The organism is Serratia sp. CY31944 (assembly GCF_052169175.1).
GTDB lineage: Bacteria > Pseudomonadota > Gammaproteobacteria > Enterobacterales > Enterobacteriaceae > Serratia > Serratia sarumanii.
In genome coordinates, this window is the sequence record NZ_JBJNLG010000019.1 from 1 (window position 1) to 112,526 (window position 112,526).

A 112,526-nucleotide genomic window follows, 5' to 3' on the forward strand; every position below is an offset into this window, starting at 1 on the left:
TTTTTTATTGTTAAATAGTTACGTGAGTGATTATGTCATCGAGAAAATATATTCTCGGCACAGTTGACCCCTTGTAATGACATGGCGGAAGTCAAATTTATTTTTCATTGAGTTCTGTGTTTACACCTCGCGATTATAATATTTTATTTTTTGATTATAGCTAATTATTTCCCTGCTACCTATTTTCAGTTGAAGTTATGACTTATCTCTATTCTATATCCAGAATATAACTTGTGTGAAAGTCTTTAGAGGTAATGCATTGTGCTGACTTCAGGATGTTGATGCTCAGTTTTTTTGGTGTATTTGTAGTGTTGCTATAGCTTTAATTGCTTATTAAAATCGCTGTAATTTATTTTATTTATAACTATTTTGTTGTTTTTTATGTGATCTCAGTATTTTTTATAGATTTTTCTTGTTTAGGAATTTTGTGCGAAAAATATTATCAATGTTAACTATATGGTTTTTGTTTGCTAAAACCTTTCGCCGTCTGCCTTGACATAACCTGAATCTTATCCTTTCTTTTAATTCAGACAGCTTTGCTGTCTTTGTTTGGGTATAACCAGTCGGAATGCATGTTTAGCTGCATTATTAATGAGTTATATCTCTTTTATGCTTCCGATTTTTTATGGCTTCTCAAGTTAGTCCTCTAAGGGGGGAATCATGGCTTCATTGGCGTATCAGAAAGAAGCAGCAGCTATTTTATACGCTGTTTTAGGGAAAAGCGCGTCACACGCTACGTTCGACTCAATAGGTGCGCAATTGCAGCGAGGTGAACTATCTGCCTCAGCATATGTTACTACTTTATTGACTTCTGCGGATGGTGTAGCCCTCTTTAACGGTTTATCAGATTTAAATGCTTTACAAATTGTTTATACAAAAATTTTTGGCTCTGCTGCACCCACCTCAACTTTGCAAGATTACCTGACGGGTAGTACTCTTGCCGAGGCAATGGCTAAAGTTGTAAATCAGGTTCTTGATTATTCGGGATTTGACTCTACTCTATCCGCTGCGCAGACTAGTCTTGATCAGCAAGTAAATGCTGTTCTGTTCCCGTCGGTAAGCGCCGCTGCCCTTGGGCAAGGCGCCTCAGACGTGCAGGCTATCTATTATGTTACTGGGGCGGCTCAATCTGCACTTGGCATAAACAACTATGGAGCGGCTATTAATGCCGGTACGAAAACCTTCGTCCAGGTAGCGCAAGAAATAATTTTCTCTGCAAATCTGACTTCTCTTAGCAATACCGATTATGTGATTCGTTTATTTAAATGGGGTTACGAAAGGTCTCCCTCTGCAACCGAATTATCTAACTATGTCACTGAACTGACTGGAGGGACTTCTCGTGCAGAAGTTCTGATTCAAGTGATTGATTCTCTTCGTGGTACTGTTGCTTCAGGCGATACTACCGCGCAGCAACATTTCAATAGCGCGACTATCAGCTATCAGCCGGGGCAACTGCCTTCATTAAGTTATCAAGAGCAAGTTTCTGCAGTTTATCTTGCAGTTCCGCAGCGTGATATTGATGCTCGTGGATTAGATGATTGGAGTAAGTATTTATCGAAAGGAGCGATGACTTATAAAGGATTTATTGGGACCATATTGAAATCGAGCGAGTTTCAGAAGAAAGGTGCCCAACTAACGGGTGATGACTTTATACAACATGTTTACACTGGGGTACATGGTGTAGCTGCTACAGCCGCGCAGCTTTTGGTGTATAGCTCGTTAGGATCTGATAAGGCACTTATTACTCAGGCTATTATAAACGACCTCCGCAACTCAACGGCCACTGACGTCACGACTGTAACCCAGCAGCATGGTTTCGAGTTCGACATCGGTACTAGCCTGCTGTACAAAACCGCAGCGTCTCTGACGGCAACGGCCGCCGGCGGCAACGCGACGGGCACCGTCAACACAGGCGCATCTCACCAAATTAGCAATGCCGAAACGGCAGTGTTGACGGATGTGCAACTGAACGCCAATGCCGCCAGCATCGTGAACCTGAAGTTCGCCGACCACCTGGCGAATCTGACCATCAACGGCACCAGTGCAGCAACGGTCAACCTGTCTGACAACGGGGTTAACCCTGGTGTCGATATTACTGTTAACAATGGCAACGTGATTCTGAACGCCAGTTCCGGGAATGATGATGTCATCGTAACGTCGACGGCCAATATCGCCACGGGCACCGGCGACTTTAACCTTGGCAACGGCAACGACTCGCTGAAATGGGCGGGGAATGCGGCAACCGGCGCAGCCAACACCGTCGGCGCCGGCATCTCCGCTAATGGCGGCGCGGGTACGGACTCCATCTCCGCCAACTTCATCACCAAAACCGTGGTGACCAACCAAAACGCCTTGGGCGTTCGTACCAGCACCGTGACCAGCAACGCCAACAACTTCTCGAACTTCGAGCAGATCGACCTGACCGGCTATATCGGCAAGTCCGTCGGTACGCTGATTACGACGCCGCTGATCGGTTCACCGACTACCACCAGCGTGACCACGCCAAACAACACCTTTGACTTTGGCCTGACCAACGGCACGTCCACGGTCGAAGGCACCACCGGCGGCACGGTTACGCAGAACGCAGCGGCCACCAATCTGGGCACACAGGGGTTTGTGGTCTCCGGTCTGGCTAACGTCAACGTCATCAACGCCGCCGGCGGCAACGCCGCGCAGTTGGCAGTGAAAGGGGACGCGACCGCTGCCAGTACGCTGAACTTCACCTTTGTCCAGAACGCCACCGATCACTTCAATATCAACTTCGATGCGGTGAGTTCTGCCAACGTGAATGCCGGCGCCATCACTCTCAACAGCAGCAGCAGCGCCTTGTTGGGCACCGCTCTGACCACGGTTAACGTGGCCTCGGGCGGTACCGGCAGCTTTGACAATATTCTGTCATTGGCCGGCACCAATGCGCAGGTTCAGACCATCAACGTGACCGGTGATCACGCGCTGGATCTGACGGTGGGCAGCGGTTTCAGCAACGTGCGTGATATCAATGCGTCCACCAATACCGCGGGGCTGAATCTCGACTCCAGCCATGGCGGTACCGGTGACGGTATCATCATTCAGTTGCTGAACATTCTGCCGCTGAGCGTTGTCACCACCAACCTGTTGGCACCGGTGTTGACGGCGTTGGGCCTGAACGGTTACCAAATGACCGTAGAAGGTACCAGTGCTGCCGATACTCTGGGCGTGATTGGCAACACCACGCTGACCGGCGGCGCAGGTGCCAACACCTACGACATCAAGGCCAGTAACACGCAGGCGGGTGTGACCATCAAGGACTTTAATAGCCTCAAGGACTCGATTGTCGACGTGAACCATGGCGGCCTGACTATCTCCGATGACGCCAGCGGCACCGCGGTAGCGAACTACGGTACGCGTTCTGCCGACACGTTGGATGCATTGTTGGGGACACTGGTGGGCGGTTTGACCAATGGCGTTATCGGCCTGCTGGGCGGTATTCTTGGCCTGGATAGCAGCAACTCGCTGACGTCGAAAGTGGGTGTGGCATCCGTTGTATTCAGCGGTGGCGGTAACACTGCCAGCTCTTACGTGATTATCGACAACAACGATAACCACTCGCTGGACCTCAACGATACCGTGGTATACCTGACTGGGCAAAACCACCAGCAATTGGTGGATACGCTGCACTACGCGTAAGTATGAGTTCCAGTGGGTTATAATTCCCATTGAAACTGTTAGTCAATAAATAATACGGGGTGTATAAACACCCCGTGTTCTTTGAAATTTGTGAACTACGTCATTATCTCTAATTTATTCCCTTTCGTACTAAACCCGCTTTGCCCCGCCTGTTATTTACCCCACTGTTTTCATTTGTTTTTTTCTGTGGTTTGTGATGCGATTTTTTTTGCTTACGGCCTTGCTGGTATCTGCTTTCTCTACCTATAGTTAGAAAAAGTATCTGCAGTCTCGAGCATGTCTGGGGTGGGGTTCTTTAGGATTTATTTTATTTTTCCCTTTTTAGGATTTTCCTTATAAGAGTCCAATGCGGATTTTGACTGACAGTGCACATGATGTAAGGGCAGAAAGTGAATCAATTTATACCGCGCAATGAAATTGCGGATGTTATACGGACTCGCAGCAAGGTTTTCTGGACCGTTGGCATATTTACCGCATTTATTAATTTATTAATGCTAGTTCCTTCTATCTATATGCTCCAGGTTTATGACCGGGTGCTTCCTTCTCGCAATGAAATCACGCTGTTGATGCTGACGCTGATCATGCTGGGCATGTTCGGCATGATGTCGCTGTTGGAATACGTGCGCAGCATGGTGGTGATCCGCATCGGCAGCCAGCTGGATATGCGGCTCAACACGCGGGTCTATACCGCGGCCTACGAGGCGAATCTGAAAAACGGCTCGTCTGATGCCGGCCAGATGCTGAGCGATTTGACCAATCTGCGCCAATTCCTCACCGGCAGCGCGCTGTTCGCCTTCTTTGATGCGCCGTGGTTTCCAATCTATCTGTTGGTGATATTCCTCTTTAACCCTTGGTTGGGGCTTTTCGCTCTGGTCGGTGCGCTGTTGCTGATCGCATTGGCGGTGATCAACGAAATGGTGTCGAAAAAGCCGCTGGCGGAAGCCAGCAAGCTGTCGATTATGTCCGGGACGCTGGCCAGCACCAATCTGCGCAATGCCGAAGTGATCGAAGCTTTGGGGATGTTGCCCAACCTGAAACGCCGGTGGTTCGGTCTGCACCAGCGGTTCTTGAACAGTCAGCGCATCGCCAGCGAACGCGCATCGCGGGTCACGTCGATCACCAAGTTTGTGCGCATGTCGCTGCAATCATTGGTGCTGGGGCTGGGGGGCTGGCTGGCGATCGATGGGCACATCACGCCCGGTATGATGATCGCCGGTTCCATTCTGATGGGGCGAACCCTGGCGCCGATTGAGCAGGTTATTAACGTCTGGAAGAGCTACAGCGCGGCGAAGCTTTCTTATGGCCGGTTGGTCAAGCTGCTGGAAACGCATCCGCAACGGGGTACCGGCATGTCCTTGCCGCGCCCGGAAGGGGTGCTGGCCGTAGAAGGCGTCACCGCCACGCCGCCGGGATCCCAAGGCGATGCGGTATTGCATAACGTGAGTTTTGCCATCCAGCCCGGTGACGTGCTGGGGATCATTGGCCCGAGCGCATCGGGGAAATCGACGCTGGCGCGTTTGCTGGTCGGCATTTGGCCGGTCAGCGAAGGGATTGTTCGGTTGGATAATGCCGACATCTATCAGTGGAACAAGGATGAGTTGGGGCCGTATATCGGCTATCTGCCACAGGACATTGAGCTGTTTGCCGGGACTATCGCCGAGAATATCGCCCGCTTTAACGATATCGACTCAGAGAAAGTCATTGAAGCCGCCAAGCTGGCCGGCGTGCACGAACTGATCCTGCGTTTCCCTAACGGCTACGATTCGGTGCTTGGCAGCGGTGGCGCTGGGCTGTCCGGTGGACAGAAACAGCGTATCGGCCTGGCGCGCGCATTGTATGGCGACCCTTCGCTGGTGGTATTGGATGAGCCTAACTCCAACCTGGACGATGCGGGCGAGAAAGCGTTGAACCAGGCCATTATGTTCCTCAAGCAACGTAATAAAACGGTGGTTCTGATTACCCATCGCACCAATTTGCTGTCGATGACCAGCAAGCTGTTGCTCCTGGTAAATGGCAACGTCAACGCATTCGGCCCGACTCAACAAGTGCTTCAGGCGTTAGCCAATGCGCAAAAAGCGCAGACGCAACCGCCTCAGCAAGCGGTGAGGGCGGTAAATTCCGAGCCGGATGAAGGCAATATCCCGAAAACGCAAATTAATTAAGCCGTGAATTGCCTGACGGCTTTATTGCCGTCCGCAGTTTAAAGGAGTTGGTATGTCGACGCACATTGGCGAGCCGCAAGACTCGTATATTGAAGAGATCCCGCAGGATGAACGGCGGTTTACCCGGATGGGCTGGCTGGTGGTGGGAATTGGTCTGTTCGGATTTTTGGCCTGGGCAGCGTTCGCGCCTCTGGATAAAGGGGTGGCATCGCCGGGATCGGTAACCGTTTCCGGCAACCGCAAAACGGTGCAGGCCCCGGCCAGCGGCATCATCAAGAATATCGCGGTGAAAGACGGCGACAAGGTGAAAGCCGGTGAAGTCCTGGTGCAGTTGAGCCAGGTGCAGGCACAGGCGCAGGTCGATTCCCTGCGCGACCAGTACTACACCACGCTGGCCACCGAAGGGCGTTTACTCGCCGAGCGCGACGGTCTGAGCAACGTCACTTTTTCCCCTATTTTTGCCCAGATCAAAACTCAGCCGCGCGTGGCTGAAATCATCGCGTTGCAAACGCAGCTGTTCGCCTCCCGCCGCCAGGGGCTGCAAAGTGAAATTGACGGTTATAAGCAGTCGATGGACGGGATTCGTTTCCAATTGAAAGGCCTGCAGGATTCGCGCGCCAACAAGCAGATTCAACTTTCCAGCCTGCGTGAGCAGATGAACAGCATGAAGCAACTGGCGGCGGACGGCTACCTGCCGCGCAACCGCTACCTGGAAGTGCAGCGTCAGTTTGCCGAGGTGAACAGCAGCATCGATGAAACCGTCGGGCGGATTGGCCAGCTGCAAAAGCAGCTGCAGGAATCTCAGCAGCGTATCGACCAGCGTTTCGCCGACTATCAGCGCGAGGTCAGAACGCAACTGGCGCAAACCCAAATGGACGCCAGCGAGTTTCGCAATAAGCTGCAAATGGCCGATTTCGATCTGGGCAACACTGCCATCACCTCACCGGTGGACGGCACCGTGGTCGGATTGAATATCTTCACTCAGGGGGGCGTCGTGGGAGCGGGTGACCACCTGATGGACGTTGTACCCAGCCAGGCGACATTGGTGGTGGATTCTCGCCTCAAAGTCGACCTGATCGATAAGGTGTACAACGGGTTGCCGGTGGATCTGATGTTTACCGCCTTCAACCAAAACAAAACCCCGAAAATTCCGGGAACGGTCACGTTGGTTTCCGCCGATCGCCTGGTCGACAAAGCCAACGGCGAGCCTTACTACCAGATGCAGGTCACGGTCTCGCCGGAGGGCATGAAGATGCTCAGTGGCGAGGACATCAAGCCGGGGATGCCGGTGGAGGTGTTCGTGAAAACGGGGTCGCGCTCGCTGCTGAGCTATCTGTTTAAACCTATTTTGGATCGCGCTCATACTTCATTAACCGAGGAATAATTTTGATTCAATCAAAACGACAGGCTGCCGGTCTGGTTATCGGCACCCTTTTGTTTGCGATATCTGCGCCGGTTTATTCGATAGGGATTTTAGACGCATATTCGCTGGCATTAGAAAAGGACCCGACTTTCCGGGCGGCTATAAAAGAGAAAGAAGCGGGAGATGAGAACGAAAACATCGGCAGGGCGGGGCTGCTGCCGAAAGTGTCGCTGAACTATCAGAATTCGCCGCGCAACTGGCAGACGCAAAAATATCCGCAGAGCGACTTTTTCGGCAATGTTTCGGAGGTCACCCGGCGGCAGCAATATCGCAGTTATTCCAGTTCGATCACGCTGACGCAGCCGCTGTTCGATTATGAAGCGTACGCGCGCTACAAAGCCGGCGTAGCGCAGACGATGATGTCGGACGAGCGCTATCGCGGTAAGTTGCTGGATCTTGCGGTTAGGGTGATTAACGCCTATGTCGAAGTGGCCTATTCCAAGGATCAAATCGCGTTGGCCGAGGCGCAAAAGGCGGCTTACAAGGAACAGCTGACCTTGAACGATCGCCTGATGAGCGCCGGTGAAGGCACCATTACCGACGTATCGGAAACCCAGGCGCGCTACAGCCTGGCCGAAGCGCAGGTCATCGAAGCGCGCGATGCGCTGGATGCCGCGCAGCGCGAATTGGAAGTAATTATCGGCATGCCGCTGAACCAGCTGGATGAGTTGCAGGTGTTGCGGCCGGGCAAGTTCAAGGTGGCGCCGCTGATCCCGTCCAAGTTCGAAGAGTGGCAAAAGATCGCGCTGGAGAATAACCCGGTGCTGGCCGCCTCGCGTCATGGCGTGGATGCCGCCAAGTATGACGTTGAAAGGAATCGGGCGGGCTTTATGCCGCAGGTTCAGCTGTATGCTTCGCATTCGGAAAACGACTCCAGCAGCGATAACACGGTTAACCAGAAATACCGCACCGACAGCATCGGCGTGCAGGTCAGCATGCCTATTTATTCCGGCGGCGGCGTTTCGGCGTCGACCCGGCAGGCGGCGGCGCGCTATGGCCAGGCGATGTATGAGATGGATGCGCAGACGGGCACCACGCTCAACGATCTGCGCAAGCAGTACAATCTGTGCATCAGCAGCCGCGCCAAGGTGGCGGCCTATGAGCTGGCGGTACAATCGGCCACCACACAGGTGACGGCGACCCGGCAAAGCGTGCTGGCCGGGCAACGTGTCAACGTTGACGTGCTCAACGCCGAACAGCAGCTCTATAGCGCCCAGCGCGATCTGGCCTCCGCCAAGTACGCCTACATCAAGTCGTGGATTACCTTGCTGAGCGACTCCGGTACGTTGGATGAAAAAGATGTTATGCGGGTAGCGCAGTATTTTGCCCGCAGTCGCTAGCAACATATTCACTATGAGCATTAATCTGAAAGAGCAGCACTATGCTGCTCTTTTTTGCGTTAATACGTTATGTTATTGGCTGGTAGTTCCTTCTGTATTTATACTTACCTGGTTTATTTTTATACATAATTTTCTGTTAAGGAACGGTAGGTTAGAAGGATGCATGCTTTTCGCAAAGTGTAACGATTGGTTAATATCCGTACGAATTTTAGAGTGATGCTGCTGACGTGCGGCGGCGTCCTTGTAAGAACGATGGCTGAGTAAAGGGTAGATAATGTCCAAACTAATTCCTGTGGTTATGGCCGGTGGTACTGGGAGTCGTCTGTGGCCGATGTCGCGAGAATCGTTTCCTAAACAGTTTTTATCTATTGATGACAGCGGGGTGAGCCTGCTGCAACAAACGTTACAGCGTTTGTCGGGTCTGACCGGTATCGAAGTTGCTGCTCCTCTGGTCATCTGCAACGAGGAACACCGTTTTTTAGTTGCCGAACAATTACGTGAAATTGGACAATTAGCGACCAATATTATTTTAGAGCCCGTAGGGCGTAATACTGCCCCAGCAGTGGCGTTAGCCGCTCATCTTGCTGCAGAGGAAGACGAAGAGAGTATGCTTTTGGTGCTGGCAGCGGACCATCTGATCACCAAAGTGGATAATTTTCACGCGGCTATTCAGACGGCTATTTCGTTTGCAGAAAACAACCAATTGGTCACGTTTGGCATTATCCCTGAGCACCCTGAAACGGGCTATGGCTATATTAAGCGTGGCGAGCACCTTTCCAATGCATGTTTCAAAGTTGATTCGTTCGTTGAGAAGCCGCGTTTGGAGAAAGCGGTCGAATACCTCGCCAGCGGTGATTACAGCTGGAATAGCGGTATGTTTATGTTCAAGACGGCCAAATTCCTGCAGGAACTGCGGCAGTTCAGTCCTGAAATTTTCAGCACAACCCAGCAGTCTGTGAGCAACAGTCAACGCGACATGAATTTTATCCGGGTTGAGCAAGACATCTTCAAGCACTGCCCTAGTGACTCCATCGACTATGCGGTGATGGAAAAGACACATGACGCGGTGGTGATTCCTATTGATGCGGGCTGGAGTGACGTCGGTTCCTGGTCCTCATTGTGGGGAGTGTCAAAGAAGGATCATTTGGGTAATGTCAACGTGGGTGAAATTATCTCAATCGATTCCAATGATAACTACATTTCCTCTGAGTCCGCGTTGGTGGCGACCATCGGGTTGGAAAACCTGGTTGTGGTCAACACCAGTGATGCCTTGCTGATCGCTCACAAGGACAAGGTGCAGGATGTGAAGAAAGTGGTTGATGAGCTTAAAAAACGCAATCTTCATCATTTTCGCCAGCATTCCACCGCCTATCGTCCCTGGGGCAAGATTTGCGATATCGACAGCGGCACGCACTTCCAGGTGAAGAAAATCATTGTGCGGCCAGGGGAGGGGCTGTCGGTACAACGCCATCTCCACCGCGCCGAACATTGGGTCGTCGTGAGTGGGACAGCAAGAGTTAACGTTGATGATCAAGAGTTCTTCTTGTCGGAAAATCAGTCTACCTTCATTCCTCCGGGCAGTGTCCATACGTTAGAAAACCCGGGAAAAATCGATTTGGAAATGATCGAGGTCAGGTCGGGGCACTATCTGGAAGAAGATGATATTGAGCGTTTGCAAGATCGCTATGGCAGAGTTTAATAGGGTTTGGTAATGCAAAAATTGACGTGTTTTAAAGCTTATGACATTCGGGGAAAGCTGGGCGAAGAGCTGAATGAGGACATCGCGTATCGTATTGGACGCGCCTACGGCGAGTTTTTGAAGCCCCAAAATATCGTGTTGGGCAGCGATGTTCGGTTAACCAGTGAAAGCCTGAAACTGGCGCTGGCGAAGGGTTTGCAGGATGCGGGCACTGATGTGATAGACATCGGCTTAACCGGTACCGAAGAAATCTATTTCGCCACAACCTATTTAAAAACGGATGGTGGCGTGGAAGTCACCGCCAGCCACAACCCGATCGATTACAACGGCATGAAGTTGGTGCGTGATGGCTCTCGGCCGATTAGCGGCGATACCGGGTTACGGGCGATCCAAGAACTGGCGGAGAAAAACCAATTTCAGGCCCCGCCTGCAATGCGCGGTAGCTATGTTCGCCAGGACGTATTAGGGGCTTATGTAGAACACATTCTGTCCTACGTCGACGTGAAAAATTTCAAACCATTGAAGCTGGTGATCAACTCGGGCAACGGTGCGGCGGGGCATGTGATCGATGCTATTGAAGCGCAACTGAAGGCGCGGGGCGTGCCGCTGGAGTTTATCAAGGTGCATCACCAGCCGGACGGCACTTTCCCTAACGGTATTCCCAACCCATTGCTGCCTGAGTGTCGCGCGGATACCGCCGATGCGGTGCGTGAGCATAGCGCTGATATGGGCATCGCGTTCGACGGCGATTTCGACCGCTGCTTCCTGTTCGATGAAAAAGGCGATTTTATTGAGGGTTATTATATCGTCGGCTTGCTGGCGGAGGCCTTCTTGCAGAAACAGCCGGGCGCGAAGATCATCCACGATCCACGTCTGAGTTGGAACACCGTCGATGTAGTCACCGATGCCGGGGGCGTACCCGTGATGTCGAAAACCGGCCATGCTTTCATTAAGGAACGCATGCGTGCGGAAGATGCCATTTATGGCGGAGAGATGAGCGCTCACCACTATTTCCGTGATTTTGCTTATTGCGACAGCGGCATGATCCCGTGGCTTCTGGTCGCTGAACTGGTCAGTGTGAAGGGACAAACTCTGGGGCAACTGGTACAGGATCGCATTGCCGCCTACCCGTCTTCCGGTGAGATCAATATCAAACTGGCTCAGCCAGACGTATCCATTGAAAGCGTTAAACAACACTATTTACCGCATGCCGATGAGGTAGACTACACAGATGGCATCAGCATGGCGTTCGCAGGCTGGCGTTTCAATCTGCGTTCCTCCAATACGGAACCTGTGGTACGTCTTAATGTCGAGTCGCGGGCCGATGTTGCACTGATGCAAGAAAAAACCGACGAGATTTTGGCGCTGTTGGCCGCAGGGTCGTAATGTTTGTTTGAGGTTTTGCGATAAGTCAGTGATGAGGGCGGTTTTTACCGCTCTCGCTTAGAGGTTGTTGTGATACCTTTGAGTTGCGATCCAGGCCTGTTTAGGCGACTTGGCAGGTAGCTTTCTTAAAATACGAAGAGATATCTTTCGGTACAACCGAGGTATAAGAGGTTGAAATGACAATATTAGTTACCGGTGGTGCCGGTTACATTGGATCTCACACCGTTTTATCTCTGCTGGAACGTGGCGACGACGTGGTGGTGTTGGACAACCTGTCGAACTCGTCAGCGGAATCTTTACACCGCGTAGAGAAACTGACGGGAAAAGCCGCCGTGTTTTACCAAGGCGATGTTCAGGATGCTGAATGCCTGCATCGCATCTTTGAAGCGCACACGATTACCGCTGTGATCCACTTCGCCGGCCTTAAGGCCGTTGGGGAATCTACGCGTAAACCGCTGGAATACTACCAGAATAATGTTACCGGAACGCTGGTGTTACTGGACGCCATGCGCCGTGCCGGCGTGCATGATTTCATCTTCAGTTCCTCCGCCACTGTCTATGGCGCCAATTCGCCGGTGCCCTATGTGGAGACGACACCGATCGGCGGGACAACCAGCCCTTATGGCACGTCCAAGTTGATGGTGGAGCAGATCCTGCAAGATTTCGCTAAGGCTGAACCGCAATTTTCGATTATTGCCTTGCGTTACTTCAATCCGGTGGGGGCTCACGAGTCCGGACTAATTGGCGAAGATCCTAACGGTATCCCCAACAACTTGCTGCCTTACATCTCACAGGTGGCTATCGGCAAGTTGGAAAAGCTGGGCATTTTCGGCGGAGATTATCCGACGAAGGACGGCACGGGAGAGCGCGATTACATCCATGTCATGGATTTGGCTGAAGGCCACCTGAAAGCCATGGATCATTTGCCGAAGATCAACGGATTCAAGGCTTATAACCTGGGGGCTGGCGTAGGGCACTCGGTGCTGGCGATGGTTCAGGCGTTTGAAAAAGCGTCCGGCGTAACGATCCCTTACCAAATATTACCTCGCCGCGACGGCGATTTGCCTGCTTTCTGGGCGAACGCCGATCTGGCTTATCAGGAGTTGGGCTGGAAAGTCAGTCGGGGTATCGATGACATGATGCGCGATACCTGGAACTGGCAGAAGAAAAATCCGCAAGGATACCGTTAAACAGCGCTGATTAAAAATATCGATTGTTGGTAGTCTGGGCGGTGCTCCGACAGCCACAAGGCTATCGGAATCTAATAAACAAGAAGAGCACCGATCAGCGAGGGTTTATCACCCTCGATTTTTTATGGGCTTTATCTGATAATAATCAGCACTTCCTTATGAAAAATCCGCGCTATCAGATTATACTGGTGCCATTGAAGATACTTTGTTGGGACGATATGTCGTTATGGCATAAAACCGCAGGGTATTGCTGGTCACGGTATCTGGTGTGTGAATATGAGATGTTCCCTCCTGGAAATGCCTTGTTGAAGATCTGTTGAGAGAGACAAGAGCAGCGAGTATGTTAGCCTATCAGGCTTGTGAAGCTTTAAACTCCACCATTTCACTTACTTTGCATCAGTAAGGTACACTGAAGTTTTGCGCTAATGGTAGTGAGTATCAAGGCGTTGAGAGGAAGACGCTGTGGTTGGTCACGGATTTTATCAATCGTTTACCTCAAAATGATGCTTCCTGGCTCCCTTGTTTGCCTCTGTTCTCATGTTGTTAACAGGTGGCGGTAAGGAGGATTAGGCTTTGTTTACGTTTTTCGCCATCACGCCAATAAAGCTAAGATGTTGTAATTGACTGTATTTTGCGAGAATTTTTTGAGCACAAATTCTCGCGTCTTATGAGGTACGCAGAATGCAGGTTATCGATACTAAAATCGATGGAGTCAAAGTCATTCAACCAACGGTATTCAGTGATACTCGCGGTTTTTTTATGGAAACGTTCGAGAAGCGTCGCTTTCAAGACATGCTGGATATTGATTTGGACTTCGTCCAAGACAATTATTCACGCTCTTCTCGGGGGGTTTTGCGCGGATTGCACTATCAAGATATCAAGCCGCAAGGCAAGTTGGTTCGTGTGGTGCGGGGCGAAGTTTATGATGTTGCAGTAGATATTCGCCCAGACTCACCCACATTTGGCAAGTGGGAAGGCATTGTGCTATCGGAAGAGAACAAAACTCAGCTTTGGATCCCGCCAGGTTTGGCCCACGGTTTTGTCGTGCTTTCTGAGATCGCGGATTTTGAATATAAGTGCACGGATTACTATTCGCCAGAACATGAAAGGTGCCTGATGTGGAATGATCCCGATGTCGGCGTGGCCTGGCCTGTTCGGCACCCTGTTTTGTCGGAAAAGGACAAGAACGGCAAATTTCTCAGAGAACTGATTTAATGAGAGTTCTTTTAACCGGGGCTAAAGGGCAGGTCGGGCGCTGTTTTATCGATCGGGTACCCGCCGATTGGGTTATTTTAGCGGCCGACCGCAATACGATGGACATTTCCAAACTGGAGCAGGTTAAGGCTGTCGTCCAGGAGTTTAAACCGACGGCGATCATCAATGCTGCAGCCTATACCGCCGTTGATAAAGCGGAACAAGATTGCGAGGCTGCGTTGTTAGCCAACGTTGTCGGCCCAGCCAATTTGGCCATGGTTGCAAACGCAATGGAGTGCCGACTGCTTCATATTTCTACAGATTATGTTTTCGATGGCCTGGGCAGGCTTCCATACAATGAGTTGGCTGGAACTCGCCCACTGTGCATTTACGGGAAAACCAAGCGTGATGGCGAATTGGCGATCGTCTCAGAAATGCAAGATGCGATAATTCTTCGCACTTCCTGGGTTTTCAGTGAATATGGCGAAAATTTCGTTAAAACCATGCTGAGGTTGGCAAAGCAACGTGAATCTCTTGATATCGTAGCCGATCAACGCGGTTGCCCGACATATGCAGGGGACATCGCAGACGCGATGATAAAAATGTTGCTTTGTGAGGCTCAGGGAGGGATCTATCACTTCTGCGGGGATGAAGAGGTCTGCTGGAGTGAGTTTGCGGAGCACATATTTAAAGTTGCCGCGGAGGTGGGGGCGATTTCTCGCATGCCAAAGGTCAGTAAAATAACATCAGAACAATATGTGACTTTGGCCAAACGTCCTAAATATTCAACCTTGAGTTGCAATAAAATCAATGGGATAGGTATTCCTTCTTCTAACTGGCAGTCAGCCCTGGAATACGTGATTTCTCAATTGAGAAAAATAGGTTACTTACAAGAGTAATGTCGGCACTGCGAGGGTGAGCATGATGTATTTTGTTCTTTTCATGCTCACCCGGCAGTAATTGGCGCATAGCTTATTCGCTATGGAGTTACCAAATTTTCCAGCCGTGAATATTAAAGAAAGTAATCATTGAACGTGAAAATAGCTTAATATGTACCCAGCCTTTGCGTGCGGCATGGCCACCGTAATGTACTACTTTGACATCAGGGACATAGGCGATTCTGGTAATTTTTCCCGCACGGATGCTGAGATCGAAATCCTCGAAGTAGAGAAAAAATTTGGGATTGAATCCGGATACTTCTTTCAGTACGGAGTAGCGGAAAAACATAAAGCAACCGCTCACAATCGGTGGGTCGAAATAAACATCGTGCGGTGTCAGCGTATCAGCCATTTCATAGCTACGGAGATAATTTTTGAAAAAGCGCTTTCCTTTAACCGACGCAAAGAAACGTAATAGATATACAAACACAGAAGGATATCGTTTACATAAATACTGTGTTTCGCCGTTCCCCCAAGTTGCATAAGGCGTAATTAAACCACATTCAGGATGCTTATCCATAAAGGAAAATGCATTCTCTAATGCATTCTTATCCATCTCTAAATCAGGATTTAATATAAGGGTGTATTTTGACTTAATAGCTAAGCTTAAATTATGTGACACTCCAAAGCCAGGGTTGTCTGGTCGCGATATGTAATTTCCGGGAATGACGTCAAGGAACTCTTTAATTAGCGAAGTGACTGCAGGCTCAGTAGTTGGCGAGTTATCAACAACCAATAAATAACAGTCGTGTGCTTTAAAAACGTTTGTCTCAACAAGTGCGGCAAGGGTTTTTCTTAAATCTACAAGATTCGGTTTGAAAATTACTAATGAGATTGTAAGAAATTTTTCATCTTCAATAGCCGGTAAAGACATGAGAGAATCGTCCACTCCATCTTGGGATGTCGTTTGGTTTTTTAGGTGCAGGAAAAACTAGCGTGTTGTCAGGTATAGTAATGCTTAGCGTTGCGTCAGAATTGTAGGCTTCTTCTTTGTGATGCCATAGCATCTCGCCAAATGGAGTCGATAGTATGGCTTTCCCTGCCAACCTGTATTCGTAGAATTTAACAGGGTCGACATATTTAGTAATGTCGTTCTGCAAAAACGGAATAATCACATAATCAAATGTGGATATCTTATTCATTACCTGGGGGTGTGGAATGGGCGGCTCCAGGATGATATTTTGAGGTAAGCTTTCCGGAATTCCTGTTTTTCTTGGCCCTACCAGGTTTATGATTGCTTCCGGATTTTTAGTGGCTAACTCGAACACCCACTTCCAGTCAAACCAGCTTGCGATTGTGCCGATATAGCCAAATGTGATTTTTTCATGCGATGCTTTCGGGATATGAATTTTCTGCAAGTCATCTGAACACGCATTCAACACCAACTCAGTTTTGCTGGGGGCGATAGACGAAAATTTCTCAATTAAGGCATGGCTTGAACAGAATATGCGGTCAACTTGTCGGGCGATTTCTTTTTCAAGATTAGCCGTATTTTTCTTTGATAGGCCAGAATAAAACGAAGGGAAATCATCCATGGCGTCATACCACACTTGCCGCCATTTAAATTGCTTGATAAGCATGTTGGCCAGCAGACAGGGTTTGCCGATAACCAGGGTGGTATCTTCAGATATAAAATTCTTTATATCGTCAATGATTTTCTTTATTTTCCCTTGGTTGAACAGCTTAAACAACGCAGGTAGCGGCTCCACGGGGGCTACAAAACCCAACCGAGCCAGTTGCAGGCCCTCTATCAAATCCAATCCTGCAGGTTCAGGGGCATGACGGCCGGGGGTCAGATCGGCGAGGGTAGGAAAACGACTAGGATAAGGCTCAATCCACAAAAGTTCCTGGGTGGCATGGGTCAGCGCGTATTTGGCGAAAAAATGAGGGCGCTGACTTATGCTCAACCAGGGAACCGCTGAAAGATAGACGATTTTCATTGGCATTGTTTAGTAAAGAAATTGCGGACGATACGGACGATACGCTGGCTGGACTCACCATCACCGTAAGGAGAGCTTCCTTTTGCCATTTCTTGATAGGCCTGAGGGCTATCAAGCAGCAAAGACGCTTCTCTTACGATGTCCGCTTGTTCCGTTCCGATTAATTTCACCACTCCTTCCGAGACGGCTTCTGGGCGCTCAGTATCGCGACGTAAGACCAAGACGGGTTTGCCCAAGGCCGGAGCTTCTTCTTGCACGCCGCCAGAGTCGGAAAGAATCAGGTAGGCATTCTTCATGGCGGCAACGAAAGGGCCATAGTCAAATGGGCTGACCAGCTTAATTCTTTCGTGGTCTTTTAACAGACGGTCCGTGACTTCGCGCACGTTTGGGTTGGGGTGAACGGGGAAAAGAATATAGATATCACTATATTTTTCAATAAGTTCAAGAGCCGCGTTGCAGATATTGACAATAGGTTGGCCGAAGTTCTCTCTGCGATGAGAAGTGATAAGAAGCATCCGGGCGTCTTGGGGGATATCGATGCCGATATCAAACGTCTTTTGTGCGGTCGTCAGCAAGGCATCAATCACGGTGTTTCCTGTAACGTGAATATGCTCTGCAGGAATGCCTTCGTGCAAGAGGTTGCTTTTAGATACTTCGGTCGGAGCAAAATGCAAGCGTGCTAAATGTCCGGCAAGAATACGGTTTGCTTCTTCAGGAAAAGGTGAATAGAGGTCGTGTGTGCGCAGCCCCGCCTCGAGATGAGCGAAAGGCACTTTCTTGTAGAAACAGGCCAGGGATGTCACGAAGACGGTCGTCGTATCGCCTTGTGCGATAACCAAATCCGGTGCTGCCTCTTCGAGAGTTCGGTCGATGCTGGTCATCAGGCGCGCGGTCAACTCTGGCAATGTTTGCCCAGGCGTCATGACATTAAGATCATAATCGGCTTCAATTTCGAAAAGTTGGAAAGCCTGATCCAACAGGTCTCGGTGTTGGGCCGTCGCCAATACGCTAACGTCGAATTCGCCGGAGATCTGAAGAGCCTTGATCACCGGCGCCATTTTTATCGCTTCCGGCCGAGTGCCCACAACGCACATAATTTTCTTTAGCATAACTTCCTCAAAAAATTAACATCCCCATTCTGAAAGCAAAGTCAGCATAGGATGGTCGAAATTAGTGTCTACGTAGCAATTCATCCCAATCGCTCATAAAGGCATGAGCTGAAAACTTATCTTTAAGTTCGGACAGTGATACTTTGGAATTTGCATAGTTTTCAGAAATAAACTCTATTTTTTCTGACAATTGACGTGCACCATGCAGAGGATAGGTGAACTCTTTCTCACGGGGAGCCACTAAATACCGGTGTGCTTCGATATCGGATAAAACGACAGGTATATCGGAACAAATGGCTTCTGAAGCTGATAGCCCAAAGGACTCCCCTGTTGATGGCGAAATAAATATGCCATTTGCTTTGGAGACTGCGATGAGAAGCTTATCAACTTTTAAAAATGGCACTGGCGGCAAGACAACGGCATCGCCAATCAGGCCTCGGCTTGCTAACTCGGTATTGATGTCGATCTCAGAGGATTGTGGGCCGCACAGAAGAAGCATATATTTTTCAGGATGGCGCGCTTTCAGTGAAACAAATGCATCTAATAGTTCAAGTGGGTTTTTTAACTTATCCATACGTCCCAAAAATAGGATAGGCCTTCTCGACCAACGCGGTAACGTTGGAATACTATCTGCCTCATGAGATACATGATCCCAAGGAACAAAATTGCGCAGCAGTGATAGTTGACAGGGCACTTTCTTCAACTCAGGCTCAAGTTGTTCCATGAACAGGTTTGAAGGACAAAGTATTGCCGAACAACTTTCCGGGATATTGCTCAGATAGGCTCTGTTATCCTTATAAGGCGTGTGGCATTCTGCAAAGTATTTGAGTTTTTTAGTATGGCAAAATTCAAGTGCGGCAGGAAAATCGATACAGAATATATAGTGGTAATTCTGCTCCTGCAGATAATTCAGGCTGACTATTTTTACATTGACGTTTTTACAATCAGACAGAGCGGAATTAATCGCTTTAGCTGCACCAGAGTCGTGAGTAAAGAGAACGTCAATCTGATAAATCCCCGTGTCATTTAGCAGTTTTGCACGAGTAAGCATGACCTTTTCAACACCCCCGTGGGTTGCCCAAGGGTAGATAAATGCTATTTTACGAAGCATAAAGTTCTCCGATTCCATTTTGAGTCAAAATGTCTGACTCCATTTTTTTGAACCTGGCTGCCCAGGTTGTTTCTTTCAGGAATGTTTCAAGTTCGGATGAGTTTCGCTCGCAATTTAATGTTTTATTAAACAACTCAAGGATATCACTTCCGTCGGAAAAATAAGTCATCGGATAGCGTTTAATATGTTCGATACCTGTTACCAACGTTGGCAAACCAAAATAAAGGTACTCATATATTTTAATAGGATCTACCGCTTGGGCAAGCTCACCACTTTTGAAGGGGATTAACCCGATCGACCATTCTTTAACATATTGATGGAGATCTTTCGGCATCACTTTACCAACTAGCATGATGTTGGTAAAATGCTTCACTTTTTCGACAACCCATTCGGGCTCGCCATAACCAATAATTTCAAAATGATACTGAGGGTTATGTTCGGCTAGTTTAAAAATGATATCCCAGTCAAACCAGGAGTCCGTAAGGTGGCCGAAGTAACCCACTTTATTTGAGGTGCTCTGCGCGATATTTCGTGTATCGCCCAATACGTTCTCTGAGTAACCGTTGCCAATAACCTCAATATCACTTCGGAGCGAGGAGAATTTATCGCGCAGTGATGGAGCAACGCCACATACATAATCACTTTGTAATATGATAGTTTCTTCCGCTTCTCGCAGATACCAAGGTGCTTGGCCCACTTGATTGAAGCACTCCCACTCATCCATGATATCGTAAGCAATGTGACAGCCTTGCGCTCTGAAATCGTAGATAGCTGGTATAAATACCTGTGCTGGCAGAGTAATGATGAATAGCGCCGTTTTACCATTCAATTTGCATTGTTTGGTAAAGTTGACGAATTCATACAAAGGCACTTGGTAAACGTTTTGCCACACCTGAGAGCAACCTTTCGACAGGGACTCCTGCGGTGTCCATTGCCAGGCGATGAAAATAACCTTATACCCTTTTTCAGCAAAATATTTTGCCGCATTAATCGGACGTTGGTTGACCAGTTCGTCAAATTCAAAGCTACAAGGAATAAAGATGATTTTTTCCGCGTTGTTCACCTCTAAGAGCCATGTCGGCAAGTTTTCCGACGCTGTAATTTCAGTTGCAGCGGCATTGCAGCGATACTGGAAATATTTTTGCACGTAGCGATGACGTTGTGAGTGTAGCTTCACTCTTAGAGGCTCGGGAAGCTTCCAGTAAAGGGTTTTAGCTAATTCATAACGTTTGTCTGGTCTGGTGACAGACTGGCTGGTGAGCTGGAACCAATATCTGAGCTTTTGCAGTGAGGTTGCCCCCAAGGCTTGTGCTTGAGTTTGCATATGCTGGTTTTGCTGTTCCGCCATAGAGGTCAATAGTTGAACCAGAGATTTAACGTCTTGTTGCAACGATTGATTTTGCTGCTCTAGTTCACTTAATTTTGCCATCACAGACTGCTCGGCACTCGGAGGGATGATCGTACTACTTTGAAAATCCCCCATTTCCTTATCGAGTTTATTTTTCATTCCGACGTTCTCGGTTAAACATTCATCGTGCATGGTTATTATAGTGCGGCTTTCTAATAAACGATTTGCTACCGTTTTGAAAATAGCGGTAATAAATTCGTTAGCGTATAAATAATTTTCGTCGTGCTGCAACTCAGGGGGGTCTGCTAAATTTTGGTAAAGGCTTAAAGAATCGCTGTTGTCATATCTTTCTTTATCAGGAGCCGTGAAACCTTCGAAAATTTGGCTCCATCGACCTTCACTTTGATATTGGTTGAGCAGTGATGGAGAAAGAGGACGAGCGCTGGAAAATGCAGCTATGAGTTGTTCTTCATCGACATTGCTCAAGTTCCTGCCTGAAAAATTACAATAGGCGGCTTGCTTAAAGAGTTCGTCATCAAGTATTCCTTTGATGCCGTCATATCCTACCAGGCAGATAGGAAGCTGACTAAAACCCGCCTCAAGTACGCCACGTCCCATTCCTGCGAACCCAGCATAATTTTTCATCACTGCGGGAATATCGCTCACGATACCTTTAAAATGAACCCACTCATTGTAACCGTTATCACTTACATAAGTTCTAATTAGGTGTGCATTATCACCGTCCCCATAAATATCTAAGCCGCTTATGGATTCGCAGCGGCTTGCGAAATCGATGAAGCTTATAATACCATCGGATTTGTCACTATCTAATCTGCTGGCAATCAGCCAGCTTTTATTCTCAGGGCACTCTATCTCTGTGTTGTGAATTTGATTATTATCGATCAGATTAGGGACGATCATGACCGACGGATGGTCGATAATTTCCGCCAGTTGGTCTGCTATTTCTTGAGACACGCAGAATATTGTTTGCAGTGTCTTTAGAAAGTAGATGGCCAGCGTTTGATTATAAATGTTCTTGGTGAAATGTTGCAGCGACAGTGGTCCATGCAGCGTCAATAGCGAGGGAATTTTCTCACAATCTGCAGCAATCACTGCGGGGAAAATGCAATCAAAGGGGTGAACATGAACGAGATCAATATCCTTTTCTTTGATTACTTGACGTATCGTGTCGATCGCCTGAATGAGCTGGCTGATTGAGCCTATATTCAAATCGGAATTTTCATGGTATGAGCTCAGTTCTTCGGGCAATAATGTCGAGTCTGCTACAGCGGCAGACATAAGATGTACCTGATAACCGTGGGCAACCAGATCCTTTACCTGGGTGTCTATATAGGTCTCTAACCCGCCGATAGAGTAATACTGAGTTATGATAAGTATTGATTTATTCATGTTCTCCTGACCACTTTTCGAGTGATAACGAAACAGGCAAGGCAGCAATACCTGACATAGTTGTACGGGGCTCTATGACCTTAAGAACGATCACGTCAGTTTTCTTATCAAGGTAGGACATATCAGCGTGGCTGATGGCGTTGGCGATAGCTAATGAAACAAAATAGCTGCCTTCGCACAGAGCCAGGTCAAGTTCAAACGTTGCCCTAAGAATATCGCCGCCCTTAGCATCATGTATATTCTTTTTATGGTATAAAGTGCTGGTGCCAAATACCGTGATGCCTTCAACGGTCTTGATGACTAAACCGGCTTGCAGTTCTGCTATTGGTCCAAACACGCTAATATCAAAGCTGATAACAGCCTTTTCGCCTACGCGGAAAAGATCGCATGGCTGATTGTGGATATCTTTGATAATCCAACTTTCAATCAGTGCTCCGCTTGTCAGGTCGCTTTCGGCTTGTTCCGCGATTGAGCCCTCATGGGCAGCGACAGCGTCCTGGCTTTCTTTTACCGGCGCGTCGGCTGATTTATTGGTGTTTTTAGCGATGTTATTCAGATAACGAAGGTAGGTCTTTTCGTCCGAATAAAGCAGGGCATGGTATTGATCGATGATTTCCTTAGCGCTACCGATGGCTTCAACCCGACCTTTACGCAATAAAATAGCGCGCTGGCAAAACTTCTCTACGGTCGATGTTGAATGTGTCACTAGGATGATCGAACATCCCTGCGCGCGCAGGGATTCGATATAGTCGAAGCATTTGCGTTGGAATTTCTCATCACCGACCGACAGTGCTTCGTCAACGATGAGCACTTCAGGTTTTATGCAAGCCTGAACGGCAAAAGCCAAACGTACATACATTCCGCTGGAGTAGGTTTTGACCGGTTGGTCGATATGTTCGCCGATGTCGGCAAAGGCTTCGATCTCAGGGAACTTCTGATCCATTTCACTGCGCGTCATGCCAAGAATTATGCCGCTCAGATAAACGTTTTCACGGCCGGTAAACTCAGGGTTGAAACCGGCGCCGAGTTCCAGCAGCGCAGCCAGTTTGCCATTGACTTCGACGCTCCCTGAGGTTGCTGTCAGCGTACCGGCGATAATCTGCAACAAGGTGCTTTTCCCTTCGCCGTTACGCCCCAAAATACCGAGTGTTTCACCGCGCTTAACGTCAAAGGTAACGCCGTTTAATGCCCAGAACTCTTTGAAAAACGTACGGTGACCAAACGAGAGCATCTGATATAAGCGATGCTTCGGGTTTGCGTACATTTCAAATCGTTTCGAAATATTTTTGACTGAAATTGCGAATTCAGATGACATCGGCAAACCCTTTACGCGTGAACATAAACCAACCATAACCTAGCAGCATGATGACGAAAGAGGTGAGGGTATAAACGCCCCAACTGCCCCAGGCGATATTTTTACCCAGCATCATGCAATCTCTTGCCTGCTCAATCACGTAAGTCAACGGGCTGAGTTGCATGAAGATATGATAGGCGTCAGGCAGCATGGATATCGGATAGAATATCGGCGAGAGGTACATCAAAATCATGGTGAGCACGCCAACGACTTGGGCGATGTCCTTTAAGTAAACACCTAGAGATGAAAGAAACCAGGATACGCCCAGGACCATCATGAGGAATGGCGCAATGATCACTGGTAACCACAGGATGTGCCAGGTAGGAAGTCCTACAATTGCCACATAAAATAACGACCAGACGATCAAATTTATCACCATTTGAAACAGCGCGGTCAGCAAAGACACGAGCGGCAGCGTTTCAACTGGGAAAACAACTTTCTTAACATAGTTAACGTTATTAACAATTAATGAGGGAGCTCGGTTAATACATTCAGAAAAAAGCCCGAAAAAAATCAAACCAATAAATAGTGCTAACGCAAATTCTCCTTTGGAGTCTACCCCTGCGCTCCAGCGAATTTTAAATACGACGCTGAAAACGAAGGTATAAATCACCATCATCAATACTGGATTAATAAACGACCAAAGAAGCCCGATGAATGACCCTTTGTATTTACTGCCGATATCCCGTTTTGAAAGTGAAATAACAAGATTCTTATTGGTGGTAAGTGTATGAAGACACCGATAAAAAGTCTTAACAAGAATAGAGAAAATATTCATTTAACACCTAGGCTATTGATTAACTTTTTTGACTTTATGGTTTAACTTTCTTCGTAACATAATCATGTGTAACGGATGCGTTATTGATATGGCGGAGGATGAGAAAATAGCTATAGGGCTAAACACACTGTTCCGCGAGCATTCCATGGAAAATACGCCAAAATTTTCTCTCGGAGATTTTCATATCGTGAACATAATCTGTTTTGTCCGTGCGCACCCGCATCGCATTACCACTGGCTATTGTCAAACGCGTTTCGGTCCTACGGTAATGTCGCGGAACACATCAATGATACATGAGATTTTCTTTTATTTTTCGATGCCTTCACTTCAGCAAAAAACATCACATTTCTTGATGAAGCGGAAGTGAACACTGAGTTTTTCGCGTACAGATTGCCTGATTTTTAGGCAGGGCGTTGCTCTGCGCAAGCGTGTTTAGTCTAAAAAAGCACGCTACCGCCCTTGGTAAGCGAGAACCAATAGAGGGGGGCGCGTGTTAGTTTTCATTCATATGCTGAAACTATTTTCAGCATAAATAGGCTAGAAAACCTTTAATATCCTACCACTAAATCACTTGTAATGCCTCTGGATTTTCAGGGTTTCAGTCTGTTCCTAGTAACCAGTGATGACATATTCAAATGAGATATGTGCAATTGCTAGGAATTGTAGGATTACAGACCAAAATGCAAGCGTGGTGCGTAATGGGATGACTTCTTTCGAAGGTGTGGAGCAGGTTTGCCAATGCGATATCCTCATCTTGAACCACATGTTCTGGTTGATTTTTGGCCGTTGACACGAGTGCGGCAAACCGCACATCCGAACCTTTTCTTTTCCGCAATGTTACCGGTAATGTAGCAATGCGCTCAGGGCGTATATAGAACCGCCAACTGTGCGTGATTTTGTAAAGATTGTTATGGCTGCGATAGGTACATGCTTAGGAATAATCATGTACAATAAAGCAATGCAACCCTACTATGTTGTATAACCATTTGATTACAATGTAGTAATTATCTCAGACAGGAGTTCCTAAATGTCCAAGCAACAAATCGGCGTTGTCGGCATGGCGGTAATGGGCCGCAACCTCGCGCTGAACATCGAGAGCCGTGGTTACACCGTTTCCATTTTCAACCGTTCTGGCGACAAAACTGACGAAGTGATCGCTGAGAACCCGGGCAAGAATCTGGCGCCGTATTACACCGTTGAAGAGTTTGTCGAATCGCTGGAAAAACCGCGCCGCATCCTGCTGATGGTGAAAGCGGGCGAAGCAACGGATAAAACCATTGCCTCGCTGACTCCGCACCTGGACAAGGGCGATATCCTGATCGACGGCGGCAACACCTACTATCAGGACACCATCCGTCGTAACCGCGAACTGTCCGACCAGGGCTTCAACTTCATCGGTACCGGCGTTTCCGGCGGTGAAGAGGGCGCGCTGAAAGGGCCTTCCATCATGCCTGGCGGCCAGAAAGAAGCTTACGAGCTGGTGGCGCCGATCCTGGAGAAAATCGCTGCGGTTGCCGAAGGCGAGCCTTGCGTGACCTACATCGGTGCAGACGGCGCCGGCCACTATGTGAAGATGGTGCACAACGGCATCGAATATGGCGACATGCAGCTGATTGCCGAAGCCTATTCCCTGCTGAAGCAGGCGCTGAACCTGAGCAACGAGCAACTGGCCGAAACCTTCGCCGAGTGGAACAAGGGCGAACTGAACAGCTACCTGATCGACATCACCAAAGACATCTTCACCAAGAAAGACGAAGAGGGTAAATACCTGGTTGATGTGATCCTGGACGAAGCCGCCAACAAAGGCACCGGCAAGTGGACCAGCCAGAGCTCTCTGGATCTGGGCGAACCGCTGTCGCTGATCACCGAGTCGGTGTTTGCGCGCTACCTGTCCTCGCTGAAAGACCAGCGCGTTGCCGCGTCTAAAGTGCTGACCGGCCCGAAAGTGGCACCGTTCACCGGCGACAAAGCCGAATTCATCGAGAAAGTGCGTCGCGCGCTGTATCTGGGCAAGATCGTATCCTACGCGCAGGGCTTCTCTCAGCTGAAAGCCGCGTCTAAAGAAAACAACTGGGATCTGCACTACGGCGAAATCGCCAAGATCTTCCGCGCCGGCTGCATCATCCGCGCCCAGTTCCTGCAGAAGATCACCGACGCTTACGCGGCGGATGCCGATATCGCCAACCTGCTGCTGGCACCATACTTCAAGCAAATCGCCGACGAGTACCAGCAGGCGCTGCGTGACGTGGTGGCCTATGCCGTGCAGAACGGTATTCCTACGCCGACCTTCTCCGCTGCGATCGCCTACTACGACAGCTACCGCTCCGCGGTGCTGCCGGCGAACCTGATCCAGGCGCAGCGCGACTACTTCGGTGCGCACACCTATAAACGCATCGACAAGGAAGGCGTGTTCCATACCGAATGGATGGAATAAGCCCGCCCCGTTGAGCGATAAAAAAAGCCGCCGAGGTTAACGCCCGGCGGCTTTTTTATTGGGCGCGAGTTAGCGTCACGCTTTTTTCTGATGCCGTTCGCGCAGCCGGCCGATCACCGCGCTCAGGTCCAGATCCTGGTCCTGCAGCAGCACCAGCAGGTGATAGATCAGATCCGAGGCCTCGTTGGTCAGCTCTTCGCGATCGTTGACCGTGGCGGCCAGCGCGGTTTCCACGCCTTCCTCCCCGACCTTCTGCGCAATGCGCTTGGTGCCGCTGGCATACAGGCTGGCGGTGTACGAGCTGTTCGGGCTGGCGTGCTTGCGCTCCGCCAACAGCTGCTCCAGCTGATAGAGGAACGTCCAGTCGCTGGCGGCCGGGTGGAAGCAGCTGCTGTTGCCGAGGTGGCAGGTCGGGCCGATCGGGTTGGCCAATACCAGCAGCGTGTCGTTATCGCAGTCCGGCGTGATGCTGACCACCTTGAGGAAGTGGCCGGAGCTTTCACCCTTAGTCCACAGGCGCTGCTTGGTGCGCGAGAAGAAGGTGACGTTGCCGCTCTGCTCGGTGGCCGCCAGCGCTTCCGGCGTCATGTAACCCAGCATCAGCACTTCGCCGGAAACGGCGTGCTGCACGATGGCCGGCATCAGGCCGTCGGTTTTTTTCCAGTCCAGCTGGTTGTTCTGTTGTTCTGTCAGCACACGCGAATCTCCACGCCTTGTTCAACCAGGAACCTTTTCAGCTCGCCGATATTGATGATTTGTTTGTGGAACACCGACGCCGCCAGCGCGCCGTCGACGTCCGCATCGCGGAACGCTTCCAGGAAGTGCTCCATGGTGCCCGCGCCGCCCGAGGCGATCAGCGGCACCTTGCAGGCCTCGCGCACCCGGCGCAGCTGCTGCAGATCGTAACCATTGCGCACGCCGTCCTGGTTCATCATGTTCAGCACGATCTCACCGGCGCCGCGGCGCTGCACTTCCTGTACCCAGTCGAGGGTTTCCCACTGGGTGATGCGGGTGCGGCTCTCGTCGCCGGTATATTGGTTGACGTGATACTTGCCCGTTTCACTGTCGAACCAGGTGTCGATGCCCACGACGATGCACTGCACGCCGAAGCGTTCCGCCAGGCGGCTAATCAGCTCGGGATCGGCCAGCGCCGGCGAGTTGATCGAAATCTTGTCGGCGCCGAAAGACAGGATCTGGCTGGCGTCCTCGGCGCTTTTAATGCCGCCGGCGACGCAGAACGGAATATCAATCACCTCCGCCACGCGCGATACCCAGCTTTTGTCCACCACCCGGCCGTCGCTCGAGGCGGTGATATCGTAAAACACCAGCTCGTCCGCACCTTCTTGCGCATAGCGCTGCGCCAGCGGCACGATGTCGCCGATGATTTCGTGGTTGCGGAACTGCACGCCTTTCACCACTTGCCCGTCTTTAACATCCAGGCACGGGATTATCCGTTTTGCCAGCATGCGATCGCCTCCTCAACGCTAAATTTACCTTCCAGCAGGGCGCGCCCCACGATCACGCCGGCAACGCCGCTGCCGCGCAACTGGGCGATGTCGTCCAGATTGCCGATGCCGCCCGAGGCCTGGAAGGCCACCTGCGGATAGCGGCGGCTGATCGCCTGATACAGCGCCACGTTGGAACCGGCCAGCGTGCCGTCGCGCGAAATGTCGGTGCACAGCACGTGCTTCAGCCCGTAGGGCAGGAACTGCTCCACCACCTGTTCCAGCGTGGCGTCGGAATCCTCCTGCCAGCCGCTGATGGCCACGCGTTTCACGCCCTGCGCGTCGATGCGCACGTCCAGCGCCAGCACCAGCGCGTCGGCGCCGTAGCGCTCGAACCAGCTCTGCACCAATTGCGGCTGTTTCACCGCGGTGGAGCCGATCACCACGCGCGTGGCGCCGGCCTCCAGCAGGGCGCTGACGTCTTGCTCGTTGCGGATGCCGCCGCCGACCTGCACCGGCACATTAACCCCTGCCAGCAGTTTGCGCAGCAGTGGGATCTGGCGTGCCGCCGGATCCTTGGCGCCGGTCAGATCGACCAGGTGCAGCACCTGCGCGCCCTGTTGTTGATAGTCCTGCAGGCGTAACAGCGGATCGTTGCCGTAGTCGCGCTGTTGGCCGTAATCGCCCTGATGCAAACGCACCACGTTACCGTCGATCAAATCCAAAGCCGGAATAATCATGCTGCCTACATCTCCAGAAAGTTTTTCAACAGTTGTGCGCCGGCCGCTCCAGAACGTTCTGGATGAAACTGCACGCCGAAGAAGTTGTCTTTTTGCACGGCGGCGGTGAAGGGCTCGCCGTAGTTCGCCTGGGCGATGGTGCTGGGGCATATCGGCATCGCATAGCTGTGAACGAAATAGAAGTAGGCGCCGTCATCGATGCCGCGGAACAGATGGTGGCCCGCCTGCGCGGACACCTGATTCCAGCCCATGTGCGGCAGCGGCAGGCCAAAGTCGGTCATCTGCTTGACCGGCGTATCGATGAGGCCGAGCGTGGTCACGCCGCCGTTCTCTTCGCTGCTGGCCGCCAGCAGCTGCATGCCGAGGCAGATGCCCAGCACCGGCTGCGTGCAGGCCTTGATCAGCTCGATCAGATCGCGCTCGCGCAGTTGATCCATCGCCGCCTGCGCGGTGCCGACGCCCGGCAGGAACAGCTTGTCGGCGCGCAGCACGATCTCCGGATCGCGGCTCACCTCCGGCTGATAGCCCAGGCGCCGCACCGCGTAGGTGACGGAGGCCAGGTTGGCGCAGCCGGTATCCAAAATCACCACGTTCATCACAGCACTCCTTTCGAGCTCGGCAGGGTATTGCCCTCGACGCGGATCGCCTGGCGCAGCGTGCGGCCAAACACTTTGAACAGGCTCTCGACCCGGTGGTGGTCGTTTTTGCCCTTGGTCTTCAAGTGCAGCGTGCAGCCCATGGTGTAAGAGAGCGAACGGAAGAAGTGCTCGACCATTTCGGTGCTGAGATCGCCGACGCGCTGATAGTTGAACTCGGCCTTGTACTCCAGGTGCGGGCGGCCGGAAATATCCAGCGCGCAGCGCGCCAGGCACTCGTCCATCGGCAGCACGAAGCCGAAGCGGGCGATGCCGCGCTTGTCGCCCAATGCCTTGTTCAGCGCTTCACCCAGCGCCAGACCGGTGTCTTCCACCGTGTGGTGATCGTCGATATACAGATCGCCTTTGACGTCGATCTCCATGCGGAAGCCACCGTGGGTGGCGATCTGATCCAGCATGTGATCGAAGAAGCCGACGCCGGTTTTGATCTTGCTGCCGCCTTCGCGATCCAGCCAGACGTTGACGTCGATCTGCGTCTCTTTGGTCACGCGGTTAACCCGCGCGTGGCGGTCGCGCAGGGTCAGCTGGCGCACGATCTCTTTCCAGCCCAGCACGCCGCGCTGGTAGCGCAGCCCCTGGATGCCCATGTTTTCCGCCAGCTGCACGTCGGTCGGCCGATCGCCGATCACGTAGCTGTGGGCGGCATTCAGCACGCCGGGTTCGAGGTAGCCCTTCACCAGCGCGGTTTTCGGTTTGCGGCAGTCGCAGTTGTCCGCCGGCAGGTGCGGGCAGATCAGCACATCGGCGAACTGAATGCCCTGCGAGCTGAGGATCTGCATCATCAGGTTGTGCGGCGGATCGAAGGTTTCCTGCGGGAAACTGGCGGTGCCGAGCCCATCCTGATTGGTGATCATCACCAGCTGATACCCCGCCTGTTGCAGCGCCAGCAGGGAAGGGATCACGTCCGGCTCGAGCGCCAGCTTGTCCAGGCGGTCAACCTGGAAATCTTCCGGTGGCTCGGCGATCAGCGTGCCGTCACGATCGATAAAGAGGATTTTTTGGCTCACATTGGCTCCTGGCGAGTCTGGTTGGCGCCGGGCAGGGCGGACAAGGCGTCCACCACGCGTTGACATTCGTCGCGGGTGCCTATGGTGATGCGCAGGCAGCCGGACAACCCGGGCTGTTTGTTTTGGTCTCGTAAGATAATGCCCTGATCCCACAAGCTTTTAAACACATTACTTGAGGCGGTGAAGCGGGCCAGCAGGTAATTGCTGTCGCTGGCGAAAACCTGCTCGACGCAGGCGCATTTTTCCAGCTGTTGCTGCAGCCAGCTGCGGGTGGCGGCGATGTCGGTGACGCGCTGACGCATGGTGCGGATACCTTCTTCGCTCAGCGCCTGCGCGGCGATATCCGCCACCGGCGTCGAGAGCGGGTAAGGCGCGATCACCTTCAGTAGCAGGGCGATCAGATCTTCGTTGGCGAGCGTAAAGCCGCAGCGCAGGCCGGCCAGCGCAAAGGCCTTCGACAGCGTGCGCAGGATAGCCAGGTGCGGATAGTCGCTCAGCCACCCGGCCACCGAGGCCTGCGGGCAAAACTCGATATAGGCTTCGTCCACCGCGACGATCGCCTTGCCTTTGGCCAGCTCCAGCAGGTTGCGCAGCGAGTCCGGGTCGATCAGGTTGCCGGTCGGGTTGTTCGGGCTGCAGACGTAGATCAGCTTCACGTTGTCCATGCTGTCTGCGATGGCCGGCAGATCCAGCTGCCAGTCCTCTTTGGCGGCCACGGTGCGGCGCTCCACGCCGAAAGTTTCGGCGCTGACGGCGTACATGCCGTAGGTCGGCGGGCAGAACAGAATGGCGTCTTTGCCCGGCTCGCAGAAGGCGCGGATCAGCAGTTCGATGCCTTCATCGGCGCCGCGGCTGACCAGCACCTGCTCTTTCTTCACCCCGGCGTAGGCGGCGTAGCGTTCGATTACCTGCGCCGGCTGGCACTCCGGATAGCGGTTGAAGGTTTGCGCGGTCAGCTGGAACTCGGGCGCGATCGGGTATTCGTTGGCGTTGAGCCACACGTCGCCCTTACCGCCGAGGCGGCGCGCCGATTGATAAGGGGTCAGCTCGCGAACGTTGGCGCGCGCCAGTTTTTCGATGCTCATGCTTGCTCCTTCAGGGCGGCGACGCGCAGGGTCACGGCGTTCTTGTGGGCGATCAGCTGCTCGGCGGCGGCCAGGGTCTCGATGGTGGCGGCCAGGTTGCTGAAGCCCTGCGGCGTCAGCTCCTGCACCGTCATGCGTTTTTGAAAATCGGCCAGCCCCAGGCTGGAGCAGGTGGCGGTGTAGCCGTAGGTCGGCAGCACGTGGTTGGTGCCGGAGGCGTAATCGCCGGCGGACTCCGGCGACCAGTCGCCGAGGAACACTGAGCCGGCGCTGGTGATGCCGTCCACCAGCTCGCGCGCATTGCGGGTCTGAATGATCAGGTGCTCCGGGCCGTAGCGGTTGCTGATGGCCACGCACTCTGGCAGATCGCGCGCCACGATCAGGCGGCTGCTCGCCAGCGCCTGGCGGGCGGTCTCGGCGCGCGGCAGCTCGGCCAGCTGGCTTTCCACCGCTTCGGCCACTGCCTGCGCCATTGCCGCGTCCGGCGTCAGCAGGATCACCTGCGAATCCGGGCCGTGTTCGGCCTGCGACAGCAGATCGGAAGCGACGAACGCCGGGGTGGCGCCGGCATCGGCGATCACCAGCACCTCCGAAGGCCCGGCCGGCATGTCAATGGCCGCGCCGTCGAGGCGCTGGCTGACCTGCCGCTTGGCTTCGGTCACGAAGGCGTTGCCCGGCCCGAAGATCTTCGCCACGCGCGGCACGCTTTCGGTGCCGAACGCCAGGGCGGCGATCGCCTGTGCGCCCCCGACCTGAAACACTTCCTGCACGCCGCACAGCTGCGCCGCATACAGGATCTCATCGGCGATCGGCGGCGGCGAGCACAGCACCACCCGGCGGCAACCGGCGATGCGCGCCGGCGTCGCCAGCATCAGCACGGTGGAGAACAGCGGCGCCGACCCGCCGGGAATATACAGGCCCACCGAGTCGATTGGGCGGGTCACCTGCTGGCAGCGCACGCCCGGCTGCGTTTCGACGTCCACCGGCGGCAGTCGCTGCGCGTTGTGGAAGGTGTCCACGTTGGCGACGGCCACCGCCATCGCCTGTTTGATGTCATCGCCCAGCCGCGCGCAGGCGGCGGCGATCTGCTCGGCGCTGACGCGCAGCGCGGCGACTTCCGCCTTGTCGAAGCGGGCGCTATAGTCGCGCAGCGCCCGATCGCCGTTGGCCTTCACGTTGTCGAGGATCTCGCTCACCGTGCGGGTGATGCTGTCGGAAGCGGCGATTGCCGGGCGCATCAGCAGCTCGGCCTGGCGTTCGGCGCTGCACGTTGCCCAGTCGATCGGCGTGTTGAAGGTCGACATGGCGTTACTCCATCATCTTTTCAATCGGCAGCACCAGAATCGAGCTGGCGCCGAGCGCTTTCAGTTTTTCCATGGTTTCCCAGAACAGGGTTTCGCTGCTCACCATGTGCATCGCCACGCGGTTCTGCGCGCCGGCCAGCGGCAGAATGGTCGGGCGTTCGGCGCCCGGCAGCAGCGCGACGATCTCGTCCAGCTTCTCGCTCGGCGCGTGCAGCATGATGTATTTGGATTCACGCGCCTGGATCACGCCCTGAATGCGGGTCATCAGGCGGTCGATCAGCTGCTGTTTGGCTTCCGGCATTTCGCCGTCGCGCTGGATCAGGCAGGCCTTGGAGCGGTAGATCACCTCCACCTCGCGCAGGCCGTTGGCCTCCAGCGTGGCGCCGGTAGAGACCAGATCGCAGATGGCGTCGGCCAGGCCGGCGCGCGGCGCCACTTCCACCGAACCGTTCAGCAGGCAAGATTTGAAGCGCACGCCCTGCTTGTCGAGGTATTGCTTCAGCAGGTGCGGGTAAGAGGTGGCGATGCGGGCGTCCTGCAGGCTTTGCGGGCCGGCGTATTCGGCGTCGAGCGGGGTGGCCAGCGACAGGCGGCAGCCGCCGAAATCGAGGCGGCGCAGGGTGAAGTAGCGCGGGTCTTCGCCCTGAGCGCGGCGGCTGAGCAGCTCTTCTTCCAGCACGTTTTCGCCGATGATGCCCAGATCGACCACGCCGTCCATCACCAGGCCCGGAATGTCGTCGTCGCGCACGCGCAGGATATCGATCGGCATGTTTTCCGCGAAGGCGATCAGACGCTGCTGCTGCAGGTTGATCTTGATGCCGCAGCGCGCCAGCAGTTCCTGGGATTCCTCGCTCAGGCGGCCCGACTTCTGCATTGCGATCCGTAAACGTGTCTTGTCCAGCATGGTAACCTCTATTTAATCTGTAATTTTATGAATTTGTTTTAAAAATATTCTTTCTGTCTGTCCGAAACCAAAAAAAAACCCTCGGAAGAAATCTTCCGAGGGTTCTCTCTTGCGTTCTGCGCGCCACTGGAAGATTAACAAACCGTCTTCCAGCACTCATCGCCTGAAAGACTAGTCAGGGTGATGGTGATGATGGTGGTTGAACTGAACGCGTGTCATGGTGTTTTTCTCTAATCAAAAGCCGGTAAAAACCGTATGCCAATTAAGCTAAACTATCCGCTGTCCACCGCGCAACCCTTTTTTAACGTCATAAATTTAATTTATTGAAACAGGTTAGGTTATTAGCCACACACGGCTTTACCTAACCTTAAGCCGGGCAGATTGTATCGCCGTGCACAGTGGCGTAGCCTTAGGGGTAGGGCGCTGCGATCTTCAGGAGAGGAAGAGGATGAAAAAGGTAGCCATTATTGGTTTGGGTTGGCTGGGCATGCCGTTGGCGCTGTCGCTGATGGGGCGCGGGTATGACGTGGTTGGCAGCAAAACCACGCCGGACGGCGTCGAGGCCGCGCGCATGAGCGGCATTGAATGCTATCAACTGGAGCTGACGCCGGAGCTGGAGTGCGATCCGGACGATCTGGAATCGCTGCTGCGCGTGGATGCGCTGGTGGTGACGCTGCCCGCGCGCCGCACCGTCGAAGGCAGCGAGAACTATTTCAATGCGGTGCGCATGCTGGTGGACAGCGCGATGGCCTTCGGCGTGCCGCGCGTGATCTTTACCAGTTCAACCTCGGTGTACGGCGAAACCGCCGGCACGCTGCGCGAAGAGTCGCCGCTGCGGCCGGTCTCGCCGTCGGGCCGGGTGCTGGCCGAGCTGGAGCGCTGGCTGCATGAATTGCCGAACACCTCGGTGGACATTCTGCGGCTGGCGGGGCTGGTGGGCGCCGATCGCCACCCCGGCCGCTTCCTGGCGGGCAAACTCGACGTGAAGGGCGGTTCGCAGGGGGTGAATCTGGTTCATCAGGACGACGTCATCGCCGCCATCCAACTGCTGCTGAAGCTGCCGAAGGGCGGCCATGTGTACAATCTGTGCGCGCCGCATCATCCGGCCAAACGCGAATTTTATCCGGCGCTGGCCGAGCAGCTGCACCTGGAGCCGCCGCAGTTCGCCGACGAAGCGGAGCAGGATGAGCGGCTGGTGGACGGCAACCGCATCTGCAACGAGCTGGGTTTTGAGTACCAGTATCCCGATCCGGCGCGCATGCCGGTCAGTTAAGGCAGCCTACGCCGTTTAAAGCGGGAAAAGGTGGCTCGTCACAAAGTCGACGAACAGCCTGATTTTGACTGACAGGTGGCGGCCCGACGGCCAGAGGACATGAAAAACCATGTTCTCGCGGTCGTATTCATCCAGGACCGTCACCAGGCTGCCCTGTTCCAGCTGTCTGCGCACGGCGATTTCCGGCAAATAAGCGATGCCGAGCCCTTGCTCCGCGAAGCACACCTGCGGATCGAGAGTATTTGTCACCATGCTGGCCGGCCGTTCGGGGATCATCTCCGTCTTGTCTCCCAGCGGCCAGACATCCAGTTTGCCGGTGCTGGGAAAGCGATAATGCAAACGGGCATGGCTTGTCAGATCCTCGGGCTTGCTCGGCATACCCGCTTTGCTGAAATAACCCGGCGCGCCAACGAAAACCTTGCGGCAGGTACCCAGCCGGCGGGCAACCAGCCGTGAGTCGCTCGGGGTTCCGCTGCGGATAACGGCATCGAAACCTTCCTCAATCACGTCAACCAGCCGATCCGAATAATCAATATCCAGCTCGATCTCAGGATAGCGGCGTTTGAAGTCCCCCAGTTTTGGCATGAAAAGCGTGCCCAGCGACGGCAGACTGATGCGCAGCTTGCCCTGGGGCGTTCCCCGCGTTTGCAACAGTTCGGCTTCCGCCTCTTTCACCTCGCTCAAAATGCGTCGGCACCTTTCCAGGAACAAGGCCCCTTCCGGCGTTAGGTTGACCGTGCGGGTGGAGCGGTGAAACAGCCGCACGCTGAGCCGTTCCTCCAGCCGGGCGATAGTTTTGCTGACCGCCGACGCGGAGATCCCCAACTGTTGCCCGGCCGCCGTGAAACTGCGGCTTTCGCTGACCCGCACGAAAACGTCGAGAGAACCCAAGCTTTCCATAGGCTTCCATTCTATTGATGACTTTTTTGTCATGAGTGTTATTCACTTTAGCCTGTTTTTCTTTTATCAGCGAGTGGGCAGCATGATGCAAACGTCATCCGCAATGGGCGGAAACATCTTTGAATGGGGAGTGATTGATGAATCAAACGACGATATCTGCGCCTGCCGCGAGCAGCGAGCGGTTGCCGCTGGGGGGCCTGCTGGCATTGGCGATGGCCGCTTTTATCACGCTGCTGACCGAGATCATGCCGGCGGGCGTGCTTTCTTCGATCGCGGGCGATTTGAACGTGTCTGAAAGTCTGGCGGGGCAGTTCATCACCGCCTATGCGGTGGGCGCGTTGGTCGCCGCTATTCCGCTCACCGCATTGACGCAAGGCATGCGGCGCCGCCCCTTGCTCTTGAGCGCGATCGGCGGTTTTGCCATCGTTAACCTCGTCACGGCACTGTCGCATGATTACCACGTCTCATTGGCGACGCGTTTCTTCGCCGGCGTTTTCGGCGGCATCGTTTGGTCCTTGCTGGCCGGTTACGCCGTGCGCATGTCACCGGCCCATCTTGGCGGCCGTGCTATTGCGATCTCCGGCGCCGGCGCCACCCTGGCGCTGGTGCTCGGCGTACCGCTCGGCACGTTGCTTGGCCGAGCCATCGGCTGGCAGGGCGCCTTTGGCCTGATGACGTTGATGGCGCTGATGCTCGTGGTGTGGATCATCGCCATCGTGCCGGATTTCCCCGGCCAGGCTAAGGCGCATCGCCCGTCTCTGAGCGGCGTATTCTTGCAATGCGGGATCCGCGCCGTGCTGTTCGTGGTGTTCACCTTCATCGTTGCCCACAACATTCTGTATATCTACCTGGAGCCTTTCCTCACGCCGTCGGGGTTATCCGAGCGGGTCGATATCGTGCTGTTTATCTTCGGGCTGGGCGCGATTGCCGGATTGGGCGTCGCCGGGATGCTGGTCGATCGACGAGTCCAATCTCTTACGGTGATGAGCATCGTCATCTTTGCCCTCGCCGCCGTGCTGCTGGGAAGTGGGGGGCGGATAGCCCCGATGGTGTATCTCGCGGTCGCATTGTGGGGCGCGGCTTTCGGCGGTTTTGCCACCCTCACGCAGACGGCATTGTCACGCCTTTCCGGCCGTGCGGCCGACGTGGCACAGTCCATGTATACCACGGGCTGGAATACCGCCGTGGCCGCCGGTGGCGCGATCGGCGGCATGCTGCTCGACAGGGGCGGGGCGGCCTCTTTTGCCTGGGCCATTATCGGGCTTCTCATCCTGTCTTTAACCGGCACGCTGTTTGCCATGAATCGGGCGCTGGCCTCTCAGCGATGAGGCGATTGGCGTGCGGCGCGCGCCAAATCCTCCAGCAGCGCGTTCAACGCCTCGTCGGGCTGGACGGGGCGGCTGACCAGGCTGAGCGTGGCGCGGTAAGAGAGCGCCGCGCCGCCCAGTTGCCGCAGCAGCCCCTGTTCCACCCAGCGCGCCGCGTAGTGGGTGGGCAGATAGCCGAGACAGGTGCCGCTCAGCACCAGATGGGCGACGCTTTCCATATGGTGGGCCACCGCCGCCAGGTGAGGCGGCGCGATCGGGCACAGCTGCTGCGCCAGCAGGTAGCCGCGCTTGACCCAGCGCGCGTTTTCAATCTGCTCGCGCTCCGGTTCTTCCACCGCGAACAGCGGGTGATCCGCGCTGCAGTAGATAGCCTGCGTCTCCTCCAGCCACGGCTGATAACGCAACGCCTCCAACTGCTGGCCAAAGTAGCCGATGCCCAGATCGAGCTGCCGGTGCAGCAGCCCTTGCTCAATCTCGTTCGGCGAACAGATGCGGCACTGCAATTGCACGTCCTGGTGGCGGCGCTGGAAGTGTTTGATGGCCTGGCTGAACGGATTGCCCGGCAGCGAAACCAGATTATCCACCAGACCGATCTGCAGATCGCCGGTCAGCAGGCCGTTCAGCGACCGGCTGACTCGGGTGAAGTCGCGGGCGGCGTTGAACAGCGAGCGGCAGGCGATCAGCATGCGTTCGCCCTTGGGCGTCAGCCGGAAGCCGGAGCGGCCGCGTTGGCACAGGCGAAAACCCAGCCGGGTTTCCAGCGAGGCCAGGTGAGTGCTGATGGTGGACTGGTTCATCAGCAGCGCTTCCTGCGCGGCGCTGACGCCCTGAGCTTCCGCCACCGCGACAAATACCCGCAGCAGTTTCAGATCGATATCGCTTAGGTTGGTGAGCATCGTCCCCTCCGCAGAACGTCGGCCGGTTAACCCATTTTTAACATCGAGAAAATAGGTGCGGCGCTGAAGATATGGCCTCCCTTATGGCATGAAGTTGAAATAAAAATCAATACTTCAATAGGTTAGTTACATCGCGTTTTTCGATGTTTACATGCAAAAGCGGGAATGGTAGCCGGGGTGGCCAGCGGGGTAGTCTGCGAATGTTGCTCAAATGTTTCAATTCATCGCAGATCAAGACAAGGAAACGCCATGCTGAACCAACCCCAAAGCGGTAACGATATGCCGCGCTTTGCCGGTATCCCCACCATGATGCGCCTGCCCGCCGCCGAACAGGCGCGCGGTTTGGACGCCGCCTTTGTCGGCATTCCGCTGGATATCGGCACCTCCAACCGCAGCGGCACCCGCTATGGCCCGCGCCAGATCCGCCAAGAATCGGTGATGATCCGCCCCTACAACATGGGCACCGGCTCCGCCCCGTTCGAACGGCTGCAGGTGGCCGACCTGGGGGATGTCGCCATCAACCCTTACAGCCTGGCGGACAGCGTGCAGCGCATCGAGGCGGCCTACCACGAGATCCTGGCGCACGGCTGCATGCCGTTGACGCTCGGCGGCGACCACACGCTGACGCTGCCGGTGCTGCGCGCCGTCGCCCGTCGACATGGCCCGGTCGGGCTGATCCACGTCGATGCGCATTCCGACACCAACGAGGAGATGTTCGGTGAACAGCTGGCGCACGGCACCACCTTCCGCCGCGCGTTCGAGGAAGGGGTGCTGGCGCCGGAAAAAGTGGTGCAGATCGGCCTGCGCGGCAGCGGCTATGCGGCGGACGACTTCGACTGGTCGCGCCGTCAGGGCTTTCGCGTGGTGCCGGCCGAGGCCTGCTGGCACCGATCGCTGACGCCGCTGATGGCGGAGATCCGCGAACAGATGGGCGATGCGCCGGTTTACCTCAGCTTCGATATCGACGGGCTGGATCCGGCCTTCGCGCCGGGCACCGGCACGCCGGAGGTCGGCGGGCTGTCGGTTTGGCAGGGGTTGGAGATTGTGCGTGGCTGCCGCGGGCTGAACCTGGTGGGCGGCGATGTGGTGGAAGTGTCGCCGCCTTACGATCGCTCCGGCAACACGGCACTGCTGGCGGCCAACCTGCTGTTTGAAATGTTGTGCGTGCTGCCGGCCCGCTGAGGCGGTGCACTGACCCTACCGGCGGAGCGGTTGCGTCGGGGCCCCTGATAAGAATAACAACGGAGTGGAGGTACCCATGAATCTCGATCTGCTGGTCGTGGTGTTTTACTTTCTGGTGATAGGTGCGGTGGGATGGATGGGCATTCGCCGCGCCAATTCCAAAGAGGCGTATCTGGTCGCCGGGCGCAACCTGGGGCCGGGGCTGTATCTGGGCACGCTGTCGGCGGTGGTGCTCGGCGGCGCGTCGACCATCGGCAGCGTCAAGCTCGGCTACACCTACGGCATCTCCGGCGTCTGGCTGTGCGGCGCGCTGGGGCTGGGCATCGTGGTGTTGAGCCTGGTGCTGGCCAAGCCGCTGCTCAAGCTGAAGCTGTATACCGTCAGCCAGGTGTTGTCGCGGCGCTATCATCCGGCGGCGCGGGTTACCAGCGGCGCGATCATGCTGGCGTATGATCTGATGGTGGCGGTGACTTCGATCATCGCCATCGGCAGCGTGATGCAGGTGATGTTCGGCCTGTCGTTCAGCGCGTCTATCCTGCTCGGCGGCGGGCTGGTGGTGCTGTATTCGACGCTGGGGGGCATGTGGTCGCTGACGCTGACCGACATCATTCAGTTCATCATCATGACCGTCGGCATGATGCTGGTGCTGATGCCGATGAGCATCGTCAAGGCCGGCGGCTGGGAGGCGTTCACCAGCCTGCTGCCCGCCGGTTACTACCAGCTGTCGTCGATCGGGCTGGACACCATTCTGGTATTTTTCCTGATCTACTTCTTCGGTATTCTGATCGGCCAGGACATCTGGCAGCGGGTATTTACCGCCCGCAGCGCCAACGTGGCCCGCTTCGCCGGGCTGGGGGCGGGCGTCTACTGCGTGCTGTACGGCGTGACCGGCGCGCTGATCGGCATGGCCGGCAAGATCGTGCTGCCGTCGCTCAGCAACACCGACGGCGCCTTCGCCGCTATCGCGCAGGCGGTGTTGCCGGTCGGCGTCAGCGGGCTGGTGGCCGCCGCGGCGTTGGCGGCGCTGATGTCCACCGCCAGCGCCTGCCTGCTGGCCTCTTCCACCATCGCGCTGGAGGACGTATTGCCGGCCATCCGGCGCAAACCTTCCGGCGGGTTGGCCGCCGGGCGCTTCACCACGCTCCTCATGGGCGCGGTCATGCTGGGGCTGGCATTCGTGGTGCGCGACGTGCTGGCGGCGCTGACCCTGGCTTACAACCTGTTGGTGGGCGGCATGCTGATCCCGCTGGTGGGGGCGATCTTCTGGCCGCGCGCCACCAGCGCCGGCGCCATCGCCAGCATGCTGACCGGCAGCCTGTGCGTGGTGGGGCTGATGGTCTGGCACGGCATCGACGCCAACAGCCCAATCTACGGCGGCCTGCTGGGCGGCGGCGTCGCCTTCGTGCTGGGCAGCCTGTTGAGCCGCCCGGCAGCGCAGCTGCAGACCCAAACCGAGCGCTGAAACGCACTGAGCTTTTATCGCGGCGCCTTTGCTGCTTTACTGGAGGGCGGGGCGCACGGCTCCCGAATGGGTTTAACGGCGGTCGTAAGGAGATTGGGAGTGAAGGAAAAAATCAAAGTCGCATGCTGCCAGTTAGCGTTGCGGGTCGGGGAAGCGGAACATAATCGGGCGCTGTCCGCCCAGGCTATCCGCCGGGCGGCGCAGCGCGGCGCCAACGTTATCGTGCTGCCGGAGTTGGTGAACAGCGGCTACGTGCTGCGCGATAAGGCGGAGGTGCGTGCGTTGGCCGAGGCTGAAGACGGGCCTAGCCTCAGCCTGTGGGGAGCCCTGGCGCGCGAGTTGGATGTGGCGATCGTCGCCGGTTTCTGCGAGCGCCTGCCCGATGGCGAGGTGGCCAACAGCGCGGCATTGATCGATGCGCAGGGGGTGAGGGCGATTTATCGCAAAGCGCACCTGTGGCACGAAGAGAGCACCATCTTTACCGCCGGCGATCGGCCGCCGCCGGTCGTCGAGACCCGCTTTGGCCGGTTGGCGGTGATGATCTGTTACGATCTCGAATTCCCTGAGTGGGTACGGCTGCCGGCGCTGGCCGGCGCTCAGCTGCTGTGCGCGCCGGTCAACTGGCCGCTGGCGCCGCGCCCGCAGGGCGAACGGCCGGCGGAGATGGTGAAGGCGCAGGCCAACGCCGCCGTCAATCGGCTGTTCATCGCGGTGTGCGATCGTTGCGAAACGGAGCGCGGCGTTGCGTGGATCGGCGGCTCGGTGATCGTCGACGCCGACGGCTATCCATTGACGCAGAGCCTGGCAGGCGAAGGCATGGTGCTGGCATCGATGGATATCTGCGCGGCCGATGATAAGCATATCGGCCGCCACAATCACGTGCATCGCGATCGGCGGCCGATGCTGTATTGAAGCGGCGTGGCGGGCCGCTCCGCAGATCGTTTCTCCGGCGGGAAAACCCGCCGTTTTGGCGCTTACAGCCAGCCCGATTTCTTCAGCTTCTGATACAGGAAAATGCAGCCGACGGCGGTCACCCCCAGCGTGGCGTGATAGGCCCACGGGAACTTCAGCTCCGGCATGTCGGCGAAGTTCATGCCGTACAGGCTGAAGATCACCGTCGGGATGGCCAAAATCGCCCCCCAGCCCGCCAGGCGTTTCACCACTTCGTTCTGTTTGACCGTCACCAACGCCAGGTTGACGTGCATGGCGTTGGTCAGCATTTCGCGCATGTCGTCGATATTGCTGACCACCTGATGCGCGTGATCCTGCACATCACGCACATAGGCGCGCAGCTCTTTCGGGATCACCTCTTCGTGCAGGCGGATCAGCTGGTTGCAGATTTCATCCATCGGCAGCGCGGCGTTTCGCAGCGCCAACAGATGGCGGCGCAGGGTATAGACGTTCTCGATAGCCGCCTGATCGAACTCCGACTGAAACATGTTGGCTTCGATATTCTCGATGGTGCTCTCGAAGCGCGTCACCACGCTGCGGTAGTTGTCCACCACGAAGTCCAACACCGAATAGAGGGCGAAGCCCGGCCCGCGGCACATCTGCTTGCGGTTCTCTTCCGCCTTGGCGCGGATCGGCGCGTAGCTGGGCGAGGCGCCGTGGCGCACCGTCACCAGAAAGTTTTTGCCGACGAAGAAATGGGTTTCGCCGTATTCGATTTCGTCGTTCTCGCCCCACTGCGCGGTTTTCACCACGATGAACAGCGAATCGCCGTAGGTTTCCAGCTTCGGCCGCTGGTGCGCGCACAGCGCGTCTTCGATCGCCAGATCGTGCAGGCCGAACTCCTCCTGCACCTTGCGCATAAACGCCGGCTCCGGCTGCCGCAGCCCCAGCCAGATGAAGGTATCCGACTGTTTGACCACCTCGCTGATATCGTCGATGGTCACTTCGCCCAGCCGTTGGCCGGCTTTGTACGCCACACAGTTCACCACCATGCTTTTGCTGTCCATCCGTCCATCCATTAATCAGTCAGAGTTTTGGTGAGAAAATAACACTCATGTTCCACCGGATAATCTTTCAGCGTCATTTGCAGCTGATAGCCGAGTTTTTCGTAGAACGGCCGCGCCTGGAAGCTGAAGGTATCCAGGCGAGCGTAGCGGCAGCCGCGCGCCTGCGCCTCGCGTTCGGCGGCGCGCATCAACCGGCCGCCGAGGCCGCTGCCGCGTTGGGAGTCCGCCACCCACAGCCATTCGACGCTCAGCCAGTTGCCCCAGGTTTCGGCGGTCAGCCCGCCGATCACCGTGCCGGCCTCGTCGCGCGCATAGACGCTGAGCGGCTTGCGGTGACGGGCGTCGATATGCGGCAGGTTGTAAGCGCGCAGGCCTTGCCTGATCGCATCGAGGGTGTGTTCGTCAATCGCGTCGGTAACGGTAATGTCCATTTTTCCTCCTGGGTGATGGGTTAACTTAAGCACACTGCGGCCAAAAGGCAACCTGTTGAAATGTAATGCAAACGACCGCTCCTGCTGAGTGGGCTACACTAAACGGGTCATTTCACTCTCAGGAGGACGCCATGCCCCGATTGACTTTGCTGGCCGGTTTGCTGCTGTGCAGCGGCCTGCTGCACGCCGCGCCGACGGTCAGCCAACTGCAGGACGGCCTGGAACACCCGTGGTCGCTGGCCTTTTTGCCGGCGGAACAAGGCCTGCTTATCACCGAGCGGCCCGGCCGGCTGCGGCTGTGGCAGCAGGGCAAAGGCCTGTCGCCGCCGATCGCCGGCGTGCCGCAGGTTTACGCCGAGGGGCAGGGCGGCCTGCTGGAGGTGTTGCCGGCCCCCGACTTCGCCGCCAGCCGCCGGGTGTACCTCAGCTTCGCCGAACCGGGCGAGGGCGGCAAAGCCGGCACGGCGGTCGGCTACGGCCGTTTGAGCGACGACGGCGCGCGGCTGGAAAACTTCAAGGTGATCTTCCGCCAGCTGCCCAAGCTGTCGGTCGGCAATCACTTCGGCGGCAAGCTGGCGTTCGACAGGCAGGGCTACCTGTTTATCGCGCTGGGCGAAAACAACCAGCGGCCGACGGCGCAGGAGACCGACAAGCTGCAGGGCAAGCTGGTGCGGCTGACCGCCGAAGGCGCGGTGCCGCCGGACAACCCCTGGGTCGGCCAGGCCGGCAAACGGCCGGAGGTTTGGTCTTATGGGCACCGCAATCCGCAAGGGCTGGCGCTGAACCCGTGGAGCGGCGCGATCTGGGAACACGAGCACGGCCCGCGCGGCGGCGATGAGCTCAACCTCCCGCTGCCGGGTAAAAACTACGGCTGGCCGCTGGCCACCTACGGCATCAACTATTCCGGCCAGCCGATCCCCGAGGCCAAAGGGGAACGGGTGCCCGGCACCGAACAGCCGCTGCACTATTGGCGGGTATCGCCCGGCCTCAGCGGCATGGCGTTTTATGACGGGCAGCGCTTCCCCGCCTGGCGGCACTCGCTGTTCATCGGCGCGCTGGCGCAAAAGGAGCTGATCCGCCTGACGCTGGAAGGCGACAAGGTGGTGGCGGAAGAGCGGCTGCTGGGCGATCGCGGCGAGCGCATTCGCGAGGTGCGCAGCGGACCGGATGGCTATCTGTATCTGCTGACGGACGAGCGGGACGGCAAGCTGCTGAAGGTCGGGGCGTCGTAACGCCCCGCAGCGATCAGGTGAGTTCGCTCATCACGCCGCGCTGATAGGCCGGGCGGGCGCGCAGCTGCTGATACCAGCGCTCCATGTTCGGCCGCGGGCGGCGGGCGATCGGCATTTCGAACCAGGCGTAGGCGAAGCTGCCGAGCGGGATATCGCCGAAGCCGAACGCGTCGCCGGAGAGGTAAGGCTGGCGCGCCAGCGTCTGTTCGATGACGTCGAAGTGCTTTTCCAGCGTGGCGATCGCCGCTTCGATTTTCGCCATGTCGCGCAATTCCGGCGCGGTGCGGATCAGGCCCCAAAAGACGATGGTGAAGGCCGGGACGATGGTTGAGGTGGTCCAGTCCATCCACTTCTCGGCGGCGGCGCGCGCCTGCAGATCTTGCGGATAGAACGTCGCGTCGCCGAATTTCGCCGCCAGATAGCGCACGATGGTGTTGGATTCCCACAGCACGAAGTCATCGTCCTGCAGCAGCGGCACCAGGCCGTTCGGGTTCAGCGCGCGGTAACTCTCTTCGTTCACCTTGCCGAACGCGCCGCCGGCGTTGATGTGGGTATAGCTCAGCCCCAGTTCGGCGGCGCACCACAGCACCTTCCTGACGTTGTTCGAATTCTCACGGCCCCAAATGGTCAGCATTGCGCAACTCCGTTAGTGGATTAAGGACCCTCTATACCTACGCCACAAAACGCTATTTGTCACACCGCAGGGCACTTTTTGCCTGCCGCTCAGCGTTCCCAGCGGCACACTTCCCAGCCGTGCTCCGCCGCCAGCGCGCTCAGTTCGCTGTCGGGGTTGATCACCGTGGCGCTGTCGACGAATTGCAGCATCGCCTTATCGTTGAGGGAGTCGCTGTAGCCGTGGCTGTGTTCGAATTGCAGGTGCGGATGCTGCGCCAGCCAGCGTTGCAGGCGGATCACCTTGCCCTGTTGATAGGTCATGGTGCCGTAGGTGTTGCCGGTGAAGCGGCCGTCGCTGATTTCCACGCCGATCGCCAGCGCATCATCGGCGCCGAGCTGTTCGGCGATCGGCGCCACCAGATGCTCGCCGGTGGCGGAGATCACCAGAATGCAGTCGCCGCGCTCGCGGTGCCACTGCAGGCGTTCACGGGCGGCGGGATAGACGCGCGGCAGGATGTCGCGCCGGATGTAACGCTGTACCCAGCCGGCCACGGTTTGCACGCTCAGGCCGGCCAGCGGCGCCAGCGTGGCCTGCATGTAATCCTCCATCGACAGCTTGCCCTGATAATAAAGCTGCATCAGCTGCTGCTCCTGCAGCTCCAGCTCCGCCGGCGCGAAGCCCTGGCCGACCAGCCAGCGGATCCACAGGCTGGCGCTGTCATCGTCAATCAGGGTTTCATCCAGGTCGAATAAGGCTAAATCCATCAGTATTTCTCCGGCAGGCAGGGTATGAGGTCGTTTACAGGATAGCGGATAGCGCCCATCGCCAGCCAGCGGCGTCGGCGAAATTGCGCAGAGCATAAGTAACATTGATGACGGTTTTGCGACAGTTTGTTGAACGTTTGCATAACTTAGAACGCAACAATATTGGCCGCCCCGGCGAGCGCGGTGATAACTATGGAGCAAATGCAGCTACCCGGTAGGGAGTGAAAATGTTGATTATTCGCCTGTATGGCAGCCCGATTGTGATTGGGGAAGAAGAGGAACCGCATGATGACGCATCTGACGACGCTGAAGACGCTGCCGCTGCTGGATCTTTCGCTGCTTGACGGCGATGCGCGCCAGCGGCGCGCCTTTCTTGACGATCTGCGCGCGGCGGCCCGCGACGTCGGTTTTTTCTATCTGCGCGGGCACGGCGTGGACGGCGCGCTGAATGCGCGGCTGCAGCAGGGCGCGCGGCAATTTTTCGCGCTGCCGGAAGCCGACAAGCTGGCGGTGCAGATGGTGCATTCGCCGCACTTTCGCGGTTACAACCGGGCGGCGGCAGAGCTCACGCGCGGCCAGCCGGACTGGCGCGAGCAGTTCGATATCGGCGCCGAACGCCCGGCGCTGACGCTATCTGACGACACCCCGCGCTGGGCGCGCCTGCAGGGGCCAAACCAGTGGCCGGCGGCGCTGCCGACGCTGAAACCGCTGCTGCTGCAGTGGCAACAGGCGATGACCGCCATGTCGCTGCGGCTGCTGCGCGCTTTCGCTTTGGCGCTGTCGTTGCCGGAGCAGGCTTTCGATCGCTTGTATGGCGATAAGCCCAACGAGCACATCAAACTGATTCGCTATCCGGGGCGGGACGCTACCGCCAGCGCACAGGGCGTCGGCGCGCACAAGGACTCCGGGTTTCTCAGCTTCCTGCTGCAGGACGAGCAAAAAGGGCTGCAGGTGGAGGTGAGCGAAGGGCGGTGGATTGACGCCCAGCCGCGTGAAGACACCTTCGTGGTGAACATCGGCGAGCTGCTGGAATTGGCGACCAACGGCTATCTGCGCGCCACGGTGCACCGGGTGGAGACTCCGCCGGCGGGGCGCGACAGGCTGTCGATCGCTTTTTTCCTCGGCGCGCGCTTGGACGCGGTGGTGCCGCTGTATCAACTGCCGCCGCTGCTGGCGGCGCAGGCGCGCGGCCCGGCCAGCGATCCGCTCAACCCGCTGCTGCGCGACGTGGGGTATAACTACCTGAAAGGCCGCATCCGTTCCCACCCCGATGTGGCGCAGCGCTTTTATTGGGACGTCATCGGCGTCTGAATAGCGGGCACAAAAAAGCCCGGCGCGCCGGCCGGGCTGATGGCGATTGATGCGGGCGATTATTCCGCCAGCGCCTGCTGCAGATCGGCGATCAGATCTTCCACATCCTCAATCCCCACCGACAGGCGCACCAGCTGCGGCGTGATGCCGGTTGCCAGGCGCTGTTCCAGCGGAATGGAGGCGTGCGTCATGCTGAACGGCTGGCTGATCAGGCTTTCCACGCCGCCCAGGCTTTCCGCCAGGGTGAACAGGCGCGAGCGCTTGATGACCCGGCGCGCATAGGCATCGTCGCCTTTCAGCCGCACCGAGATCATGCCGCCGAAGCGCGTCATCTGGCGCGCCGCCAGCGCGTGCTGCGGATGGCTAGGCAGGCCGGGATAGTAGACGTTTTCAACCTGCGGCTGGCTCTCCAGCCACTGGGCGATGCGCAGCGCGCTGTCGCTGTGGCGCTGCATGCGCAGTGCCAGGGTGCGAATGCCGCGCAGCGTCAGGAAGCTGCTGAACGGATCGAGAATGCCGCCGACCGCGTTTTGCAGGAAACCGAGCTGTTCCGCCAGCGCCGGGTTATCCCCCACCGCCGCGACGCCGGCCACCACGTCGGAGTGGCCGTTGAGGTATTTGGTGGCGGAGTGCACCACCACGTCAAAGCCCAGATCCAGCGGGCGCTGCAGATACGGCGAGGCGAAGGTATTGTCCGCCACGCTGATAAGCCCATGCTTTTTGGCGATCGCGGCAATGGCGCTCAGATCCGCCAGCTTCAGCAGCGGGTTGGTCGGGGTTTCTACCCAGATCATTTTGGTGTCCGGCTCGATCGCCTGCTCCAGCCCGGCGAGATCCGCCGGCGACACGTAAGTGACGCGCAGGCCGGCGGTGCGGCTGCGCACTTTTTCCAGCAGGCGATAGGTGCCGCCGTACAGATCGTCTACTGCGATCAGGTGGCTGTCCTTATCGAGCAGCTCCAGCACCGTGGAGCAGGCCGCCAGGCCGGAGGCGAAGGCGTAGCCGCGGCTGCCGCCCTCCAGTTCGGCGATGGCGCTTTCCAGCGCGGTGCGCGTCGGGTTGGCGCTGCGGGAGTATTCGTAGCCGGTATGCTCGCCCGGCGCCGGTTGGGCGTAGGTGGAGGTGGCGTAAATTGCCGGCATCACGGCGCCGGTGGCGTCCGGGGTGTAACCGGCGTGAACGGTCAACGTATCAAACTTGGCCATAAAGGGTCCTTATTAACGTAATTTTTGGCGCCAGGCGTTTAGCACGTCTGTGCGGGTAATCAGGCCGAGGAAGCGCTCGCCGTCGAGCACCACCGCGACGTGGCCATGGTTGAAGGTGGCCTGCAATTCGTCGTAGCCGGCTTCCTTTTGCAGCGTCTGGACTTGCTTGGTCATCGCGCTGCCGGCCGGCAGGCTGAAGTGGGCGGCGTCGGCCTGGACGGCGTTCAGCAGATCCCACTCATCGATCAGGCCGACCACCCGATCGCCTTCCAGCACCGGCAGCTGCGAGATGTCGTACAGCCGCATGCGGGCGTGCACGATCGCCAGCGTGTCGTCCGGCGCGGCGGAGACGGCGGCGCCTTCGTCGTGGCGGTAGGCGATCAGATCGCGCAGATCGCCGTGCTGCGGCTTGCTCAGCAGGCCCTGTTCCAGCATCCAGTGGTCGTTATACATTTTAGACAGGTATTTGTTGCCGCTGTCGCAGACGAAGGTCACCACCCGCTTGGGTTCGGTCTGTGCGCGGCAGTAACGCAGCGCGGCGGCCAGCAGGGTGCCGGTGGACGATCCCGCCAGCACGCCTTCCTTGCGCAGCAGATCGCGCGCGGTGGTGAAGGCTTCGGCGTCGCCGATGCGGTAAGCGTTGCGGACCTGGTCAAAGTCGCTGAGCGGCGGGACGAAGTCTTCGCCGATGCCTTCCACCAGCCAACTGCCCGCTTCGCCGATGCTGCCGTTGTCGAGATAGTCCGCCAGGATAGAGCCGGCAGGGTCGGCCAGCACGAATTCCGTCTGCGGCGAAACGTCGGCGAAATAGCGGCTCAGCCCGCCCAGCGTGCCGCCGGAGCCGACGCCAACCACGATAGCGTCCACGTCATGCTCCATTTGCCGCCACAGTTCGGGGGCGGTGGTGGTGGTATGGGCCGCCGGGTTGGCCGGGTTGTTGAACTGATCGATATAAAAAGCGCCGGGGATCTCCCCGGCCAGGCGTTTGGCGTAATCCTGATAGTAAGCCGGATGCCCCTTGCCGACGTCCGAGCGGGTCAGCTGCACTTCCACGCCCAGCGCGCGCAGGTGGAAGATCTTCTCGCGGCTCATCTTGTCCGGCACCACCAGCAGCAGCTTATAGCCTTTCAGCGCCGCCACCAGCGCCAGTCCCAGGCCGGTATTGCCGGCGGTGGCTTCGATGATGGTGCCGCCCGGCTGCAGCTTGCCGTCGCGCTCGGCCTGTTCGATCATCGACAGCGCCACGCGGTCTTTGATCGAACCGCCGGGGTTTTGATTCTCCAGCTTGACGAACAGCCGGCACGGGCCGGTATCGAACCGGGTCAGTTCCAGCATCGGGGTATTGCCAATCATCTCGATGACGGAATGGGGGATCGCCATGACTCAGCTCCAGGATTATTCGGTATAAAAGTCGTTATGTGGATGATAGCGCTGAGAATAAGCGCTTTAAAAAGAACAAATAACGGTTATATATGCCATTATGGAATATATTAATCCTTTTTGGACGTATGGATGCGCAGATGTTTAGCAGTGCAGATGCTTGGCCGTGTAGCCGTGGGTGGGTGCAAAAATGCGCGTCACGATGCTTTTTTGAACGATAAGCGGGGGGCTGCGTACAGTTATGTAAAAATGCTGAAAATTCACGCTAAACCCTGCAAAAATAAGATAAATCACATAAACTCACAGCAAGGGCATTTTCGGTGCGCTGCGTTACCCGCTACGGGCGCCGCAGGGGGTTGCGGCCGGCACGCGCGCACCGGGCCACTCTCGCTGGTTGGCTTAAAACGTGAACATGTTTGAAAGTTAACGCTATTTCAATGATTTGAATGGACACTCTGGCGACGTCATGATGAAAAAAAACTTATCCACTTCCCTGAAAAAACTGACCTTCAGCGTAGGCATCCTGTTGCTGGCCGCCCCGGCCGTGCATGCGGCCGAGCCGCCGGCGCCGCCGCAGGTAGACGCCAAGGCCTTCATTCTGATGGATTACAACAGCGGCAAGGTGTTGACCGAAGGCAATGCCGACACCCGCCTCGATCCCGCCAGCCTGACCAAGATCATGTCCAGCTACGTGATTGGGCAGGCGATCAAGGCCGGCAAGATCAAGCCGGAAGACATGGTCACCGTCGGCAAAGACGCCTGGGCGCCAGGCAACCCGGCGCTGCGCGGTTCTTCGCTGATGTTCATCAAGCCGGGCGATCAGGTGCCGGTGCTGGAGCTGAATAAAGGCATCGTGATCCAGTCGGGCAACGATGCCAGCATCGCGCTGGCGGACTACGTGGCGGGCAGCCAGGATTCGTTCGTCGGCCTGATGAATAATTACGCCAAATCTCTGGGGCTGCAGAACACCCACTTCCTGACGGTGCACGGCCTGGATGCGGAAGGGCAGTACAGCACCGCGCGCGACATGGCGCTGCTGAGCCAGGCGCTGATCCGCGACGTGCCGGACGAATACGCGCTGCATAAAGAGAAAGAGTTCACCTTTAACAAGATCCGCCAGATTAACCGTAACCGCCTGCTGTGGAGCAGCAACCTGAACGTCGACGGCATCAAGACCGGTTACACCAGCGGCGCCGGCCACAACCTGGTGGCGTCGGCCACCGACGGCCCGATGCGCCTGATCTCGGTGGTGCTGGGCGCGCCGAGCGATCGCGTGCGCTTTAGCGAAAGCGAAAAGCTGCTGACCTGGGGCTTCCGCTTCTATGAAACCGCGACGCCGATCAAGGCCGATAAGCCGTTCGTCACCCAGAAAGTGTGGTTCGGCGACGTCAGCGAAGTGCCGCTCGGCGTGGCGAAAGACGCCTCGGTCACCATTCCGAAAGGGCAGATGAAAAATCTGAAGGCCAGCTACAAGCTGACCCAGCCGACGCTGGAAGCGCCGTTGGCGAAAAACCAGGTGGTCGGCACCATCGATTTCCAACTGGACGGCAAGACCATCGAACAGCACCCGCTGGTGGTGATGCAAGAGGTGAAAGAGGGCAACTTCTTCGGCCGCATCTGGGATATGGTGATGATGAAGCTGAGCCAGTGGTTCGGTGGGATCTTCGGCTGAATACCCTGATGTGAGGAGCGCGCCCCGGGCGCACGATCCTCGACCTAGCCGCAACTGAGAGGTTGCGGCTTTTTTTTCGCGATTTTTTGGGGCGGTGATTAAAAGTAGTCCACCAGCATGGTGGCGCCGCTGGTGAAATCGCCTTCTGCCAGGGTGACGGCGCTGTTTTTCACCGGCACCGCATCAAGCGTCGGCGGATTGGCGTAGTCGATGTTCAGCGGCGTATTGATGGCGAAGGCCTTACCGTTGGCCAACAGTTTGATGCCCAATCCATTGACGCTGCTGGTTAACACGCTGCCGTCGAAGGCCGCCGCGCCGCCCATGATCTTCATTTTCAGCTGGCGGCTGTTATCCAGAAACTCGCATTTGATGCTGTAATCGATGCGTTGCATATAGCGATTGCCGTCGATGCGTTTGATGCCGACCTTACCGAAGTCGATATCGATGGTGCGCCCGTCGTTGATCACGCAAGGCGGAGGCGCCACCACGGTGGCGGTGATGTTGACCTTGGTACCCTGGTCGGCGGCCTGAGCCGCGGCGCTAATCAGGCTCAGCGCCCACAGCAGCGCGCAGCGCGTTTTACTCGTCATGTTCATTCTGGCTCCCGTCTCAAGGTGCGCTGAAGATCAGCGTGGCCGAACCCGACAGCGGGCCGGTGGCGATGCTGGTGTAAGGGACATTGTTCTTTACCGGTACAAAGGTCACGGTATCGTTGCCCTGGCCGTTGACGATGCGCGTTCTGAAGGCATTGTTCGGCTTCACCACCGCGCCGTTGTACATCATCGCCACGCCGACGTTAGGATTGGTGGTCTTGATAAAATCGCTGGAGAAGCCGCTGGCATCGCTGACCATGCGGATCAGAATATCCTGCGTCGCGCTCTGGTCGTCGCATTGGTAGCTGAGCGCCTTGTCCTGTTTGATTTGGGCGTCGCTGGCGCTTTGAGTCAGAAAGTCCTGACGGATCTGGCCGAAGTCGACGTTAATCTGCTGGCCGTTGTTGATGGTGCAACTGGTGGTGACGAAGTAAGCGTCGTTGTCGGCGATCAGGCGCCAGCGATAAACGCCGCACTGTGGGCAACCCGGCTGATCGTTGGTCTGAATAAAGTTGATTTGGCCGATGACGTCGCCCTTGTTCACCTTGATGTCCGGCGTTGGGAAACGGTTCAACACGATATAGACCCGGATGGCGACCGACTGGGTTTGCAGGCCGGTAAGGCTGAGTACGCTGATGCCTGATGGCACCGGGGAGTTGTAATCGCTGCCGTTGATGGTGGTGCCGCTGCCGATGGCGCCAAAAATCGCACTGTTCATCGACAGCGCCGGGCTGTCGGTTTTGAGATAGTCATACCAGCTCGCGACGTCGTTTTTACAGGTGACCTGGCTGACGTTGACGATTTCATTTTTGCCATAAGAAAGCTGTGGCCCGATGCGTACCCGGACGTCAACCGGCGTGGTCGAGCCCCCGGGTGGAATCAGTCCGCCATCGGACGTGCGGCAGGTAAACGCGTTGGCGTTGCCAAACAGCATGAAGAAAGATAATGCCAGGCAGCAACGTAAAAATAGCAGGGCTGTTTTTCTCACGATAATATCCCAATATATATAAATAGTGTGCGGCGTTACTCCGCAATGAAATATTGCCAATCAGGCCGGCTGGCCATATTTATTCCGTTAAAGGGGAGTGAGGGGCATCGCTGTTGGAGATGCCGTCGTTATCACCGTTCAGCAACGCGGTGGGATACCACCTCAATGAGTTGTTGATAGAGCCGTCCGTCACAATCACTTTTTTCCGGGAGACAAGATCCAACAATAGCCGCCGCGCCCGGTAAACACCGACGTTGACGGCATTGGCCAGTTGCCGCGTCGATAGCCATTGCTGCTGTGGCGGCAACCCGCCGATAGGGCACTTACGGGGCGACTGCGCGAATAATGTTTGCAGCAGATCGTGCTGCAATTGCCGTATTTCCTTTTGTTTCGGAGATAACGCTTCCATAGCACTTCCTCTGTATTCCGATTGCCGTATTCCTAAGAAAAAACAAACTTTCGCTGCCTACCAACAACGAGGTAAAACGCGAACAAAGAAAATTCCTATCTATTTATCAGGATTGAAAAAAAAGGCGTTGCCCGCCCCGTTTTTACCTGTGCTTAGGCAGGGGTGGCGTCACGCTGAAACCTAAAATTTTGGTTTATTATATTCACAAAGCGCCACTTTGCGATCTGATTACTTGGGAATCCAAGAAAAACAGGATATTGCTCTATAAAAGCATCTTTTACGATCTATGAGGCTAAAAATAACAGTAAATTAACTTCAATTAGGAAATAAATTGCGAATGTTCGCCTTGATCAAAAAAAGCCTTTTTTTGCTGAGAGGCATTTGCCAGAATATTCATCGCCGGACAAGAAGGACGGATTAGAAAGTATTGGCCTCTGCTTGTTGTGATTTCGTTTATTTTTATATGACGGATTCATTAATGGGTGGGCCGCTGCAGACTTGCCGTTATCGACGTATTTATTGTCGATGCCTTTGGGTTTTGGCAGTTAACCAACCAGCAAGATGCTAAAGAATCAGGGCTGCGCACATATAAGCGCGAGCAGGTTTCCTGTTGCTCTTTTTCTTGATTGGAATATGCATTTTTTCTTATAAGGAATATAGGTTCTATGAAACTTAACAAAATCATGATGGCTGCAGTGATTGCATTTGGCGCAAGTTCTTTTGCACAGGCAGCCGATCAGGGACACGGTAAGGTCACCTTCACGGGCTCTATTATTGATGCGCCATGCTCTATTGCGCCCGAGTCGATCGATCAGACCGTAGATCTGGGCCAGGTTTCCAACGTGGCGTTGAAAAACGGCGGCAAATCCAACCCGCGTCCGTTTGAAATCAAACTGGAGCAGTGCGACATCACCACGCTGAAAACCGTTAAAACCACCTTCAGCGGCGTCGCATCGTCCACCGACAAGGATCTGTTGGGTATCGCGGGCACCGCCAGCGGCGCCGGCGTAGCCATCTCTTACAACGGCCAGCCGATCAAACTGGGTGAAGCGACTACTGCGCAGACCCTGAACACCGGCAACAACACCCTGCATTTCGCCGCCTACCTGCAGGGCGAAGGCGCTTCCGCCGCCATCGTTCCGGGCGATTTCACTGCCGTAGCCGATTTCACCCTTGCTTATCAGTAAGTGAGCCCGAAGGCTTAATCAACCAGGCATGGGGTTCGCCGCATGCCTGGTGAATCTCCCTGTCAAAGGAATGTCGCGATGTTTTTACCAAGGAATCGAGCGGGTGCCGTTCTTTTGGCGTCGTTGGCGTTTGCGCCCGGCCATGCAACTTCCGCCGCGCAGGGGTGGGGCAAAGTCAACATGCACGGCGCCATTATCGACACCGCCTGCGCCATTGCCGCCGGCAGCCGCGATCAGACGATCGATATGGACACTATTCCTCTCGGGCAGATCATTCGTGACGGCCAGGGGATGACCAAACCTTTCAGTATCGAATTGGTCAATTGCATTTTGGAACGGCCGGAAAACAAGCCTGACTGGAAATTCTTTCAGGTCACGTTTGATGGTTATGCGGAAGGCGCTCTGTTTGGCGTACAGGGCGATGCGCGCGGCGTTGCATTGGAGATAAAAGACAGCAGCGGCACGGCGGTTATTCCAGGGAAACCTTTGCCGATGGAGGGAATAATACCGGGGAACCGGGTGCTGAATTATTCCATGACGTTGATGCCGAATCACCAGCCGTTGAAGGTGGGAGCGTATTTTTCCACAGTGCGTTTTAAGCTGGATTATTTTTGATTTTTTCTCGTACTGACGGTTAATTCGTTATTGAAAGGACTTTATTATGCTTTCACCGGCAGGGAAGTTATTTCGTCTTCAGGCCTTGGGGCTTTGCGTTGCCCTTTCTCTGGGAAATCCAATCGCGTTGGTCTATGCCGCCGACGTGATTCAATTCAATACCGACGTATTGGACATCAACGATCGCAAAAATATCGATCTGAGCCAATTCACGCGCAGCGGCTACATCATGCCGGGCGTTTATACCATGGTGGTGCATGTCAATAAGAACGATCTGCCGGAACAACCGGTGACGTTTATGGCGCCCGAGAACGATCCTAAAGGCAGCGAAGCCTGTCTTTCGCCGGAGTTGGTCAACCAACTGGGGCTGAAAGAAAAACTGTTAAGCACGCTGAACTGGACGCACGGCGGCCGTTGCCTTGACGCCTCCAGCCTGGCGGGGATGGAAGCCCGCGGCGATCTTGCCAGCTCTTCGCTGTATCTCAACATTCCTCAGGCCTATCTGGAATACAGCTCGGAAAACTGGGACCCACCTTCGCGCTGGGATGATGGTATTCCTGGGCTGCTGTTTGACTATAACGTCAACGCCCAAACGCAAAAACATCAGAAGGGCGGCAGCAGTTACAGCCTGAGCGGCAACGGCACCGGCGGCGCCAACCTGGGCGCCTGGCGTCTGCGCGCCGACTGGCAGGCCAACCTCAACCATCAGACCGGCTCTTCTCAGCCGACCGACAAACAGTTCGACTGGAGCCGCTATTACGCCTACCGGGCGATCCCGGCGCTGCGTTCGCGGCTGACGATGGGTGAGGATTACCTGAACTCCGACATTTTCGACAGCCTGCGCTTTACCGGCGTCAGTCTGCGATCCGACGACAGCATGTTGCCGCCCAACCTGCGCGGCTATGCGCCGGAAGTGACCGGCGTGGCGAAAACCAACGCCAAGGTGGTGGTCAGCCAGCAGGGGCGCGTGCTGTATGAAACGCAGGTGGCGGCGGGGCCGTTCCGCATTCAGGACATAAACGATGCGGTTTCCGGCGAGCTGGACGTGCGCGTCGAAGAGCAGGACGGCAGCGTGCAGGAGTTCAAGATGAACACCGCCAACATCCCTTATCTGACGCGGCCGGGTACGGTGCGTTACAAGCTGGCGACGGGCAAGCCGTCGGAGTGGGGGCACCATCTGCGCGGGCCGATGTTCGGCACCGGCGAGTTCTCCTGGGGGATCAGCAACGGCTGGTCGCTGTACGGCGGGGGCATCGCCGGCGGCGATTACAACGCGCTGTCGCTGGGGATCGGGCGCGATCTGATGGCGCTTGGGGCGTTGTCGTTCGATGCCACGCAGTCGCGTGCGCGTCTGCCGCAGGATGGCACGCTGACCGGCGGTTCGTACCGGCTGAGCTATTCGAAGAACTTCGATGAATACGACAGCCAGGTCACCTTCGCCGGTTACCGCTTCTCTCAGGAAGACTTCATGAGCATGGGGGACTACCTAGATGCGCGTTACGAAGGGGGGCGCAGCGGCAAGAGCAAGGAGATGTACACCATCACCTTCAACAAACAGTTCCGCGATCTGGGGCTGAGCACCTATCTCAACTACAGCCACCAAACCTACTGGGATCGGGCGCCGAACGATCGTTACAACCTGATGGTGTCGCGCTACTTCGACATCGGCGATTTCAAGAACGTCAGCGTGTCGCTGTCGGCCTATCGCAACCGTTACAACGAGCGCAACGACGACGGGATGTATCTGTCGCTGTCGCTGCCCTGGGGCAGCGCGGGCACGCTCAGTTACAACATGACGCTCGATCGCGAAGAGAACGCTCATCGGGTCGGGTATTACAACCGGGTCGATGAACACAACAACTATCAGATCAGCGCCGGCGCCGCACGCAGCGGAGCGACGGCCAGCGGTTATTACAGCCATCAGGGCGATATGGCGCAGATCAACGCCAACGCCAGCTACCAGGCCGGCCGCTACAGCGCCGTCGGCATTGGCGCGCAGGGCGGCCTGACAATGGCGGCGGAAGGGGCGGTGCTGCACCGCGTCAATACGCCGGGCGGCACGCGCTTGCTGCTCGACACCGAAGGCGTCGCCGGTGTGCCGGTGCGTGGCTACGGCAGTACGGTGCTGACCAACCGTTACGGCAAGGCGGTGGTGGCGGATGTAAACAGTTACTACCGCAACAAGGCCAGCATCGATCTCAACAGCCTGAGCGACAACGTCGAGGCGACGCGTTCGGTGGTGCAGGCCACGTTGACCGAGGGGGCCATCGGCTACCGCAAGTTTGAGGTGATTGCCGGCGAGAAGGCGATGGCGATCGTCAAGCTGGCGGACGGCAGCGAGCCGCCGTTCGGCGCCACGGTGCTGAATGCCCGCAAACAGGAGACCGGCATCATCAATGACGGCGGCAGCGTTTACCTGTCCGGCCTCAATCCCGGCGAGCGCATGAGCGTGCACTGGAACGGCGCGGCGCAGTGTGAAATCCAGCTGCCGGCGCCGCTGCCGGCCGAAATGTTGATGAACACGTTGCTGCTGCCTTGCCGTCCTCTTGCCGGCGACAAGCAGGCGGCCGACGCCAACTGACATACACCCGGCGGAGTGCGCTCCGCCGCTAAACCGCCGGGGCGGGCTCGTCCGCTTCCGGCCGACTGGAACCGTGAAGACATGATGAATCTGACTATGACCAGAAAGACCGTTTTCCTTGTGGGCCCGCTCGCCGCCGCGTTGACGATCGGCGCGGTCAGCCTGCCCGCTCATGCGGCCATCGCGCTGGATCGCACGCGCGTGATTTTCGACGGCGACCTGAAAACGGTCAGTCTCAACATCAGTAACCAGAACAAACAGTTGCCGTATCTGGCGCAGGGATGGATCGAAGACGATCGCGGCAACAAGATCCAAAGCCCTTTCACCGTGCTGCCGCCGGTGCAGCGGGTGGAACCGGGCAAACCGAGCCAGGTGAAGATCCAGTCGCTGCCGGCGGCGCGTCAGCTGCCGCAGGACAGGGAGACGCTGTATTACTTCAACCTGCGTGAGATCCCGCCGCGCAGCAATAAGCCGAACACGCTGCAGATAGCGCTGCAGACGCGCATCAAAATGTTTTATCGCCCGGCGGCGCTCGCTCCGAAAAAGAATGCCGCACCGTGGCAGGAGCAGCTGACGCTGACCCGGCAGGGCGACAAGTACGTGGTGAACAACCCGACCCCGTATTACGTGACGATCGTTGAGGCGAGCGCCGGCAAGGGCGGGAAAGGGGCGGTGGGCTTTGAACCGTTGATGGTGGCGCCGAAGGCCAGCGCCCCGCTGAACGTCTCCGCCGCGAGCCTCGGCAACGGGCCGTCGCTGGCGTACATCAACGATTACGGTGGGCGGCCGCAGTTGAACTTCCGCTGCGCCGGCAATGCCTGCCAGGTCGTGCCGGTCGCCAAATGACGATCCGCGCGCCAGCAGGGAAGACAGAGTGAACACAGCGGAGTGAACGAATCATGCAACGAAAGATCCCCATGCTGTTGGGAAAAGCCTATGAACGTCATCAGCGACGCACTATCGGCCTGACGGTGTTGGCCGCGCTGATGGTGCCGCTGACGGCGGGCACGATGCTGGTGCTGATGCCACCGGCCCGCGCGGTGGACAACTGGGAGGTGGAGGGCGCGAACGGCACGCTCCACGTCTACGGCGCGTTGACGGAAAGCGCCTGCAGTCTGGAAATGACCACTGCGCGTCAGGAAGTGTGGCTGGGGGAGACGGGAACGGCGCATTTTCAGCGCCCGGGCGATCGCGGCACGCCGGTGGCGTTCGAGCTGACGCTGAAAGACTGCCTGCGGGCGCCGGCGAGCAACCGCGACGCCTGGACCGGGGTGCTGGCCTGGAGCGGCAGCCAGCCTGCGGTGTCCGTGGCGTTTGCCGCGCCGACGGATGACGACGCGCCGAGCCTGGTCAGGGTCGCCGGCGTCACCGGCTTGGGGTTGCAGTTGGCGGATGCCAGCGGCCTGCCGGTGCGCCTCGGCGCGCGTAACAAACCGATCTTGCTGACGCCGGGACAAAACACCCTGACGTATACGGTGACGCCGGTGCGCACCCCGGCGACGCTGAGCGCCGGCGCCTACCGTGCAGCGATCGATTTCCGCCTTTATTACGACTAATACGCCGCTTGCGCCGAGCCGGCGCAAGCCTAACCAAAGGGAGTGGCGTCATGCGCGCGACAGAGACGAACCGGCGCCGGAGCGCGCTGTTGGGGGCAGGCATGGTCATGGTGGCCGGCATGATGGCGCAGCCGGCGGCTGCGGCGGAAAACATGCGCTTTCACGGGACGCTGGTGGCCGAGCCGTGCGTCATTCAGCCGGGAGATGAGGATATCCAACTGGATTTCGGCACCATCGTCGACAAATACCTGTATCTGAACACCCGCACCCATAGCCAAACCTTCGCGTTGCACCTGACCGAGTGCGATCTCAGCCTGGGCAATACGGTGGCCATTACGTTTACCGGCACCGAGAACGCCAAACTGCCCGGCCTGCTGGCGCTGGATGCCGGCAGCCTGGCCTCGGGGATCGGCATCGGGTTGGAGGACAGCAGCGGCAAGGCGCTGCCGCTCAATCGCGCCAGCGATAAATTCCGCCTGAATGCCGGCAACACCACGCTCACGCTGCAGGCCTATGTGCAGGGGGAACCGGAGGCTATCCAAACGAAGACCATCGGCCGCGGCACCTTCAGCGCGGTGGCCACTTTTACGCTGGAATACGAATAAGCGTCTACAAGGACAAAAAACGCAATGATGATAAAGCCCCTCAATCGCACCCTGCGCATGGGTCTGCTGTGCCTGTTGGCGTTGAGCGCCGCCGCCTGTCAAAACCAAAAATCGGGCAAACCCGCCGTGAACACCCAAAATCAGGCTGTGCAAGCGCCGTCAGAAGAGGCTTTGCGCAAGCAGCGTGAGGCCGAGCAGCTGCAGCAGTGCCAGCAGCAACTGGGCGCATTGCGCACCATCAACGAGAAACAATATCAGCGCTATAAACAGGCCTTCGACAGCCTGATGAGCGGCGCTTCGCAGTACGCCAATCTGCGCGCCCGGGTAAACGGCGACACGCAGGAGACGGTGGATGCGCTGTATCGCTACAAGGTCAACTATCTGTGCGCCGGGGTGAATCAGGCGGTGTTGACCGGGCTGGCGGATCGCGGAGAGCAGATTAAATGAGGATGCGTCTGCTCGGCTGTGTCGCTCTGCTGTTCACCGGCGTTGCGCAGGCGGACGACGGCGTGCCGGCGCTGCTGCAGTTTGCCGAGCAGTATCAACGGCAGAGCACCGGGCCGAAGAGCGAAAACGCGGCGCCCGCCGACCGCGCGTCGGGGCAAAAAAAGCGTGAGCCGGCGAAGCGCCCGTCGGACACCCAACAGCCGGCTTCACCGGCCAAAGCTTTTACGCTGAGCCAGGCATTATTGGCGCGTGACCAACAGCTGGCGCGCCAGCGAATGGAACTGACGATGTTGCGCCAGGAACTTGCCGCGCTGCGGGCGGAGAAAGCGGCGCCACCCGTCGCGACGTTGCCTGATTCGTCAACGCTGCAGCAGTGGATTGCCGGGCTGGGCGCCGCCTGGCGCGGTTCGCCCGATGCCCAGCGCGCCGAGGCGCTGCTGCGTCAGGCGACGCAGGAAACCGCCAAAACCAAAGCGGCGGCGATGCAGGCCGAACGGCGCGCCAGCGAGCTGGAGTCCGCCGCACAGGCATCGGCACAGACGCTTGCACAACGCCAACGCGAGCACCAGGAGGCGCTGCACGCTCTGCGCGCCGCGTTGGAAGCGAGCGAGCAGAAGCGAGCTGCTGAGCAGAAGGCGACTCAGCAGGCGCGCGAGGCGCTGTTGGCGCTGCATCAGCGGCTGCAATGGGAGATGACGCCGGAGCAGTTGAAGGATGAACGCAAGCGTTTGTCCTACGCGGCGGGCAGTGCGCTGGGGCGCGACATTCAGGGGGTAGTGGCGGAGCGTCAAAGCTGGGGCGTACCGGTGGATCGCGACAGCCTGTTGGCGGGCGTCATCGATAGCGTGTCGGGGCGTTTGCAGCTGCCGCCGGATGAACTGAATGCGCTGACGGCGCAGGCGGATGCCGCCGCCGTGGCCGCGCGTGAGAAACGCGTTAACGAACAGCGGCGGCGTGACGAAGATTACCTGGCGCAGTTCCGTCAACAAAAGGGCGTTAAGCCGTCGGCGATGGGCTTCTGGTATCGGGTGGATTACGCCGGGGAGGGGGCGTTGGCACCAACGGCGGTGGTCGATGTGGTGGTGAAGGAGAAACTGACCGACGGCACGGTGATCCAGGATATGGAACTGAGCGGCAAGGTGCTGTCGCAACCGCTGTCCGAATATCCGCCGCTGTTCCGGGAGGCGATAAGCCATCTGCATAACCACGGTTCGCTGACGATGGTCGTGCCGCCGGCGCTGGCCTACGGCGAAACCGGCTATCCGCCGAAGGTGCCGCCCAACGCCACCATGGTTTATGAATTACGCATCGACAACAGTCAGGCACCGACAAAGGGTGCCAAGGCGGTTAAACGGGAAGCCGACACGGCGGGAGGGCAGGGATGAATACCATGATAAAAATCGCGCTATTTGATGAAAACCGTTACTTCAGCGCCGGTTGGCAGGAGGCTCTGGCGCTGCATTTCAGCACTTACGGCAAGCGCACGCTGTTACTGGATGCGCAGCAGGTTCACGAAGCCGATCTGGTGTTCTGCTATTTTCCGCCCGGCGTGCAAAGCTGTTTTTGTCACTTCTTTGAGGCGCAGGCTGCGGGGCGCCAAACGCTGTATTTCTCGTTGCGAACGCCGGAGGGGCGGCATAAACGCACCGCCGGCACCCGCTGCGCGCTGGAGGCCGGCGTCATCTACCACGATACGCCGCTGGTATCGGCGCTGTATCAGGTGAACGCCGAGTTGGAGCGGCGCAGCAAATGGCCGGGCAGGCCGAGTTGTGGCATGAACTGCGTATGCCAGCACCGAGGCCTGACGCTGCGCGAACAGGAGATCATGCGCTGCATGACGCGGGAGATGGGAGTGACGCAAATCGCACGGATGCTGGACATCAGCGTGAAAACCGTCAGCAATCACAAGATGAGCGTTATGCGCAAGATGGGATTCCGGCGTAATGCCGAACTTTACGGCTGGCTGCGGCACAGCGCCCGTCCCGGCGCAGTGGGGGCGCGAGCCGGCATTCAGCCTGGCATTGCGGCAGGGAAGGTGCAGCACTGAGACAGCGCCGGCCCAATCGGAGCGGCCGGCGCCTTAAGTGCCTCGCCGTGGCGGTCAGTTGCAGGCTACGACCTTGATCGCCAGCCCGCCCTGTGAGGTTTCGCGGTATTTGGCGTTCATGTCTTTGCCAGTTTCGTACATGGTTTCGATCACCTTATCCAGACAAACTCGCGGTTCGCTGGTGCGGCGCATCGCCATGCGCGCGGCGTTGACCGCCTTGACGGCGGAAATGGCGTTACGCTCGATGCAGGGCACCTGAACCTGGCCGGCGAGCGGATCGCAGGTCAGCCCCAAATGGTGCTCCATGGCGATCTCCGCCGCGATGCACACCTGCGCCGGGCTGCCGCCCAGCAGCTCGGTCAACCCGGCCGCCGCCATCGAACAGGCCACGCCCACTTCCCCCTGGCAGCCCACTTCGGCGCCGGAGATCGAGGCGTTCATCTTGTACAGCGCGCCAATCACGCCGGACGCCAGGAAGTAACGGGTGTAGGAGTTGGCGTTCACCGGGCGGATGAACTTGTCGTAGTAAGCCAGCACCGCAGGAATGATGCCGCAGGCGCCGTTGGTCGGCGCGGTGACCACGCGGCCACCGGCGGCGTTCTCTTCGTTGACCGCCAGCGCGAACATGTTGATCCAATCGACCACGTTCATCGGGTCGATATTGTTCTTGTCTCCGGTCACCAGAATGCGGCGCAGCGCGGCGGCGCGGCGCGGCACCTTCATCGGGCCGGGCAGCAAGCCTTCGGTGTTGATGCCGCGTTCGATACCGGCGCTCATCACCTGCCAGACGTCGGCGAAGTGCGCGTCGATATCGGCCTTGCTGCGCAGCGCCAGCTCGTTCTGCATCACCAGGCCGGACAGCGACAGCCCGGTGTCTTTGCAATGCTGCTGCAGATCGTGCGCCGATTTGAACGGGTAGGGCACCGGCGTGGCGCCCTCGGCGGACTGGCCGAAGTGCTCTTCGTCGACGATGAAACCGCCGCCGATCGAGTAATAGGTTTTGCTGTGCAGCAGGCGCTCACCGGCGAAGGCGCGGATGCGCATGCCGTTTTCGTGCAGCGGCAGGTTATCGCTGTGGAAATTCATGCCGCCGTGCTGCGGGAAATCCACCTCGTGATGGCCGTTGGCCAGCGGCAGGCGGCCGCGCTGTTCGACGTCGCGGATAAAGCCGGGAATGCTGTCGATGTCCACGTCGTGCGGCAGGTTGCCGGCCAGGCCCATGATGATGGCGATATCGGTGTGGTGGCCTTTACCGGTCAACGACAGCGAACCGTACACGTCGACCACCACGCGGGTGGTGTCCTGCAACTGCTGGTGGGCGATCAGATCGTCGACGAACTGTTTGCCGGCTTTCATCGGGCCAACGGTGTGGGAACTGGATGGGCCGATGCCAATTTTGAAAATATCGAAAACGCTGACCATGGTCTCGCCTCCTTCTTCAGGTTTCAGGCGGTGAATACGGGAAATGGGGGAGTGCGGGAGGGCCGGCGCGCAGCGGCGCCGGCCGGACGTGATTAGCCGAGCAGGCTGAACACGATAGCAGAGATGGCGATCAGACCCATCACAACCACGAACACGTTGCTGATGTGGCCGCTGTACTTGCGCATGGCAGGCACTTTACGGATGGCATACATCGGCATCAGGAACAGCAGCATGGCGATGATTGGGCCGCCCAGGGTTTCGATCATGCCCAGGATGCTTGGGTTCAGGGTGGCGACGATCCAGGTGGTCACCAGCATGAAGATAGCGGTCATGCGGTTCAGCTTGGCGGTGCTGACGGTTTTGCCGCGGCTCTTCATCGACTTGGCAACCAGGCCGTTGAAGCCTTCACGCGCGCCCAGGTAGTGGCCCAGGAACGATTTGGTGATGGCGACGAAGGCGATAACCGGCGCGATGTACTCGATCATCGGGTTATTAAAGTGGTTAGCCAGGTAAGACAGAATCGAGATGTTCTGCGCCTTGGCTTCCGCCAGGTTTTCCGGCGTCAGGCTCAGCACGCAGCTGAACACGAAGAACATCACGGTCAGCACCATCATGATGTGTGCGTAGGCCAGAATGCGGGAGCATTTCTTCTCGGCGTCTGCGCCGTACTCTTCGCGTTTGGCGACGGCGAAGGCGGAGATGATCGGCGAGTGGTTGAAGGAGAACACCATTACCGGGATCGCCAGCCACAGGGTCATGATCAGGCCGTGGCCCATGCCGGTACCGCTGCCGGACAGCGACACGTTTTCGAAGATGGCGCCGGTCCAGTTAGGGATCAGATACACCGCCAGCAGCATCAGCACCGCGACGAACGGGAAGACCAGGATGCTCATGGTTTTCACGATGGCCTGCTCACCGAAGCGCACGATGGTCATCAGGCCGACGATCAGGATCAGCGACAGGATGGCGCGCGGTGGCGACGTCATACCCAACTGGTGGGTGATGAAGCTGTCGACGGTGTTGGTGATCGCCACGCTGTAAACCAGCAGAATCGGGTAGATGGCGAAGAAGTACAGCAGGGTGATCAGTTTACCGGCGGTGATGCCGAAGTGCTCTTCTACCACGGCGGTGATGTCTTCACCGGGATTCTTGCCGGACAGAACGAAACGGCACAGGCCGCGGTGGGCAAAGAAGGTCATCGGAAAAGCGATGATGGCCATGATGATCAGAGGAATCAAACCGCCGATGCCGGCGTTGATTGGCAAGAACAGGACGCCTGCGCCGATGGCGGTGCCGTACAGGCCCAACATCCACATGGTATCCGTTTTACGCCAGGTACTGCTGGAGCCCGAGGCCGCAGAGGCAATTGTGCCGGTCTGTGTAGTGTCCATAAATATCTCCGAAGTGAACACGAATTTAAAATTAAAAGGCAAAACTTAAGGTTAAACCGTCAAACGTCCTATTCAGGCAACGCTTGCGGTAAGAATCAGGTGTTGCTTGCGGGGATGTTTTGGCGTCCCCCTGGTTGTTTATTGTGTTCATTACCAAGGCACAGCGCCGGGTAATTCACTAAAGACTTTTCACCGTCACGGGCGATAAAAGTCGTTACCGCTGCCGACAGGTCTTTGCCTGTCGATTTTTGTTGGCGGCAAGATAACGATTTACAGTAGAAACAACCGTGATCCTGCTCTCAAATGCGCAATATGTGCAGTTATCTGCTTTTTTATCGATTTTTCGCGCATTTGTTGCACATTTGTGTAAGATTTTGTGCTGAGAACGCTCTCATAATAATTTCTGCGATTATGCGGTTTGTACAATAATTAGCCGGATAAAGCGCTGTGCTCAGCAGCAAGCCGAGCAATATATTTTATGCGTGGTTTTGGATCTAGCGAAAAACCCGGATTAAGCAGTTTTAGTGATGTGGATCACATTGTATTTTTAAGTAAAATTTCATTCATCGATTTGTTTTTAAATGGTTTTTAATGAAAATCGCCGTTAATAACGAAGGGAAATTACTTACGTGGTTAGCGGATAGAAATGCGTAACCATTCATCATATAAATAACAGATGCCTAACAGGTATTGGCGATATTTGCTGCAACCGCTTAAACCGCCGTTTATTTAAACATCGCGGCCTTTGGCGCGATTTATCATATAAAAGCCATAAATAGTCGTTAATTCACCCAGCCGGCAGCGGGTTTAGCCTGCGAGAAAATAATCACCCGGGTGACCTGTTGCATTTTATTAACCTGATGTTGCGTGCGGATAAGCGAAAAACGCGAATCGATTGCGCATTATTTGTTCATTTTCGGGCGGGAAAGAAGGGGATTGCAGCGGTGCGCCGTCGGTTTCGACGGCGCAGAAGGCGAATTAATAGCGGGTAGCGATGGCGTTGTCGTTGAAGAACGCCATGAAGTCGGCGTCCGGTTGGCGGTCGCTGATCACCCGATCGAACTGCGTCAGCGGGCCGATGCAGGCCGGTTTGGTTTTGCCGAACTTGCTGTGATCCGCCACCAGGATCTTTTGCTGCGCCATCGCCATGGCGCGATGCTTCATCTCCAGCTCGTCGAAGTTGAAGCAGGTGGCGCCATGCTGCAGGCTGAGGCCGGCGGCGGAGATAAAGGCGATGTTCGGGCAGATGTGATCGAGCTCGTTGCGGCCGCCGACGCTGGAAAAGATGTAGTTGTTCGGCTTGAACTCACCGCCGCACAGGACCACTTTGCAGTTCGGTTTGTCCTGCAGCGCCAGGAAGGTGTTCAGCGAATGACACACGGCGGTGAAGATCAGCTCGTCGGCGATGGCGTCGATGATCGCCGGGGTGGTGGTGCCGCAGTCGAAAAACACCGTGTCGTTTTCATTGATCAACGGCGCCGCCAGCAGGCCGATGCGCCGTTTCTCCGTCACCTGCTTGGCTTTTTGATCGGAAACGAAGTAGTTGGTGACGCCGTTGCTGCGCGGATCGGTCACCACGTAGCCGCCGAGCAGCACCACCGCCGCCGGTTCGGCGCTCAGATCGCGGCGAATGGTCATCTCCGAGACCCCCAGCAGCACGGCGGCTTCTTTCAGGTGGATCTTGTCAGCGCGTTTTAACGCCTGAACTAACCGGTTGATACGTTCTTCGCGCCGCGTTTCCATAGATCCGTCTTCCCACAGGTAGTAGAGGTAAAGGGCGTGCCGGCGTTTCCGGCGTTAAACACAACGATGCGGGGCAATATCGGGCCGCATTGACCGCCCGTATTGTCCCGCATCGTTGTGTATTGGCTATGCCCGTCAGGGCATGCCGACGATCAGTAGCTGCCCGCCGCCGGCTGGGCGCCGGATACGATGGCGACGCCGGAGCTGGTGCCGATACGCGTGGCGCCGGCGTTGATCATCTTCTCGGCGGTGGCGCGATCGCGCACGGCGCCGGAAGCTTTCACGCCCATTTCGCTGCCCACGGTCTCGCGCATCAGTTTGACGTGCTCTTCCCGAGCGCCGCCGGTGCTGAAGCCGGTAGAGGTTTTCACGAAGGCGACATCGAGTTCGCGACACATTTCACAAACCTGGACGATCTGCGCATCGCTGAGCAGGCAGGTTTCCAATATTACCTTCAACGGGATCGCCGCGCAAACCTCGCGCACGGCGGCGATGTCGGCTTTCACTTCGTCCAGCAGGCCGCTTTTCAGCCAGCCGACGTTGATCACCATATCGATCTCTTGCGCGCCGGCGGCGATCGCCGCTTTGGCTTCAAAGGCTTTGGCGACGGTCAGGCCGGCGCCCAGCGGGAAGCCGATCACCGAGCAGACTTTCACGGTGCTTTCCTGCAGCAGCTGGGCCGCCAGCGGCACGTAGCCGGAGTTGACGCATACCGCATAGAAGTTGTGCTGCTGCGCTTCTTCGCACAGTTTGGCGATCTGCAGTTCGGTGGCGTCCATCGCCAGCAGGGTGTGGTCAACGTAGCTGGCGTAATCGATGTTTTCGGTGGTCATCGCGATTCCTTAGTGAAGTTAAGACAGTAAGCCGGATGGATAATGTGAAAATAATAACATTCAGATGCCGATAAACCTAGCGATGTTTAAAAAATGTCGACGAGATCGTCGCGAACAGGCCGTTATACGTATAACTTAAAGGCGGATTTTTGTTATTTAAATAACATTTAACGGCTCGCGGCCTGCGCGGGCGCAACGTCGAGGGAAAAAAGATGAAGATCAACATCGAACTGGATCCTGAAGCTTTCGGGGCGCATCGGCAGGAACTGTTCCGCAATGCGGATTTCGCGGTGAGCGCGCATCGCTGCGCAGAACGCGGGCCGATGCTGACGCTGGCGAACTGCCGCGGCGCGCTGACGGTCTTGCCGTATGAGGGTCTGGCGATTTGGGACGCCGAGTTTGACGGTTATTCATTGAAATCGGGCCGCCGCAGCGCCCGCGGTCTCGGGAGAAAGCGCGCTGACGACGCGGCGTTCTGCCCCGCCTGGCCGAGCCACGACGGCGCGCCGCTGCAGATGCAGCGCGTGTGGCTGCAGCTGACGGGCGATGAGCTGACGTTGCATGGCGAAGGCGAGCGGTTGGGCGGGCGTTGGCGCATCGGCCCGGCGCTGCGTTTGGCAGCCCAGAGCGCGCAGTTCGCCATAGAGATGAAGGTCACTAACCTGGCCGAGCGGCCGCAGCCGCTGCGCTATGTGTGTCGCCTCAACTATGATTGCATTCCCGACGCGGTATTCCGCCAGAATCTGCCGACGCCGGCTTTGTTAGGGGATGCGATCGGGCAAGAACTGCTGTGCTCCGACGATCTGACGCGCTATGTGGATCAGGCCGAGTTCTTTATGCTGACGCCGCAAGGCCGGCGTTATGTCACGCGTTTCGCCACCGGGCAGTTCAATTATGGCCTGCGGCGCATCGCTGTTCAGGGCAACCGGCGGCTGCTGGCCTTTGTTCAGCCGGCGAACTGCCGCCCGAATGCGCCAGAGGGTGAGGCGGGGGTGATGCTGGGAGCGGGAAAAACGCGGGCCTTCTGCGTGACCACCGGCGTGGTGTGAAATAACGGGGCGGTAACGCCCCGGTCATGTTGTACGGTTACTCTTTCACCCAGCCGCGGCGAATGGCGAAGGCGAACAGGAAACGATACAGGCGCGACAGCTTGTCGGCGAGGGGATCGCCGAACAGATTCCACACCAGCTGGGCGAACAGGCAGCCGACCAGGCCGAGCAGGAAACCGCCGACCATATCCAGCGGCCAGTGCACGCCGAGGTAAACGCGTGACCAGGCGATGCCGACGGCGACAATCATCAGCAGCGCACCGGACCAGACTCGGTGCCAGAACAGGAACGCCAGCGCAAAGGTAAAGATGGCGGTGCCGTGATCGCTCGGGAACGAGCTGTCCGGCGCGTGCGCCAGGAAGGTATACCCCACGCCGGCGACGAATGGACGCTCATGCGGCAGCAGCGCGCCGATAGTGGAGGCGGCAAGCATGGCGAACAGCAGCGCGATCGTGGTTTTCGCCACCACTTCGCGCTGTGAAACCAGCTGGCTTTGCGGCCCCCACAGCCACAGGCCGACGATCAGCAGCGGCACGATAATGATCAGATCGCGCGCCAAAAAGGTGGCGAAATCAATCATCCACTCGGGAGACGCCGGGGTCGCATTGATCCAGGCGAAAAGAACATGGTTTAACTGCTCCATAACCGTTACCTCATCTTGCGGCACCAATAGCCGCTAACCATCCAATAAATAACCAACTGGCTTAACCAAACCCACCAACCCGCCCACAGGTTATGGGTAAGAAAATGTGCGCCGCGCATGATCTGACCAAAGCCCATCAGCATGCCGAGCGCAATGCCGCCGCACCAGCACCACCAGGCCAGGCGCGGGCGCTGCGGATAAAACAGGAAAAACAACGCCATGACCGCGAAACCGCTCGAGGCGTGCCCGCCGGGGAAACAGCGGCCGGGGCCCGGAAGCGCCGGCACCGCACCGAACAACGGGAAGGACATCGCCTTGCCGCCGTACTCGATCAGATCCCACGGACAGGAGTGCGCGCTGGTGGCCTTGAGAATGCCCACCACCAGCGGGCCGATGCCGAGAAGCAACATGCTGACGATCAGGCGCGCGCTGCGGCGATAGATGCCCCAAAACAGCGCCAGTATCGCCCCGACGATCACTATTTGCTTCAGCAGGCGGTGGTTGATCAGATCCAGCCAATAATTGTTTTGCCACGGGAAATGCCCGCTGGCGGGATCGTACCAAAGGTTGCTGATCGCCCAGTCCAGCTGTTCGCTGCGGGAGAGCCACAGGAACAGCAGGCCGCTGATCAGCAGGCCAAAAACCTGCCAACGGTAAAAGGATGCCGGCAGGGAGTAAAGGGCGGTTGTCTTAATTTGCGGTGCCGTTGAGGATTGATTTAATGACGATTCTGGATTCACGCGCAGGCTCGGTGGCAGGATTGAATAGCGCCACTGTAATCATTCCGTCTTAAGAAAACCTTAGTCCGCCGGTAAGAAAACCCTATCCGAGGCCACCGCCTTCGGCTAAGGTAATCGTTTGCTTTTTTCGGGATGAGAATGTGGTGATGCAGAATAAAGCGCGTGTCTTACTGTTGGCGGCCACCGGTGCGGCCTTTTCTCCGCTGAGCTTTGGCCAGCCTGCGGCCGCCGGGCCGATCGTGGTGCAGGGCGCCATGCCGGTGGAGGCGGAACATTTCGCCCAGCGGTTGGAAGACCCGCGCGAGGAGCAGATCGGCGGCTGGCGCTTTTGGCACGGCACCGTAGACGGCTACCCGGTGGTGGTGTCGGAGACGCTGAAGGGCATGTCTAACGCCGCGGCGGCCACGGCGATCGCCGCCACGCAGTTCCGCCCGGTGGCGATCATCAACCAGGGCACCGCCGGCGGCCATGATCCGGCACTGAAAGTATATGACATCGTGTTGGGCAAATATTCGGTCAATCTCGGGGCGTTCAAAACGCCGGCCAAGGCGTTGGGGGCAGGCAGCGACTCGCGGCAGTGGCAGCCGATGGATCTGTTGGCTTCCAAAGGCAGCGCCGGCGAGGACAAAAAGGCGCACAGCCTGCGCCAGTTTCCCGCCGACCCCAACCTGCTGGCGATTGCGCAAAGCGTTAAGGGCGATTACCGACAGGGCAAGGTCGTGGAAGGGGTGATCGGCTCGGCCGACGTGTGGAACAGCGAGCTGGACCGCATTCGCTATTTCCACGACCGCTATCAAACTTCGGTCGAAGAGATGGAGACTGCCTCCGCCGCGCAGATCGCCGCCGAATTCAAGGTGCCGTTCGTCGGCATTCGCGTGTTGTCCAACAACATCACCAATCAGGGCAAATACGATCCGCAAACCGGGCTGGCATGCCAGGATTATGTTTATCAGGTGGTGAAGGCCTATATCGCCAACCTGAAGAAACACTGAGCCATTGCTTCGGTTAATCGGCGATATCAGGCGATTGTCACTATTTATCGCCTATTGTAAAGAAGATTAAACCTATGGCGGGCTTGGCGGTAGTGTATTAGTTTATAGGCGGATTATTTGACAAAACGTGTAGGGATAAAACATGAACAAGGCATCCGTTGTATTTTCCGGCCTGCTGATGGCCGTTTCCGCCGGCGCTATGGCGGCTACCTCTGGCGATGACGCGGATATCAGCAAACAGCCGCTGGAAAAGGTCGCGCCTTACCCGAAAGCCGAAAAGGGCATGAACCGCCAGGTGATCTACCTGCCGAAGCAAGAGCACGAAGAGAACTACAAGGTGGAGCTGCTGATCGGCAAGACGCTGGAGGTGGACTGCAACCGCCACATGATCGGCGGCACGCTGGAAACCAAAACCCTGTCCGGCTGGGGCTACGATTATCTGGTGCTGGAGAAGCTCTCTGAACCGGTCTCGACCATGATGGGCTGCCCGGACAACACCAAGACCAAGCAATTCATCGCCGCCAACCTGGGTGACGCCGCGATGCAGCGCTACAACAGCCGCCTGCCGATCGTGGTGTATGCGCCGAAAGACGCGGAAGTGAAATACCGCATCTGGAAAGCCGAAGATACCGTAAGCCAGGCCGAGCAGAAGTAATCGCCGCCTGACGCCGCTCCGCTTGCCCTGCGCGGCAGGCGGAGACTTTTCCCCGTTACGCTTTCTTTCCGCCCGCCAATACCGCCCGTTCGGTTTCTTCCCCCATGGCGATCAGCCAATCCAACACCGTTGAGAATATCGCATCCTCCTGGCCGTCGGCCAGGGTCATCAGCACGTAATCCGTCCCGTCAGGCGCAAAGCCATATGGTGCCACCAGCGCGCCGTTGACGATGTCATCCGCCACCAGCGCCAAAGGGCCGATGCCGATACCGGCGCCGGCGACCGCCGCCTGCAGGCTGAGATAGAAATGTTCGAAACGCAGCTCGTTGCCCGGCCGGATCTCGAAGCCGCTGTGGGCGCACCAGTCGCGCCAGGCGTACGGTCGCGTCTCGGTGTGGAGCAGGGTGCCGCGCAGTTCACGCCCCGCCGCGGCATGCTCCCGGCGGCATACCGGGCCGACCCGTTCTTTGAGGAACGGGCGGGCGACCACGTCGTCGGCGATCGGGAAATCGTTGCGGCGAATCGCCAGATCGATGCCTTCGCGCGAGAAGGCGACGGCGCCGCCGGCGGAGACCAGCTGCAGATCGCGCTCTTTCCCCACCGCCTGCTGCAAACCGGCCAGGCGTGGGATCAGCCAGCGGATCAGAAAGGTCGGCTCGCAGGAGATCACCAACGGGCGATTCTGATGATGCCGACAGGCGCGGTCGATCGCCGACTGCAGGTTGTCCAGCCCCCGGCCGATCTCGCTCGCCAGCTCTTGCGCCTGCGGCGTCGGATGCACCATGCGGCTGGTGCGTTGAAACAGCGCGAATCCCAGGGTCTGCTCGAATTCGCGCACCGCACGGCTGACGGCGCCGTCGGTGACGTTGAGTGATTTGGCAGCTTTCGACACGCTGCCGTACCGCACCGTAGCTTCGAAAGCCCGTAATACCGCCAGGTTAGGCAACCTTCGTTGACGCACTGCGCCCCCTTTTGATTGAGTTTTTGTCAATCATCGATACTACGCAAATCGTTTTTTATTGCCAGCCAAATCCGCCAAAGTGTGCATCACTTTCCACTTACGGGTAACTGCGATGATTGCCATTCTCGCCGATGATCTTACCAGCGCGCTCGACGGCGCGGCCCCGTTCGCCGCACGCGGACTGAGCGCCTGCGTCATGCTGCGCCTGCCCGATACCGCGTTGCAGGGCGCGGAGATCGTCGCCTTCGATTTAGATTCCCGCTTCGTTTCGCCGGAGCAGGCGGAGCGGCGTTTTCGCCATGCCGCCGCCAGTGTGAAACCGGCGCGCCTCATATACAAAACGATCGATTCCACCCTGCGCGGCAATCTGGGGCCGGAAACGCGCGGGGCGCTGACGGGCAGCGGGCGCCGTCTCGCCATCGTTGCGCCGGCCTTCCCGGATGCCGGCCGCACCACGGTGGGCGGCCGGCAATACGTCGACGGCGTCGCGCTGGAGCAGACCGCTTTTGCGCGCGATCCGAAGAACCCGATCGTCACCGGCTACGTCATGGAGCGCATGGCGGGGATGGAGCCGACGCGTTTTCAGGTATTCGACGCCGCAGACAACGGCGAGTTGGATGAGGTCGTGAGGCGGATCGGCATTGCCGAACCGGTGGTGTGGGTGGGATCGCCGGGCCTGGCGGCGGCGCTGTCGCGTGCGTTGTCCCCTGAGGAGAACGCGCCGCTCGCTCAACCGCCGCTGCGAGCCAGCAAGGTGCTGGTGGCGATTGGCAGCCTGCATCCGGCGAATGCCGCCCAGCTGGCAAGCCTGCGGCAGGCGGGCGCGGTGCTGGTTACGCTGCCTGAAGCGGCCGATCCCGAGGCGGTAGCGCAAGAGGTGCGAGCGGCGTTTGCGCGTGCCGATGTGGTTTGCCTGATGTCGCCCCGGGCGCGAGCGGGTGCGGCGGACCATGCCGCTGTGCTGGGCGCGGTCGTCAGCCGTTGCACGCCAGCCTTCGACGGGCTGGTGGCGACCGGCGGCGATACCGCGCGGCGCATCGTCGACGCGATGGCGGCCGGCTCATTGACGCTGTTCGGCGAGGTGGAACCCGGCGTGCCTTTCGGGTTGTTAAATCTGCCGGGCCGCAGGCTGCCGTTCGCCACCAAGGCGGGCGGTTTTGGCCGGGCCGGTACGTTGTTGAACTGCGTAACCCGGTTGCGCGCTGACCGAGAAGGAGAAGAACGATGACCCTTTCCACCTTGCCGCTGGCGATAACCATGGGCGATCCCGCCGGCATCGGGCCGGAGATCATCGCCAAACTGGCGGCCACAGAGCGGTTGAGCACGCCTTATGTGGTGATTGGCGATGCCGGTGCCCTGGCGCGCGCGGCGGCCAGTCTGGGGCTGACGTTGCACATCCGCGAGCTGCCCGCCTCGCTGGCGGGATGGGACGAAGCCTGGCGGTGGGGGGAGACCGCCGTCTATTCCGCCGGCGTTGCGCTGCCGGCGGACTTGCCCCTCGGCAGGCTCGATAAGCGCGCGGGCGCGGCGTCTTATGCCTGGGTGGTTGCCGCCATCGATCTGGCGCTGACGGGGCGCATCGCCGGCATCGTCACTGCGCCGCTGAACAAGGAAGCGATGCGCCTGGCGGGGATCGATTATCCGGGGCACACCGAGATCCTGGCGGCGCGCTCGGGCACCCAGGACTTCGCCATGATGCTGGCCAACGACGAGCTGCGGGTGATCCTGGTTTCCATTCACGTTTCGCTGCGGGACGCCATCGACGCGGCGACCGTGGAAAATGAGCTGCGCGCGTTTCATCTGGCGCAAGCGGCCTGCCGGGCGTTGGGCATAGCGAAACCGCGCATTGCGGTGGCTGGCCTGAATCCGCACGCCGGGGAGAACGGCCTGTTCGGCCGCGAAGATCTTGACGTCATCGTGCCCGCCATCGCCCTGGCGCGGGAACAGGGGTTGGACGTCAGCGGCCCCTGGCCCGGCGATACCGTTTTCATGCGTGCCCGGCGCGGGGAGTTCGACATTGTGGTCGCCCAATATCACGACCAGGGCCTGATCCCGGTGAAATATCTCGGGGTGGATCACGGCGTTAACGTCACCGTCGGCCTACCGTTTATCCGCACCTCGGTCGACCACGGTACGGCGTTCGATATTGCGGGCAGCGGACGGGCGGAACACGCCAGCCTGCTGTACGCCTTCCGGCAGGCGGAAAAAATGCTGCGCGCCCAATAACTCATATCACCTGAAGACAATAAGGAAACACCATGCACACACCCGAGTTTATTTTCATGCTGACGCGCAACGACAGCACGGTGCCCGATGCGCAAGCGCGGCTGCCAGAAGTGCTGGCTGCCGGCGTGAAGCATATCGGCTTTAAGGATATCGGCCTGCCGCTGGATCAACTCAAACAGTTGGCGCAGGCGATCCACGCCGGCGGCGCCACCGCGTACCTGGAAGTGGTCAGCCTGGATGAGGAAAGCGAGATGAATTCGGCGCGCGCGGCGCTGGAATTGGGCGTTGATGTATTGATGGGGGGAACGCGCCCGGAAAGCGTGCTGCCGATCATTCGTCAGTCTGGCCTGCGCTACTATCCGTTCGCCGGCCGCATCAGCGGCCACCCCAGCGTGCTGGAAGGTGACATTGACGATATTGTCGCTAGCGCCCGCCAGCGCGCTGCTTTACCGGGCGTGACAGGGCTGGATCTGCTGGCCTACCGCTTTGCCGGCGACGTGCCGACGTTGATTCGGCGGGTGTGCGATGCGGTCGACAAACCGGTTTATATCGCCGGGTCTATCGACCGGGAAGAGCGCATCGCCGCCGTGGTGACAGGCAATGCGGTTGGTTTCACCGTCGGTACCGCGGCGCTGGACGGCGTGTTTCCCGCCGATAAGCCGGGGCTGACGGCGCAAATCAACGCGGTGAAATGCCTGATTGGCAATGTGATCCGCAAACTGTAACGCGTCTCCATTCGGTTCTTTCCAGGGCGATGAGGCAGTTATCTCATTCGTTGAATCATTAATTTGCATGGCTTCTCTTTTTTAATGCTCTTGCGAGCAGGCACGCCCTTGGGCGCTCGCCGACATTTACCCGGCAACACAGCGTAATTGCCGCCAGGCTCAATATATATAGAGGGAGTGAAAAATGATTAAAGGGTTAGGGAGTGCCGTTGTGGCGGTGAGCCTGTTGTTAACCGGCTGCGATACCTTCAGCCTGCTGCGCGATCAAAAGATCGCCGACGCTTTTCACGTCGGCGCCGACAAGCGTTCGATAAGCCGGGATTTCGGCGCGCCGATCGCCACCCTGCCGACGCTGAACGGCCAGGGCGTGTGCCACGACTATCACCACCGCTTGCCGAACGGCACCGTGACGCCGTTCTACGTTGGCTTCAGAAACAGCGACGGCAAAGTGGTGGCCTTTGGCCCCACCACCTGCGGGGAAGCGCAGGCCAACGGCAATCTGAACAGTGATGAACCTATCAAGCAGCGGTTCTAAACAGGCGTTGCTGCGCCAGCCTGGGGTTTAAAGAACGTCACTTTAGGGAAACCGAACGCTTCGTGAGTGTTGTGCAGGCGTTAATCATTAACTGGCTCAAATTCTTTCTTGTGACGTTAATTAAATTTGTCTTGTCGGCCGACAAACGGCCGAGGCGGCTGAGTCAGGCGTGGTGGACCTTTTTTTGCGGCGTTATTCGCCTTTTTGGGGGTGACGAGAGGGAAAATTATTCGCTGTTGCGGCTGCGGCCTCGGTCACCGATTTTCTGGCGAGTTTGGCTATGAACTGGCTTCGCACAAAGCGATAACGGGCAACAGACGGCTTTTTCAAGGCAACAAAAAACCCGATAATCTTGAACCTAAAAGGCGGGATTATCGGGCTCCACAAAATGGGGACATCAAAGAAAAGCAGTGGCACTAATTCAGACTGCGGCCCCCAACGAAAGTTCTGGCCGGGGACAAAAAAATCAAAATATTTTTATCGCCGATCCATCTCTCCCGCTAATCGATCAGCCGAGTATCCCCGGCCATAGCACCACGATAAGTGAACCCGCCAGCGTTAACAGCACGTTAGCGATGGCGTAGGTGCCGGCATAGCCCAGCGCCGGGATATTGCTGCGTGCGGTATCGCTGATGATCTCCATTGCCGGCGCGCAGGTACGGGCGCCCATAATCGCACCAAACAGCAGGGCGCGGTTCATGCGCAGCACGTAGGCGCCGAACAGGAAGCAGATAATCACCGGCACCAGGCTGACGATCAGCCCGGCGATCAGCATCTGGCCGCCGACCGCGCCCAGGCTGTGGCCGATGCCGGCGCCGGCACTCAGGCCCACGCCTGCCATAAACACCATCAGGCCGAACTCTTTCACCATGTTCAGCGCGCCCTGTGGAATGTAGCCAAAGGTCGGGTGGTTGGCGCGCAGGAAGCCGAGCATGATGCCGGACATCAGCAGGCCGGCGGCGTTGCCGATGCCGAACGAGAAGTTGCTGAACTGAATGGTGATCTGGCCGATCAGCAGGCCGATGATGAAGAAGGCGCAGAACGCCAGCAGGTCGGTCACCTGGCTGTGGATCGAGATAAAGCCAATCTTCTCCGCCACGCTCTTCACCCGGCGCGCGTCGCCGCTCACCTGCAGCACGTCGCCTTTGTTAAGCACGATGCTGTCGTCGATCGGCATTTCGATCTGGCTGCGGATCACGCGGTTGAGGAAGCAGCCGTGGTCGGTCAGCTTCAGCTGGCTCAGGCGCTTGTTCACCGCGTTGCTGTTCTTCACCACGATCTCTTCGGTGACGATGCGCATGTCGAGCAGATCGCGATCGAACACTTCCTTGCCGTTGCGGAAGCTCGGATCCAGCCGCGCGTGGGCGTCCGGGTAGCCGACCAGCGAGATCTCGTCGCCCACCTGCAGCACCGCGTCACCGTCCGGGTTGGCCAGAATGCCGTTGCGGCGGATGCGTTCGATGTAACAGCCGGTCTGGCGGTAGATGCCCAGTTCGCGCAGGTTCTTGCCGTCGGCCCAGGCCACCAGTTCGGGGCCGACGCGGTAGGCGCGGATCACCGGCAGGTAGACCTTGCGCTGGCTGTCGGTGTCCAGGCCGCGTTCGCGGGCGATCTGCTGGGCAGAGGTGGACAGGTCCTGGTGCTGCAGCTTCGGCAGGTAGCGCGCGCCGAAGATCAGGCTGACCAGACCGATCAGGTAGGTGAGGGCGTAGCCAAGGCTCAGATGATCCTGCGCCGCCAGCAGCGCCGGGCCGTTGACGATGGTGTTGCGCAGCGTGTCGCCGGCGCCCACCAGCACCGGCGTCGAGGTCATCGAGCCGGCCAGCATGCCGGCGGTCAGGCCGATGTCCCAGTGGAACAGTTTGCCGAGACCGATGGCGATCACCATCGCCGAGCCGACCATCACCAGCGCCAGCATCAGGTAGTTTTTGCCGTCGCGGAAGAAAATCGAGAAAAAGTTGGGCCCGGCTTCCACGCCCACGCAGAAAATAAACAGCATAAAGCCGAGATTCAGCGCCTCGGTGTTAATGGCGAAGTGTTGCTGGCCGAGCAGCAGCGAAACCACCAAAACGCCAATGGAATTACCGAGTTGGACGGAGCCCAGACGGAGTTTACCGAGGCACAGCCCCAGTGCGAGTACCACGAACAGTAACAGAATGTAGTTACCGTTTAACAAACTAGCGACGTTTATGTTCACGGAGGATAACTTATTGTTTACCAGTAAGTGCTTGATATAGATAACTATAAGAGATAGATTCAGCCTTAAAACGACGTTATAAATCACCACCAGCGTAAGGCGAAGCGAACCATCGTTCGGCGGCGTTCATTCTAGACGCTATGACCGATGACAGCCAGCACAGAAAGCTGATTTCCTGCGCCGCCGTGCGCATTTAACTCTCTTTTGACCAAGGAAAAAATTCGGTTCAGCGTCACCGCGCGGATGAGCGGGCCGATTTCTATTGATGCGGTAATTGGGCGGGGGAGAATTCGCATGACGAGTTATAGATATTGGCTGGGCATTCTCAGCTGTTTTCTGTTGTTCAGCCTGGTGTTTCTCGGCCAGCAAACCGGCCTGTTCGGCAGCACGGATCATGAGCACCACGGCGAAACCGGCCTGCTGCTGTTTGTGATCCCCGGTGCGATCGCCAGCTATCTGTCGAGCCGCAAGCGGCTGCTTTGCCCGCTGCTCGGCGCGCTGTATGCGCTGCCGCTGTGCCTGTTGATCCGCCATTTCTGGCTGACGCCGTCCTCTTCGTTCTGGCAGGAGCTGGCGTACGCCACCAGCGCGGTGTTCTGGTGCGTGTTCGGCGCGATGCTGATGCTGTTCGCCCTCGGCCTGTTGCAGACGCTGCAGCAGCTGCACCGGCGGCAGCGGCAATAAAAAAAGGCGCGTTAAGCGCCTTTTTTGTCTTTGTCGTTCAAAAACTTACTGGAACAGGTTCAGGTGTTCTTTGGCGTAAGCTTCGAAATCGGTGCAACCGCCGATGTGCTTCTCATCCAGGAAGATCTGCGGCACGGTTTCAACCGGTTTGCCGACGGTTTTTTCCAGATCGGCCTTGGTGATACCTTCCGCGTGGATGTCAACGTAACGGAAGTTGAAATCGTCGCGTTCTTCAGTCAGTTTTTCCGCCAGTTCTTTAGCGCGGACACAATAAGGACAGCCAGGACGCCCGAAGATTACTGCAAACATGCAACGCTCCTTAATTGGATTTTCAATAAATTGTTCGCTACCGCAACGACATCCCGTCACCGAAAAAGTCATTACCTGCGTCAGATGGCGCCTACTATGCCCGTTGAGCCGGCGAAAAAAAAGCAGGAATTACCTGTTAGTTTGATTCATGTAACCAATTAGTCGGCCGGGGCTGTCGCCGCCGACGGGAATTCACTACACTGGAGGCAGACCTTCTGGAGAAGAAAAATATGCGTTCATTCGGTGACTTACCGCGCCCGGTGCTGGTGTTGGAAGGGCTGGGCATCGTGATGCTGGTGCTGGCCTACCTCAGCATTCACGGGCACCTGCAGCTGCCGGGCTGGCTGGCTTCGCAGCAGGCGGCGGTCGGCATGATTTTCCTCGGCGTGGCGCTGATGGTGCCGGCGGCGGCGTTTCTGGTGTGGCGCGTGGTGCAGGGCTTCGGGCCGCTGATGCGCGGCGGGTTGCCGCCGGAAAACGATCGCCGCAAACCGCAATCGAAAGATAATCAGGACAGCGATCCGCGCGCCTGAGCGCCGCGGCCGCTAACCCGCCTGCCGGGCAGGCGTTGGCCTTTGGGGTGACGAGTGAAAATTGCCATTCTTTCTCGCGACGGAACGCTCTACTCATGCAAGCGGCTGCGTGAAGCGGCGGAAGATCGCGGGCACAGCATCGATATCATCGATCCGCTCTCCTGCTACATGAACATCAATCCGGCGGCACCGACCATTCATTATCGCGGCCGCCAACTGGAGCGTTACGATGCGGTGATCCCGCGCATCGGCTCCGCCATCACCTTTTACGGCACGGCAGTGCTGCGTCAGTTCGAGCTGCTCGGCAGCTACCCGCTAAACGAATCCGTGGCCATTACCCGCGCCCGCGACAAGCTGCGTTCGCTGCAGCTGCTGGCGCGGCAGGGCATCGATCTGCCGATTACCGGCTTTGCCCATTCGCCGGACGATACCGGCGATCTGATCGAACTGGTCGGCGGCGCGCCGTTGGTGGTCAAGCTGGTGGAAGGCACGCAGGGCATCGGCGTGGTGCTGGCGGAAACCCGCCAGGCGGCGGAAAGCGTGATCGACGCCTTTCGCGGGCTGAACGCCCACATCCTGGTGCAGGAATACGTGCGTGAAGCGCAGGGGCGCGACGTGCGCTGTTTGGTGGTCGGCGGCCGGGTGGTGGCCGCCATCGAACGGCAGGCCAAGCCCGGCGAGTTTCGCTCCAACCTGCACCGCGGCGGCACCGCCCGCAAGGTGACCATCACCGCCAGGGAACGGGCGATCGCGGTGAAAGCGGCCAGCACGCTGGGGCTGGACGTCGCCGGGGTGGATATCCTGCGCGCCGAGCGCGGCCCGCTGGTGATGGAGGTCAACGCGTCGCCGGGGCTGGAAGGGGTGGAAACCACCACCGGGCTGGACATCGCCGGCATGATGATCGAATACATTGAGCAGCGCGGCCGGCCGGGCTTTCGCCTGAAATCCGGCGGTTGACGGGGCGGGGGCGCGCTTTTCCCGCCGTGCAATATCTGAATTAGTGAATTAAGCCGCATTGATCGTGGCGTATCGGGTGAATATTCCGTAAGCTATGCGCCTTTTCGCGTATTGAATATTGTGAGGCTGGTTATTATGGATTCACTCATTGTCCCCGATTTGGCGCTGTTGCGGCGCTGGCTGGATCAGTCGGGCATCTCTTTCTTTGAGTGCGATTCCTGCCAGGCGCTGCACCTGCCGCACATGCAGAACTTCGACGGCGTGTTCGACGCCAAGATAGATCTGGTGGACAACGTCATTCTGTTTTCCGCGCTGGCCGAGGTAAAGCCCACCGCGCTGATCCCGTTGGTGGCGGACCTGAGCCAGATCAACGCCAGTTCGCTGACCATCAAGGCGTTCGTCGACATTCAGGACGACAACCTGCCGAAGCTGATCGTCTGCCAGTCGTTGAGCGTGGCGGTCGGCATCACTTACGAGCAGTTTACCCACTTCATGCAGCAGGGCGAAGAGCAGGTCTCGATGGTGATCCTCGAGGCGCGGGCGAACGATCTGCTGTTTATGGGTGATGAAGAAGAGATCCCCGCTGGCGCCGTGCGTCAGCCGATGCTGCACTGATCCTCGTCGTACCTTAAGCATGCCGTCGCTCCGGCGGCATGCTGCCGTTATTCCCCTCCGCAATAAAATATTCTGCACTTTGGCCTTTGCCGCCCGATCTTTCTCGCCTTTTGTGCCGTTAATGGCGTATCACATAGAGAAAAACTGCATAAAAAATCGATAAAAGGCGTTTTTTACCCTGGGGGCTGGCGGGTTGCGATGGCAGCGGCTATGCTGCTGATTCTGCAAAGGGCTTGCGATTTCCCTTGTGGCCACGCGAGCAGGGCAGTGAAAAAAGGCGTATGCAATCATATGCATAGCCATTCAGTTCGCGGTTGCAACGATTGCGCTCGATCAGGAAAGGTTTTGTATCGCTGCAGATACAAGTTCAATTCTATGATTCACCCTGTTTTGGAGGAAGTTACGGATGGTCACCCAACGTAAAAAGTGGTTATCGGGTGTGGTTGCCGGCCTGTTGATGGCCGCGTCCGTCACGGCGTCAGCCGAAGAGAAAACGCTGCACGTGTATAACTGGTCCGACTATATCGCGCCGGATACCCTGGCCAAATTCCAGAAAGAAACCGGCATCAAGGTGGTGTACGACGTCTTTGACTCCAACGAAGTGTTGGAAGGCAAACTGATGGCGGGCAGCACCGGTTATGATCTGGTGGTTCCTTCATCCAACTTCCTCGAGCGCCAGTCGCAGGCTGGCATCTTCGAGCCGCTCGACAAGAGCAAAATGCCCAACTACAAGAATCTCGATCCCGAGATGCTGAAGCTGGTGGCGCACAATGACAAGGACAACAAATACGGCATCCCTTACCTGATGGTGACCACCGGCATCGGCTACAATGTCGACAAGGTGAAGGCGGCATTGGGCAAAGACGCGCCGGTCGACAGCTGGGATCTGATCCTCAAGCCGGAAAACCTCGAGAAGCTGAAAAGCTGCGGCGTCTCCTTCCTCGATGCGCCGAGCGAGGTCTACGCCACCGTGCTGCACTACCTGGGCAAAGATCCCAACAGCACCAACGCGGCGGACTATACCGGCGCGGCTAACGATCTGCTGTTGAAGCTGCGGCCGAACATCCGTTACTTCCACTCGTCTCAATACATCAACGATCTGGCGAACGGTGATATCTGCGTGGCGATCGGCTGGTCGGGCGACGTGATGCAGGCGGCCAATCGCGCCAAAGAGGCGAAGAACGGCGTGAACGTGGCCTACGCGATCCCGAAAGAAGGGGCGCTGACCTACTTTGACATGTTCGCCATGCCGGCGGACGCCAAGAACAAAGACGCCGCCTACCAGTTCCTGAACTTCCTGATGAAACCTGACGTGATGGCCGGCATCAGCAACTATGTCTATTACGCCAATGCGGTGAAGGACTCCACGCCGCTGGTGAACGCTGAGGTGCGCAATAACCCGAACGTCTATCCGCCGGCCGATCTGCGCGCCAAGCTGTTCACGCTTAACGTACAGTCGCCGAAGCTGGACCGTGTCATTACCCGCGCATGGACTAAAGTTAAAAGCGGGAAGTGATGATGGGGGGATATCCCCCGATCGTCAGTAAACCGGCAGGCGGGCGCTCCCCGCCTGCATTGCCGTTTTGGGCCACGGCGCTCGCCGTGGTTTTGTGCCGCTTTACGCCGGAGAGCACCCCGATTGAACGACGCCATCCCTCGTCCTCAAGCCAAGTCGCAGAAGGTTTTCACCCCTCTGCTGGAAATCCGTAACCTCACCAAAACCTTCGACGGGCAGAACGCGGTCGAAGACGTCAGCCTTACCATCTACAAGGGCGAGATCTTTGCGCTGCTCGGCCCGTCCGGCTGCGGTAAGTCCACCTTGCTGCGCATGCTGGCCGGTTTCGAGCAGCCCTCGGAAGGGCAGATCGTGCTCGATGGGCAGGATATGTCGCACGTGCCGCCGTACCAGCGGCCGATCAACATGATGTTTCAGTCCTACGCGCTGTTCCCGCACATGACGGTGGAGCAGAACATCGCCTTCGGCCTGAAACAGGACAAAATGCCACGGGCGGCGATCGCCGAACGGGTGGCTGAAATGCTGGCGCTGGTGCACATGCAAGAGTACGCCAAACGCAAGCCGCACCAGCTTTCCGGCGGCCAGCGGCAGCGGGTGGCGCTGGCGCGCAGCCTGGCCAAGCGGCCCAAGCTGCTGCTGCTGGATGAGCCGATGGGCGCGCTGGACAAGAAACTGCGCGATCGCATGCAGTTGGAAGTGACCGACATTCTCGAGCGCGTCGGCGTCACCTGCGTGATGGTGACGCACGATCAGGAAGAGGCGATGACCATGGCGGGGCGCATCGCCATCATGAACCGCGGCAAGTTCGTGCAGATCGGCGAGCCGGAAGAGATCTACGAGCATCCGAACAGCCGCTTCAGCGCCGAATTTATCGGCTCGGTCAACGTCTTCGACTGCGTATTGCAAGAGCGCCACGACGATGCGCTGATCCTGCAAAGCCCAGGGTTGCGCCATGCGATCAAAGTCGATCCGGACGCCTCGGTGGTGGACGGCGTGCCGATCCAGGTGGCGCTGCGACCGGAAAAGATCCTGCTGTGCGAACAGGTGCCGGAAGACGGCTGCAACTTCGCGGTGGGAGAAGTGGCGCATATTTCCTACCTGGGCGATCTGTCCATTTATCACGTGAAGCTGCACAGCGGGCAGATTATCAGCGCCCAGCTGCAAAACGGCCACCGTTTCCGCAAGGGGATGCCGACCTGGGGCGATGAAGTGCGTCTGTGCTGGGAAACCGACAGCTGCGTAGTGTTGACGGTGTAGTGGAGCCGGTGAGGAGTAACCCGTATGACCCTGCTTTCTGAACGCACGCCGGAACCGCCGGCCAAAACGCCCGGCACCCTCAAGGCGCTGTTCCACCGCCTGCTGATGGCTCACGGCCGCAAGCTGGTGATCGCGCTGCCGTATTTATGGCTGACGCTGCTGTTCATGCTGCCGTTCCTGATCGTGTTCAAGATCAGCCTGGCGGAGCTGGCGCTGGCGGTGCCGCCTTACACCGAGCTGATGAGCTGGGTGGACGGCAAGCTGAACATCGCGCTCAACTTCGCCAACTACCTGCAGCTGACCGACGATCCGCTGTATATCGACGCCTACCTGCAGTCGCTGCGCGTGGCGGCGGTCTCGACGCTGTGCTGCCTGATCATCGGTTATCCGCTGGCCTGGGCGGTGGCTCACAGCAAGGCGTCAACCCGCAACATTCTGCTGCTGCTGGTGATCCTGCCTTCCTGGACCTCGTTCCTGATCCGCGTCTATGCCTGGATGGGCATTCTGAAAAACAATGGCATTCTTAATAACTTCCTGATGTGGCTGGGTGTCATCGATCAGCCGCTGGTGATCCTGCACACTAACCTGGCGGTGTATATCGGCATCGTTTATTCCTATCTGCCGTTTATGGTGCTGCCGATCTACACGGCGCTGATCCGGCTGGATTACTCGCTGGTGGAGGCGTCGCTGGATCTGGGCGCCCGGCCGCTGAAAACTTTCTTCAGCGTGATCGTGCCGCTGACGCGCGGCGGTATCATCGCCGGTTCGATGCTGGTGTTCATTCCGGCGGTGGGGGAGTTCGTGATCCCGGAACTGCTCGGTGGGCCGGACAGCATCATGATCGGCCGCGTGCTGTGGCAGGAGTTCTTCAATAACCGCGACTGGCCGGTAGCTTCGGCGGTCGCCACCATCATGCTGCTGTTGCTGATCGTGCCAATTTTGTGGTTCCACAAACACCAGAACAAGGAAATGGGGGGGCAGGCATGAACAACTTGCCGGTAGTGCGTTCACCGTGGCGCATCGCCATCCTGACGATCGGCTTTACCTTCCTGTATGCGCCGATGCTGATGCTGGTGATCTACTCCTTCAACAGCTCCAAGCTGGTGACGGTGTGGGCCGGCTGGTCCACGCGCTGGTATACCGAACTGTTCCACGACTCGGCGATGATCAGCGCGGTGGGGCTCAGCCTGACCATCGCCGCCGCTTCCGCCACCGCCGCGGTGGTACTGGGGGCCATCGCCGCCGTGGTGATGGTGCGCTTCGGCCGCTTTCGCGGTTCGACCGGCTTCGCGTTTATGCTGACTGCGCCGCTGGTGATGCCGGACGTGATCACCGGCCTGTCGCTGCTGTTGCTGTTCGTGGCGATGGGGCACGCCTTCGGCTGGCCGTCGGAGCGCGGCATGTTCACCATCTGGCTGGCGCATGTCACCTTCTGTACCGCTTACGTGGCGGTGGTGATCAGCTCGCGCTTGCGCGAGGTGGATCGCTCAATTGAAGAGGCGGCGATGGATCTGGGGGCGCCGCCGCTGAAGGTGTTCTTCGTCATCACCTTGCCGATGATCGCGCCGGCGCTGATCTCCGGCTGGATGCTGGCGTTCACCCTGTCGCTGGACGACCTGGTGATCGCCAGCTTCGTCTCCGGCCCGGGCGCCACCACGCTGCCGATGCTGGTGTTCTCCAGCGTGCGCATGGGGGTGAATCCGGAAATTAACGCGTTGGCCAGCCTGATCCTGCTGGTGGTGGGCATTCTCGGCCTGATCGCCTGGTGGTTTATGGCGCGCTCGGAAAAACAACGATCGCGCGAATTGCAGCGGGCGGCCCGTAGCTGAATCGTAACAAACCTGCTATTTTTGCAATCAATAAGTATTGCAACTAACTACCTGACTTTACATGCGCCACCTGTATAGGTGGCGCGTCGTAGCGGAATACGGATATGTCAGACATGCTGAAAAGCGGGCAGGGAATGGGATCGACTTCGGATGCGCCGGTGCCGGTGATGGTGGCGGGTACCGCCATGGTCGCGATCAAGTGTATCAGCGTGGTGCTGCTGCTGGGCGAGCTGGGCGTCGACGGCGCGCAGGAGTTCGTCAACACCAGCGCGCAGGCGTGGGATTCTACCTTTATCTTTCTGGCCGGCCTGCTGCTGCTGTGCCTGCAAATCAGCTGCGGCTTTGCCGTGATGCGCGGCCGCAACTGGGGGCGCTGGGGGTATGTGGCCTGCCAATGCATCGTGGTGCTTTACCTGCTGTTGGCCACCATCGGCAGCGTCTTTCCCGAGGTGTTCACCGTGGAAGGGGAAACCAGCGGCCAAATCCTGCACGTTCTGATCCTGCAAAAGATCCCCGACGCGGTGATCCTGGCGTTGCTGTTCGTTCCTACCGCCAGCCGCCGCTTCTTCGCCGCGCGCAAGTGAGATTTTAGGCGCGCGGAGTGGTAAACTCTGCGCCCTTAATTCGTCATCCTGAACTTCACGGTAATCTTCATGCATTGCGCTTTGTATACGGCGGGCACCTGCCGTTCCTGTCAGTGGCTGGAAAAGCCCTATCCGCAGCAATTGGCCGACAAACAGCATCACCTGCACTCGCTGCTGGCCGGGCGCGACGTCGCGCAGTGGCTGCAGCCGGTGGCGGGGGAACTGAGCGCATTTCGCAATAAAGCCAAGATGGTGGTCAGCGGCAGCGTGGAGCGCCCGCTGCTCGGCATGCTGCACCGCGACGGCACGCCGGCCGATCTGAGCGACTGCCCGCTGTACCCTGCCGGCTTTGCGCCGATGTTCGCGGTGCTGAAAAGCTTTATCGCCCGCGCGGGTCTGACGCCGTATAACGTGGCGCGCAAACGCGGCGAGCTGAAGTACCTGCTGCTGACCGAAAGCACGCTCGACGGCGGCGTGATGCTGCGCTTCGTGCTGCGCTCGGAAACCAAGCTGGCGCAGCTGCGCGCCGCGCTGCCGTGGCTGCAGCAGCAGCTGCCGCAGCTCAAGGTGATCTCCGCCAATATTCAGCCGGTGCACATGGCGATCATGGAAGGGGAGCGCGAGATTGCGCTGACCGAACAGCAGGCGCTGGAGGAACGGTTCAATCAGGTGCCGCTGTTCATCCGCCCGCAAAGCTTCTTCCAGACCAACCCGCAGGTCGCCGCCGATCTGTATGCCACCGCCCGCGACTGGGTGCGCGCGCTGGGTATCGACAGCATGTGGGATCTGTTCTGCGGCGTCGGCGGTTTCGGCCTGCACTGCGCGCAGCCGCAAACGCGGCTGACCGGCATCGAAATCAGCGCGGAAGCGATCGCCTGCGCGCGCCAGTCGGCGCAGCGGTTAGGGTTGTTGCACGTAGATTTTCAGGCGCTCGATTCCACCCGTTTCGCCACCGCCGAAGGCCAGGTGCCGCAACTGGTGCTGGTCAACCCGCCGCGGCGCGGCATCGGCCAGGCGCTGTGCGACTATTTGAGCCGGATGGCGCCGGACTATATTCTCTATTCCAGCTGCAACGCCGAGAGCATGGCGAAAGATATCGAGATGTTGCCGGGGTACCGCATCGAACGGGTGCAGCTGTTCGACATGTTCCCGCATACTGCGCACTACGAAGTGCTGACGCTGTTGGTGCGGCGTTAAAGGCGCTTTTTGGCAGCCGTGTAAGCCGCTGAACGTTCGCGTTTGCCCACAGACAGGACCAGAACCACGATCTCCGTTTCCATGACGCGATACACCAAACGAAAGCCGGATGCTCTGAGTTTGATTTTGTAGCAATCGGGCAAACCGGCGAGTTTGTTGGCAGGGACGTGGGGATTAACCAATACCGATACCAGCTTTTTTTTGAACTGTTCCCGGATCACCGGGGACAGTTTTTTAAACTCCTTCAGCGCATGTTCTTCGAATTCAAGCTTATAAGTCATCCAAATTGACCTTAATGCGTTTGCCGTTCATCCGTGAACGAACGATTTCAGCGAGTTCGATATCTTCCAGGTACTCCGCGATAGCCTCCCAGGTTTCCGGTGAGACGTAATATCCCGAAATCTTACCGTTGGTCAGGACGGCGACCGGCTGCCCTTGTGCCTCTTTAAGGGCGGCGTTGGGCGATTTCTTAAAATCGCTGATGCTGACTGCGGAATCGGCAAGAATGGGTTGAACCGTCATGATGTTATCCTTGATGCTAAATTCAGTATCAAATTTAGCACTAAATGGATGGGGTAGCAATCGGATGGAGCCGCCAAAGGATGGCGGCTCCACATGCGGACTTACTGCGGGAACCACTTGTCGTTGATGGCCTTGTAGGTGCCGTCGGCCTTGATGGCGTCCAGCGCGGCGTTCAGCTTGGCCAGCAGCGCCTGGTTGTCCGGGCGCACAGCGATGCCGAGACCGGTGCCGAAGTATTGCGCATCGGTGATGTGCTCGCCGACCGGCGCCAGCTGCGGGTTGGTTTTCAGCCACTCGTTCACCACGGCGGTGTCGCCGAATACGCCATCAATACGGCCGTTTTTCAGCTCCAGAATGGCGTTCTGGTAGCTGTCGTAAGAGACGGTGTTAATCTCCGGGTGCTTGTCCTGCATGTATTTCTGATGGGTGGTGCCGTTTTCCATGCCGAGTTTTTTGCCTTTCAGATCCGCCAGCGAGCTGAACTTGCCTTTTTGCGCGATCACGATCGCCGAGTTGGCGTAGTAAGGCTGGGTGAAGGCGACCTGTTTGCTGCGCTCCGGCGTGATGTCCATACCGGAAATCACCGCATCGTATTTCTTGAATTTCAGCGCGGCGATCAGGCTGTCGAACGCCTGGTTGGTGAAGGTGCACTGCGCCTGCATCTGCTTGCACAGCGCGTTGGCCAGATCGATATCGAAGCCGACGATCTGGTTATTGGCGTCGAGCGATTCGAACGGCGGGTAGGTGGCGGAGGCGGCGAAGCGGATGGTCTCGGCCGCGGTGGCGTTAAAGGTGATTCCGGCCAACATCGTCGCGGCAAGCAGCAGTTTTTTCATGCGTAGAGCTCCTGTCTGGATCCTGAAAGTGATTTTTCGCTATCGTTTGTTTTTACTGGTAATCGCCAGAGGTTTTTGCGAGGACACCTGCTGATAACCCTGCCATCGAGTGAATTAAAATGCAATGAAAATGATTAAATATTGCCTCAGGGATAAAAAAAGCCCCGCACGACGGCGGGGCTCATGAGGGGAGGCGGCCTCAGTTGCGGCGCTCAAACGCCAGCGCGCGGCGCTCCACCAGCCGCATCAGCAGCGTCAGCAGGCCGTTGACGCACAGGTACACCAGGCCTGCGGCGCCAAACACCATGACGTCGTAAGTGCGGCCGTACATCAGCTGGCTGTAGCCCATCACTTCCATCAGCGTGATGGTGTAAGCCAGCGAGGTGCTTTTGAACACCAGCACCACTTCGTTGGAGTAAGACGACAGCGCGCGCTTGAAGGCGAACGGCAGCAGGATGCGCAGCGTCTGCCGGCGCGACATGCCCAGCGCTTCGCACGACTGCCATTGCCCGGCGGGAATGGCGCGCACCGCGCCGTAGAACAGTTGCGTGGTGTAGGCCGCGCTGTTCAGCGCCAGCGCTATCATCGCGCACAGCCAGGGCTGCGACAGCAGATTCCACAGCCACGGGTAGTCGCGGATCGCCGGGAACTGGCCGGGGCCGTAGTAGATCAGGAAGATCTGCACCAGCAACGGCGTGCCGGTGAACAGCGTCACGTAGATCTTGACCAGCGGCGTCAGGATAGGCGTTTTCAGCGTCAGGATCACCGTCAGCAGCAGCGACAGCACCAGCGCGACGATCAGCGCGGCGACGGTCAGCGTCAGGCTGGTGTGTAACCCTTTGAGGATTTCCGGCAAATACTCAATCATCAGACCGGCCCCCGCTCAAAGCGCGTGGCGCGCAGCTCAATGCGTTTGATGACGTATTGGCTGAACAGCGTCACCAGCAGGTAGATGGCCGCCGCGATCACATACCAGGTAAAGGGTTCCTGGGTGCGCGTGGCGATGCTCTTGGTTTGCAGCATTAGATCGTTCACGCTGATCAGCGACACCAGCGCGGTGTCTTTCAGCAGCACCAGCCACTGGTTGCCGAGGCCGGGCAGGGCGTGGCGCCACATCTGCGGCATGATCAGGCGAAAGAAGATCGCCGCCTTGCCGAGCCCCAGTGCCTGGCCGGATTCCCACTGCCCCTGCGGCACCGCTTTCAGCGCGCCGCGCAGCGTCTGCGAGGCGTAGGCGGAATAGAGCAGGGCCAGAGCGATCACCCCGCACAGGAACGGGCTGACTTCGAAATTGTCGATCGCCAGCTGAATCGGCAGCTGGAACAGACCGAGGTTGAGGGTAAAGCCGTCGGAGAGCATCAGCAGCAGCTGCGACGAACCGAAATAGATAAACAGCACCACCAGGATTTCCGGCAGGCCGCGCAGCACGGTCACCCAGGCGGTGCCGAGCCAGCTGACCGCTTTCCAGCGGGACGATTCCCATACGGCGAACAGCATCGCCAGAATCAGCCCGAGGATCAGGGCGCAAACGGCAAGGCCGACGGTCATGCCGGCGGCGCTTGCTAAAGGTTGAAATTCATTCATCGGGGCGTATTACTGCTGGAACCATTTTTTGTAGATGGTTTCATAGGTCCCATCCTGCTTGATCTTGTCCAGAGCGGCGTTGAACTTGCCCTGCAGCTCGGTGTTCTTCTGGCGTACCGCGATGCCGAGGCCGGTGCCGAAGTAGTCTTTATCCGTGACTTTGGTGCCCACTGCCGCCAGCGCGTCATTCTGCTTCAGCCACTCGTTGACCACCGCGGTATCGCCGAACACCGCATCAACGCGGCCGTTCTTCAGATCCAAAATGGCGTTCTGGTAGCTGTCGTAAGGCACGGTGGTGATTTCCGGGTGCTTGTCGGTCAGGTATTTCTGGTGGGTGGTGCCGTTTTGCACGCCCACTTTCTTGCCTTTCAGCGCCGCCACGTCGGCGATTTTGCCTTTCTGCGCGATGAACAGCGCCGAGTTATCGTAGTACGGCTTGGTGAACAGCACCTGCTTTTCACGTTCGGGCGTAATGTCCATGCCGGCCATCACCGCATCGAAACGCTTGAATTTAAGGCTTGGGATCAGGCTGTCGAACGCCTGGTTGGTGAAGGTGCACTCGGCCTGCATCTCTTTGCACAGCGCGTTGGCCAGATCGACATCAAAACCCTGAATCTTGTTGCCGGCGTCAATAAATTCAAATGGAGGATAGGAGGCTTCGGTAGCGAAACGGATGGTTTCGGCTGCGGAGGCGGAAACGCTGATGCCGGCCAGAACGGCGGCGATTATTAGTTTTTTCATCGCAAACTCCCCAAATTACAGCAAGTTAATTGTTAGTGTGATAAGTAGTTGGCAAACTCGGTGGTCCGCGGCTGCATGAAGTGGCTGCTGTCGCCTTGCTCCACCACGTGGCCGTTTTCCATGTACACCACGCGGCTGGCGGTCTTGCGCGCCACTTCCACTTCGTGGGTGACGATCACCTGCGTGATGCCGGTGCCGGCCAGTTCGCGAATGATGCTGACGATCTGAGCGGTGATTTCCGGATCCAGCGCCGCGGTCGGTTCATCGAACAGCAGCACCTGCGGTTCCATCATCAGGGCGCGGGCGATTGCCACGCGCTGCTGCTGGCCGCCGGAAAGGTGCAGCGGGAAGCGATCGGCGAAGTCGGTCAGGCGCAGACGCTTGAGCAGCTTGTCGGCGCGCTCCATCGCCTGAGCCTTGGTCAGACCCAGCACGCGGCAAGGCGCTTCGATCAGGTTCTGAACCACGGTGAGGTGAGGCCACAGGTTGTATTGCTGGAACACCATGCCGACATTTTGACGCAGTTCGCGAATGGCTTTCTCGCCAGGCGCCTGCTTGAAGTCGAATTGGTTGCCGGCGATCTGCAGTTGGCCCGAACGCGGCATTTCCAGCAGGTTCAGCACCCGCAGCAATGAACTTTTCCCGGCGCCGCTTGGGCCAAGCAGCACCAGGGTTTCCCCGGCTGGACAATCCAGCGTGATGTCAAACAGCGCCTGGTGAGCGCCGTAATAGCAATTGATACCGTTAAGTTGAATACTCATGCGCCAGAATTGAATAGACATTGATGCCGCAAATGTTAACTTCCACAGAATACTTATGCAATCTTTGTGCGTTAAAATTTATGAGTGTGCGGCGGGACAGTAAAAGATTAGCACAAGATACCGCGACTCAAGCCGAGGGAGGGGATTTGTGGTGCAGGCTGTGAGATCGGTAGCGAAATTTTTTCTATTGGACGAAATCTGAGCGGCAGGCGGGAGGCGGGGATGGCCGACGCGGCAAACCCGCGTCGGCCTGGGGATCGCGGGTTACTGGTTTTCCAACACCTGGCGCACGCTGCCGTTGGTGGCATGCGCTGGAACATTCAGGTAGCGAATATCATCAACCACCCAGCAGGTGCCTTCGCGCACCATCAGCACTTCGTCCTGCCAGTTCACGGTGCTGTTGGCGTCTTTTTGGTAGCTCAAGTCGACGCGCAGCGGGATGTTTTTCGCATCGGTGTTAGGAATGGTCGAGGCGCTGGCGACGGACGCGCTGCCTGGCCCCTGCGCATTGCCGGAGAACAAGTCGCCGGTGATCCGATGCTTGCCCGGGTTCTGGGCGGCGCTGACCAGATCCTGATACAGCACTTTGCTCAGGTAAGGCTGCAGCTGCGCCAGGCGGTTGCTGTCCGGCAGGCCGGCGCCCTGCTGGATGCGCAGGTCATAGAACTTTTGCGCGACCGTATCCGGGCCGCCTTCCACACAGCTGCCGCTGCGGGTGCCGATATCCTTGTATGCCGGTTCCACCGTGGTACAGGCACTCAGCAACAGCGCTAAGGGTAAAACAGCCGCAATCGTTTTTGTTTTCATCTTATTACCTTATGTGAAAGTCTCTACCATGAAGACCGATAGCTTACAGTATAAATGCGTTTTTTGGCCTTGCATTCGTACTGCGTGCCATTGATTAAGCGAACATAACGCTAATCTTCTGGTCATAGATACGTTGAATTAATCAAACAAGGAATTCTGATGCAGCTTTCAACTACCCCGACCCTGGAAGGGTTCACCATCACCGAATACTGCGGCGTGGTCACCGGCGAAGCGATCCTCGGCGCCAACATCTTTCGTGATTTCTTCGCCGGCGTGCGCGATATCGTCGGCGGCCGCTCGGGCGCTTATGAGAAAGAGCTGCGCAAGGCGCGCTTGATCGCGTTCGAAGAGCTGGAAGATCAGGCGAAAGAGCTGGGCGCCAACGCGGTGGTCGGCATCGATATCGATTATGAAACCGTTGGCAAAGACGGCAGCATGCTGATGGTGACCGTCAGCGGCACCGCGGTGAAAGCCAGCCGCTAATCCCACTCCCCAACGCCCTGGCGCGTCTGGGGCGTTTTACTTTGTCCGACGGTGGCTTCCGTGGCGATTATTGATTAACGTTAACGCTATATCAGGTCATCACATCACAGGGAGGATAAGTGAAAATTTGGCCAGGGATCATCGCCGCCGCGCTGCTGGCGGGATGCCAAAACCCGCAGCAGGACACGCTCGTCGATCGCGGCGCTTACCAGCTCGAAACCCTGCATCAGGCGCAGGGCGCGGATCAACGCATCCGCTTTCTGGTGATGCACTACACGGCGGAAGACTTCCACTCATCCCTGAAAACGCTGACCGACGAACACGTCAGCGCGCATTATCTGCTGCCGGCGCATCCGCAGCGCGAACACGGCAAACCGACGGTGTTCCGCCTGGTGCCGGAAGCGATGCGCGCCTGGCATGCCGGCGCCAGCGCCTGGCGCGGCCGCAGCAACCTCAATGACACCTCGATCGGCATCGAAATCGTCAACAAGGGCTTCACCCGCAGCATGCTGTTCACCCACTGGCAGCCCTATACGGCGGAGCAGATCGCCGTGCTGATCCCGCTGAGCCGCGACATCATCCAACGCTATGGCATCCAGCCGCAGGACGTGGTGGGGCACAGCGACATCGCGCCGCAGCGTAAACAGGATCCCGGCCCGCTGTTCCCCTGGCGGCAGCTGGCCCAGGCCGGCATCGGCGCCTGGCCGGACGAACGCGACGTGCAGCGTTTGCTGGCGGGGCGCGATCGCCATGCGCCGGTAGCGATGGCGCCGCTGCTCGAAAAGCTGGCGCGTTACGGCTACGCGATCGATCCGTCGTGGAATGCGCGGCAGCAGCGCAATGTGCTGGCGGCGTTTCAGATGCACTTCCGGCCCGACGATGTGCGCGGCGAACCGGATGCGGAGAGTGAAGCGATTGTCGATGCGCTGCTGGTGAAGTACGGCGCGGCGCGTTGATTACAGGCCGTGCAGCTTGCCGTGATCTTTCAGCCAGCGGGCGGTGCGCGCGATGCCTTCTTCCAGCGAGACGATCGGCTGATAGCCCAGCTCTTGCTGCGCGCGGGTGGTATCGAGCGTGAGGTCGAAATTGAGTTTGGCGACGCCGTAGTGGGTCAGCACCGGCTCCTTCTCGCTTTTGCTGCCGAGGCGCTCCATGCCGCGTGCCATCATGTCGAGCATCGGATAGGGGACGGAGCGGATATGGCACTTCATGCCCAAATCGTCGATCAGCTGCTGCACCACGGTGCGAAGCGGGCGCGGCTGCTGGTTGGTGATGTTGTAGGCGCGGCCGGACGGCGTATCTTCTTTTAGCGTCGCCAGCCACATGGCGTGCACCGCATTCTCCAGGTAGGTCATGTCCACCATCGCCGCGCCGCCGCGCGGCAGCAGCAGGTTGCCGTAGCGTTTGATCATCTGCAGCAGCCGCGGCAGCATCACCTTGTCGTGCGGCCCGAACAATCCCTGCGGGCGCAGAATGGTGAAATGGGTCTGCGGATTGGACAGCGCCAGCTGCTGGATCACCTGCTCGCCGGCGGCCTTGCTGCGCGCGAACTCGTTGGCGTAGCGCTGCGGGCGAAAGTCTTCGGTCACGTTGCGGTGATGGTGGTAATCGAAATAGATCGCCGGGGAAGAGATGTGAATGAACTGCGCCACGCCGTAGGCCGCCGCCCATTCGCCGAGGCGGCGGGTGGCGCGGACGTTGGCCAGTTCGAAGGCTTCTTCGGTGCCCCAGGGCGAGGTGAAGCTGGAGCAGTGCCACAGCACGTCGACGTCCGTCAGCATCGCCTTGGCCTGCGAAGAGATCAGATTGGTGAGATCGGCATGAACGAACTCCGCGCCCATTTTTTCCAGCAGGCCGCCCATCGCCTGGTTGCGGCCGGTGGCGCGCACTTTGATGCCCTGACGGCGCAGATATTCGACGGCGTTACGGCCTAACCCACTGGTGGCACCGGTGACCAATACCTTCATAACGGACTCTATTTTCACCCAAAATCGGAATACCGGCGGGCGCTTGCGGCGCTCCCAGCAAATAAGATGCCATTCTTCCGTGATTTCGTGCGCTATGCAATCGGAAAGCCCCGAAGCACAGCGGCAAACTGTGCGGTTGATCGACAAATGAACGGCGTTCAGCGCTGTTGGCGGTCCAGACCCTCGGCAAGTTCGGCGATGCGCTTCGCCATGCCGCGGAAAATGAACAGATGCGCGGGCATCATGGCGAACCAATACAGCAGCCCGCTGAAGCCGGCCGGATGCCACCAGGCGCGCACGTCCAGCGTGCGGCGATCGCCGTGATCGGTAATGGTGAAGCTCAGCCGCCCCAGCCCCGGCGCCTTCATGCCGAACAGCAGCGCCAGTTGCCGCAGCGGTTTCAGCGTGATGACTTTCCAGCCGTCGATCTCGTCGCCCAGCGCCAGGCTCGCGCGCGCCGGGCGGCCATAGACTACGCCGTTGCCGATCATGTCGTCCATGCGGGCGCGGATCCGCCACAGAATATTGGCGTAGAAATAGCCTTCTTCGCCCCCCAGCTGCTGCACCGTTTGCCACAGGGACTCGCGGGTGGCGGCGGTGTCCAGTGAACAACCGGCCTGTTTCGGGTAGTAACCGTAGCCGGGGCGCCAGCGGGCCCGCGCCGCCGGATCGTAGCCCCAGTCGGCGGAATCGACCACCTCCTGTTCGCGCTGCAGCGTGGTGGCGACCGCCTGATAGAAGGTGTGCAGCCGCTGCGGGATCAGCGCCTGCAGCGGCCGGCCGTCGGCGGGCAGATCGTGCTTCAGCCCCTGGATCAGCGCGCGGGCGATCGGCGTCGGCACCGAGGTGATCAGGCTGATGAACCACACCGAAATCAGCCGCGTCGGCAAGGGGATCGGGATCAGCCAGCGCCGTTTGCCGCTGATGGCGATAAAGCGTTGGAACATATCCTGATAGCTGAGGTACTCCGGCCCGGCAACGTCGAAGATGCGGTGCTCCTGCGCCGGGTGCGCCAGCAGATCGGCCAGATAAACCAGCAGGTTCTCCAGCGCCACCGGCGACGACTTGGAGCGCACCCAGCGCGGCGGCGTCAGCACCGGCAGGTTATAGACCATGTCGCGCATCACTTCGAACGCCGCCGAGCCGGGGCCGACGATGATGCCGGCGCGCAGTTCGGTCACCGGCACGCCGCTCTGGCGCAAAATCTCGCCAGTCAGGCGGCGGGCCGCCAGGTGCGGCGAACTGTCGTCGTTCGGCTGCAGCGCGCCGAGGAAGATCACCTGTTTGACGCCGGCATTGCGCAGCGCGTCGCGCAGGTTTTCCGCTGCCTGGCGCTCCTTCTCGATAAAATCGTCGCCGTCGCCCATCGCGTGCACCAGATAGTAAAGCGTATCTGTCTCCCACAGCGCCGCGCTCAGGGTCTCCGGGCGGTACAGATCGGCATACAGGCAGTTGACCTGCGGCCAGTTCCGCTCCTGCAGCCACTCGATGCGCCGCGCGGCGGCGGTAATCTGGTGCCCCTGTTCGATCAGGTGCGGGATCAGGTTCTGGCCTATATAGCCGCTGGCTCCAAGAACCAGTACGCGTTGGGGTGTCATCGGGCCGCCTTGTGCGGTAGAGGATTGGCAGAACGACAGGATGCCAAATTCAGGGTTTAAATGCACTTTTTGTATGGGTATAAGCCGGTTGCATCCATCGTGGCGCAGGTTCACACTACGCGCCCTTTATCGAACGAAAAACCGGATGCCATGAAGCTCAATGTGATTTGTTACGCCCTGCTGGGCCTGGCGCTGGTCGCCAGCCTGTTCTCGCTGCATCCGGTGTGGATGTGGTTGCTGCTGGCCAACCTGCTGACGTTTCTGATCTACGGCGGCGATAAGCTGGCGGCGCGGAAGGGGTGGCGGCGGGTGCCGGAGGCGACGCTGTTGCTGTTCGGCGCGCTGGGCGGGTGGTTGGGCGCACTGGTGGCACAGCAGCTGTTTCGCCACAAAACCCAGAAGCAGCCGTTTAAAACCTGGTTCATCCTCAGCGTGGCGCTCAACCTGGTGGCGGTGCTGGGGCTGTGGTACTGGGTTTATGGCCGCTGGATCTTCTGATTACAGCAGCAGCGGCAGGGTGGCGCTGGCGGTGGCCTGCATCGCCTGAGCGTAGGCGGGATCGCGCCGAGCCAGTTCGGCGATCATCAACTCCACCAGCAGCATGGCGCCGACCTTGGCCGGCAGGGCGCCGGCGGTCAGCGGCCCTTCCGGTTTGGCCGCCACCAGCAGCGTATCCGCCAGCTTGGCCAGCGGGCTGCGTTGGGTGTTGCTGACGGCGATCACGCGTGCGCCGCGCCCTTTGGCCAATGCCACCGCATGCAGCACGTCCTTGGTGGAGCCGGAGCTGGAGATGACGATCAGCAGATCCCGCTCACTCAGCGAGGCGGCGTTCATCGCCGCCCGGTGCATGTCGCTGAACAGCTGCGCCGGTTTGCCGAGGCGCAGCAGCTTGTAGTGCAGGAAATCGCCGATGATGGCGCTGGCGGCGACGCCGTAAATCTGCACCGAAGCGCAACGCTGCAGGCTGTCCGCCGCCTGTTGCAGCGCCTGCGGATCCAACAGTGCGCCGGTATCCCGCAGCGCCTGAACGCTCTCTTCCAGCAAATTTTCCGCCGCGCTTTGCCGCGTCGCCGCCTCCGGCTGGCTTTGTTGCAGGCTGAGGGCCAGCGCCATTTTAAATTCGGTATAGCCTTTGCAGCCCAGATGGCGGCACAGCCGCGTGACGCTGGCTTCGCTGGTGGCGCTTTCACGCGCCAGTTCGGTGATGGTCAGGTAAACGGCGCGGGAGGGCTGCGCAAGAAGATAGTTGCCGAGCTTTTGCAACGTGGGGCTGTACCCCGCCAAATCCTGCCGCAGCCGCAATAACAAGTTGCCTGTATTCATCACGTTACCTTTCTGAGTATTCCCGTTTCTATTGTGGCGGAAAGACGCCGCCGCTCGCCAGCGAAATCGACGGATTGTGAAGCGGATCATCGTTATGAATAAAATTTTCATAAAATTAATTTTAATGTGGTAAAAATTTTCATCATAAAAATGATAGCGGGGAAAAATTTATGTCAACACCAGAATTGTCGCGCTCCGGCGGCTGGTTCGAAAAAGCCCAGCTGTTCGGCAAATCGTTCATGCTGCCGATCGCCGTGCTGCCGGCGGCCGGCCTGCTGTTGGGGATCGGCGGTGCGCTGTCCAATCCCAATACCGTCGAGGCTTATCCCTTCCTCGACGTTGGCTGGCTGCAAAGCGTATTTACCGTGATGGCCAGCGCCGGCGCCATCGTGTTCGCCAACCTGGCGATCCTGTTCGCGGTCGGCGTGGCGGTGGGGTTGGCCAAAAGCGACAAGGGCACGGCGGGGCTGGCCTCGCTGATCGCCTACCTGGTGATGAACGCCACCATCAATGCGCTGTTGAAAATCAACGGCACGCTGGCCGCGCAGAACGCCGGCGCGGTGGGGCAGGGAACGATTCTCGGGATCCAGACGCTGGAGACCGGGGTGTTCGGCGGGGTGGTCATCGGTCTGGTGACCTGGTATCTGCACGGCCGCTACAACAAGATATCGCTGCCGCCGTTCCTGGGTTTTTTCGGCGGCTCGCGCTTTGTGCCGATCGTCAGCTCGCTGGCGGCGATGGCGGTCGGCGCCCTGATGACCGTGGTGTGGCCGCCTTTCCAACGGCTGATCTTCGGCATGGGCGGGCTGGTGGACGCCAGCGGCTATCTCGGCACCTTTATCTACGGCTTCGTGCTGCGCATGCTCGGGCCGTTCGGCCTGCATCACATCTTCTACCTACCGTTCTGGACTACCGCGCTCGGCGGCAGCGAAGTGATCAACGGACAGCTGGTGGAAGGCACGCAGCGCATTTTCTTCGCCCAGTTGGCCGACCCGAATACGCAGCAGTTCTACATCGGCACGGCGCGCTTCATGTCCGGCCGCTTTATCACCATGATGTTCGGCCTGGTCGGCGCCTGCCTGGCGATGTACCAAAGCGCGCGCCCGGAGAACCGCAAACGCGTCGGCGGGCTGCTGCTGTCGGCGGCGCTGACCTCTTTCCTGACCGGCATCACCGAACCTATCGAATTCTCGTTCCTGTTCATCGCGCCGGCGCTGTACGTGGTGCACGCGCTGTTCGACGGCCTGGCGTTCGCGATCGCGCACATTCTGCATATCACCATCGGCCAGACGTTCTCCGGCGGTTTTATCGATTTCATGCTGTTCGGCGTGTTGCAGGGCGAAGCGAAAACCCACTGGATGTATGTGCCGCTGGTCGGGGTGCCCTGGTTCTTCCTGTACTACTTCACGTTCCGTTTCCTGATCCTGCGCTTCAATTTCAAAACGCCGGGGCGCGAGGTGGAAACCGCGCCGGAAGCGGTGACGACCGGCACCGAACGCTCGCAGCAGGTGCTGGCGGCGCTGGGCGGCAAAGAGAATATCGTCGAACTGGATTGTTGCGCCACGCGGCTGCGCGTGACGGTAAAACAGAGTCGGTTGCTGGACGAAAGCGGGCTGAAGGCCAGCGGCGCGCGGGCAGTGATCGTTCGCGGCAACGGCGTTCAGGTGATCTATGGCCCGCACGTGACCATTATTAAAAACGAAGTCGAGGAGTTGTTGGATTTATGACGCTTTCCATTTTGCAGCAGATTAAGGGCCGGCTGGTGGTGTCTTGCCAGGCGCTGGACGACGAGCCGCTGCACAGCGATTTTATCATGGCGCGCATGGCGCTGGCGGCCGAGCAAGGCGGTGCGGCGGCGATCCGCGCCAACGGCGTCGAAGACGTTAAAGCCATCCTGCGCACGGTGGCGCTGCCGGTGATCGGCATTATCAAGCGCGATTATGCCGGTAGCGATGTCTATATCACGCCGACCCTGCGTGAAATCGATGAGCTGATGACTGCGGCGCCGCAGATGATTGCATTGGACGCTACCGGCCACCGGCGGCCAGGGGAGCTGCAGCTGGCGGCGCTGGTTGCCGCGATCCGCGCCAGGTATCCCCGGCTGCTGCTGATGGCAGACATCGCCACCGTGGAAGAAGCGCAAGAGGCTGCCAGGTTGGGGTTCGACTGCGTGGGCACCACGCTGCACGGCTATACCGCCGAAAGCCGGGGCGCCCGACTGGCGGAGGACGATTTCGGCTTTCTGCGTGCGGTGCTGGCGGCGGTGCCGGTGCCGGTCATCGCCGAGGGCAATGTCGAAACGCCGGCGATGGCCGCGCGCTGCCTGGCGCTGGGGGCGCATGCTGTGGTGGTGGGCGGCGCCATTACGCGCCCGCAGCAGATCACCCGCCGCTTTGTCGAGGCCATCGGCGGGCGGTGAAGGGCTCCCCGGCGCGCCGGGGAGGGGAAATCAGGCGTGCTGCTGGAGGAACTCCCGCCACAGCTCGACCACCCGCTGCAGATCCTGACGGCTGACGTCGAGGTGGGTCAGAATGCGCGTCAGCGGGCCGCTGCTGATCAGCACGTCGCGTTCGCGCATCCACGGGCCGAATTTGGCCGCCAGCGCCGGCGGTTGGCGCAGGTACAGCACGTTGGTCTGTGCGCCGGGTTCGACGACCTCCACGCCGATCTGCCGCAGCTGTTGCTCCAGCCAGACTGCGTTGTCATGGTCTTCGCGCAGCCGCGCGACGTTATGCTCCAGCGCGTAGAGGCCGGCCGCCGCCAGGATGCCGGCCTGACGCAGCCCGCCGCCGGTCATCTTGCGCCAGCGCAGCGCGCGCTGAATGAAGGCTTCGCTGCCGCACAGCAGCGATCCGACCGGCGCGCCCAGCCCTTTCGACAGGCAAATGGTGAAGGTGTCGCAGTATTGCACGATCTCTTTCAGCGGCAGGTTCAGCGCCACGGCGGCGTTGAAGATGCGCGCGCCGTCGATATGCAGCGCCAGCTGCCGCTCGCGGGTAAACTGCCACGCCTGCTGCAGGTAGGCCTGCGGCAGGACTCGGCCGCCGATGGTGTTTTCCAGGCTCAGCAGCCGGGTGCGGGCGAAGTGGATATCGTCGGGTTTGATGGCGGCGGCGAGCTTGTCCAGCGGCAGCGTGCCGTCCGCGTCGGCCTCGATCGGCTGCGGCTGGATGCTGCCCAGCACCGCTGCGCCGCCGGCCTCGTATTTATAGTTGTGCGCCTGTTGGCCGACCAGATACTCGTCGCCGCGCTGGCAGTGGCTTAGCAGCGCCACCAGGTTGGCCTGGGTGCCGCTGGGCAAAAACAGCGCCGCCTCTTTGCCCGACAGGCGCACCGCCTCGGCCTCCAGCGCGTTGACCGTCGGGTCATCGCCGTAGACGTCGTCGCCGACCTCTGCCTGAGCCATCGCCTGGCGCATGGCGGCGCTGGGGCGGGTGACGGTGTCGCTGCGTAGATCGATAAGCATAGGGTTCCTGGAATGTAAGGGAGAGGAAAAGGGTACATGGCATCATATACCCTTATTTCACCGGGGGGCAGCTTGCTTAGCGCAGCCAGTTGGTTTTCGCCAGCTCGACCACTTCGTCGCCGCGGCCGTTGATGATGGCGCGCAGCATGTACAGGCTGAAACCTTTCGCCTGTTCGAACTTGATCTGCGGCGGCATCGCCAGCTCTTGCTTGGCGGTGACCACGTCCAGCAGCGCCGGGCCGGGGTGCGCCAACATCTCCTGCAGCGCGCCGTCCAGATCCGAGGCTTTTTCCACGCGGATGCCCTTGATGCCGGCGGCGTTGGCGATCGCCGCGAAGTCCGGGTTATGCAGATCGGTGCCGTCGGTCAGGTAGCCGCCGGCCTTCATCTCCATCGCCACGAACCCCAGCACGCTGTTGTTGAACACCACGATTTTCACCGGCAGCTTGAGCTGCGCCAGCGACAGGAAATCCCCCATCAGCATGGTGAAGCCGCCGTCGCCGCACATGGCGATCACCTGTTTATCCGGCGCGGTGGCCTGGGCGCCGATCGCCTGCGGCATGGCGTTGGCCATCGAACCGTGGTTGAACGAACCGAGCAGGCGGCGCTTGCCGTTCATTTTCACGTAGCGGGCGGCCCACACCGTCGGCGTGCCGACGTCGCAGGTGAAGATGGCGTCGTCGCTGGCGTACCGGCTGAGCTGCTGCGCCAGATACTGCGGGTGGATCGGCTGGTCGTCGTTGGCGGTCGCCAGCCCGTCGAGATCCTTGCGCGCGTTGCGGTAATGCTCCAGCGCCTTGTCGAGGAACGCCCGGTCGCGCTTGGGCTCCAGCTGCGGCAGCAGGGCGGTGAGGGTGGTGTGGATATCGCCCACCAGCGCCATATTGACCGGGCAGTGCGCGCCGATGCTGCCGGGGTTGATGTCGATCTGAATGATGTTGGCGTTGGTGGGGTAGAACGCGCGGTAGGGGAACTGGGTGCCGAGCAGCACCAGCGTGTCGGCGTTCATCATCGCGTGGTAGCCGGAGGAGAAGCCGATCAGCCCGGTCATGCCGACGCTGTAAGGGTTATCCCATTCGATATGCTCTTTGCCGCGCAGCGCGTGCACCACCGGCGCCTGCAGCAGCTCGGCCAGCTTGACCACCTCATCGTGCGCGCCGGCGCAGCCGCTGCCGCACATCAGGGTGATGTTTTTCGCCTTGTTCAGCGTTTCCGCCAGCTTGTTCAGCTCGCTCATCGGCGGCTGCACCAGCGGCAGCGCCGGGGTATGCCAGGTCAGGGACGCGTCTTCCGGCGCCATGCGCAGCGCCACGTCGCCCGGCAAGACCACCACCGAGACGCCGCGGTTGAGGATCGCCTTGCGCATGGCGATCTCCAGCACGCGCGGCAGCTGTTCCGGGTTGGAAACCAGCTCGCAATAGTGGCTGCATTCGCGGAACAGCTCCTGGGGATGCGTTTCCTGGAAGTAGCCGCTGCCGATTTCGCTGGAAGGGATGTGTGCGGCGATCGCCAGCACCGGCACATGGTTGCGGTGGCAGTCGAACAGCCCGTTGATCAGGTGCAGGTTGCCGGGGCCGCAGGAACCGGCGCACACCGCCAGCTGGCCGGTGAGCTGGGCTTCGGCGCCGGCGGCGAAGGCGGCCACCTCTTCATGGCGGGTGCCCAGCCATTCGATGGTGCCCATGCGGTGCAGGCTGTCGCTCAGGCCGTTGAGCGAATCGCCGGTCACGCCCCAAATGCGTTTTACGCCGGCTTGATCCAGCGTTTTGGCGATCAGTGTGGCTACGGTTTGCTTCATGGTTCCCCCAAACAAGGTTTGAAAAACGATGTGTACTCGATCCGGTGAGCGGCAGCAGAACAACTGCAAGCATAGCTTACCGGCGGTGGACGAGATGCGGTCCGGAAGGGTAAAGAGCGTAGGACGGGGGAAAGTGTAACCGGGCGGGGAGGGGGGAACTTGCCGATAAATGCCCCATCGCGGCGATGGGGCCAGGGGATCACGCCAGCGTGACGTCGCCCCGCAGCTGGCAACTGCAGGCCAGCACGTAGCCTTGCGCTATTTCTTCCGCGCTCAGCGTCATGGTGCTGGTGGTGGTGTAGTCGCCCTCAAGGATGCGGGTTTTGCACGAGCCGCACACCCCGGCGCGGCAGGCGGCGTTGACCGGCAGGGCATTGGCCTCCATCGCCGCCAGCAGCGTGCTGCCGACCGGCACGCGGAATTCGCGCAGCGGGCGGGCGGCGCGCAGCGTCAGTCCTTCGGTGGCATCGGCCTGCGCCGCCGGCGTGTGGAACTGCTCTTTATGGAAACGCTCGGCCGGCACGCCGAGCCGACGGCACAGCTGCTCCACCTGTTCCATGTAGGGAGCAGGGCCGCAGGTCATCACCGTGCGTTCGGCGATATCCGGCGCCGCCTGCCGCAGCGTCTGCTCATCGATGCGGCCGCTGAGGTAGCCGGGTTGCAGATCCCGCTCGGCCATCAGCGTCAGGCGCAGCTGCGGATGGGCAGCGCACAGCGCACGCCACTGATCGGCGAAAATCGTGTCGGCGGGGGTGCGCACGTTAAAGATCACGGCGATATCGCAGGCCGGACGGTTGGCGGTCAGCCAGCGGCACATCGAGACGATCGGCGTCACGCCGCAGCCGGCGGCCAGCATCAGATAACGATCGGCCGGGTAGCGCTCGCAGCTGAACTCGCCCTGCGCGTCGGACAACCACAGCGTGTTGCCGGGCTTGACCTCTTGCGTCAGCCAACGCGATCCGACGCCGTCCGGCAGGCAGCGCACGCTGATGCTGAGAAAGCGGCTCTGGCCGGGCGAGGAGGAGAGCGTATAGGCGCGCAGCGTCTCCTCGCTGTTGCGGATGCTGACCAGCGCAAACTGGCCCGCCTGATAAGGGTAGAAAACGTCGCAGATCAGGTTCAGCGTCCAGACGTCGGCGGTTTCGCGCTGGATGGAATGTACCTGCATGCGGTTCGGGCAAAGCGGAGTGGGTTGAGTCATCGGGGCACCTCAAAAAGCAAAGGGGCCGGCGCAGGCGGCCCCATAACGTAATGGCATCAGGCGAGCAGCGCGTTGATATCCTGCTCGACGGTGGTGATCGGACGCAGGCCGAATTTCTCGTTGAGGATCGCCATCAGGTTGTCGGTCAGGAAGCCCGGCGCGGTCGGGCCGGTGACGATGTTTTTCACCCCCAGCGACAACAGCGTCAGCAGAATGACGATCGCCTTCTGTTCAAACCACGACAGCACCAGGCTGAGCGGCAGCTCGTTGACGCTGCAGCCGAGCGTGTCCGCCAGCTTGACCGCCAGCATGATGGCGGAATAGGCGTCGTTGCACTGGCCGACGTCCAGCAGGCGCGGCAGCCCTTCCAGCGTGCCGAAGTCCAGCTTGTTGAAACGGTACTTGCCGCAGGCCAGCGTCATGATCAGGCAGTCTTGCGGCACGCTGCGGGCGAAGTCGGTGAAGTAGCTGCGCTCGTCGCGGCTGCCGTCGCAGCCGCCGACCAGGAAGACGTGGCGCAGTTTTTTCTGCGACACCAGATCGATCACCGTGTCGGCGGCGTTCAGCAGCGTCTGGCGGCCGAAGCCGACGGTGATCAGGTGCTCGATCTCGGTATAAGGGAAGCCGTTCATGCCCTGCGCCTGGCGGATCACGGCGCCGAAGTCGTCGCCCTCCAGATGGTTGACGCCCGGCCAGCCGACGATGCTGCGGGTCCAGATGCGATCGCCGTAGTTGCCGACGTTCGGATCGATGATGCAGTTGGAGGTCATCACGATCGGGCCGGGGAATTTGGCGAACTCCGTCTGCTGGTTCTGCCAGCCGCTGCCGTAGTTGCCCACCAGATGCTTGAATTTTTTCAGTTCCGGATAGCCGTGCGCCGGCAGCATTTCACCGTGAGTGTAGACGTTGACGTTTTGCCCTTCGGTTTGTTCGAGCAGCATGCGCAGATCTTTCAGATCGTGGCCGGAGATCAGAATGGCTTTCCCGGCCACCGGGCGCACGTTGACCGCGCTGGGCTGTGGATCGCCGTAGGCCTGGGTTTCGCCGCGATCGAGGATCGCCATCACGTTGAAGTTCATCTTGCCGATGCCCATGGCGTTGTTCAGCAGGGTGTCGACGTCGCGCGGTCGGGTGCCGAGCCAGGCCATAAAGGCGTGGTAGTCGGCATAGAGCTGCTCGTCGAACTGGCCGAGCACGTGCGCGTGTTCCATATAGGCCGCGGCGCCTTTCAGGCCGTACAGGCACAGCATGCGCAAACCGTGGACGTCGTCGCCGACCTCGGCCTTGTCGCCGTTGAGGGCAAACTGCGCCGCCTGTTGCAGCAGCGCAGGCATATCGTCACCGGCCAGCTGCAGCGCCGCCATCGGGTGATCGACGCGCACGCCGGCATCCAGCAGCCGGCAACGGGCAGCCAGCGAATCGCGCAGCAGCAGGGTTTCGCGCGCGTAGCCGATGATGCGCTGGGAGTCGAAGTTGACGTTGGTCAGGGTGGAGAAGAAGGCGCGCGGGGCGAAGCTGTCGATCTCGTGGTCGACGATGCCCAGCGAACGCGCCTGCAGCGCCCAGGCGGAGAGGCCCTGCAGCGCCGCCACCAGCAGATCCTGCAGATCGGAGGTTTCCGCCGTTTTGCCGCACATGCCCTGAGCATACGCGCAGCCGTTGCCTGCCGGGGTACGGATGGTTTGTTCACATTGCACACAGAACATAGTCGCTTCCTTTTATTTTTAAAGTTGCATTTGTAATGCTTGTTTAAAAGCATAGATCGGCGATCGGGGTTGCAAAAGGCTTTTGTGCGACTACTGCGGGCAAGTTTGATTTAGCGCAATTTTGCCGTGCGGATGGGAATTATTACGCTTTGGGGGCCGGCGGGCCCCCAGGGGAGAGGATCAGGAGAACAGGGCGATCAGCACCGGCGCCAGCAGGCTCAGCAGGAAGCCGTGCACGATGGCGGGGGGCACCATGTCCAGCCCGCCGCTGCGCTGCAGCACCGGCAGGGTGAAGTCCATCGAGGTGGCGCCGCACAGGCCGAGGGCGGTGGAGCGGCTGCGGCGCACCAGCGTCGGGATCAGCATGATCGCCACCAGCTCGCGCGCCAGATCGTTGAAGAACGCGGCGCTGCCCATCACCGGGCCGTAGGCGTCGGTGATCAGAATGCCCGACAGCGAATACCAGCCGAAGCCGGAGGCCATCGCCAATCCGGCCTTGACCGGCAGCCCCAGCAGCTGCGCCGCCAGCGCACCGCCGGCCAGCGACGCGACGGTCACCACCAACGCCACCAGCGTGCCGCGGCGGTTGAGCACGATCTGGCGCAGCGTCATGCCGCTGTTGCGCAGCTGAATACCGACCAGCAACAGCAGGAAGATCAGCGCATATTCGCTGCCTTTATGGGCGAACTGCAGCCATTGCCACTGCGTCAGGCCGAGCAGGAAGCCGCCGAGCACCACGCCGCACAGCTTGAGCGACTCCAGCGCCATGTGCACGCGCGAAGGCAGCTTTTCCTGTTTATGGCTGCTGCGCCACGGCATGCGCCGCTCCAGCAGTGCCAGCAACAGCAGATTGGCGCAGAGAATGCAGAAGAAGAACACTGCGCTGTATTGGAAGATCAGCACCAGATTGCTGCTGAGATCTTCCATGAACGCCAGGCTGATACCCATGAAAAACAGGATCACGTACACCATCCAGCTCAGCAGCCGGTTGATCAGCACCAGCAGCGGGCGATGGCGTAAGGGAATGAGGTAACCGACAATCAGCGGTAACAGAATAATCAACAGTCCTGAGTACATGGTGTAGCTTGTGTCCTTGAGTTTTGACGCGCGCCGAACGGCGGCGAGGAGCACACGCTAACCAAAAGCCCGGCCGGAGTAAAGCGGCAGATTTGACGTTGGCCGCTTGACCTGCAAGGGGTTTTTTGACCATGCTCTGTGAAGGTTGCCTCATTGACGAGGCGACGGCGCGCACGGGAGGCGGCGGATGTTCTTGGAGCGTATCGAAATTGTAGGTTTTCGCGGCATTAACCGGCTGTCCCTGATGCTGGACGACAACACGCTGTTGCTCGGCGAAAACGCCTGGGGTAAATCCAGCCTGCTGGATGCGCTGACGCTGCTGCTGGCGCCGGAGCAGAAGCTGTATCGGTTTGAGGCGCACGACTTCCATTTCCCGCCCGGAGAAGAGGCGGCCAAAGAGCGCCACCTGCAGGTGGTGTTCACCTTCTGCGAAAAAGACATCGGCCATGCGCACCTGCCGCGCTATCGCCACCTGACGCCGCTGTGGGTCAAGGGGGAAGATGGCCTGAGCCGCATTCATTATCGCTGTGAGGGCGAGCTGGCCGACGACGGCACGGTGTGCACCTGGCGCGGTTTTCTCGACGCCGACGGCAACGCCTTTCAACTGCACCATATCGAACAGCTGGCCCACGCCATCATCCGCATTCATCCGGTATTGCGCCTGCGCGACGCGCGCTTTATTCGTCGCCTGCGCCCCAGCAGCCTCGGCGATGAACGCAAACCCGATACCCAGGCGCTGGCGCAGCAGTTGGATCAGCTGACGCGCGAGCTGGTGCGCAATCCGCAGAAGCTGACCAACGGCGAACTGCGTCAGGGGCTGGCGGCCATGCAGCAACTGCTGGAGCACTACTTCGCTGAGCAAAGTTCGCAGGTGACGCGGCCGCGCCGCCGCGGCGGCGAACCGGAGCAGGATGCCTGGCGTGCGCTGGACGGCATCAACCGCATGGTGGCCGAGCCGAACAGCCGCAGCATGCGCCTGATCCTGCTGGGGATGTTTTCCACCCTGCTGCAGGCCAAGGGCGACGTTAAGCTGGATGCGCATGCACGGCCGCTGCTGCTGGTGGAAGACCCGGAAACTCGCCTGCACCCGATTATGCTGTCGGTGGCCTGGGGGCTGCTCAATCAGCTGCCGCTGCAGCGAATCACCACCACCAACTCCAGCGAACTGGTGTCGCTGGTGCCGGTGGAGCACGTCTGCCGGCTGGTGCGCGAGTCGGGGCGGGTCGCGACCTACCGTCTCGGGCCGCGCGGGCTGAGCGCCGAAGACGGGCGGCGCATCGCGTTTCACATCCGTTTCAACCGGCCGTCGTCGCTGTTCGCCCGCTGCTGGCTGCTGGTGGAGGGCGAGACCGAAGTGTGGCTGCTGAACGAGCTGGCGCGGCAGTGCGGCTACCATTTCGAGGCGGAAGGGGTGCGGGTCATCGAGTTCGCCCAGTGCGGCCTGAAGCCGCTGCTGCGCTTCGCCCGCCGCATGGGCATCGAGTGGCATGCGCTGGTGGACGGCGACGAGGCGGGCAAAAAGTACGCCAATACCGTGCGCAGCCTGCTGGACAATCATGAAGACAACGAACGCGATCGGCTGACCGCGCTGCCGGCGCCGGATATGGAACACTTCATGTTCCGCGAAGGGTTCGGCCCGGTCTATCACCGGATGGCGTCGGTGCCGATCAACGCGCAAATGCCGGTGCGCAAGGTGATCCTGAAAGCGGTCCACCACTCGTCGAAGCCGGATCTGGCGATCGAGGTCGCGATGCAGGCCGGCGAATGGGGCACGGACTCGGTGCCGCCGCTGCTGAAGAAAATGTTCTCACGGGTGATCTGGCTGGCGCGCGGCCGGGCGGACTGACGGCCCGCCGGGCGTTATCGGGCGCAGAAATGCGCCGCCAATCCCTGATCCAGCTCGTCCAGCAGCTGATAGCGGCGGCGATACTCGGCGCGCTTCTTGCTGGCAATCTCTTCGATCGGCTTGCGGGCGATGCGCTCGGGCAGCAGGAAATAGCCGCTGTCGAGCGGTTTGGCGCCCATAGACAGCCAGAACTGATCGTAATCGGCGTGCAGTTGGTCCTTCTTCTTGCTCTGGTAACGCCAGTTTTGATAGATATGGGTGGCGTTGCCGACCGCCACGATCTGGCGGATGCCGAGGTGCCGCGCCAGCGTGCAGATGCCTTCCAGCACCAGCCGTTTGGGGAACAGGCCGTGGCATTCTTTGGTGGTGTGCTGGATCTCGGCGTGCGGCACCTCATGGTTTGCGCCCTGCAGGCCGCCGATGAACAGCGTCGGCTGCTGCTGATAATGCATCAGCGCAAAGGTGATCTCCGCCAGCATCACGCCGTTGGCGTTGCGCAGCAGCAGCGTGGCTTCCCCTTCCTTATTCAGCTTGTCGATCGCCGCCAGTTCCAGCGCGATCGGCGCTTCGTTTTTGCCCATCGCGCGGGCCAGCACGAAAGGCTGCGGGCCGAGGTGGCCGAGGCGCATCTTCAGCGGCATGCGCTGCGCGATGAGATCGTAATGATCGCGCAGGGCGAACAGGCATTCGATCTTGCTCATGTTGGCCGCCAGGTACGGGCGATGCAGTTTGCACGGCAGGTTCGGCTGCGCGCTCAGGATCTCCTCCCGCAGCGGGTTGCTGGCCAGGGTGCTGAGCAGGCCGCTGGTAGTGCGCCAGTTGAGCAGCGAACGGCCGAGAAACTTCAGGCGAAACGAGGTTTTTTTCCAGGCGTTGCTCGGTGCCTTTTCGCCATTGATCAGCGCCGTCATCAGTTGCCAGCCGTTAAGGGGCCGGGCGGAGGCGAGTGGGTAGCTGAGCTGTGACATGATGAAATCCTTGGCTGTATTGAATGGCGCTATTTCATCAAGGCTTCACTAAACGGGAGTTCAATGCTGAACTGTAACCAGGCGTGTCTCCACATTGTGTTGAGCTAAGGTTTAGTTATTCCCTACGGTGCGTGCTAATTTAGCTCCGCCGCCGCAATGGGCGGTTGATATTCACAAGCACAGGCAGGTCAATTTTGACAGGGTTTACGGGACATAAACGCCGCTGGATACTCGTTCTGGCGGTTATTGCGGCGCTTGCCGCGGCGGCCGTTTGGCACTTTCGCCATCCGGCGCCAACCGATTTCAAAACGGTGAAAGCCAGCAAACGCGATCTGCAGCAGAACGTGTTGGCGACCGGCCAGCTGGACGCGGTGCGCAAGGTTGACGTCGGCGCGCAGGTCAGCGGGCAGTTGGAAAAGCTGTATGTCGAGATTGGCGACAAGGTGAAGAAAGGCCAGTTGCTGGGCGTTATCGATCCGCAACAGGCGCAGAACAGCATCCGCGAAGGCGAGGCGACGCTGCGTGAACTGCATGCGCAACTGCTGCAGGCGCAGGCCGAACAGCAGCTGGCGGCGGTTACGCTGCAGCGCAACCAGGCGCTGGCCAAGCTGCAGGCGGTGTCGCGCCAGGATCTGGATCAGGCGGCGACGCAGCTGGCGGTGAAGAAGGCGCAGGTGGGCACCATCAATGCGCAGATCGCGCGGAACCAGGCCAGCCTGGATACCGCCAAGATCAACCTGGCCTATACCCGCATCGAGGCGCCGATGGATGGCGACGTGGTGCAGATCACCACGCTGCAGGGCCAGACGGTGATCGCGGCGCAGCAGGCGCCGAACATTCTGACGCTGGCGGATCTCGGCACCATGCTGGTGAAGGCGCAGGTGTCGGAGGCCGACGTCATTAACCTCAAGCCGGGTCAGAAGGCCTGGTTCACGGTGTTGGGCGATCCGACCCGGCGCTTCGACGGCGTGCTGAAAGACATTCAGCCGACGCCGGAAAAGGTCAACAACGCTATCTTCTATTATGCGCGTTTCGAAGTGCCCAACCCGGAAAGGCTGCTGCGCTTGCAAATGACGGCACAGGTGCATATTCAGCTGGCAGGCGTCGAGCAGGCGCTGGTGATCCCGCTGGCGGCGCTGGGCGATCAGATCGCCGACAATCGCTACCACGTCTCGGTGCTGAAGCAGGGCAAGGAAGAGAAGCGCGAGGTGGCTATCGGCCTGCGCAACAACATCGACGTACAGATCCTCAGCGGCCTCGAGGCGGGCGATGAGGTGATCGTCAGCCGCGGCGGCGTGGAGGCGGGCTGATGGCGGCGCTGTTGCAGCTGAGCGGCATCCGCCGCAGCTACCGTTCCGGCGAGCAGACGGTGGAGGTGCTGAAGGGGATCAGCCTGAGCATCGACGCCGGTGAAATGGTGGCGATCATGGGAGCCTCCGGCTCCGGTAAATCGACGCTGATGAACATTCTCGGCTGTCTGGACAAGCCGAGCGCCGGCGTGTATCGGGTGGCCGGGCAGGATGTGGCGACGCTGAGCGACGATGCGTTGGCGCAGCTGCGGCGCGAGCATTTCGGCTTTATCTTTCAGCGCTATCATCTGCTGCCGCACCTGAGCGCGGCGCACAACGTCGAAGTGCCGGCGGTGTACGCGGGGCTGGGCAAAGCGGCGCGGCGCGAGCGGGCGGAGGCGCTGTTGCGGCGTCTGGGGCTGGGGGAGCGCGTCAACTACCGGCCGAGCCAGCTTTCCGGAGGCCAGCAGCAGCGCGTCAGCATCGCCCGCGCGCTGATGAACGGCGGGCAGGTGATCCTGGCGGATGAACCGACCGGCGCGCTCGACAGCCACTCCGGCGAAGAGGTGATGGCGATCCTCAAACAGCTGTGCGCCCAGGGCCACACGGTGATCCTGGTGACCCACGATCCGGCGGTAGCGCGCCAGGCGGAGCGGATCATCGAGATCCGCGATGGCGAGATCATCGCCGATTCGCGCC

Annotated in this window: 105 protein-coding genes and 1 other annotated feature (1 of these 106 running past the window's edge); of the genes, 52 read left to right on the plus strand and 53 right to left on the minus strand. The window is 58.6% G+C overall.

Annotated elements, in window-relative coordinates; genetic code table 11:
* Positions 1-660: 660 nt before the first annotated feature.
* From ACJ8IN_RS18555 to rfbD, 9 genes are all read left to right on the plus strand, one after another.
* Positions 661-3,666 carry a beta strand repeat-containing protein gene (locus tag ACJ8IN_RS18555; protein WP_161764243.1) on the plus strand — a complete coding sequence of 1,002 codons (3,006 nt, stop codon included), beginning with the start codon at positions 661-663 and terminating at the stop codon, positions 3,664-3,666.
* A 389-nt stretch (positions 3,667-4,055) separates the two neighbouring features.
* Positions 4,056-5,828 (plus strand): type I secretion system permease/ATPase, encoded by a 1,773-nt coding sequence (locus ACJ8IN_RS18560; protein ID WP_197802588.1) that lies wholly within the window; start codon positions 4,056-4,058, stop codon positions 5,826-5,828.
* 52 nt (positions 5,829-5,880) lie between these two features.
* Positions 5,881-7,212 carry an HlyD family type I secretion periplasmic adaptor subunit gene (locus ACJ8IN_RS18565; RefSeq protein ID WP_033637755.1) on the plus strand — a complete coding sequence of 444 codons (1,332 nt, stop codon included), beginning with the start codon at positions 5,881-5,883 and terminating at the stop codon, positions 7,210-7,212.
* A gap of 2 nt (positions 7,213-7,214) precedes the next feature.
* Complete coding sequence (locus ACJ8IN_RS18570) at positions 7,215-8,591, plus strand: TolC family outer membrane protein (RefSeq protein ID WP_016928415.1); 1,377 nt, start codon at positions 7,215-7,217, stop codon at positions 8,589-8,591.
* Between the two features lie 274 nt (positions 8,592-8,865).
* Positions 8,866-10,290, plus strand: coding sequence for a mannose-1-phosphate guanylyltransferase/mannose-6-phosphate isomerase (locus tag ACJ8IN_RS18575; protein ID WP_060421556.1), 1,425 nt, complete (start codon positions 8,866-8,868; stop codon positions 10,288-10,290).
* Positions 10,291-10,302: 12 nt separating this feature from the next.
* On the plus strand, positions 10,303-11,676 hold the full coding sequence (gene cpsG, locus ACJ8IN_RS18580) for a phosphomannomutase CpsG (RefSeq protein ID WP_060421559.1): 1,374 nt from the start codon (positions 10,303-10,305) through the stop codon (positions 11,674-11,676).
* A gap of 176 nt (positions 11,677-11,852) precedes the next feature.
* Complete coding sequence (galE, locus tag ACJ8IN_RS18585; protein ID WP_033654601.1) at positions 11,853-12,866, plus strand: UDP-glucose 4-epimerase GalE; 1,014 nt, start codon at positions 11,853-11,855, stop codon at positions 12,864-12,866.
* A gap of 681 nt (positions 12,867-13,547) precedes the next feature.
* Complete coding sequence (gene rfbC, locus ACJ8IN_RS18590; protein ID WP_033642476.1) at positions 13,548-14,081, plus strand: dTDP-4-dehydrorhamnose 3,5-epimerase; 534 nt, start codon at positions 13,548-13,550, stop codon at positions 14,079-14,081.
* Positions 14,081-14,959: a dTDP-4-dehydrorhamnose reductase gene (gene rfbD / locus ACJ8IN_RS18595; protein ID WP_060421562.1), complete on the plus strand. Its 879-nt coding sequence runs from the start codon at positions 14,081-14,083 to the stop codon at positions 14,957-14,959. The genes rfbC and rfbD overlap by 1 nt, the downstream gene beginning before the upstream one ends.
* A gap of 88 nt (positions 14,960-15,047) precedes the next feature.
* Here the strand turns inward: rfbD and ACJ8IN_RS18600 are convergent, their stop codons facing one another.
* The 7 genes from ACJ8IN_RS18600 to ACJ8IN_RS18630 all read right to left on the minus strand — a co-directional run bounded on the left by ACJ8IN_RS18600 (position 15,048) and on the right by ACJ8IN_RS18630 (position 24,048).
* Positions 15,048-15,872: a glycosyltransferase gene (locus ACJ8IN_RS18600; RefSeq protein WP_072269470.1), complete on the minus strand. Its 825-nt coding sequence runs from the start codon at positions 15,870-15,872 to the stop codon at positions 15,048-15,050.
* Entirely contained in the window at positions 15,853-16,938 is a 1,086-nt protein-coding gene (locus tag ACJ8IN_RS18605; RefSeq protein WP_060421569.1) for a glycosyltransferase, read from the minus strand. The genes ACJ8IN_RS18600 and ACJ8IN_RS18605 overlap by 20 nt, the downstream gene beginning before the upstream one ends.
* Complete coding sequence (gene wecB, locus ACJ8IN_RS18610; RefSeq protein ID WP_161764245.1) at positions 16,935-18,047, minus strand: non-hydrolyzing UDP-N-acetylglucosamine 2-epimerase; 1,113 nt, start codon at positions 18,045-18,047, stop codon at positions 16,935-16,937. The genes ACJ8IN_RS18605 and wecB overlap by 4 nt, the downstream gene beginning before the upstream one ends.
* A gap of 61 nt (positions 18,048-18,108) precedes the next feature.
* Positions 18,109-19,158 (minus strand): glycosyltransferase family 4 protein, encoded by a 1,050-nt coding sequence (locus tag ACJ8IN_RS18615; protein ID WP_072270354.1) that lies wholly within the window; start codon positions 19,156-19,158, stop codon positions 18,109-18,111.
* Entirely contained in the window at positions 19,148-21,916 is a 2,769-nt protein-coding gene (locus tag ACJ8IN_RS18620) for a glycosyltransferase (RefSeq protein ID WP_161764246.1), read from the minus strand. Before ACJ8IN_RS18620 ends, ACJ8IN_RS18615 begins: the two co-directional genes overlap by 11 nt.
* On the minus strand, positions 21,909-23,231 hold the full coding sequence (locus ACJ8IN_RS18625) for an ABC transporter ATP-binding protein (protein ID WP_060421577.1): 1,323 nt from the start codon (positions 23,229-23,231) through the stop codon (positions 21,909-21,911). The genes ACJ8IN_RS18620 and ACJ8IN_RS18625 overlap by 8 nt, the downstream gene beginning before the upstream one ends.
* A complete protein-coding gene (locus ACJ8IN_RS18630; protein ID WP_033654608.1) occupies positions 23,221-24,048 on the minus strand; it encodes an ABC transporter permease in 828 nt (275 codons plus the stop codon). The genes ACJ8IN_RS18625 and ACJ8IN_RS18630 overlap by 11 nt, the downstream gene beginning before the upstream one ends.
* A 1,027-nt stretch (positions 24,049-25,075) precedes the next feature.
* On the opposite strand from ACJ8IN_RS18630, the gene gndA reads away from it, so the two are divergent.
* Positions 25,076-26,482 carry an NADP-dependent phosphogluconate dehydrogenase gene (gene gndA / locus ACJ8IN_RS18635; RefSeq protein ID WP_004938815.1) on the plus strand — a complete coding sequence of 469 codons (1,407 nt, stop codon included), beginning with the start codon at positions 25,076-25,078 and terminating at the stop codon, positions 26,480-26,482.
* 75 nt (positions 26,483-26,557) lie between these two features.
* Here the strand turns inward: gndA and hisIE are convergent, their stop codons facing one another.
* The 9 genes from hisIE to hisL all read right to left on the minus strand — a co-directional run bounded on the left by hisIE (position 26,558) and on the right by hisL (position 33,842).
* Complete coding sequence (gene hisIE / locus ACJ8IN_RS18640) at positions 26,558-27,178, minus strand: bifunctional phosphoribosyl-AMP cyclohydrolase/phosphoribosyl-ATP diphosphatase HisIE (protein ID WP_308325565.1); 621 nt, start codon at positions 27,176-27,178, stop codon at positions 26,558-26,560.
* The gene (gene hisF, locus ACJ8IN_RS18645; protein ID WP_033637764.1) at positions 27,172-27,948 is read right to left on the minus strand and encodes an imidazole glycerol phosphate synthase subunit HisF; all 777 of its coding nucleotides are present in this window, start codon (positions 27,946-27,948) and stop codon (positions 27,172-27,174) included. Before hisF ends, hisIE begins: the two co-directional genes overlap by 7 nt.
* On the minus strand, positions 27,930-28,667 hold the full coding sequence (gene hisA / locus ACJ8IN_RS18650; protein WP_042784058.1) for a 1-(5-phosphoribosyl)-5-[(5-phosphoribosylamino)methylideneamino]imidazole-4-carboxamide isomerase: 738 nt from the start codon (positions 28,665-28,667) through the stop codon (positions 27,930-27,932). Before hisA ends, hisF begins: the two co-directional genes overlap by 19 nt.
* A gap of 5 nt (positions 28,668-28,672) precedes the next feature.
* A complete protein-coding gene (gene hisH, locus ACJ8IN_RS18655) occupies positions 28,673-29,263 on the minus strand; it encodes an imidazole glycerol phosphate synthase subunit HisH (RefSeq protein ID WP_033637766.1) in 591 nt (196 codons plus the stop codon).
* On the minus strand, positions 29,263-30,330 hold the full coding sequence (gene hisB / locus ACJ8IN_RS18660) for a bifunctional histidinol-phosphatase/imidazoleglycerol-phosphate dehydratase HisB (protein WP_033637767.1): 1,068 nt from the start codon (positions 30,328-30,330) through the stop codon (positions 29,263-29,265). Before hisB ends, hisH begins: the two co-directional genes overlap by 1 nt.
* Complete coding sequence (gene hisC / locus ACJ8IN_RS18665; protein ID WP_041034253.1) at positions 30,327-31,415, minus strand: histidinol-phosphate transaminase; 1,089 nt, start codon at positions 31,413-31,415, stop codon at positions 30,327-30,329. Before hisC ends, hisB begins: the two co-directional genes overlap by 4 nt.
* The gene (gene hisD / locus ACJ8IN_RS18670) at positions 31,412-32,719 is read right to left on the minus strand and encodes a histidinol dehydrogenase (protein ID WP_039566788.1); all 1,308 of its coding nucleotides are present in this window, start codon (positions 32,717-32,719) and stop codon (positions 31,412-31,414) included. The genes hisC and hisD overlap by 4 nt, the downstream gene beginning before the upstream one ends.
* Before the next feature lie 4 nt (positions 32,720-32,723).
* Complete coding sequence (gene hisG, locus ACJ8IN_RS18675; protein ID WP_033637770.1) at positions 32,724-33,623, minus strand: ATP phosphoribosyltransferase; 900 nt, start codon at positions 33,621-33,623, stop codon at positions 32,724-32,726.
* Positions 33,624-33,692: 69 nt separating this feature from the next.
* Positions 33,693-33,819: a sequence feature (His leader region), on the minus strand.
* Positions 33,795-33,842, minus strand: a complete 48-nt coding sequence (gene hisL / locus ACJ8IN_RS18680) for a his operon leader peptide (RefSeq protein WP_100396937.1) — start codon at positions 33,840-33,842, stop codon at positions 33,795-33,797. Its footprint overlaps the feature before it by 25 nt.
* A 229-nt stretch (positions 33,843-34,071) precedes the next feature.
* On the opposite strand from hisL, the gene ACJ8IN_RS18685 reads away from it, so the two are divergent.
* Entirely contained in the window at positions 34,072-34,896 is an 825-nt protein-coding gene (locus ACJ8IN_RS18685) for an SDR family oxidoreductase (protein ID WP_033654614.1), read from the plus strand.
* 15 nt (positions 34,897-34,911) lie between these two features.
* Here ACJ8IN_RS18685 and ACJ8IN_RS18690 read toward each other — a convergent pair whose 3' ends face one another.
* On the minus strand, positions 34,912-35,796 hold the full coding sequence (locus tag ACJ8IN_RS18690; protein WP_033637772.1) for a LysR family transcriptional regulator: 885 nt from the start codon (positions 35,794-35,796) through the stop codon (positions 34,912-34,914).
* 137 nt (positions 35,797-35,933) lie between these two features.
* Here ACJ8IN_RS18690 and ACJ8IN_RS18695 point away from each other — a divergent pair, with 137 nt between their 5' ends.
* Positions 35,934-37,124 carry an MFS transporter gene (locus ACJ8IN_RS18695; RefSeq protein ID WP_308325566.1) on the plus strand — a complete coding sequence of 397 codons (1,191 nt, stop codon included), beginning with the start codon at positions 35,934-35,936 and terminating at the stop codon, positions 37,122-37,124.
* Here the strand turns inward: ACJ8IN_RS18695 and ACJ8IN_RS18700 are convergent.
* Positions 37,115-38,020 (minus strand): LysR family transcriptional regulator, encoded by a 906-nt coding sequence (locus tag ACJ8IN_RS18700; protein ID WP_161764251.1) that lies wholly within the window; start codon positions 38,018-38,020, stop codon positions 37,115-37,117. The two genes, ACJ8IN_RS18695 and ACJ8IN_RS18700, sit on opposite strands and share 10 nt — an antisense overlap.
* Positions 38,021-38,269: 249 nt before the next feature.
* On the opposite strand from ACJ8IN_RS18700, the gene speB reads away from it, so the two are divergent.
* The 3 genes from speB (at position 38,270) to ACJ8IN_RS18715 (ending at position 41,576) form a co-directional block, all read left to right on the plus strand.
* Positions 38,270-39,202 carry an agmatinase gene (gene speB / locus ACJ8IN_RS18705; protein WP_060421582.1) on the plus strand — a complete coding sequence of 311 codons (933 nt, stop codon included), beginning with the start codon at positions 38,270-38,272 and terminating at the stop codon, positions 39,200-39,202.
* Positions 39,203-39,278: 76 nt separating this feature from the next.
* A complete protein-coding gene (locus tag ACJ8IN_RS18710) occupies positions 39,279-40,664 on the plus strand; it encodes a sodium:solute symporter (protein WP_033646725.1) in 1,386 nt (461 codons plus the stop codon).
* A gap of 99 nt (positions 40,665-40,763) precedes the next feature.
* Entirely contained in the window at positions 40,764-41,576 is an 813-nt protein-coding gene (locus tag ACJ8IN_RS18715) for a nitrilase family protein (protein WP_308325567.1), read from the plus strand.
* Between the two features lie 62 nt (positions 41,577-41,638).
* Here ACJ8IN_RS18715 and corA read toward each other — a convergent pair whose 3' ends face one another.
* Positions 41,639-42,622 carry a magnesium/cobalt transporter CorA gene (corA, locus tag ACJ8IN_RS18720; protein ID WP_060427925.1) on the minus strand — a complete coding sequence of 328 codons (984 nt, stop codon included), beginning with the start codon at positions 42,620-42,622 and terminating at the stop codon, positions 41,639-41,641.
* A gap of 11 nt (positions 42,623-42,633) precedes the next feature.
* Complete coding sequence (locus ACJ8IN_RS18725; RefSeq protein ID WP_033654621.1) at positions 42,634-43,053, minus strand: GNAT family N-acetyltransferase; 420 nt, start codon at positions 43,051-43,053, stop codon at positions 42,634-42,636.
* Between the two features lie 131 nt (positions 43,054-43,184).
* Between ACJ8IN_RS18725 and ACJ8IN_RS18730 the strand changes: the two genes are divergently transcribed.
* Positions 43,185-44,285 (plus strand): PQQ-dependent sugar dehydrogenase, encoded by a 1,101-nt coding sequence (locus tag ACJ8IN_RS18730; RefSeq protein ID WP_049212987.1) that lies wholly within the window; start codon positions 43,185-43,187, stop codon positions 44,283-44,285.
* A 13-nt stretch (positions 44,286-44,298) separates the two neighbouring features.
* Here the strand turns inward: ACJ8IN_RS18730 and ACJ8IN_RS18735 are convergent, their stop codons facing one another.
* Entirely contained in the window at positions 44,299-44,919 is a 621-nt protein-coding gene (locus ACJ8IN_RS18735) for a glutathione S-transferase family protein (protein ID WP_033637781.1), read from the minus strand.
* An 89-nt stretch (positions 44,920-45,008) separates the two neighbouring features.
* Positions 45,009-45,665 (minus strand): HAD family hydrolase, encoded by a 657-nt coding sequence (locus tag ACJ8IN_RS18740; RefSeq protein WP_033654623.1) that lies wholly within the window; start codon positions 45,663-45,665, stop codon positions 45,009-45,011.
* 288 nt (positions 45,666-45,953) lie between these two features.
* On the opposite strand from ACJ8IN_RS18740, the gene ACJ8IN_RS18745 reads away from it, so the two are divergent.
* Entirely contained in the window at positions 45,954-46,976 is a 1,023-nt protein-coding gene (locus ACJ8IN_RS18745; RefSeq protein ID WP_060421745.1) for an isopenicillin N synthase family dioxygenase, read from the plus strand.
* Positions 46,977-47,035: 59 nt separating this feature from the next.
* On the opposite strand, the gene ACJ8IN_RS18750 is transcribed toward ACJ8IN_RS18745, so the two are convergent.
* Positions 47,036-48,181, minus strand: a complete 1,146-nt coding sequence (locus ACJ8IN_RS18750) for a trans-sulfuration enzyme family protein (protein ID WP_033637784.1) — start codon at positions 48,179-48,181, stop codon at positions 47,036-47,038.
* Positions 48,182-48,193: 12 nt separating this feature from the next.
* The gene (locus tag ACJ8IN_RS18755) at positions 48,194-49,561 is read right to left on the minus strand and encodes a pyridoxal-phosphate dependent enzyme (protein ID WP_060427922.1); all 1,368 of its coding nucleotides are present in this window, start codon (positions 49,559-49,561) and stop codon (positions 48,194-48,196) included.
* Between the two features lie 466 nt (positions 49,562-50,027).
* On the opposite strand from ACJ8IN_RS18755, the gene ACJ8IN_RS18760 reads away from it, so the two are divergent.
* Positions 50,028-51,233, plus strand: a complete 1,206-nt coding sequence (locus ACJ8IN_RS18760) for a serine hydrolase (RefSeq protein ID WP_308325568.1) — start codon at positions 50,028-50,030, stop codon at positions 51,231-51,233.
* A 98-nt stretch (positions 51,234-51,331) separates the two neighbouring features.
* On the opposite strand, the gene ACJ8IN_RS18765 is transcribed toward ACJ8IN_RS18760, so the two are convergent.
* From ACJ8IN_RS18765 to ACJ8IN_RS18775, 3 genes are all read right to left on the minus strand, one after another.
* Positions 51,332-51,823: a fimbrial protein gene (locus ACJ8IN_RS18765; protein ID WP_239666736.1), complete on the minus strand. Its 492-nt coding sequence runs from the start codon at positions 51,821-51,823 to the stop codon at positions 51,332-51,334.
* A 19-nt stretch (positions 51,824-51,842) separates the two neighbouring features.
* Positions 51,843-52,760: a fimbrial protein gene (locus ACJ8IN_RS18770; RefSeq protein WP_072270355.1), complete on the minus strand. Its 918-nt coding sequence runs from the start codon at positions 52,758-52,760 to the stop codon at positions 51,843-51,845.
* Between the two features lie 133 nt (positions 52,761-52,893).
* Positions 52,894-53,223 carry a hypothetical protein gene (locus ACJ8IN_RS18775; protein WP_033646709.1) on the minus strand — a complete coding sequence of 110 codons (330 nt, stop codon included), beginning with the start codon at positions 53,221-53,223 and terminating at the stop codon, positions 52,894-52,896.
* Positions 53,224-53,888: 665 nt separating this feature from the next.
* On the opposite strand from ACJ8IN_RS18775, the gene ACJ8IN_RS18780 reads away from it, so the two are divergent.
* The 9 genes from ACJ8IN_RS18780 to ACJ8IN_RS18820 all read left to right on the plus strand — a co-directional run bounded on the left by ACJ8IN_RS18780 (position 53,889) and on the right by ACJ8IN_RS18820 (position 62,261).
* The gene (locus ACJ8IN_RS18780; RefSeq protein ID WP_025302212.1) at positions 53,889-54,410 is read left to right on the plus strand and encodes a fimbrial protein; all 522 of its coding nucleotides are present in this window, start codon (positions 53,889-53,891) and stop codon (positions 54,408-54,410) included.
* 78 nt (positions 54,411-54,488) lie between these two features.
* A complete protein-coding gene (locus ACJ8IN_RS18785; protein WP_033654626.1) occupies positions 54,489-55,025 on the plus strand; it encodes a fimbrial protein in 537 nt (178 codons plus the stop codon).
* Between the two features lie 46 nt (positions 55,026-55,071).
* The gene (locus tag ACJ8IN_RS18790) at positions 55,072-57,606 is read left to right on the plus strand and encodes an outer membrane usher protein (protein ID WP_072270356.1); all 2,535 of its coding nucleotides are present in this window, start codon (positions 55,072-55,074) and stop codon (positions 57,604-57,606) included.
* A gap of 81 nt (positions 57,607-57,687) precedes the next feature.
* A complete protein-coding gene (locus ACJ8IN_RS18795) occupies positions 57,688-58,452 on the plus strand; it encodes a fimbria/pilus periplasmic chaperone (protein WP_060421600.1) in 765 nt (254 codons plus the stop codon).
* Positions 58,453-58,523: 71 nt separating this feature from the next.
* A complete protein-coding gene (locus tag ACJ8IN_RS18800; RefSeq protein ID WP_060421603.1) occupies positions 58,524-59,162 on the plus strand; it encodes a fimbrial protein in 639 nt (212 codons plus the stop codon).
* Positions 59,163-59,212: 50 nt separating this feature from the next.
* Positions 59,213-59,767, plus strand: coding sequence for a fimbrial protein (locus tag ACJ8IN_RS18805; protein WP_060421605.1), 555 nt, complete (start codon positions 59,213-59,215; stop codon positions 59,765-59,767).
* Positions 59,768-59,791: 24 nt separating this feature from the next.
* Positions 59,792-60,214 (plus strand): hypothetical protein, encoded by a 423-nt coding sequence (locus tag ACJ8IN_RS18810; protein ID WP_033637793.1) that lies wholly within the window; start codon positions 59,792-59,794, stop codon positions 60,212-60,214.
* The gene (locus ACJ8IN_RS18815; protein WP_060421608.1) at positions 60,211-61,599 is read left to right on the plus strand and encodes an FKBP-type peptidyl-prolyl cis-trans isomerase N-terminal domain-containing protein; all 1,389 of its coding nucleotides are present in this window, start codon (positions 60,211-60,213) and stop codon (positions 61,597-61,599) included. Before ACJ8IN_RS18810 ends, ACJ8IN_RS18815 begins: the two co-directional genes overlap by 4 nt.
* A complete protein-coding gene (locus ACJ8IN_RS18820; RefSeq protein WP_060421611.1) occupies positions 61,596-62,261 on the plus strand; it encodes a response regulator transcription factor in 666 nt (221 codons plus the stop codon). The genes ACJ8IN_RS18815 and ACJ8IN_RS18820 overlap by 4 nt, the downstream gene beginning before the upstream one ends.
* Positions 62,262-62,315: 54 nt before the next feature.
* Here ACJ8IN_RS18820 and ACJ8IN_RS18825 read toward each other — a convergent pair whose 3' ends face one another.
* The 4 genes from ACJ8IN_RS18825 to deoC all read right to left on the minus strand — a co-directional run bounded on the left by ACJ8IN_RS18825 (position 62,316) and on the right by deoC (position 67,650).
* Positions 62,316-63,683 carry an L-serine ammonia-lyase gene (locus tag ACJ8IN_RS18825; protein ID WP_033646691.1) on the minus strand — a complete coding sequence of 456 codons (1,368 nt, stop codon included), beginning with the start codon at positions 63,681-63,683 and terminating at the stop codon, positions 62,316-62,318.
* A gap of 92 nt (positions 63,684-63,775) precedes the next feature.
* Positions 63,776-65,074: an HAAAP family serine/threonine permease gene (locus ACJ8IN_RS18830; RefSeq protein ID WP_004938697.1), complete on the minus strand. Its 1,299-nt coding sequence runs from the start codon at positions 65,072-65,074 to the stop codon at positions 63,776-63,778.
* A gap of 978 nt (positions 65,075-66,052) precedes the next feature.
* Complete coding sequence (gene deoR / locus ACJ8IN_RS18835) at positions 66,053-66,817, minus strand: DNA-binding transcriptional repressor DeoR (protein ID WP_033637797.1); 765 nt, start codon at positions 66,815-66,817, stop codon at positions 66,053-66,055.
* A gap of 152 nt (positions 66,818-66,969) precedes the next feature.
* Positions 66,970-67,650: a deoxyribose-phosphate aldolase gene (deoC, locus tag ACJ8IN_RS18840; protein ID WP_033637798.1), complete on the minus strand. Its 681-nt coding sequence runs from the start codon at positions 67,648-67,650 to the stop codon at positions 66,970-66,972.
* A 212-nt stretch (positions 67,651-67,862) separates the two neighbouring features.
* On the opposite strand from deoC, the gene ACJ8IN_RS18845 reads away from it, so the two are divergent.
* The gene (locus ACJ8IN_RS18845) at positions 67,863-68,699 is read left to right on the plus strand and encodes a hypothetical protein (protein ID WP_060421614.1); all 837 of its coding nucleotides are present in this window, start codon (positions 67,863-67,865) and stop codon (positions 68,697-68,699) included.
* A gap of 37 nt (positions 68,700-68,736) precedes the next feature.
* Here ACJ8IN_RS18845 and ybjG read toward each other — a convergent pair whose 3' ends face one another.
* Both ybjG and ACJ8IN_RS18855 read right to left on the minus strand, forming a co-directional pair.
* Entirely contained in the window at positions 68,737-69,342 is a 606-nt protein-coding gene (gene ybjG / locus ACJ8IN_RS18850) for an undecaprenyl-diphosphate phosphatase (RefSeq protein WP_033654636.1), read from the minus strand.
* A gap of 5 nt (positions 69,343-69,347) precedes the next feature.
* Entirely contained in the window at positions 69,348-70,082 is a 735-nt protein-coding gene (locus tag ACJ8IN_RS18855) for a phosphatase PAP2 family protein (RefSeq protein ID WP_060421616.1), read from the minus strand.
* Positions 70,083-70,228: 146 nt separating this feature from the next.
* Here ACJ8IN_RS18855 and ACJ8IN_RS18860 point away from each other — a divergent pair, with 146 nt between their 5' ends.
* Both ACJ8IN_RS18860 and eco read left to right on the plus strand, forming a co-directional pair.
* On the plus strand, positions 70,229-71,074 hold the full coding sequence (locus ACJ8IN_RS18860; protein WP_060421620.1) for a 5'-methylthioadenosine/S-adenosylhomocysteine nucleosidase: 846 nt from the start codon (positions 70,229-70,231) through the stop codon (positions 71,072-71,074).
* Positions 71,075-71,216: 142 nt separating this feature from the next.
* Entirely contained in the window at positions 71,217-71,729 is a 513-nt protein-coding gene (gene eco / locus ACJ8IN_RS18865) for a serine protease inhibitor ecotin (RefSeq protein ID WP_308325570.1), read from the plus strand.
* A gap of 55 nt (positions 71,730-71,784) precedes the next feature.
* Here the strand turns inward: eco and ACJ8IN_RS18870 are convergent, their stop codons facing one another.
* A complete protein-coding gene (locus ACJ8IN_RS18870; protein ID WP_060419801.1) occupies positions 71,785-72,690 on the minus strand; it encodes a LysR family transcriptional regulator in 906 nt (301 codons plus the stop codon).
* Positions 72,691-72,748: 58 nt separating this feature from the next.
* Between ACJ8IN_RS18870 and ACJ8IN_RS18875 the strand changes: the two genes are divergently transcribed.
* The 4 genes from ACJ8IN_RS18875 (at position 72,749) to ACJ8IN_RS18890 (ending at position 76,176) form a co-directional block, all read left to right on the plus strand.
* On the plus strand, positions 72,749-73,918 hold the full coding sequence (locus tag ACJ8IN_RS18875) for a four-carbon acid sugar kinase family protein (protein ID WP_154640404.1): 1,170 nt from the start codon (positions 72,749-72,751) through the stop codon (positions 73,916-73,918).
* Positions 73,915-74,916 carry a 4-hydroxythreonine-4-phosphate dehydrogenase PdxA gene (gene pdxA / locus ACJ8IN_RS18880; protein WP_060421624.1) on the plus strand — a complete coding sequence of 334 codons (1,002 nt, stop codon included), beginning with the start codon at positions 73,915-73,917 and terminating at the stop codon, positions 74,914-74,916. Before ACJ8IN_RS18875 ends, pdxA begins: the two co-directional genes overlap by 4 nt.
* A gap of 32 nt (positions 74,917-74,948) precedes the next feature.
* On the plus strand, positions 74,949-75,641 hold the full coding sequence (locus tag ACJ8IN_RS18885) for a hypothetical protein (RefSeq protein ID WP_060421625.1): 693 nt from the start codon (positions 74,949-74,951) through the stop codon (positions 75,639-75,641).
* Between the two features lie 184 nt (positions 75,642-75,825).
* Positions 75,826-76,176, plus strand: a complete 351-nt coding sequence (locus ACJ8IN_RS18890; protein WP_146224395.1) for a hypothetical protein — start codon at positions 75,826-75,828, stop codon at positions 76,174-76,176.
* 508 nt (positions 76,177-76,684) lie between these two features.
* Here ACJ8IN_RS18890 and ACJ8IN_RS18895 read toward each other — a convergent pair.
* On the minus strand, positions 76,685-78,373 hold the full coding sequence (locus ACJ8IN_RS18895; protein ID WP_004938680.1) for an aspartate:alanine antiporter: 1,689 nt from the start codon (positions 78,371-78,373) through the stop codon (positions 76,685-76,687).
* A 294-nt stretch (positions 78,374-78,667) separates the two neighbouring features.
* Here ACJ8IN_RS18895 and ACJ8IN_RS18900 point away from each other — a divergent pair, with 294 nt between their 5' ends.
* Positions 78,668-79,057, plus strand: coding sequence for an inner membrane protein YbjM (locus ACJ8IN_RS18900; protein ID WP_033637808.1), 390 nt, complete (start codon positions 78,668-78,670; stop codon positions 79,055-79,057).
* A 45-nt stretch (positions 79,058-79,102) separates the two neighbouring features.
* Here ACJ8IN_RS18900 and ACJ8IN_RS18905 read toward each other — a convergent pair whose 3' ends face one another.
* Positions 79,103-79,366, minus strand: coding sequence for a GrxA family glutaredoxin (locus tag ACJ8IN_RS18905; protein WP_004938676.1), 264 nt, complete (start codon positions 79,364-79,366; stop codon positions 79,103-79,105).
* A 230-nt stretch (positions 79,367-79,596) separates the two neighbouring features.
* On the opposite strand from ACJ8IN_RS18905, the gene ACJ8IN_RS18910 reads away from it, so the two are divergent.
* The 9 genes from ACJ8IN_RS18910 to rlmC all read left to right on the plus strand — a co-directional run bounded on the left by ACJ8IN_RS18910 (position 79,597) and on the right by rlmC (position 87,854).
* Positions 79,597-79,899 (plus strand): YbjC family protein, encoded by a 303-nt coding sequence (locus ACJ8IN_RS18910; protein ID WP_033646672.1) that lies wholly within the window; start codon positions 79,597-79,599, stop codon positions 79,897-79,899.
* 54 nt (positions 79,900-79,953) lie between these two features.
* Positions 79,954-80,856, plus strand: coding sequence for a 30S ribosomal protein S6--L-glutamate ligase (gene rimK / locus ACJ8IN_RS18915; protein WP_033637810.1), 903 nt, complete (start codon positions 79,954-79,956; stop codon positions 80,854-80,856).
* Positions 80,857-80,991: 135 nt separating this feature from the next.
* Positions 80,992-81,471, plus strand: a complete 480-nt coding sequence (locus ACJ8IN_RS18920) for a YbjN domain-containing protein (protein ID WP_004938666.1) — start codon at positions 80,992-80,994, stop codon at positions 81,469-81,471.
* Positions 81,472-81,877: 406 nt separating this feature from the next.
* On the plus strand, positions 81,878-82,987 hold the full coding sequence (gene potF / locus ACJ8IN_RS18925; RefSeq protein WP_033637811.1) for a spermidine/putrescine ABC transporter substrate-binding protein PotF: 1,110 nt from the start codon (positions 81,878-81,880) through the stop codon (positions 82,985-82,987).
* Between the two features lie 123 nt (positions 82,988-83,110).
* Positions 83,111-84,244: a putrescine ABC transporter ATP-binding subunit PotG gene (gene potG, locus ACJ8IN_RS18930; RefSeq protein ID WP_033637812.1), complete on the plus strand. Its 1,134-nt coding sequence runs from the start codon at positions 83,111-83,113 to the stop codon at positions 84,242-84,244.
* 24 nt (positions 84,245-84,268) lie between these two features.
* Positions 84,269-85,231, plus strand: a complete 963-nt coding sequence (gene potH, locus ACJ8IN_RS18935) for a putrescine ABC transporter permease PotH (RefSeq protein ID WP_033646669.1) — start codon at positions 84,269-84,271, stop codon at positions 85,229-85,231.
* Complete coding sequence (gene potI, locus ACJ8IN_RS18940; RefSeq protein ID WP_016928360.1) at positions 85,228-86,073, plus strand: putrescine ABC transporter permease PotI; 846 nt, start codon at positions 85,228-85,230, stop codon at positions 86,071-86,073. Before potH ends, potI begins: the two co-directional genes overlap by 4 nt.
* Before the next feature lie 104 nt (positions 86,074-86,177).
* On the plus strand, positions 86,178-86,657 hold the full coding sequence (locus tag ACJ8IN_RS18945) for a YbjO family protein (protein WP_048321404.1): 480 nt from the start codon (positions 86,178-86,180) through the stop codon (positions 86,655-86,657).
* A 69-nt stretch (positions 86,658-86,726) separates the two neighbouring features.
* Positions 86,727-87,854 (plus strand): 23S rRNA (uracil(747)-C(5))-methyltransferase RlmC, encoded by a 1,128-nt coding sequence (rlmC, locus tag ACJ8IN_RS18950; RefSeq protein WP_060418397.1) that lies wholly within the window; start codon positions 86,727-86,729, stop codon positions 87,852-87,854.
* Here the strand turns inward: rlmC and ACJ8IN_RS18955 are convergent.
* From ACJ8IN_RS18955 to ACJ8IN_RS18990, 8 genes are all read right to left on the minus strand, one after another.
* Positions 87,851-88,135, minus strand: a complete 285-nt coding sequence (locus tag ACJ8IN_RS18955; RefSeq protein ID WP_033654647.1) for a type II toxin-antitoxin system RelE family toxin — start codon at positions 88,133-88,135, stop codon at positions 87,851-87,853. The genes rlmC and ACJ8IN_RS18955 overlap by 4 nt on opposite strands.
* On the minus strand, positions 88,125-88,376 hold the full coding sequence (locus ACJ8IN_RS18960; protein ID WP_004928423.1) for a type II toxin-antitoxin system Phd/YefM family antitoxin: 252 nt from the start codon (positions 88,374-88,376) through the stop codon (positions 88,125-88,127). Before ACJ8IN_RS18960 ends, ACJ8IN_RS18955 begins: the two co-directional genes overlap by 11 nt.
* Before the next feature lie 101 nt (positions 88,377-88,477).
* Positions 88,478-89,212: an arginine ABC transporter substrate-binding protein gene (artJ, locus tag ACJ8IN_RS18965; RefSeq protein WP_033637816.1), complete on the minus strand. Its 735-nt coding sequence runs from the start codon at positions 89,210-89,212 to the stop codon at positions 88,478-88,480.
* A 199-nt stretch (positions 89,213-89,411) separates the two neighbouring features.
* Entirely contained in the window at positions 89,412-90,080 is a 669-nt protein-coding gene (artM, locus tag ACJ8IN_RS18970; protein WP_033637817.1) for an arginine ABC transporter permease ArtM, read from the minus strand.
* A complete protein-coding gene (artQ, locus tag ACJ8IN_RS18975) occupies positions 90,080-90,796 on the minus strand; it encodes an arginine ABC transporter permease ArtQ (protein ID WP_033637818.1) in 717 nt (238 codons plus the stop codon). Before artQ ends, artM begins: the two co-directional genes overlap by 1 nt.
* 9 nt (positions 90,797-90,805) lie before the next feature.
* Positions 90,806-91,537 carry an arginine ABC transporter substrate-binding protein gene (gene artJ, locus ACJ8IN_RS18980; protein ID WP_039566746.1) on the minus strand — a complete coding sequence of 244 codons (732 nt, stop codon included), beginning with the start codon at positions 91,535-91,537 and terminating at the stop codon, positions 90,806-90,808.
* Between the two features lie 32 nt (positions 91,538-91,569).
* Complete coding sequence (gene artP, locus ACJ8IN_RS18985) at positions 91,570-92,298, minus strand: arginine ABC transporter ATP-binding protein ArtP (protein ID WP_152904006.1); 729 nt, start codon at positions 92,296-92,298, stop codon at positions 91,570-91,572.
* A gap of 264 nt (positions 92,299-92,562) precedes the next feature.
* Complete coding sequence (locus ACJ8IN_RS18990) at positions 92,563-93,105, minus strand: lipoprotein (protein ID WP_033637821.1); 543 nt, start codon at positions 93,103-93,105, stop codon at positions 92,563-92,565.
* 159 nt (positions 93,106-93,264) lie between these two features.
* On the opposite strand from ACJ8IN_RS18990, the gene ACJ8IN_RS18995 reads away from it, so the two are divergent.
* Complete coding sequence (locus ACJ8IN_RS18995; protein WP_033637822.1) at positions 93,265-93,588, plus strand: heavy metal-binding domain-containing protein; 324 nt, start codon at positions 93,265-93,267, stop codon at positions 93,586-93,588.
* A gap of 119 nt (positions 93,589-93,707) precedes the next feature.
* Positions 93,708-94,544: an N-acetylmuramoyl-L-alanine amidase gene (locus ACJ8IN_RS19000; RefSeq protein ID WP_033646661.1), complete on the plus strand. Its 837-nt coding sequence runs from the start codon at positions 93,708-93,710 to the stop codon at positions 94,542-94,544.
* Here ACJ8IN_RS19000 and ACJ8IN_RS19005 read toward each other — a convergent pair whose 3' ends face one another.
* Together ACJ8IN_RS19005 and ACJ8IN_RS19010 are read right to left on the minus strand one after the other, a co-directional pair.
* Positions 94,545-95,555 (minus strand): NAD-dependent epimerase/dehydratase family protein, encoded by a 1,011-nt coding sequence (locus ACJ8IN_RS19005; RefSeq protein ID WP_308325571.1) that lies wholly within the window; start codon positions 95,553-95,555, stop codon positions 94,545-94,547.
* A gap of 158 nt (positions 95,556-95,713) precedes the next feature.
* Entirely contained in the window at positions 95,714-97,153 is a 1,440-nt protein-coding gene (locus ACJ8IN_RS19010) for a DUF2867 domain-containing protein (protein WP_193169084.1), read from the minus strand.
* 150 nt (positions 97,154-97,303) lie between these two features.
* Between ACJ8IN_RS19010 and ACJ8IN_RS19015 the strand changes: the two genes are divergently transcribed.
* Positions 97,304-97,651, plus strand: a complete 348-nt coding sequence (locus tag ACJ8IN_RS19015; RefSeq protein WP_033647462.1) for a DUF1294 domain-containing protein — start codon at positions 97,304-97,306, stop codon at positions 97,649-97,651.
* On the opposite strand, the gene ACJ8IN_RS19020 is transcribed toward ACJ8IN_RS19015, so the two are convergent.
* Entirely contained in the window at positions 97,652-98,479 is an 828-nt protein-coding gene (locus ACJ8IN_RS19020) for a MurR/RpiR family transcriptional regulator (RefSeq protein WP_060387531.1), read from the minus strand.
* A 167-nt stretch (positions 98,480-98,646) separates the two neighbouring features.
* Here ACJ8IN_RS19020 and ACJ8IN_RS19025 point away from each other — a divergent pair, with 167 nt between their 5' ends.
* On the plus strand, positions 98,647-100,203 hold the full coding sequence (locus ACJ8IN_RS19025; protein ID WP_049197177.1) for a PTS transporter subunit EIIC: 1,557 nt from the start codon (positions 98,647-98,649) through the stop codon (positions 100,201-100,203).
* The gene (locus tag ACJ8IN_RS19030) at positions 100,200-100,895 is read left to right on the plus strand and encodes an N-acetylmannosamine-6-phosphate 2-epimerase (RefSeq protein WP_033646654.1); all 696 of its coding nucleotides are present in this window, start codon (positions 100,200-100,202) and stop codon (positions 100,893-100,895) included. Before ACJ8IN_RS19025 ends, ACJ8IN_RS19030 begins: the two co-directional genes overlap by 4 nt.
* A 30-nt stretch (positions 100,896-100,925) precedes the next feature.
* Here the strand turns inward: ACJ8IN_RS19030 and ltaE are convergent, their stop codons facing one another.
* The 5 genes from ltaE to ACJ8IN_RS19055 all read right to left on the minus strand — a co-directional run bounded on the left by ltaE (position 100,926) and on the right by ACJ8IN_RS19055 (position 107,724).
* Positions 100,926-101,942: a low-specificity L-threonine aldolase gene (gene ltaE / locus ACJ8IN_RS19035; RefSeq protein ID WP_033646651.1), complete on the minus strand. Its 1,017-nt coding sequence runs from the start codon at positions 101,940-101,942 to the stop codon at positions 100,926-100,928.
* 76 nt (positions 101,943-102,018) lie between these two features.
* Positions 102,019-103,740 carry a ubiquinone-dependent pyruvate dehydrogenase gene (gene poxB / locus ACJ8IN_RS19040; RefSeq protein ID WP_041034315.1) on the minus strand — a complete coding sequence of 574 codons (1,722 nt, stop codon included), beginning with the start codon at positions 103,738-103,740 and terminating at the stop codon, positions 102,019-102,021.
* Positions 103,741-103,939: 199 nt separating this feature from the next.
* Positions 103,940-104,941, minus strand: coding sequence for an NADH oxidoreductase (gene hcr, locus ACJ8IN_RS19045; RefSeq protein ID WP_308325572.1), 1,002 nt, complete (start codon positions 104,939-104,941; stop codon positions 103,940-103,942).
* A gap of 56 nt (positions 104,942-104,997) precedes the next feature.
* A complete protein-coding gene (gene hcp, locus ACJ8IN_RS19050; protein ID WP_033646641.1) occupies positions 104,998-106,647 on the minus strand; it encodes a hydroxylamine reductase in 1,650 nt (549 codons plus the stop codon).
* A 180-nt stretch (positions 106,648-106,827) separates the two neighbouring features.
* Complete coding sequence (locus tag ACJ8IN_RS19055) at positions 106,828-107,724, minus strand: lysine exporter LysO family protein (protein WP_004928363.1); 897 nt, start codon at positions 107,722-107,724, stop codon at positions 106,828-106,830.
* A 187-nt stretch (positions 107,725-107,911) separates the two neighbouring features.
* On the opposite strand from ACJ8IN_RS19055, the gene ACJ8IN_RS19060 reads away from it, so the two are divergent.
* Positions 107,912-109,570, plus strand: coding sequence for an ATP-dependent endonuclease (locus tag ACJ8IN_RS19060; protein ID WP_033637834.1), 1,659 nt, complete (start codon positions 107,912-107,914; stop codon positions 109,568-109,570).
* Positions 109,571-109,584: 14 nt separating this feature from the next.
* Here ACJ8IN_RS19060 and ACJ8IN_RS19065 read toward each other — a convergent pair whose 3' ends face one another.
* Positions 109,585-110,538, minus strand: a complete 954-nt coding sequence (locus tag ACJ8IN_RS19065) for a VirK/YbjX family protein (RefSeq protein WP_197846675.1) — start codon at positions 110,536-110,538, stop codon at positions 109,585-109,587.
* Positions 110,539-110,732: 194 nt separating this feature from the next.
* On the opposite strand from ACJ8IN_RS19065, the gene macA reads away from it, so the two are divergent.
* Both macA and macB read left to right on the plus strand, forming a co-directional pair.
* A complete protein-coding gene (gene macA, locus ACJ8IN_RS19070) occupies positions 110,733-111,848 on the plus strand; it encodes a macrolide transporter subunit MacA (protein WP_033637836.1) in 1,116 nt (371 codons plus the stop codon).
* Positions 111,848-112,526, plus strand: the 5' portion of a protein-coding gene (macB, locus tag ACJ8IN_RS19075) for a macrolide ABC transporter ATP-binding protein/permease MacB (protein ID WP_060427880.1). Its footprint extends 1,268 nt past the window's final position; the window shows 679 of its 1,947 coding nt (coding positions 1-679); the start codon lies at positions 111,848-111,850; the stop codon falls past the right edge of the window. Before macA ends, macB begins: the two co-directional genes overlap by 1 nt.

What these genes read in the sequence shown, in the direction of transcription:
- artM (WP_033637817.1), bottom strand. Translation starts at nt 90,080, where the DNA reads ATGATTGAGTATTTGCCGGAAATCCTCAAAGGGTTACACACCAGCCTG.
- ACJ8IN_RS18710 (WP_033646725.1), top strand. Translation starts at nt 39,279, where the DNA reads ATGAATCTCGATCTGCTGGTCGTGGTGTTTTACTTTCTGGTGATAGGT.
- hisF (WP_033637764.1), bottom strand. Translation starts at nt 27,948, where the DNA reads ATGCTGGCAAAACGGATAATCCCGTGCCTGGATGTTAAAGACGGGCAA.
- ACJ8IN_RS18755 (WP_060427922.1), bottom strand. Translation starts at nt 49,561, where the DNA reads ATGGCGATCCCCCATTCCGTCATCGAGATGATTGGCAATACCCCGATG.
- ACJ8IN_RS19010 (WP_193169084.1), bottom strand. Translation starts at nt 97,153, where the DNA reads ATGACACCCCAACGCGTACTGGTTCTTGGAGCCAGCGGCTATATAGGC.
- artQ (WP_033637818.1), bottom strand. Translation starts at nt 90,796, where the DNA reads ATGAATGAATTTCAACCTTTAGCAAGCGCCGCCGGCATGACCGTCGGC.
- hcp (WP_033646641.1), bottom strand. Translation starts at nt 106,647, where the DNA reads ATGTTCTGTGTGCAATGTGAACAAACCATCCGTACCCCGGCAGGCAAC.
- ACJ8IN_RS18615 (WP_072270354.1), bottom strand. Translation starts at nt 19,158, where the DNA reads ATGCTTCGTAAAATAGCATTTATCTACCCTTGGGCAACCCACGGGGGT.
- ACJ8IN_RS18920 (WP_004938666.1), top strand. Translation starts at nt 80,992, where the DNA reads ATGGATTCACTCATTGTCCCCGATTTGGCGCTGTTGCGGCGCTGGCTG.
- poxB (WP_041034315.1), bottom strand. Translation starts at nt 103,740, where the DNA reads ATGAAGCAAACCGTAGCCACACTGATCGCCAAAACGCTGGATCAAGCC.
- ACJ8IN_RS18760 (WP_308325568.1), top strand. Translation starts at nt 50,028, where the DNA reads ATGATGAAAAAAAACTTATCCACTTCCCTGAAAAAACTGACCTTCAGC.
- ACJ8IN_RS18765 (WP_239666736.1), bottom strand. Translation starts at nt 51,823, where the DNA reads ATGACGAGTAAAACGCGCTGCGCGCTGCTGTGGGCGCTGAGCCTGATT.
- ACJ8IN_RS18690 (WP_033637772.1), bottom strand. Translation starts at nt 35,796, where the DNA reads ATGGAAAGCTTGGGTTCTCTCGACGTTTTCGTGCGGGTCAGCGAAAGC.
- galE (WP_033654601.1), top strand. Translation starts at nt 11,853, where the DNA reads ATGACAATATTAGTTACCGGTGGTGCCGGTTACATTGGATCTCACACC.
- ACJ8IN_RS18685 (WP_033654614.1), top strand. Translation starts at nt 34,072, where the DNA reads ATGAAAAAGGTAGCCATTATTGGTTTGGGTTGGCTGGGCATGCCGTTG.
- ACJ8IN_RS18955 (WP_033654647.1), bottom strand. Translation starts at nt 88,135, where the DNA reads ATGACTTATAAGCTTGAATTCGAAGAACATGCGCTGAAGGAGTTTAAA.
- hisA (WP_042784058.1), bottom strand. Translation starts at nt 28,667, where the DNA reads ATGATTATTCCGGCTTTGGATTTGATCGACGGTAACGTGGTGCGTTTG.
- ACJ8IN_RS18990 (WP_033637821.1), bottom strand. Translation starts at nt 93,105, where the DNA reads ATGAAAACAAAAACGATTGCGGCTGTTTTACCCTTAGCGCTGTTGCTG.
- ACJ8IN_RS18625 (WP_060421577.1), bottom strand. Translation starts at nt 23,231, where the DNA reads ATGTCATCTGAATTCGCAATTTCAGTCAAAAATATTTCGAAACGATTT.
- potI (WP_016928360.1), top strand. Translation starts at nt 85,228, where the DNA reads ATGAACAACTTGCCGGTAGTGCGTTCACCGTGGCGCATCGCCATCCTG.
- ACJ8IN_RS18565 (WP_033637755.1), top strand. Translation starts at nt 5,881, where the DNA reads ATGTCGACGCACATTGGCGAGCCGCAAGACTCGTATATTGAAGAGATC.
- ACJ8IN_RS18815 (WP_060421608.1), top strand. Translation starts at nt 60,211, where the DNA reads ATGAGGATGCGTCTGCTCGGCTGTGTCGCTCTGCTGTTCACCGGCGTT.
- ACJ8IN_RS18695 (WP_308325566.1), top strand. Translation starts at nt 35,934, where the DNA reads ATGAATCAAACGACGATATCTGCGCCTGCCGCGAGCAGCGAGCGGTTG.
- ACJ8IN_RS18805 (WP_060421605.1), top strand. Translation starts at nt 59,213, where the DNA reads ATGCGCGCGACAGAGACGAACCGGCGCCGGAGCGCGCTGTTGGGGGCA.
- deoC (WP_033637798.1), bottom strand. Translation starts at nt 67,650, where the DNA reads ATGACCACCGAAAACATCGATTACGCCAGCTACGTTGACCACACCCTG.
- ACJ8IN_RS18770 (WP_072270355.1), bottom strand. Translation starts at nt 52,760, where the DNA reads ATGCTGTTTGGCAACGCCAACGCGTTTACCTGCCGCACGTCCGATGGC.
- potF (WP_033637811.1), top strand. Translation starts at nt 81,878, where the DNA reads ATGGTCACCCAACGTAAAAAGTGGTTATCGGGTGTGGTTGCCGGCCTG.
- ACJ8IN_RS18905 (WP_004938676.1), bottom strand. Translation starts at nt 79,366, where the DNA reads ATGTTTGCAGTAATCTTCGGGCGTCCTGGCTGTCCTTATTGTGTCCGC.
- ACJ8IN_RS18810 (WP_033637793.1), top strand. Translation starts at nt 59,792, where the DNA reads ATGATGATAAAGCCCCTCAATCGCACCCTGCGCATGGGTCTGCTGTGC.
- ybjG (WP_033654636.1), bottom strand. Translation starts at nt 69,342, where the DNA reads ATGGAGCAGTTAAACCATGTTCTTTTCGCCTGGATCAATGCGACCCCG.
- ACJ8IN_RS18725 (WP_033654621.1), bottom strand. Translation starts at nt 43,053, where the DNA reads ATGGACATTACCGTTACCGACGCGATTGACGAACACACCCTCGATGCG.
- artJ (WP_033637816.1), bottom strand. Translation starts at nt 89,212, where the DNA reads ATGAAAAAACTGCTGCTTGCCGCGACGATGTTGGCCGGAATCACCTTT.
- artP (WP_152904006.1), bottom strand. Translation starts at nt 92,298, where the DNA reads ATGAGTATTCAACTTAACGGTATCAATTGCTATTACGGCGCTCACCAG.
- cpsG (WP_060421559.1), top strand. Translation starts at nt 10,303, where the DNA reads ATGCAAAAATTGACGTGTTTTAAAGCTTATGACATTCGGGGAAAGCTG.
- ACJ8IN_RS18820 (WP_060421611.1), top strand. Translation starts at nt 61,596, where the DNA reads ATGAATACCATGATAAAAATCGCGCTATTTGATGAAAACCGTTACTTC.
- ACJ8IN_RS19030 (WP_033646654.1), top strand. Translation starts at nt 100,200, where the DNA reads ATGACGCTTTCCATTTTGCAGCAGATTAAGGGCCGGCTGGTGGTGTCT.
- ACJ8IN_RS18885 (WP_060421625.1), top strand. Translation starts at nt 74,949, where the DNA reads ATGCACACACCCGAGTTTATTTTCATGCTGACGCGCAACGACAGCACG.
- artJ (WP_039566746.1), bottom strand. Translation starts at nt 91,537, where the DNA reads ATGAAAAAACTAATAATCGCCGCCGTTCTGGCCGGCATCAGCGTTTCC.
- ACJ8IN_RS18825 (WP_033646691.1), bottom strand. Translation starts at nt 63,683, where the DNA reads ATGGTCAGCGTTTTCGATATTTTCAAAATTGGCATCGGCCCATCCAGT.
- rlmC (WP_060418397.1), top strand. Translation starts at nt 86,727, where the DNA reads ATGCATTGCGCTTTGTATACGGCGGGCACCTGCCGTTCCTGTCAGTGG.
- ACJ8IN_RS18945 (WP_048321404.1), top strand. Translation starts at nt 86,178, where the DNA reads ATGTCAGACATGCTGAAAAGCGGGCAGGGAATGGGATCGACTTCGGAT.
- ACJ8IN_RS18750 (WP_033637784.1), bottom strand. Translation starts at nt 48,181, where the DNA reads ATGGCCAAGTTTGATACGTTGACCGTTCACGCCGGTTACACCCCGGAC.
- ACJ8IN_RS18790 (WP_072270356.1), top strand. Translation starts at nt 55,072, where the DNA reads ATGCTTTCACCGGCAGGGAAGTTATTTCGTCTTCAGGCCTTGGGGCTT.
- ACJ8IN_RS18630 (WP_033654608.1), bottom strand. Translation starts at nt 24,048, where the DNA reads ATGAATATTTTCTCTATTCTTGTTAAGACTTTTTATCGGTGTCTTCAT.
- ACJ8IN_RS18700 (WP_161764251.1), bottom strand. Translation starts at nt 38,020, where the DNA reads ATGCTCACCAACCTAAGCGATATCGATCTGAAACTGCTGCGGGTATTT.
- rfbC (WP_033642476.1), top strand. Translation starts at nt 13,548, where the DNA reads ATGCAGGTTATCGATACTAAAATCGATGGAGTCAAAGTCATTCAACCA.
- eco (WP_308325570.1), top strand. Translation starts at nt 71,217, where the DNA reads ATGAACAAGGCATCCGTTGTATTTTCCGGCCTGCTGATGGCCGTTTCC.
- ACJ8IN_RS19065 (WP_197846675.1), bottom strand. Translation starts at nt 110,538, where the DNA reads ATGTCACAGCTCAGCTACCCACTCGCCTCCGCCCGGCCCCTTAACGGC.
- wecB (WP_161764245.1), bottom strand. Translation starts at nt 18,047, where the DNA reads ATGCTAAAGAAAATTATGTGCGTTGTGGGCACTCGGCCGGAAGCGATA.
- gndA (WP_004938815.1), top strand. Translation starts at nt 25,076, where the DNA reads ATGTCCAAGCAACAAATCGGCGTTGTCGGCATGGCGGTAATGGGCCGC.
- hisD (WP_039566788.1), bottom strand. Translation starts at nt 32,719, where the DNA reads ATGTCGACCTTCAACACGCCGATCGACTGGGCAACGTGCAGCGCCGAA.
- ACJ8IN_RS18890 (WP_146224395.1), top strand. Translation starts at nt 75,826, where the DNA reads ATGATTAAAGGGTTAGGGAGTGCCGTTGTGGCGGTGAGCCTGTTGTTA.
- ACJ8IN_RS18860 (WP_060421620.1), top strand. Translation starts at nt 70,229, where the DNA reads ATGCAGAATAAAGCGCGTGTCTTACTGTTGGCGGCCACCGGTGCGGCC.
- hisC (WP_041034253.1), bottom strand. Translation starts at nt 31,415, where the DNA reads ATGAGCATCGAAAAACTGGCGCGCGCCAACGTTCGCGAGCTGACCCCT.
- ACJ8IN_RS19055 (WP_004928363.1), bottom strand. Translation starts at nt 107,724, where the DNA reads ATGTACTCAGGACTGTTGATTATTCTGTTACCGCTGATTGTCGGTTAC.
- rfbD (WP_060421562.1), top strand. Translation starts at nt 14,081, where the DNA reads ATGAGAGTTCTTTTAACCGGGGCTAAAGGGCAGGTCGGGCGCTGTTTT.
- corA (WP_060427925.1), bottom strand. Translation starts at nt 42,622, where the DNA reads ATGGACAGCAAAAGCATGGTGGTGAACTGTGTGGCGTACAAAGCCGGC.
- ACJ8IN_RS18730 (WP_049212987.1), top strand. Translation starts at nt 43,185, where the DNA reads ATGCCCCGATTGACTTTGCTGGCCGGTTTGCTGCTGTGCAGCGGCCTG.
- potH (WP_033646669.1), top strand. Translation starts at nt 84,269, where the DNA reads ATGACCCTGCTTTCTGAACGCACGCCGGAACCGCCGGCCAAAACGCCC.
- ACJ8IN_RS18800 (WP_060421603.1), top strand. Translation starts at nt 58,524, where the DNA reads ATGCTGTTGGGAAAAGCCTATGAACGTCATCAGCGACGCACTATCGGC.
- ACJ8IN_RS18735 (WP_033637781.1), bottom strand. Translation starts at nt 44,919, where the DNA reads ATGCTGACCATTTGGGGCCGTGAGAATTCGAACAACGTCAGGAAGGTG.
- deoR (WP_033637797.1), bottom strand. Translation starts at nt 66,817, where the DNA reads ATGGAAACGCGGCGCGAAGAACGTATCAACCGGTTAGTTCAGGCGTTA.
- ACJ8IN_RS19060 (WP_033637834.1), top strand. Translation starts at nt 107,912, where the DNA reads ATGTTCTTGGAGCGTATCGAAATTGTAGGTTTTCGCGGCATTAACCGG.
- pdxA (WP_060421624.1), top strand. Translation starts at nt 73,915, where the DNA reads ATGACCCTTTCCACCTTGCCGCTGGCGATAACCATGGGCGATCCCGCC.
- ACJ8IN_RS18775 (WP_033646709.1), bottom strand. Translation starts at nt 53,223, where the DNA reads ATGGAAGCGTTATCTCCGAAACAAAAGGAAATACGGCAATTGCAGCAC.
- ACJ8IN_RS19025 (WP_049197177.1), top strand. Translation starts at nt 98,647, where the DNA reads ATGTCAACACCAGAATTGTCGCGCTCCGGCGGCTGGTTCGAAAAAGCC.
- hcr (WP_308325572.1), bottom strand. Translation starts at nt 104,941, where the DNA reads ATGACTCAACCCACTCCGCTTTGCCCGAACCGCATGCAGGTACATTCC.
- hisG (WP_033637770.1), bottom strand. Translation starts at nt 33,623, where the DNA reads ATGCTGGACAAGACACGTTTACGGATCGCAATGCAGAAGTCGGGCCGC.
- ACJ8IN_RS18960 (WP_004928423.1), bottom strand. Translation starts at nt 88,376, where the DNA reads ATGACGGTTCAACCCATTCTTGCCGATTCCGCAGTCAGCATCAGCGAT.
- hisH (WP_033637766.1), bottom strand. Translation starts at nt 29,263, where the DNA reads ATGAACGTGGTGATTTTGGATACCGGCTGCGCCAACCTGGCCTCCGTC.
- ACJ8IN_RS18600 (WP_072269470.1), bottom strand. Translation starts at nt 15,872, where the DNA reads ATGTCTTTACCGGCTATTGAAGATGAAAAATTTCTTACAATCTCATTA.
- ACJ8IN_RS18555 (WP_161764243.1), top strand. Translation starts at nt 661, where the DNA reads ATGGCTTCATTGGCGTATCAGAAAGAAGCAGCAGCTATTTTATACGCT.
- ACJ8IN_RS18845 (WP_060421614.1), top strand. Translation starts at nt 67,863, where the DNA reads ATGAAGATCAACATCGAACTGGATCCTGAAGCTTTCGGGGCGCATCGG.
- ACJ8IN_RS18575 (WP_060421556.1), top strand. Translation starts at nt 8,866, where the DNA reads ATGTCCAAACTAATTCCTGTGGTTATGGCCGGTGGTACTGGGAGTCGT.
- ACJ8IN_RS18900 (WP_033637808.1), top strand. Translation starts at nt 78,668, where the DNA reads ATGACGAGTTATAGATATTGGCTGGGCATTCTCAGCTGTTTTCTGTTG.
- ACJ8IN_RS18995 (WP_033637822.1), top strand. Translation starts at nt 93,265, where the DNA reads ATGCAGCTTTCAACTACCCCGACCCTGGAAGGGTTCACCATCACCGAA.
- ltaE (WP_033646651.1), bottom strand. Translation starts at nt 101,942, where the DNA reads ATGCTTATCGATCTACGCAGCGACACCGTCACCCGCCCCAGCGCCGCC.
- speB (WP_060421582.1), top strand. Translation starts at nt 38,270, where the DNA reads ATGCTGAACCAACCCCAAAGCGGTAACGATATGCCGCGCTTTGCCGGT.
- ACJ8IN_RS18830 (WP_004938697.1), bottom strand. Translation starts at nt 65,074, where the DNA reads ATGGACACTACACAGACCGGCACAATTGCCTCTGCGGCCTCGGGCTCC.
- ACJ8IN_RS18910 (WP_033646672.1), top strand. Translation starts at nt 79,597, where the DNA reads ATGCGTTCATTCGGTGACTTACCGCGCCCGGTGCTGGTGTTGGAAGGG.
- ACJ8IN_RS18785 (WP_033654626.1), top strand. Translation starts at nt 54,489, where the DNA reads ATGTTTTTACCAAGGAATCGAGCGGGTGCCGTTCTTTTGGCGTCGTTG.
- ACJ8IN_RS18620 (WP_161764246.1), bottom strand. Translation starts at nt 21,916, where the DNA reads ATGAATAAATCAATACTTATCATAACTCAGTATTACTCTATCGGCGGG.
- ACJ8IN_RS19015 (WP_033647462.1), top strand. Translation starts at nt 97,304, where the DNA reads ATGAAGCTCAATGTGATTTGTTACGCCCTGCTGGGCCTGGCGCTGGTC.
- ACJ8IN_RS18605 (WP_060421569.1), bottom strand. Translation starts at nt 16,938, where the DNA reads ATGAAAATCGTCTATCTTTCAGCGGTTCCCTGGTTGAGCATAAGTCAG.
- ACJ8IN_RS18780 (WP_025302212.1), top strand. Translation starts at nt 53,889, where the DNA reads ATGAAACTTAACAAAATCATGATGGCTGCAGTGATTGCATTTGGCGCA.
- ACJ8IN_RS18745 (WP_060421745.1), top strand. Translation starts at nt 45,954, where the DNA reads ATGACGCATCTGACGACGCTGAAGACGCTGCCGCTGCTGGATCTTTCG.
- ACJ8IN_RS18740 (WP_033654623.1), bottom strand. Translation starts at nt 45,665, where the DNA reads ATGGATTTAGCCTTATTCGACCTGGATGAAACCCTGATTGACGATGAC.
- ACJ8IN_RS18795 (WP_060421600.1), top strand. Translation starts at nt 57,688, where the DNA reads ATGATGAATCTGACTATGACCAGAAAGACCGTTTTCCTTGTGGGCCCG.
- ACJ8IN_RS19005 (WP_308325571.1), bottom strand. Translation starts at nt 95,555, where the DNA reads ATGAAGGTATTGGTCACCGGTGCCACCAGTGGGTTAGGCCGTAACGCC.